This window comes from Microbacterium sp. RG1 (assembly GCF_005347485.1).
Taxonomy (GTDB): domain Bacteria; phylum Actinomycetota; class Actinomycetes; order Actinomycetales; family Microbacteriaceae; genus Microbacterium; species Microbacterium binotii_A.
The window spans coordinates 456,251-570,389 of record NZ_CP034121.1; the positions used below are offsets into that span (position 1 = coordinate 456,251).

Here is a 114,139-nt window from a genome sequence, read left to right on the forward strand (position 1 = left end):
CTTCGAGCGGGGCGTCGGGGAGACCCTCAGCTGCGGCACCGGTGTGGCCGCCGCGGCTCTCGCGGTGCGCCATTGGGCAGGACCCGCGGCGCCCGATGCGTGGGTCGTGGATGTGCCCGGCGGGACGCTGGGCGTCCGCATGCACGACGGGCACGTGCTGCTGTCGGGACCCGCATCGCTGGTCTTCCACGGCGAGGTGACGCTCGCCTAACGGGATGCGGTGCGCTCCCCGCCCTTGGCGGCGGCGGCGCCCACCACGCCCATGGCGAGCAGGACGAGCGTCGCGGTGAGCACGGGGAGGAACCCCGCGGCAGCGCCCAGGTTCTGCGCGAGCAGTCCGGACAGGGCGGAGCCCGCCGCGATGCCGAGAACGATGCCGCTCGTGGTGAGGGTCAACAGGATCCCGGCCCGCCCCTCGTCCGCGGCGTCGCCCACGACCCGGAAGATCGTCAGCAGCAGCGGTCCTTGGAACGCGCCGGCGACCAGCCCGGCACCGATGATCCACACGACGTCGTCGGCGACGAGCATGAGCGATGCCCCCAAAGCCATCCCGCAGGCGGCAACGCTCCATCGTGTCCAGGTGCCGATCCGCTCCGGGACCAGCACCATCGACAGCGTCGTGATCGCCGAGCCCACCGCCATGACGGCGTAGAGGAGCGCGCCCGCATCCGGGATCCCGATGCGCCCCGCGAAGGCGGTGAGACCCGTCTGACTCGCGCCGAAGAACGTGCCCATCGCCAGCATTCCGACCAGCGCGGTGACCAGCAGAGTCCGGCGCCCGGCGGGGGCTGCTGTCCGCGGCGGCGCCTGTCGGCGCCGCGGCACGCTGCGATGCGTGCGGTGCACGGCGAACTGTGTCGCGAATGCGACCACGAGCGCACCGGCGAGCAGCGTGGCTGCCTGCGGTGACACGAACGCGGCGGTGAGGCCCACGATGGCGGGTCCGAAGATGTAGGAGATCTCGTCGATGACGCCCTCGAAGGCGAAGGCGGTCGGCAGATCATCCGGAGCGAGCGAGAGCCACCGGGTGCGGGAGAACGCGCCGACCTGCGGAAGGCTCAGCCCGATCCCGGCGGCGAGAGCGACGGCGCCGGGGTCGGAGACGTGCCCTGCGCCCCACGTCAGGGCGAGGAGCAGTGCGACGTGCACGACGACGCCGGCGAGGAGCACCGGACGTTGCCCGATGCGGTCGGCGATCGCCCCGGAGGCGGGAGCGCCCACGGCCTCGCCGATCGCGGCTGCTGCCGCGGCGAAGCCGCCCACCGCGATCGACCCCGTGGCAGAGGTCACGAGCGTCAGGACGGCGAGCGGGACCATCGACAGGGGAAGACGTCCGAGGCTCGTCGCGACGAGGTAGTCCCACCCGGCGATGCGCGGCAGCGCACGGTACGAGCGGATGCCGACGGAGGAGGAAGAGGGCATGGAAAAGCTCCGATCGGCGCATCCCCCGCCCGAACTGCGCCCTCAGCCCATCAGTCGTTGTGAGGTGAGCGTATCACCGTCAGGGCAGCGGGATGGGAGCCGTGGCTTCCGCTCCGTGGCGACGGATCTTGAGCACCCGGAAACCGCGGGCGGTCGCGGTGCGGTGCACGCTGAAGCCCGCGGGGAAGGATGCGGCGAGCCAGCGCTGCAGCGAATCGGCGCCGAGGTTGCGGGCGACGACGAGCCAGGCGTCGGAGCGCTCGTCCAGTCGGGGGATCCATCGCTCGAGCATTCCGTGCAGTTCGTTCTTGCCGACGCGGATCGGCGGATTCGAGCGGATCGTGCGGAAGGCGATGTCCTCGGGAACATCATCCGGCGTCACGGCGTTGATATTCGTGAGGCCGAGGTTCTCCGCGTTGCGGCGGACGAGATCGAGGGCGCGCTGGTTGACATCGACGGCCCACACCGTGGCGTGTGGCGACGAGAGCGCGAGCGAGATCGAGATCGGGCCCCAGCCGCATCCGAGGTCGAGGAAGTGGCCGCCGGCCGGCGGCGGCGGTGTGTTGCTCAGCAGCACGGCGGTGCCCGCATCCAGTCGATCCGGGCTGAACACTCCGCCGGCCGTCGTCACGTCGATGTCGCGACCGGCCACGCTGACACGAATGGTGCGGAGGTTCTCGGGACTGGCGGGTGACGCGGTGAAGTAGTGGTCACTCCCCATACACGAAGCGTAGCGGTAAGTCTCCGAAGGCGGGAGGCTAGAGTGAGCGGGCGCGAGACGCCCCGAAAGGAAACGATGACAGAAACACCCCCGTCCACCGACGAGCAGCGGCTCGACGACGTCGACCGGGTGCTCTCGCGAGCGGATACTCGCGCACGGATGCGCGGCCCTCTGGCCGGAGCGCAGGCGCTGCAGGACGCCACGACCGTCGCCGACGGCTTCGGCGACGGTGAGCAGTTCGACCGCGAAGAGCGTCAGGCGCTGCGTCGCGTCGGTGGCCTGTCGACCGAGCTCGAAGACGTCACCGAGGTCGAGTACCGCCAGTTGCGGCTCGAGAACGTCGTCCTCGTGGGCGTTCACCCGCAGGGTGCCACCGAGGACGCCGAGAACTCGCTGCGCGAGCTCGCGGCCCTCGCCGAGACGGCGGGCGCCGTCGTGCTCGACGGCGTGCTGCAGCGCCGACCGCATCCCGACCCCGCGACGTACATCGGTCGTGGCAAGGCGGAGGAGCTGCGAGACATCGTCGCCGCCGTCGGCGCCGACACCGTCATCGCCGACACCGAGCTCGCCGCGAGCCAGCGCCGTGCGCTCGAGGACGTCGTCAAGGTCAAGGTGATCGATCGCACGACCGTGATCCTCGACATCTTCAGCCAGCACGCGAAGAGCCGCGAAGGCAAGGCGCAGGTGGAGCTCGCCCAGCTCGAGTACCTCCTGCCGCGCCTCCGCGGTTGGGGCGAGTCGATGAGCCGTCAGGCCGGTGGCCAGGTCGGCGCCGGCGGCGCCGGTATGGGCTCGCGCGGACCCGGTGAGACGAAGATCGAGCTCGATCGCCGCCGCATCCGCACCCGGATGGCGCAGCTGCGTCGTCAGATCCGCGACTTCGCCCCGGCCCGTGATGCCAAGCGCGCCGAACGCAAGCGCAACACGATCCCCGCCGTGGCGATCGCCGGGTATACGAACGCGGGCAAGTCGAGTCTGCTGAACCGGCTCACGCGCGCGGGCGTCCTCGTGGAGAACGCCCTGTTCGCGACGCTCGACGCCACCGTTCGACGCTCGGTGACCGAGGACGGGCGCATCTACACCCTGACCGACACGGTCGGATTCGTGCGCAACCTCCCGCACCAGCTGGTCGAAGCGTTCCGCTCGACGCTCGAAGAGGTCGGTGACGCCGACGTCATCGTGCACGTCGTCGACGGCTCGCACCCCGATCCCGCCGCTCAGCTGGCCACCGTCCACGATGTGATCGGTGACGTGGGAGCGCGTGACACGCGGGAGATCGTCGTGTTCAACAAGGCCGACCTCATCGACGACGACGCGCGGCTCCTGCTGCGAGGGCTCGTGCCCTCTGCGGTGTTCGTCTCGTCCCGCACGGGCGAAGGCATCGACGAGCTCCGCCAGGTCATCGAGGATGCGCTTCCGCTGCCGGAGGTCGAGCTGCGGGTTCTGCTGCCGTACGATCGCGGCGACCTGGTCTCGGCCGTGCACGAGCACGGGATGATCTACGAGGAGTTGCACGAGGCGGAGGGCACGGCCCTCCACGCCCGCGTCGGCGCGGCGCTCGCCGGCAGGCTCGAAGCCTTCCTCGCCTGAGGGCGCCTCATTCTCCGTCGAGGGCGGGGAGGAGCACGAACAGGTCCGGATCGTTCGTCGTCGCCGTGAATCCCGCCGCCCGCATGGTCTCGGCCCACTCCCGCGTGCGCGGGCGGGCGACGAGGGGCCGCAGGGGCTCGCGCGCGACGACGACGCGGAGGTCACGCTCCGCGTGCGTCACATCGCTCTCGGGGTCGACGAACACCTCTCGTCCGTCCGGGCCGTCGGCGATGTGCAGCGCGCCGATCGACAGCGGGAGCTCGGGCGCGTCCGTGGTGAAGCCGAGCACCTCTCCGAGGAAGGCCAGCTCCGAGGTGAGCGCGTCGATCGTGGTCTCCCGGCGCCGGAACCCGTGCCCTTCGCCTTCGAACAGGACGTACGCGTGCGGCACGCCGTGCTCACGCAGAGCGTCGCGGATGGCCTCGGCCTGCGCCGGCGGCACGACCCGGTCCTCGGAGCCCTGCAGGATCAGCAACGGCACACGGAATCGCTCGGGGTGCGTGAGCGGCGAGCGTTCGACGTACACCTCCTCCGTCTCCGGCAGCGGACCGATCAGACCGTCGAGATAGCGCGACTCGAAGTCGTGCGTGTCCGCCACGAGCGCGCGAGCGTCGCCGACGCCGTAGCGCGAGACCCCCGCGGCGAAGACATCGCCGCCCGTCAGCGCCGAGAGCACCGTCCAGCCGCCGGCTGACCCTCCTTCGATCGCCAGTCGGTCAGGGTCCGCGAGGCCGGCCGCGGCGACATGCCGCGCGGCCGCGATCACGTCGTCGACGTCGGCGACGCCCCACTGGCCGCGCAGCCGCTCACGGTAGGCGCGCCCGTAGCCGGTCGAGCCGGAGTAGTTGACGTCGAGGACCCCGATGCCGCGGCTCGTGAAGTACGCGATCTTGCGCGATGCGGCCGGGCCCACATGGGCGGTCGGTCCGCCGTGCACCCACACGAGGCACGGGGCGAGCTCGTCGTCGGGGCCGTGGAGCTCCGGATGCGTCGGCGGGTAGAAGTAGGCGTGCACGGGGCCGTGGGGTCCGTCGGCGGTCAACGCGCGAGGTGCGGGCAACCACGGCTCGAGTGCGGAGAGATCGTCGCCGGACAGACGTTCCGGTGCCGCTGTGCCGTCCGCATCCACGAGCCAGAGTCCGAGCGGGGCGGATGCGGACGCCGTCGTGATCAGCAGGCGCGTACCGCGCGCATCCTCGAGGAAGGTCTGGGAGGCGCCGTCGATGCCCGCGGAGCGGATCGTGCCGTCGGCGGGATCGATCACCACGACAGAGTCCTCGCCGTTCGTGCGCACCGCGACGATCCGTCCGTCCTCGAGCGGGGCGAACCACCGCATCCCGAGCGTCCACAGCGCGCCGCCCGTGTCGGCGTCGTCATGGGTGAGGGTGCTGCGCTCGCCGGTGTCCGGTCGCACGCGCTGCACCTGCCACCGGCCGGACGCGTCGTCGAGGTAGAGCAGCTCGTCGGAGCCGGTCCACACCGGCTGGAGCGCCGAAGCCGCGCCGTCCGTGACGCTGACGACATCCTCGACCACGCCGTCGCGCAGACGCCCCACGTGCAGGCGCGTGCGGTCCCACGGCAGGTCGGGGTGATTCCACCCGATCCATGCGAGATGCCGACCATCCGGAGACAGCGCGGGCTGGGCGACGAAGTCGTCGCCGTGTGCGATGACCCGCGCATCGGCGCCATCGAGCGAGATCTCGACGATGGCCCGCTCCCCGGTGGATGCCGCGGTGCGCTCGCGCACCGCGAGCAGGCGGCCGGACGCCCACACCAGGCCTCCGAACGCCGTGCCGTCCGCCTCGGGCGTGAGCGGAGTGGGAGCGCTGCCCGAGTCGAGGACGTAGACGCGCTGGTCGCCGGCCTCCACGAAGAACAGTCGCCCGTCCTCGGCCGCGCACCACGCGCCGCCGCCGTACTCGTGCACCCGGGATCGCGCGTTCCACGGAGCGGGAAGGACATCCGCGATCCGACCGTCGCGCTGTCGACGGCGCACCGCCATGCGGCCGCCCTCCTCGGGCGCCGACTGCGCCCACCAGATCTCCTCGCCGACGAACCGCGCACCGTCGAAGCGCGTGGAGGAACTCGCGACGTCGGCGGCGGAGATGGGCGAGGGCCAGGAACCGTAGGAGCTGGTGGCGGTCATGCCCCCACGCTACGCGGCGGCCCGGGGGTCGTCCGAAGAGAGCGGCGAGTCAGACCGCGCGCATGAGCGCGACGACCTTGCCGAGCACGACGGCATCGTCGCCGAGGATCGGCTCGAAGGCCGTGTTGCGCGGCAGCAGCCATACGTGCCCGTCGCGGCGCCGGAACGTCTTCACGGTCGCCTCACCGTCGAGCATCGCGGCGACGACGTCGCCGTTCTCGGCCGTCGGCTGGGAACGGACCACGACCCAGTCGCCGTCGCAGATCGCCGCGTCGATCATCGAGTCTCCCGACACCTTCAGCATGAACAGGTCTCCCTTGCCCACGAGCTGGCGGGGCAGCGGGAAGATCTCTTCGACGTGCTGGTCTGCGGTGATCGGCACACCCGCAGCGATCCGCCCCACGAGCGGAACCAGCGCGGCATCGCCCACGGCGGGTGCGGCGTCGGCCGGGTTCTCGGCGGCGGTGCCCGGCAGATCGATCAGGACCTCCATGGCACGCGTCTTGCCGGGGTCGCGTCGGAGATAACCGGAGAGCTCGAGCTGGTTCAGCTGGTGCGTGACGCTCGAGAGCGACTTCAGTCCGACGGCGTCCCCGATCTCGCGCATGCTCGGCGGGTAGCCGTGGCGGGCGATCGAGTGCTGGATGACCTCGAGGATCGCGAGCTGCTTGTCGCTGAGGCTCTTGCGCCGGCGGGTCTGCGGCTTCTGGTTGGCGGCCATGCGGCGCTCCCGTCGGGTCTGTTCCGTTCGAATGTCGGAGGTCGGTGATTCGGTGTCCTCAGCGAAACCGTAGCGGGAATCGGCGGCGATCCAGTCCATGCGCAGGGCGTGTCGTCTTCGAAACTCGACCGGTTTCGCGATCGCTTGACAGTACTGTAAATCGAAGATAGCTTCGGAAGAGAAGTTCGTACCCGGCTCTCCCGGCCGGAGGGTCGGGTACGAATCTCTTCCCGTCCTGAAGGAGTCGTCATGAGCACGATCGAGTTCGCCGCCCCCGTCGCCACCCGCCTGCGTCTGACCGCGCGCGGTCGTCGGGTGCTCGCCTGGCTCGTCGCTCTGCCCGTCGTCGCGGCGCTGGCCGTCGGCGTGATCAGCGGCGGGTCCGCGCTCGCCTCCCGCGAGCCCGGCGCAGCCGCCGGCTCGTTCGAGATGGTGACGGTGATGGCGGGGGAGTCGCTGTGGTCGATCGCGGAGGAGGTCGCTCCGCAAGACGACCCGCGAGACGTCGTCGACGCGATCATGCGGCTCAACACCCTGCCGGGCGCGCAGGTGAGCGCCGGGCAACGTCTGGCCATCCCGGCGGAGTACACCTCGGGCGAGTGAGGTCCTGCGCGGTTCTACGATGGAGCGCGTGACGATCAGCCTCGATGATTTGCCGATCCGCGACGATCTGCGCGGACTCAAGCCCTATGGCGCGCCCCAAGCACCGCTTCCGGTGGCGTTGAACGTCAACGAGAACACGCATCCCGTCCCGGCCGACGTCGCGTCCGACATCCTCGCGTCGATCGGCGCCGCCCTCGAACAGGTCAACCGCTACCCGGACCGCGAGTTCAGCCGTTTGCGCGCGGCTTTCGCCGGCTACCTCGGTGGCGGACTGGTCGCGGAGCAGATCTGGGCGGCCAACGGGTCCAACGAGGTCCTCCAGCACGTCCTGCAGGCGTTCGCGGGTCCTGGGCGCACCGCGTTCGGCTTCGCGCCCACGTACTCGATGTACCCGCTGCTCACCCGGGCGACGGGGGCGGACTGGGTCGCCGGCACTCGCGCCGAGGACTACAGCCTGAGCGCTGTGTCCGCCGCGGAACAGGTGCGTCGGGCGGACCCGGACGTGATCTTCCTCTGCGCCCCGAACAATCCGACCGGAACGCCGATGACCCTCGACGTCATCGAGGCGGTGTACGAGGCCAGCCGCGGCATCGTCATCGTCGACGAGGCCTATCAGGAGTTCGCCCCGCGGGACACCCCGTCGGCGATCTCGCTTCTGCCCGGGCGCGAGCGGTTGGTCGTCTCCCGCACCATGAGCAAGGCGTTCGCGTTCGCGGGTGCGCGCGTCGGGTGCCTGGCTGCTGATCCCGCCGTCGTGGACGCTCTTCGTCTGGTGCGGCTTCCGTACCACCTCAGCGCCCTGACGCAGGCAGCAGCGGAGGCCGCTCTGCGCCACGCCGACACGATGCTCGGCATGGTCGATGAGATCGTCGCGCAGCGTGATCGCATCAGCGGCGAGCTGAGCGCGATGGGTTACTGCCCGCACGAGTCATGGACCAACTTCGTCCTGTTCGGCGGCGTCGCCGACCCTGCGGCCGTTTGGCGCGCGCTGTACGAACGCGGCGTCCTGATCCGCGACGTCGGCATCCCCGGTCACCTGCGCGTGACGGCGGGGACCGAGGCTGAGACGACGGCGTTCCTGGCGGCCATGGCGTCGATAGACTCGCAGGCATGACCGCGCAGCCCGCATCGCACCGCACCGCCGAGCTCAGCCGGGCCACGAGCGAGTCGCAGATCGAGCTCTCGCTCGACCTCGACGGCACCGGCAAGAGCTCGATCTCGACGAGCGTGCCGTTCTTCGACCACCTGTTGACGGCGTTCGCCAAACACTCCCTCACCGATCTGACGGTGCGGGCCACCGGTGACACGCACATCGACGCACATCACACCGTGGAAGACGTGTCGATCGTCCTCGGCCAGGCGATCCGCGCCGCTCTGGGGGACAAGAGCGGGATCGCGCGGTACGGCGATGCGCTCGTGCCGCTCGACGAGGCGCTCGCGCAGGCCGTCGTCGACATCAGCGGCCGCCCGTACCTCGTCCACGACGGCGAGCCCGAGGGGTATGCGTTCCACCTGATCGGGGGTCACTTCACCGGGTCCCTCGTGCGTCACGCGTTCGAGGCCATCGCCTACAACGCGGCGCTCACCGTGCACGTGCGCGTTCTGGGCGGCCGCGACCCGCACCACATCGCCGAGGCCGAGTTCAAGGCGTTCGCACGTGCGTTCCGCCAGGCGAAGGCGCTCGACCCGCTCGTCGACGGGATCCCGAGCACGAAGGGCGCCCTGTGACCGGCGCGCCGCTGGTCGCGGTCCTCGACTACGGTTCGGGCAACGTCCACTCCGCCGTCAAGGCTCTGGCCGCAGCCGGTGCCGACGCGCGGCTGACCGCCGACCGCGGACTCATCCAGGATGCCGACGGCCTGCTCGTGCCGGGTGTCGGAGCGTTCCGAGCGGTGGCGGAGGCATTGCGGGCGAGCAAGGGCGACGAGCTCATCGGCAGGCGCTTGGCCGGCGGCCGCGCCGTGCTCGGGATCTGCGTCGGGATGCAGGTGCTGTTCGACCACGGCGTCGAACGCGGTGACGCGACCGACGGGCTGGGCGAGTGGCCGGGGACGGTGACCGAGCTCGACGCGCCTGTTCTGCCGCACATGGGCTGGAACACGGTCTCACCGGATGCGGGCTCACGTCTGTTCGCCGGGCTCGAGGACGAGCGCTTCTACTTCGTGCACTCCTTCGCGGCGCAGCACTGGACGATGCCGCCTCAGGCACCGTTCGCCGAGCCGGTGCTCACGTGGGCCACACACGGCTCCCCGTTCCTTGCGGCCGTGGAGAACGGGCCTCTCAGTGCCACGCAGTTCCACCCCGAGAAATCGGGGGCTGCGGGCATCCGTCTCCTCGCCAATTGGATCAGCACGCTGCGACCCCAGTAGTCTCTTACCTCGTGCCGCACGCCGGGGATCCGCCGGGTGCGCGAGCGCACGAGGAGCCATGAACGATTTCGCGTCCACCCCTGAACTCATCCTTCTGCCGGCGGTCGATGTCGCCGACGGGAAGGCCGTCCGCCTCACCCAGGGTGAGGCCGGTAGCGAGACCAGCTACGGCGACCCCGTCGACGCTGCCGTCGAGTGGGCGCGGCAGGGCGCGCAGTGGATCCATCTCGTGGATCTCGACGCCGCGTTCGGACGCGGCAACAACGCGGCCGTGATGCGCCGGGTCATCAAGCAGGTGAAGGGCGTCCAGGTCGAGTTGTCGGGCGGGATCCGTGATGACGAGAGCCTCGACGCCGCCCTCGAGTCGGGAGCGGCGCGCATCAACCTCGGCACGGCGGCGCTGGAGAACCCCGAGTGGGCGGCGGATGTCATCAGTCGTTACGGCGAGTCCGTCGCCGTCGGGCTGGACGTGCGCGGTACGACCCTCGCGGCGCGCGGCTGGACGCGCGAGGGTGGCGACCTCTGGGCCGTGCTCGACCGCCTCGAGGACGCGGGCTGCAGCCGTTACGTCGTGACCGACGTCACCAAGGACGGCACCCTGCGCGGCCCCAATGTGGAGCTGCTGCGCGAGGTCACGGCGCGTACCCCGAAGCCGGTGGTCGCCTCAGGCGGGATCTCGAGCCTCGACGACATCGCCGCGCTTCGCGAGCTGGTGCCGCTGGGTGTCGAGGGCGCCATCGTGGGCAAGGCCCTCTATGCCGGCGCGTTCACGCTGGCCGAGGCGCTGGATGTCGCAGGACGCTGACGCGAGCTGCGGACACGACTCCGCGGGGGTCCCCTGGGAAGGGCGTCGTTTCCAGACGAACACCCACGCGGGTGACGACGGCTCGGCGGATGCGGCGCTGCTGGCCGCGCTGACGGCCTTCCGCTCCGGGGAGGGCGACGCTGTCGCCGTCGTCGACGCCTATCGCCGTGCGCGCCTGCTGATCCCGCTCATCGCCGAGAAGGGGGAGGAGGGCACCGCCCCGAGCGGGCTGCGCGTGGACAAGACGCAGGAGTTGTCGATCGTCACCGTCGCAGGGCCCGACGGGCGCCGCGTGCTTCCGGTCTTCAGCTCGGTCGAGACCATGGCCCGGTGGGATCGGGGCGCACGGCCCGTCCCCGCTGACGGCATCCGCACCGCGCTCGCTGCCGCGGGCGACGACACGGATCTGATCGTCATCGATCCGGGCTCACCGACGGAGTTCGTGCTGCGCCGGCCCGCCGTCTGGGCCATCGGCCAGGGGCACCCGTGGGAGCCGAGCCCGGTGTCGCCGGAGGTCTTCGCGGGGCTGCAGGAGAGCATCGGCGCCGAACTCGCCGTGCTCGATCTCTCGGTCGCCGCAGGAGACCCCGACGCGCGCCTGCGCGGTCCGGAGCTGATCGTCGAGCTGCACCTCATCGACGGTCTCGACAAGGAGCAGTTGGATGCCGTCCTCGCCCGTCTCGCCCGCCGCTGGTCGGTCGATGACCGCATCGCGGTCCTCGTCGACTCGTTGACGGTCAAGCTCCGCCGGTCGCGCTGAGCCGGCCGCATCCGGTCAGGTGACGGGCCCCGTCCACTTCTCGCCGGGGCCCTTGCCGATCGGGTCGGGGATGATGGAGGCCTCGCGGAAAGCGAGCTGCACCGAGCGCAGGCCGTCGCGCAGCGACCGGGCGTGCATGTCGCTGATCTCGGGGGCTCCCGCGGTGATCAGACCCGCGAGGGCGTTGATGAGCTTGCGCGCCTCGTCGAGGTCGGTCTGGGTGTCGGGGTCGTCTGCGAGGCCGACCTTGACGGCAGCGGCGCTGAGCAGGTGCACGGCGGTCGTGGTGATGACCTCCACCGCGGGGACGTCGGCGATGTCGCGGGATGCGGCGGTGGCAGCAGCCTCCTGACGCTCCCAGCGCTCCTGGTTGGCGCGTGCCTGCGCGTCGATGTCGGCGGCCTGGTCGTACGGAGTCGAGTCCACGTTGCTCTTTCTGCTAAAGTGGGCGAGCACCGGAGCGTCTGCTCCGATCGAAAGAGGATCACATCCCACCCGCGCTTGCCGCTCCAGGCTACCGGGTCATTGCACTCCGCCTCCTCCTGAGGGGGCAGTCAGGGTGCGAGAAAGCCGGCGCCTCGCGTCGTGCCGGGTGGCGTGGTCTTCTTCCGCCCGGGAATGTCGTCGACATCCCGGTGGCCCCATCCGCTACGTCAGAGGAGTTCCGCATCAGCGATCCCCGCACCAACGACCGCATCCGCGTTCCCGAGGTCCGCCTCGTGGGACCTGCGGGTGAGCAGGTCGGCGTCGTCCGCATCGAGGTGGCGCTGCGCCTGGCCCAGGAGGCCGACCTCGATCTCGTCGAGGTGGCCCCGAACTCGAAGCCCCCCGTGGTCAAGATCATGGACTACGGCAAGTTCAAGTACGAGGCTGCGCAGAAGGCCAAGGAAGCGCGTCGCAATCAGGCCAACACCGTCCTCAAAGAGGTGCGTTTCCGCCTGAAGATCGAAGCTCACGACTACATCACCAAGCTCAAGCGTGCCGAGGGCTTCCTGCAGGCCGGCGACAAGGTCAAGGCCATGATCCTGTTCCGAGGCCGCGAGCAGTCGCGTCCCGAGCAGGGCGTGCGTCTGCTGCGCAAGTTCGCGGAGGACGTCGCCGAGTTCGGCACCGTGGAGTCCAACCCCACGATCGACGGACGCAACATGGTCATGGTGGTCGCCCCGCACAAGAACAAGTCCGAGGCGAAGGCGGAGCAGAACGCTCAGCGCGCGGCGAACAAGGAAGCCGCCCGTCAGGCACGCACCGGGGACACCCCGGAGCCTGCCACCGCAGACGCGGCCGAATAAGGCCACACACCTGATCCCGCGCCACGCGGGAGTCACAACGAAGGAAGAGAAGATGCCGAAGCAGAAGACCCACTCGGGTGCCAAGAAGCGCTTCAAGCTGACCGGAAGCGGCAAGCTCATGAAGCAGCAGGCGGGCATGCGTCACAACCTCGAGGGCAAGTCGAGCCGTCGCACCCGTCGCCTGAACCAGGAGCAGGTCCTGGCTCCCGGTGACGCCAAGCAGGCCAAGAAGCTCCTCGGCCTCTGATCGCCGACGCACGTAAGTAAGGGAAAGAAATGGCTAGAGTCAAGCGGGCAGTAAACGCCCACAAGAAGCGTCGCGTCATCCTCGAGCGCGCCTCCGGTTACCGCGGTCAGCGTTCGCGCCTGTACCGCAAGGCCAAGGAGCAGGTCACCCACTCGCTGGTCTACGCGTACCGCGACCGCCGCAAGCGCAAGGGCGACTTCCGCCGCCTCTGGATCCAGCGCATCAACGCCGCTGCTCGCCAGAACGGCATCACCTACAACCGCTTCATCCAGGGCCTCGGCCTCGCGGGTGTGCAGGTCGACCGCCGCATCCTGGCCGAGCTCGCCGTGAACGAGCCCGCCACGTTCGCGTCGCTCGTGGCGACGGCGAAGGCGGCTCTGCCGACCGACGTCAACGCCGCCAAGGCCTCGGCGTAATCCGAACACCCCGAAGGGGCGCCCTCCTCACGGAGGGCGCCCCTTCGGCGTACCCGCGTCACCCTAGACTGGGAACGTGCTGGAGAATCCCCGATCCCCACGCGTTCGCGCGGTTGCCAAGCTCGCCAAGCGGGCTGCCCGCGACGAGACGGGCCTGTTCCTTCTGGAGGGCCCGCAGGCCGTCCGCGAAGCCCTCGCCTTCCGACCCGAGAGCATCGTCGAACTGTTCGCGACACCGACCGCTCTCGAGCGACACCAGGACCTGCGCGATGCCGCGGCCGAGGCAGGGCTCGACATCGAGTACACCGCCGAGCCGGTGCTCGAGGCGATGGCCGACACCGTGACGCCGCAGGGGATCGTCGCCGTCGCCCGGCAGTTCCCCACGTCGCTGCGCGATGTGCTGGCCGCGGGGCCCCGGCTGCTCGCGATCTGCGAGGAGGTGCGCGACCCCGGAAATCTCGGAACCATCATCCGCGCGGCCGACGCGGCGGGCGCCGACGCGGTGATCCTGACCGGTCGCACGGTCGATCCCTACAACCCCAAGGTGGTCCGTGCGACCACCGGATCGCTTTTCCACATCGCGCTGTCTCGCGCCGGTGAGCTCGCTGCCGCCGTGACCGCCATCCGCGGCGCGGGGCTGCGCGTCGTCGCCGCCGACGTCAAGGGCGACGACCTGCTCGAGGCGCGGTCGACGGGTCTGCTCGCGCAGCCGACCGCGTGGCTGTTCGGCAACGAGGCGCGCGGTCTCGAGGACGCGGCGCTCGAGCTCGCGGACGACGCGCTGCGCCTTCCGATCTACGGCAGCGCCGAGTCCCTCAACCTCGCGACGGCAGCCAGCGTCTGCCTCTACGAGTCCGCCTTCGCGCAGCGCAGCTGACGTCTCGCCCCGGCCGGGCGAACGTTAGAAGTCGGTGAGAGATCCGTCAAGAGCCCCCGAGGGGCACTGGGGCGATTCATAGTCTGTCCTGATGACGCCCTCGGATGCCGCACCCCCGACTTCGAACATCACCGTGCGTCGCGGCGACCCGCTCGTCGTGCTCACCGACGTCCAGAAGCACTACGGCGACTTCCAGGCGCTGACCGACATCGACCTCACCGTCAACCGAGGCGAGGTCGTCGTGGTCATCGGACCGTCCGGCTCCGGCAAGTCGACGCTGTGTCGGACGATCAATCGGCTCGAGACGATCACGAGCGGCACGATCACGATCGACGGCGAGGATCTGCCGAGCGAGGGGAAGCAGCTCGCGGCTCTCCGGGCGGACGTCGGCATGGTCTTCCAATCGTTCAACCTCTTCTCGCACCTCACGATCCTCGAGAACGTCACGCTGGGCCCGATCAAGGTCAAGGGCATGAAGAAGGCGGACGCCGAGCGCGAGGCGAAGACGCTGCTCGAGCGCGTCGGAGTGGCGCATCAGGCGAACAAGCTCCCCGCTCAGCTCTCCGGTGGACAGCAGCAGCGCGTCGCCATCGCCCGTGCCCTGGCGATGACCCCGAAGGTCATGCTCTTCGACGAGCCCACCAGCGCGCTGGACCCCGAGATGATCAACGAGGTCCTCGACGTCATGACCTCACTCGCCGAGTCCGGCATGACCATGATCGTCGTGACGCACGAGATGGGCTTCGCGCGCAAGGCCGCCGACCGCGTCGTCTTCATGGCCGATGGGCGCATCGTCGAAGAGGCCGCGCCCGACACCTTCTTCACCGCCCCGAAGAGTGAGCGAGCGAAGGACTTCCTCTCGAAGCTCATCACCCACTGACCCCCGCACGTTCTTCCCGCACCAATCCCCCCACAGCAAGGAGAGAGAAATGCGCACCACACGACTGACCGCCCTTCTGGGACTCACGGCCGTCGCGGCCCTCGGCCTCACCGCGTGCAACAGCGGATCGCCGGCTCCCGGCGGCGCCGCCGGCGGCACGGAAGGCACCGATGAGAGCTCGGTCTGGTTCGAGACTGCCACCGACGTCTCGCTGGAGGGCAGCCCCACCTTCGACCGCATCACCGAGCGCGGCGGAGTGATCGTCGGCGTGAAGGAGGACCAGCCGGGTCTCGGCTTCCTCGACGTGACGACCAACGAGCGCACCGGCTTCGACATCGACATCGCCCGGTGGATCGCCGCATCCCTCGGCTACGGCGAGGAAGACATCACCTTCCAGCCGATCGCCTCAGCCAACCGCGAGCAGGCGATCGTGAACGGAGACATCGACTACTACGTCGGTACCTACTCGATCACCGACAAGCGCAAGGAGCAGATCGACTTCGCCGGACCCTACTTCATCACGGGTCAGGGCCTGCTCGTCGCGAGCGACAGCGACATCTCCAGCGAAGCGGATCTCGGCCCCGACACCAACGTGTGCTCGGCCACCGGTTCCACGCCGATCCAGAACATCAAGGCGAACTTCCCGGGTGTGCCCACCACGGAGTTCGACGTCTACTCGGCCTGCGTCGAGGCGCTGCTGAACGGCCAGGTGGATGCGGTCACCACCGACCAGGCGATCCTGATCGGCTACGCGGCCCTGTACCCCGACGAGCTCAAGGTCGTGGGCGAGCCCTTCAGTGAGGAGCGTTACGGCGTCGGCCTCGAGAAGGGCGACACCGTCCTGCTCGAGCACATCAACGAGATGTTCACCGATGGCGGCGACATCTGGCAGGCCATCTTCGACAAGAACCTCGGTGCATCCGGGATCACCGTCGAGCAGCCCGCCGTCGACGCAGCCAGCTGACAGTCCCTGAGGTGAGGGCGGTCTCCCCGGTGGGACCGTCCTCACCGGATCACGGTAAGGACCTCTGAGATGAACGTGATCGTCGACAACCTCGACATCTGGGGCATCGCGCTGCGCAACACGCTGCTGCTCTTCTTCGCGGGCGCGCTGATCGCGCTCGTGCTGGGCACGCTCGTGGGCGCGATGCGCGTCTCTCCGGTGCCGATCGCCCGCGCAGTCGGCACGGTGTACGTGAACATCGTGCGGAACACCCCCCTGACGGTCATCTTCTTCTTCTTCGCCTTCGGATACCCCGCGCTGGATCTTCCGAACCCCGGCTACACCGTGCTCGCGATGTGCGCGCTCGGGATCTACACCGCCACCTACGTCGCCGAGGTGCTGCGCTCGGGCATCAACACCGTGCCGGTCGGTCAGGCGGAGGCAGCCCGAGCGCTCGGGCTGACGTTCGGTCAGGTGATGACGCTCGTCATCATGCCGCAGGCGTTCCGCTCCGTGGTTCCGCCCATGATGAGCGTGCTCATCGCGCTGCTCAAGAACACGACCATCGCCGCGGGCTTCTCCGTCGCCGAGCTCGGCGTGATCCGCGCGAACCTCAGCGAGCGCGGTGAGAACGCGCTCGTGGTGCTGCTGTGGGTCGCGGCTATCTTCATCGTGATGGTGCTGGCGCTCTCGCTGGTCCAGCGACGACTCGAGAACCGATGGAGGGTGGCGCGATGAGCTCCGTTCTGTACGACCTGCCCGGCCGTCGCGCGATCATCCGCAACCGGATCATCGGCGTCATCACCGTCCTCGTCATCCTCGGTCTCGGCGGTTTCGTCGTCTACCGATTCATCGAGACCGGTCAGTTCTCCGCCGAGAAGTGGTACATCTTCACTTTCACGACCGTCTGGGAGCAGATCCTCGCGGCCACGGGCCGCACGCTGGCCGCGTTCGCGGCCGCTGCGGTCGCCTCGGTCGTCCTCGGATTCGTGCTCGCGCTGGGTCGCATGTCCGATCACGCCTGGGTGCGCTGGCCCGCGACGGGGATCATCGAGCTCTTCCGCGCGGTGCCCGTGCTGATCCTCATGATGCTGCTCTACTACGGCCTGCCCGTCGTGGGGGTGCGGCTGGAGGCGTACTGGGCCGTGGTCATCGCGCTCGCCGTCTACAACGGCTCCGTGCTCGCCGAAGTCATCCGCGCAGGGGTCGAGTCGTTGCCGCGCGGTCAAAGCGAGGCCGGATACGCGCTGGGGCTGCGCAAGGCCGGTGTGATGCGGCTCATCCTGCTCCCGCAGGCGGTGCGGGCGATGCTCCCGGTGATCGTCGCGCAGCTCGTCGTCACTCTCAAGGACACCGCGCTCGGCTACATCATCACCTACAACGAACTGCTCTACTACGCCCGGCTCATCGGTACGCAGGCGCAGTACGACCGACCCATCCTGCAGGCGGGTATGGTCGCAGCCGCGATCTACATCTCCCTGTGTCTCGTGCTCGCCGGCATCGCCAAGTGGGTCGAGGTCCGGATGCGCTCGTCGCAGCGCGCGGGCCGGGGTGGTCAGGCCGCGCCGTTGGGGCGGGCGACGACCGACACGGAGGTCATCGCGGCGCAGCGAGGTGTCGGCAAGTACGACTCCAGCGCCCTCTGAGATCAGCGAACGCCGCGCGCCGTCAACGCGTCGCCGAGCTCGTCGGCGTGCTTGAGGGCGAGAACGAGGTAGGGCACGGCGAACGCCCGGATGCTGCGACCCGCGCCCCGGGCGCGCTGCGCTTCGCGCACCTGCTGCGCCAAGCGGATGAGCGTGGGGACCGCGCCGAACGCCACGACCAGCAGGAGTGCCGCCCGGCTCGGATCCCGTCCGATGACGCGCAGCGGCGACAGCGCGCGTTCGAAGACCTCCCACAGCGCCGTGACGGGCGTCGTCAGGGCGAGGAGTGCCGCCAGCACGATGGCGGCGGTGATGCGCACCGTGCCGATCGTCGCCGTCTCGAGACCGAGGAAGATCGCCTGGCCGAGGAAGCTCATCAGGACGAGCAGCCTGAGCGACCAGATCTGGCGCCCCAGTTGCGCCCATCCCGCCCCCGGGCTGGCATAGCACAGCAGCACGAGAGCCGCGGCGACGGCACAGGACAGCCAGGTGGCGGGCAGAAGCGAGACCCCGAGCACGAGCGCCAGCAGCAGGAGCGTCTTGCGTCCGGCGGGCATCCGGTGCCAGGGTCCGGTGCCCGGCCGGTACAGGCTCAGCATCCGAGGCTCGTCGCGTACGACTGCACGACGTCCCGCGCCTCGCCGACGGCGACCACGCGGCCGCCCGCGACGTGGACGGCCGCGTCGCACCGCTCGGCGAGGGCGAGGTCGTGGGTCACGAGCAGCAGACGATGCCCCGTGTCCGCGAAGAGGTGGTCGGCCACGATCCGGGCGTTGCGGCCGTCGAGGTAGGCCGTGGGTTCGTCCGCGACGACGAGTTCCGGTCCGCGCACGAACGCGCCGCACAGCGCCAGCAGCTGCTTCTGTCCTCCCGACAGGTCGTGCGCCGAGCGGTCGCCGAGGTCGGCAAGCCCGAAACGGGCGAGCGCGGCTGCCACCCGGTCCGCCCGTTCGGCACGACTCATGCGCTCCCCGCGCAGCGAGAAGGCGACGTCCTCGGCGACGGTCGGCATGATGATCTGGGCGTCGGGGTTGCTGAAGACGATCGCCACGCGGCGGCGGAGCTCGGCGGCGTCGCGGAGCGGGTCGAGTCGCAGCACGCGGGCCGTTCCGCTCGACGGTGCGACCAGACCGCCGACGACGCGCGCGAGCGTCGACTTGCCGGAGCCGTTGTCGCCGACGACGGCGACCGTGCGGGCATCGAGATCGAGATCGAGCTCGTGGAGCACCTCGACGTCGCCGAGGCGTACTCCGAGCCGCTCGAGTCGGATCGCGCTCACCTGATCACCTCGACGACCATCGCGACACCGAGTCCGCCGCCCACGGATGCTGCGGCGACACCGATGCTCCCGGACGGGAGTCCGGCGCGCACCAGTCGCGAGAACAGCCGCACGAGCGCGACGGCGCCGCTCGCGCCCCACGGATGTCCGAGCGCGAGAGCCCCGCCGTCGGCGCACACGCGCGCGTCGTCGTCGGCCAGCCCGAGCCGGCCCAGCACCGCGAGCGACTGCGCCGCGAACGCCTCGACGATCTCGAACGCCGCCACGGCGGCGAGCTCGGCGCCGGATGCGGCCAGCGCCGCCTCGACGGCCGGTGCCGCCCCGATTCCGGGGTAGGCGGGGTCCACGCCGACGACGGCGTGGCCGCGGACGAGGAGCCCCGGTGCGTGTGCGCGCCGCGCCGCGCCGACGAGGGCGACCGCGGCTGCCCCGTCGCCGATGCGCGTGGCCGTGCCCGCCGTCACGGTGCCGTTCTCGCGCAAGGGTGTGAGCCGGGGGAGAAGGGCCAGCGCCCCACCGATCGCGTCGTCGTCGCCCACCCCGTCGATCGGGACGATCTCCGCCGCGAAGCGCCCCGACTCGCGGGCCGAGGCTGCGCGCCGGTGACTGCGGGCGGCGGCTGCCTCCTGACGCTCACGGTCGATGCCGTCGAGGCGGGCGAGTGCGTCGGCGGCGTCGATCATGTCGGGGTCGGGCCAACCGGTGGGCGCGAAGGGTGCCCGTTCGAAGGGGATCCCGTCGATGCGTCGTTCGGGGGCCATCGAGGCGCTCTCGACCCCGCCGGCGAGCCGGGGCCGCTCGTCACCGGCGGCGATCGCCTGCGCCGCATCGATGACCGCGGCCAGCCCGCTGCCGCACTGCCGGTCGACCGTCGCACCGGGGGTGTGCGCGCCGAAACCGGCCGCCAATGCGGCGAGCCGGGCGGTGTTGCCGCCAGGGCCACGGCAGTTGCCGAGGACGACGTCGGCGACCTCGATCGGCACGCCGGTCGCCCGTGCGGCGTCGTCGGCGGCGGCGCGCAGCACCGGTGCCGCGAGACGGTCGGCGCTCACCCCCGCGAACGCCCGGCCCCGCGTCGTGAGCGCGGAGCGGCGCGCCGACACGATCAGCACGTCAGACACGGGGCACCTCTCCCGACGCAAGTCGTCGCTCCACCTCGGCGCGAGCGATCTTGCCGGACGAGGTGCGGGCAATCGTACCGGCGAACCACAGGCGAGGTCGGTGCACCGGCGCGAACAGGCGCGACGCCGCGGCGCGGAGCATCGCCGCGTCCAGACAGCCGGGTCGGTCGGGCTCGATGAGGGCGGCCACGAGTCGGCCGACACCGGGCGCGGGCAGGCCGACCACGGCGACATCCGCAACGCCGTCCAGAGTGCGCAGGGCCTGCTCGATCTCAGACGGGATGACGGTGGCGCCCGCCGTCTGGATGGCGTCGTCCTCCCGACCCGCCACCCGCAACCGTCCGGCCTCGAGCTTGCCCCGGTCGCCGACACTGGCCCACGCGCCGTCGCGCCGGAGCGGACCGGCCTCGCCCAGGTAGCCGAGCGCGATGTACGGCGAGCGTGCCCAGATGACGCCGTCGTGGACCGCGATCTCGACGCCCGGGAACGCACGCAGCCCTTTCCCGTCGTCGTCGTCGTACGCCACGAACGACAGCTCCGCGGCGCCGTAGTACTCCACGACGCGGATGCGGCGGGCGAGGGCTTCGGCGCGGATGTCGGTGGGCAGCGCCATCCCTCCGACGAGCGCCGCGCGCAGCTGGGGGGCGCCGCTCGAGGCGAGGACCGCGGCGAAATGAGTGGGGGTGCCGTGGAAGAGCGTCGCGCGGGAGCTGGTGGCGGCGAACTCGGGTGCGGGGCCGCCGGCCAGCGCGTGGGCCAGGGAGAAGAGCGTCAGCGAGGAACTCGGTGGCGCCGGCAGTAGCACGACGTCTCCGGGCAGCGCACCGAGCAACTGCTCGACAGCGGGGAACGAGCGTGCCCAGGATGTATGCGTGCGCACCACGACGCGAGGAGCGGCCGAGCTTCCGGAGGTGAGAGCGGCCCACTCCGCTCCGGCGGGCACGGGCGTCTGCGCGAGGAGCGAGAGGATGCCCGCGCGCACCGGTGCCGGCCAGCGTTCATCGAGCACCAGCGGCACGCGGTCCGATCGCCTGAGCAGCGCGAGGCGCGCCGGCGCGTCGCGCGCCTCGATGGGAACGACGAAGGAGCTCACGCGGTGGTGGTGGGGCGGGCGCGCCATTGACGACGGAAGGCCCGCGGGTATCCGCGCACGAGGGTGCCGACGATCAGCGTCGTCGCGGTGACCTTGATCAGATCGCCCGGCAGGAACACGAGGCTCGACAGTGCTGCCTCCCCGAGGCCGATCCGCAGCACGAGGGACTGCACCGGGATGCCGACGGCGTACACGACGAGCACTCCGCCCACCAGGGCGCCGAGGAAGGTGCGCCACCAGATCGGGCGTCGTCCGGCGGCGTGCACGATCAGACCGATGACCACGACCCCGACGAGCCACCCGAGCAGATAGCCGCCCGTGGGGCCGACGAAGACCCCGATCCCGCCCCGCCCGCCCGCGAGGAGCGGGAGACCCGCGGCGACCAGGGCCAGCACGGCTGTGACCGACAGCGCCCCGACGGCGGGGCCGAGGATCGCGCCGGCGAGCATGACGCCGAGCGTCTGGGCCGTGATGGGCACCGCGCCGAAGATGGTGAACGCGCCGGGTACGCCGAGCGCGGCGATGACCGCGGCGAAGACGCCGGCTCTCGCGATGTCGGTGGCATCGAGTCGGCGGCGCACCGAGGGGACGAGCATGGTCATGGATCCTCCTGAACGGCGTTCATGTGAACACTGTTCAGGTACAGTACCCGCATGGTGGCCGACGGCTCAAACTCCTCCCGCGCGCCCCGTCGCTCGAAGACGGACGTCGTGGATGCGGCTCTCGCGCTGCTGGATCGCGTGGGGCTGCCGGACCTGTCGATGCGCCGGCTCGCGGACGAGCTCGGCGTGCAGCCCAGCGCGCTCTACTGGCACGTGGAGAACAAGCAGGAGCTCCTCGCCGCCGTCAGCGCCCGCATCCTCGCGCCCGTGTCCGCCGATGGGGCGCGCGACACGAGACCGCCGCTCGGTGAGGCGGCCCGGATGCTGGGCGAGCGCCTGCACGACCGCCTGCTCGCGCACCGAGACGGCGCCGAGGTCGTGTCCAGCTCCCTCGCGCTCGGGCTGGTGGAATCGCCCCTTCACCTCGTGCTTGCCGAGCGCTATCCGGATGCGGGGCACGCGCCGCAGGTCGTGGCCGACGCCGTCACGCACTTCGTCGTCGGGTACACCTTCCACGAGCAGCAGCGCACCGCCGCCGATGCCCTCGGGGTCGCCTCCGGCACGGCGGCGCTCGCGCCGGAGGGCGCGGCGAGCCGGCGCCCGGATCCCTTCGCCGCGGCGCTCGCGCTCATCACCGCGGCGGCGGACCTCTCGGCCGCTTCGGAGCCCGCAGCGCGCCGGTAGACTCGATCACCGTGTCCGACGCACCCCAGAACGAGATCACTCCCGATGCGGTGAGCACAGCGGTCGATGAGGCCCTGGCCGCCATCGCCGCAGCCGCCGACTCCGCAGCCCTCAAGGCCGCACGCAGTGCCCACGCCGGAGAGGGCTCGCCGCTCGCGCGGCTGAACGCCCGCCTCCGTGACGTCCCGAACGAGCGCAAGGCCGAGTTCGGCAAGCTCGTCGGTCAGGCGCGGGGCCGCGTGAACCAGGCGCTCGCCGCCCGCGAGGCGGAGATCGAGACGGCCGAGACGGCGGCGCGCCTCGAGGCCGAGCGCGTCGACATCACGGCGATCCCGGTCCGCACGCGGGTCGGCGCGCGGCATCCGCTCACGCTCCTGCAGGAGCAGATCGGCGACATCTTCGTCGGCATGGGCTGGGAGATCGCGGAGGGGCCGGAGCTCGAGCACGAGTGGTTCAACTTCGACGCGCTGAACTTCGACGTCGATCACCCCGCGCGCCAGATGCAGGACACGTTCTTCGTCGACCCGGTCGATCGCCACCTCGTCATGCGCACCCACACGAGTCCCGTGCAGGTGCGGTCGATGCTCGAGCGCGAGCTTCCGATCTGCGTCGTGTGCCCCGGCCGGGTTTACCGCACCGACGAGTTCGATGCCACACACCTTCCGGTCTTCAGCCAGTTCGAAGGACTCGTCATCGACAAGGGGATCACGATGGCGCATCTGAAGGGCACGCTCGACCACGTCGCGCGCCAGCTCTTCGGGCCCGAGGCCAAGACGCGCTTCCGCGCCAACTACTTCCCCTTCACCGAGCCCAGCGCCGAGCTCGACCTCTGGCACCCCACCTTCAAGGGCGGCGCCCGATGGATCGAGTGGGGCGGGTGCGGCATGGTCAACCCCAACGTGCTGCGCGCCGCGGGCATCGATCCGCAGGAGTACTCCGGCTTCGCCTTCGGCATGGGGATCGAGCGCACCCTGATGTTCCGCAGCGATGTCCAGGACATGAGGGATATGGCCGAGGGCGATGTGCGATTCAGCGAGCAGTTCGGGATGGTGGTGTGATGCGCGTTCCGCTGTCGTGGTTGCGTGAGTTCGTCGAGGTTCCTGTCCAGGCCTCTCCCGAGGACGTCCTGGCCGCCTTCGTGCGGGTCGGCTTCGAGGAGGAGGACGTCCACCGCTTCGAGCTGCAGGGACCGATCGTCGTGGGCGAGGTGCTCTCGTTCGAGGAGGAGCCGCAGTCCAACGGCAAGACGATCCGGTGGTGCCAGGTGCGCGTCGCGCCCGCGGGTGAGACGGCGGCCGACGGCGGGGCCGACATCCACGGCATCGTCTGCGGCGCCCGCAACTTCTTCCCCGGGGACAAGGTCGTCGTGACCCTGCCCGGCTCGGTGCTTCCCGGGCCCTTCCCGATCGCGGCGCGCAAGACCTACGGCCACGTGTCCGACGGCATGATCGCCTCGGCGAAGGAGCTGGGGCTCGGCAGCGAGCACTCCGGTATCCTCCGCCTCGTCGAGCTCGGGATCGACGCACCCGTCGGCACCGATGCGATCGCGTTGCTGGGACTCGACGACGTCGCCGTCGACATCAACGTGACCCCCGATCGCGGCTACGCGCTCTCGATCCGCGGCGCGGCCCGGGAGTACTCGCACGCGACCGGCGCCGCCTTCCACGATCCCGCCGAGCGCCCGCTCGACGAGCCGGGGGAGGGTTTCCCGCTCGCCGTGTCCGATGAGAACCCGATCCGCGGACGCGCGGGCGTCACGGAGTTCGTCGCCCGCGTCGTGCGGGGCGTCGATGCTTCCCGCCCCACACCGCCGTGGATGATCACGCGCCTCACGCTCGCCGGCATCCGCTCGCTCGGCATCCTGATCGACATCACCAACTACGTGATGCTCGAGCTCGGCAACCCGATCCACGGCTACGACCTCGACAAGCTGACCGGCGGGATCACCGTGCGCCGGGCCCGAGCGGGCGAGAAGCTCGAGACCCTCGACGGGGTCGTCCGCACGCTCGACGCCGAGGACCTGCTGATCACCGACGACTCGGGCCCCATCGGCCTCGCCGGCGTCATGGGCGGCGCCGCCACCGAGATGAGCGACGCCACCACGAACGTGCTGATCGAGGCGGCGATCTTCGATCAGATCTCGATCGCCCGCACGGCCCGTCGCCACAAGCTGCCGTCGGAGGCGTCACGCCGCTTCGAGCGGGGAGTGGACCCGGCCATCCCGTACGCGGCCGCCCAGCGCGTCGTCGAGCTGATGGTGCAGTACGCCGGCGGCACCGCCGACGCGACCGGCGCCGCACTCGGGGCGGAGCTCGAGCGCGAGGCGATCGCGCTCGAGTACGACTTCGTGCCCGGCCTCATCGGCGTCGACTACACGCGAGAGCAGATCGTCGCAGCCCTCGAGCTCATCGGGGCGACGGTGCACGACACCGGTTCGGCGTGGTTCGTCGACGCGCCGACGTGGCGTCCCGACCTCACCGACGCGTGGACGCTCGCGGAGGAGGTCGCCCGCATCGAGGGATACGACCGCATCCCCTCCGTGCTGCCGGTCGCCCCCTCGGGACGCGGCTGGACGCCGGCGCAGCAGGGCCGGCGCCGCGTCTCGAATGCGCTCGCCGCCGCGGGATACGTCGAGACGCCGTCGTTCCCGTTCGTCGCGCGTGAGCAGAACGACCTCCACGGCAGTGCAGACGGGTCCTCGGTGCCGAGCATCAAGCTCGCCAATGCGCTCGACTCGCAGGCGGCGTATCTCCGCCGCTCGCTGGTGCCGGGCCTGCTCCAGGTCGCGCACCGCAACGTCGCACGCGGCCTGGTGGATCTGAGCCTCTTCGAAGCGGGGTCGGTGTTCCTCCCCGAGCCCGGCGTCACGTACGGCACGTCGTTCGTCCCGCCCCTGGCGGTGCGCCCGGATGCGGCGACCCTCGCTCAGCTGGACGGGTCGATCCCGCCGCAGCGCCGCCACGTGGCGGTGCTCGTGGCGGGTGCCGTCGCGCCCAAGCAGCCGGGGCGCTCCGCAGAGGCCGCGGGGCTCAGTGAGGCGCTCGATGCGGTGCGAGTGATCGCGGCCGCAGCGGGTGTGGAGGTGGCCGTCGCGCAGGGACTGCGCGCCGCCCTCCATCCGGGCCGCACCGGCATCGTGTCGGTCGCGGGCACCGTCGTCGGTTATGTGGGCGAGCTTCTCCCCGCCGTCTCCGAGGCCGCCGATCTGCCCGGCCGGATCACCGTGGCCGAGCTGGATCTCGATCTCCTGGTCGAGATCGCGGGCTCGCGCGTCGTCGCCGCGTCGTTGTCGGGCTATCCCGCGGCGACGCAGGACGTCTCCCTCGTGGTTCCCGCTGACGTCGCGGCCGCGGATGTCCGCGCAGCGCTCGTCGACGGAGCCGGAGCGCTGCTCGAGTCGGCGCGGCTGGTGGACGACTACCGTGGCCAGGGGGTGGATCAGGGCTCGAAGAGCCTGACGTTCGCACTGCGCTTCCGCGCGGAGGACCGCACGCTGACCTCGGCGGAGGCGACCGACGCGAAGCTCGCGGGCGTCGCGGTGGCTGCCGAGCGGTTCGGAGCCGTCCTGCGCGACTGAGTTCGGAGGGCCTGCGCCCGCGCGCTCCGCTCAGCGGCTGCCCCAGTTCCATGCGGGGACGTCGAGGAAGCCCTGGTCCTCGACGATCGTGCCGTCGGCACTGCGCGCCAAACGTTGGCCGAGGGCGCCGGCATCCTCGAGCCGGCGAGCGAGCGGGGTCGCGTGGGTGACCACGATCACCTGGGTGCGCCGAGAGGCGGACACGATCAGTTGCGCCAGCGGCGCGAGCAGGCTCTCGTGAAGGCTCGCCTCCGGCTCGTTGAGCACGATGAGCGGCCCCGGGGTCGCGGGCAGAAGCGCGGCGCACAGCAGCAGATAGCGCAGGACACCGTCGCTGATCTCGGCGACGTCGAGCGCACGCAGGAGTCCGGGCTGACGCAGTCGCAGTCGCAGCCGGCCATCTTCCGCGTCGATCTCCACGCGCATACCGGGGAACGCGCGATCGACCTCCGCGTCGAGGGTGTCGCCTGCGCCCGCTTCGCGCACGCTCGCCCACAGCGCCGCGACGTCCTCGCCGCCGTGAGCGAGGGCGCGCGTGCGCGTGCCCACCCGCGGGGAACGTGCGGGAGCATCCGCATCCACCCGGAAATGGTCGTAGAAGCGCCAGCTCGCCAGGGTGCGTCGCAGCGCCAGCAGCTCGGGACCGGTGTCGCCGTCGGCGAGGTCGAGGAGGATGCTCTCGAACGCTGCGAGCGGTTGTCGAAGCGTGGTCCACGACTCCTCGCGCACGCGCGTCGCCGGGCCCCGTCGATCGACGAGCAGCGTCGAGGGCTTGGCGACCGCGCCGGCGAAGACCTGTTCGCGTTTGATCTCGGGATCGCGGGAGAACAGGCTCGCGCTGCCGATCTGAGGCAGCCCGAGATCCACCAGATAGCCGAGCTCGTCGGAGGCGAAGCCCAACCGCACGGCCACGGGGTCGCGCCGCAGGGTGCCTTCGCCGCCGCCGTGCTCGGGACCGGCCCACAGCAACGACGACAAGCCTCCCTCGCGCGCGACCGCTTCGACCATGCCGCCGGTGGCGGCTCCCGCGAGCAGGCGCAGGGCGCGATAGAGATTCGACTTGCCGGTGCCGTTCGCGCCGGTGACGACGGTGAGAGCGCCCAGCGGCACGACGACGTCGCGGAGCGACCGGTACCCGGAGACGGCGATGGTCTGCAGCATCGCTCCAGTCTGGTGGGAGCATCCGACGCGCGCCGAGTTGCGGACACGGTGTGCACGCCGCTATCGTCGGCGCATGTCCTCGGCCCGGTTCCACAGCGCACAGCGCGTGGTCGTGCGCCGACGTCTGGGAGACCGCCGAATCTAGGCGATGCGTGCCGCACCGGTCCGGGTGCGCGGGCGTCGCCGATGCCGCCGGTGCGCGCGAGCGCACAGCTCCCAGACTCTAAGGTGGAACCCATGCCCTATTCGGTCGCCGTATCCGGCGCGTCCGGCTATGCGGGAGGCGAGATCCTCCGCATCCTCTCCGCGCACCCCGACGTCGAGATCCGCACGGTCACCGCGCATTCGAATGCCGGAACCTCGCTGATCTCGCAGCAGCCGCACCTGCGCTCGCTCGCGCACCTCGAGCTCCAGCCGACGACGCCCGAGGTGCTCGCCGGCCACGACATCGTCGTGCTCGCACTGCCGCACGGACAGTCCGGTCAGTACACCGACGCGCTCGCCGAGGTCCCGCTCGTCATCGACGCCGGGGCCGATCACCGGCTCACGTCCGCCGATGCGTGGGCCGCCTTCTACGGCGGCGAGTTCCACGACGCGTGGACCTACGGCGTGCCGGAGCTTCTCGTCGACGGCGCCAAGCAGCGCGAGCGGCTCGTCGGAGCGTCGCGCATCGCCGCTCCCGGCTGCAACGCCTCGACGGTCTCGCTGAGCCTCGCCCCTGGTGTCGCCGCCGGCGTCATCGATGCGGGCGACATCGTCAGCGTCCTCGCCGTCGGCCCTTCCGGCGCCGGGAAGAGCCTCAAGCCGCACCTGCTGGCGAGCGAGATCCTCGGCACGGCCAACCCCTACGCGGTCGGCGGCACGCACCGCCACATCCCGGAGATCCAACAGGCTCTCGCCGGAGCCGGTGCCCGGGGCGACGTGCGCATCTCCTTCACGCCCGTCATCGTCCCGATGTCGCGCGGCATCCTCGCCACCTCCACGGCGCCGATCGCGCCCGGTGTCACCGACGCCGAGATCCGGGAGGCGTGGGAGACGGCCTACGCGGACGAGACGTTCGTGCAGCTGCTGCAGGAGGGGGTGTTGCCCCGCACGGCGGATGTGCTGGGAGCCAACACCGCGCTGCTCGGACTCGCCATCGATCGCGCGGCGAACCGCGTCGTCGTGGTCGCCGCCGTCGACAATCTCGTCAAGGGCACGGCGGGCGCCGCCGTGCAGTCCATGAACATCGCGCTCGGTCTTCCCGAACACCGGGCGCTCACCGTGAACGGAGTCGCGCCGTGACCGTCACCGCCCCCGCAGGATTCGAGGCGGCCGGTGTCGCCGCCGGCCTGAAGTCGACCGGCAAGTCCGACGTGGCCGTCGTCGTCAACCGCGGACCTCTCAAGGTCGGCGCCGCGGTCTTCACCTCCAACAGGGCCAAGGCCAACCCCATCCTGTGGTCGGAGCAGGTCATCACCGATGGCGTCGTCGAGGCCATCGTGCTGAACTCCGGCGGCGCGAACTGCTTCACGGGCTCCTTCGGTTTCCAGACCACCCACCAGACCGCCGAGAGAGCGGCCGAGCTGCTCGGCGTCGCGCCCGGCGACATCCTGGTGTGCTCGACCGGTCTGATCGGAACCGGTGACGAGGCGTTCCGCGCGAAGGTCCTCCAGGGCGTGGAGGCGGGTGTCGCCGCGTTGTCCGCCGACGGAGGTCCGGATGCGGCGCACGCCATCATGACCACCGACTCCGTCGCGAAGACGAGCGTGTACGCCGGCGACGGCTGGACGATCGGCGGCATCGCCAAGGGCGCGGGCATGCTCGCGCCGGGGCTTGCCACGATGCTCGTGGTCATCACGACGGATGCGGTGCTGACGGCATCCGACGCCGACGCGCACCTCCGCGCCGCGACCCACGTGAGTTTCGACCGCCTCGACTCCGACGGCTGCATGTCGACGAACGACCAGGTGAGCCTGCTCGTCAGCGGCGCGAGCGGTGTCGAGCCGGATCCGGCGGCCTTCCGCGCGGGGCTGGTCGCGCTGTGCGACGACCTGGCACGGCAGCTGCAGGGCGACGCCGAGGGCGCGAGCCACGACATCACCATCCGCGTCGTGCACGCCGCATCCGAGGAGGACGCCGTCGAGGTGGGGCGCTCCATCGCCCGCAACAACCTCTTCAAGGCGGCGATCTTCGGCAACGACCCGAACTGGGGCAGGGTGCTGGCCGCGATCGGCACCACGCAGGCCGCCTTCGACCCCTACGACGTCGACGTCTGGATGAACGGCGTGCGGGTCTGCTCCGCCGGCGGTCCCGACGCCCCGCGCGAAGAGGTCGATCTGGCTCCCCGCGCGACCGACCTCGTCGTGGACCTGAAGGTCGGCGACGTCGAGGCGACGATCCGCACCAACGACCTCACGCACGACTACGTCCACGAGAACAGCGCGTACTCCTCATGACAGGTATCGATCTGCAAGACACCGACCCCGCCGCCGCGAGCGCGAAGGCCGAGACGCTCATCGAGTCGCTGCCGTGGCTCAAGCGCTACCGCGAGCAGATCGTGGTCGTGAAGTACGGCGGCAACGCGATGGTCTCCGATGAGCTCCAGGACGCCTTCGCGGCCGATATCGCCTACCTCCGCTACGTCGGCGTGAAGCCCGTCGTCGTGCACGGCGGCGGACCACAGATCTCCAACATGCTGGACAGACTGGCCATCCCGAGCGAATTCAAGGGTGGCTACCGCGTCACGTCCACGGAAGCGATCACGGTCGTGCGCATGGTGCTCACCGGTCAGATCAACCCGCAGCTCGTCGCCAAGATCAACGCGCACGGTCCGGTCGCGACCGGACTCTCGGGCGAGGATGCGGGACTGTTCGGCGGGCGCCGCCGCGGCGTCGTCGTCGACGGCGCCGAGCACGATCTCGGCCGGGTGGGCGATGTGGTCTCGGTCGACCCGCAGCCGATCATCGACCAGCTCGAGGCCGGGCGCATCCCCGTCGTGTCCTCCATCGCGCCGGATCTCGATCACACCGGTCATTCGCTCAACGTGAACGCGGATGCGGCCGCGGCTGCTCTCGCCGTGGCGCTAGGCGCCGTGAAGCTCGTCGTGCTGACCGACGTGCCCGGCCTCTACGCGGACTGGCCCAACCGCGATTCGCTCGTGTCGCATCTGACCTCCGCCGAGCTGGAGGAGATGCTCCCGCGTCTGGAGTCGGGGATGATCCCGAAGATGCAGGCCTGCCTCGACGCGGTCACGGGCGGCGTGCCCACCGCGGCGATCATCGACGGACGGGTGCCGCACTCGGTGCTCGTCGAACTCTTCACTCAGAAAGGCATCGGAACAGAGGTGGTGGCGTGATGGCCGAACAGTCTGTGACCCCGTGGCAGGACGACGCCGGACGCGACCTCGTCCGCAACGTCGGCGACCGTATGGCGCTGTTCGTGCGCGGTGAGGGCGCCTACCTCTGGGACGAGGACGGTCGCCGCTACCTCGATTTCCTCGCCGGCATCGCCGTCGACGCCCTCGGCCACGCCCACCCGGTGTTCGTGGACGCCGTCGCCTCGCAGGCGGCCCGTCTCGCGCACGTGTCGAACTACTTCGCGACGCCGCCGCAGCTCGCGCTCGCGGCGCGCCTGAAGCGCCTGTCCGGCGCCGGCGAGACGGGGCGTGTCTACTTCGGCAACTCCGGCGCCGAGGCCAACGAGGCGGCGTTCAAGCTCGCTCGCCTCCATGGCGGTGCCGAGCGCCCCCGCATCCTGGCGCTCAACGGCGCATTCCACGGCCGCACGATGGGCACTCTCGCGCTCACCGGGAAGCCCGCCATGCAGGAGCCGTTCCTGCCGATGGTGCCCGGCGTCGAGTTCCTCGACTCGACCATCGAGGCGCTGGAGGCGGCGATGGACGAGCGCGTGGCCGCACTGTTCGTCGAGCCCATCAAGGGCGAGGCGGGCGTCCTGCCGTTGCCTGCGGGCTATCTCGAGGCGGCGCGGGAGATCACCGCGCGCCACGGCGCGCTGCTCATCGTCGACGAGATCCAGACCGGTGCGGGTCGCACCGGTGCGTGGTTCGGATTCCAGCACGCCGGCATCACCCCCGACGCGATCACGGTCGCCAAGGGCATCGGCGGAGGGTTCCCGATCGGCGCGCTGATCACCTTCGGCGCGGCCAGCGACCTGTTCTACCCCGGAACGCACGGTTCGACCTTCGGAGGAAACGCTCTGGGCACCGCCGTGGCCGGCGCCGTGCTCGAGGAGATCGAGCGTGCAGGTCTTGTCGAGGCCGCGGCTGTGCGCGGTGCGCAGGTGAGGGAGGCGATCGCGGGGATCGAGTCCGACCTGATCGAGGGCGTGCGCGGGCAGGGGCTGCTCCTCGGTGTGGCGCTCACGCATCCCGTCGCACCGGCCGTCGTCGCCGCGGCCCAGCAGCACGGGCTCGTCGTCAACGCGCCCAACGACCAGACCATCCGCATCGCACCGCCGCTCACCATCGGCGATGTCGAGATCGACGAGTTCACCCGGCTCTTCTCCGCCGCGCTGGCCACGGTGGCCGACGCCCTGCTCCTGAAGAGCGCACCGCCCGACACGGAGGCCCACGCATGACCCGTCACCTGCTGCGCGACGACGACCTGACCAGCGCCGAGCAGGGAGAGATCCTCGACCTGGCGCTCGAGTTGAAAGCGGACCGCTGGGCGGCGAAGCCGCTCGCAGGTCCCCAGACCGTCGCGGTGATCTTCGACAAGTCCTCCACGCGCACGCGTGTCTCGTTCGCTGTCGGCATCGCCGACCTCGGCGGCTCTCCGCTGATCATCTCGACCGCCAACAGCCAGCTCGGAGGCAAGGAGACACCCTCCGACACGGCGCGCGTGCTCGAGCGTCAGGTGGCGGCGATCGTCTGGCGCACCTACGCGCAGGCGGGACTCGAGGAGATGGCGCGGGGCACCCGTGTGCCCGTCGTCAACGCGTTGAGCGACGACTTCCACCCCTGCCAGTTGCTCGCCGATCTGCTGACGATCCGCGAACACAAGGGCGAGCTCAAGGGCTTGACCCTCGCCTTCTTCGGCGACGGCCGTTCGAACATGGCGCATTCGTACGCGCTGGCGGGTGTCACCGCCGGGATGCACGTGCGCGTCGCGTCTCCCGAGTCCTATGCGCCCCGTGAGGACGTCGTGGCCGACGCCGACCGCCGCGCCGCCGAGACCGGGGGGTCGCTCACCCTGCTCACGGATCCCCTGGAAGCCGCGGCAGGTGCCGACATCGTCGTCACCGACACGTGGGTGTCGATGGGCAAGGAGGAGGAGAAGCTCGCGCGTCTTCGGGACCTCGGTGCCTACAAGGTGACCGAGGAGACGATGGCCCTCGCCGATCCCGGTGCGATCTTCATCCACTGCCTCCCGGCCGACCGAGGCTACGAGGTCGATGCCGCCGTGATCGACGGGCCGCAGAGCGTCGTGTGGGACGAAGCCGAGAATCGTCTGCACGCCCAGAAGGCGTTGCTTGTCTGGCTGCTGCGCCAGAGCTGATCGGAACCCGCGGGAATGAGGCGGGCACTGGCGCGACTGATCGGACCTGACCGTCTGGGCGGGATCGATCTCGCCCGCGGCCTCGCGGTCATCGGGATGCTCGCCGCTCACCTGCTGACGATCGAGGAGCCCTTCGAGCTGACGCGCCCCCAGACGTGGCTCGACATCGTGAACGGACGATCGTCGATCCTGTTCGCCGTTCTCGCGGGGGTGTCCGTCGCCCTGACCACGGGGGGAACCTCGCCCGTCGCGGGGGAGCGGTTGCGCGTGGCGCGTGGTCGCCTGCTCGTGCGAGCGGGCCTCATCTGGGTGCTCGGCATCCTGCTGATCCTCACGGGCGTGCCCGTCTACGTGATCCTGCCGGCCTACGCCATCCTGTTCCTGCTGGCACTGCCGCTCCTGCGCCTCCCCGCCGGCATCCTGTTCGCGGTGGCCGCGGCCCTTCTGCTCGTCATGCCGTTGGTTCAGGCGGCGCTCGGGCTTCTGCCTTTCTGGGACACCGCGGCGGGGGAGAGCGTCGCGCTCGTCATCGGCTGGGCCTACCCGTTCCCGCTGTGGATCGGATTCCTCGTTCTCGGTCTCGCGCTCGGGCGCACCGACCTGCGCGATGCGCGCGTCGCGGCGATCCTCGTCGTGATGGGGATCGGGACCGCCGTGTTCGCCTACGGCGCGGGCGGCCTCGCGGCGCCCGTGACCGTCGCATCCGACTACTGGGGCATCGTGCTGAGCACGCACCCGCACTCGGGTGGCCTGCCCGAGGTCGTCGGCGGCGCGGCGACCGCGGTCGCGGTCCTGGGAGGATGCCTGCTCATCGCACGCACTCCCGTGACGTGGTTGCTGCTGCCGCTGCGCGCGACCGGGTCGATGCCGTTGACGGCGTACACCGCGCAGTTGCTCATCTGGGCGGTGTGGGCTCTGCTCGCACTCGGCGAGACCGGGGCGCTCTGGGAGTTCCGGGAGCTCGAGCCGTTCTGGCCGTTGACGATCGTGGTCGTGGTCGGGTGCACACTGTGGGCGCTGACGATGGGGCGGGGGCCGCTCGAACGGCTCTTCGCCTGGGTCGCGCGCCGCAGCGTGCGCACAGTCGCCGAGCGTGCTCGGTAGGCTGGACGGGTGAACGACGCGCCCCACGACGCCACCCACCGCGGTTCCCTGTGGGGAGGCCGTTTCGCTTCTGGCCCCTCGCCCGAGCTCGCCGCGCTCAGCCGATCCACGCACTTCGACTGGGTCCTCGCGCCGTACGACCTCGCCGGCTCGCACGCGCACGCCGCAGCCCTGGAGGCCGCGGGCTACCTCGACGCCGACGAAGCGCGACGCATGCACGCGGGACTGGATGCCCTGGCCGCGGCCGTTGCGGACGGACGTCTGGTACCCGCCGACGGCGACGAGGATGTGCATGGCGCCCTCGAGCAGGCGCTGATCGCCGAGGTCGGTCCCGAGCTCGGCGGAAAGCTGCGTGCCGGACGCAGCCGCAACGACCAGATCGCCACTCTGGTTCGCCTGTACCTGCTCGATCATGCCGCCGTCATCGCGCGTGATCTCGTCCGGCTGATCGATGCGATCGTCTCGCAGGCCGAGGCGCACGCGGATGCCGCCATGCCCGGACGCACCCACTTGCAGCACGCTCAGCCCGTGCTGCTCGCCCACCACCTGCAGGCGCACGCCTGGCCGCTCGTCCGTGACCTCGAGCGCCTGCGGGACTGGGGCGTCCGCGCCCGTGTCTCCCCGTACGGCGGTGGAGCGCTCGCGGGCTCGACGCTGGGACTCGACCCGCAACTCGTCGCCGAACACCTTGGTCTCGACCGACCGGCGGAGAACTCGATCGACGGCACGAGCTCGCGCGACGTGGTGGCCGAGTTCGCCTTCATCACCGCCATGATCGGGGTCGATCTCTCCCGCTTCGCCGAGGAGATCATCGTCTGGAACACGCGCGAGTTCGGCTTCGTGAGACTCGACGACGGCTTCTCCACGGGGTCGAGCATCATGCCGCAGAAGAAGAACCCCGACATCGCGGAGCTTGCGCGCGGAAAATCCGGCCGGCTCATCGGCAACCTCTCGGGTCTGCTCGCGACGCTCAAGGCGTTGCCGCTCGCGTACAACCGCGACCTGCAGGAGGACAAGGAGCCGGTGTTCGACTCGGTCGCCACCCTCGAGCTCGTGTTGCCCGCCTTCGCCGGCATGGTGGCGACCGCCCGCTTCGACACCGAGCGGATGGCGGAGCTCGCACCTCAGGGATTCTCGCTCGCGACGGACGTGGCCGAATGGCTCGTCAAGCGCGGCGTCCCGTTCCGCGAGGCGCACGAGATCTCGGGTGCGCTGGTTCAGGCGTGCGAGCAGCGCGGAATCGAACTGCACGACGCGGACGACGCGCTGCTGGCCGAGGTCTCGCCTCGTCTGGAGCCCGGCGTGCGCGAGGTGCTGACCGTGCCGGGGTCGCTGGCCAGCCGGGACGGTTTCGGCGGAACGTCGCCGCGGCGCGTGGCCGAGCAGCGCGTCGATCTCGTCTCTCGCACGCAGACGCTCGCGCGCGAACTCGGCATCTGAGCGCGGCCGGGCTCTCGCCCCGGTAACCCACGCCTCGCCCGCCCGACCTCTGCCGTTCACCTGCAGGACGGCGCGCGTCGACCTGCGCCCGCCACGCTTCGGACGCGCCCCTCTGCTCAGGTGCGCTTCGAAGGAGAGACGATGCCTGCGCACTTCCTGTACGCGCGGTTCCCGGAGCGGTCGCATCGCGCCGCGGTCGACTGGTTGCGCGCCGTCGCCGATGTGCTGGCCATGCACGGTGACAGCGTCCGCGTCACGGATGCTGCGGCCCCCGTCGGCGGGACGGTGGTCGGCTGGCGTCTTCTGACCGAGAATCACCGTGAGCTGGGACGTAGCGCCCGGTTGGCCGCATCCGAGGCGGCGGCGCGCGCCGACGTCGCCCGGCTCATCGGCGTCGCCCACCGGCTCAACGTCCGCTCCGACCCGGAGCCGGGCCTGCGTACCACCGGATGGTTCGTCGTCCTCGACGAGGAGATCATCATGATCGGCGCCCGCCGCTACGAGAACCGCTCCGTCGCGCGCAATGCCGGTGCACTCGCGGTGCGGCTGCTCGTGGCGATGCAGGAGGAGACCCGGTCCGACTCGTCCTCCGAGCTCGTGCGGTGAGCGACATGCTCCTGGCGGGGCGCTTCCGGCTGCGTTCGCTCCTGGGCAGCGGCGGAACGGCCTCGGTCTTCGCCGCCGACGACACCCGCACCGGCGAGAGGGTCGCGCTCAAGCTCCTTCATCCGCACCTGGCCGAAGACCCCGCGCGCTGGGAGGCCTTCTTTGAGGAGGTGAACGCCGCGCGGGCCGTCGACCACGAGAACATCGCCAGGGTTCTGGACGCGGGTGTCGCCGACGATGGGACCACGGTGGTGTGGATCGCCATGGAGCTCGCTCAGGGGGTCACTCTCATCGACCACGTCCGCGAGAGGGGGCCGCTGGAGCCCTCCAGAGCCCGGGACGTCGCGGACCGCGTCCTCGCCGCCTTGAGCGCCGCCCACGCGCAGTCGGTGGTGCATCGCGATGTCACACCGGCGAACATCATGATCGAGCCGGATGCGTCGGATGCCGACTTCGGCCGGAGCGTCACGCTGCTGGATTTCGGTCTCGCCGACGTGCCGGGGCGACCCACCGTCGGTGCCGACGCCCTCCTGTCGGGGGCCGAGGGCGCGGTGGAGGGCGTGGTGGCGAGCGTCGCGTATGCCTCGCCGGAGCAACTGGGGGGAGCGCCGGTGACGGAGGCGAGCGATCTCTACCAGGTCGGGGCCGTCCTGTTCTTCATGCTCACCGCCCGTCCGCCCTACGCCGGTGATGCGGCAGAGATCGCCCGTGCGCACCTGGCAGCGCCCCCGCCGCTGCCATCCGCTCGTCGACGGGGGGTCCCGCGGGCCCTCGACCGCGTCGTGGCGACGGCGATGCTGAAGGATCCCGCCGATCGCTATCCGGATGCCGAATGGATGCGGGCGGCTCTCGCATCCCCTCCGGTCGCCGAGGTCTCCGACGCGGTGACCGCACCCACCCGCCACTACCGCACGGTGGTGCCCGCATCCACGGACGGGACAGTCGCGGTCCACGCCCGCGCCGCAGCGCAGCCGGTCTCCACGCCGCTGCGGGGACGGTGGCCGTTGTGGACCGCGGCAGTCGCAGCCACATCGTGCGTGGTCGCCGTGATCGCCGTCTCGGCAGCTGCGGGCTCGGCTCCCTCCGCGGTTCCCTCGCGCCCAGCCCCGACCGCCGTCGCCCTCGCCGGCCCGGAGCCGACAGTGACCGAGACGACGTCGCCTCCGCCGACGACTGTTCTCGTGCCTCAGCTCGCCGGGCTCACTCTGACCGACGCCGCCCGCGTCCTCGAGAGTGCGGGGCTGCGGGTCGGAGATCTCGTCCGCGTCGATGCCGCCGCAGCGGCCGACGTCGTGCTCGGCGCCGAGCCGGCGGAAGGGTCTGCGGGCGAGCTCGGTTCGTCCGTCTCGCTACGGGTGGCGACGGGCAACAACGCGGTGCCGCCTGTGACGGGGATGACGCTCGCCGACGCCGAGGCGGCCGTCGTCGCGGCGGGCTTCCGGCCCGGCACGGAGTACAGCGGTCGCGGGGCCGGCGGCGTCGCGCTCGCGATCTGGCCCGCGGCGGGTGAACTGTTGCCGTTCGGCTCCGCCGTCACGCTCGTCGCAGCGCGCCCCGAGCCTTCCCCGACGCCGGTGCCGACACCCACGCCGACGCCATCGCCGTCGATGTCGACGTCGCCCACCCTCGCCCCGCCCCTCCCATGAACCGGCGGCACCCGCGGCACCAGAGCACGTCACCCGCAGGTCATGTCTGCGGCATCCGACATTCATGTCGCGGGGTGATGCTGGCGACCAAGCCCTGGGGAGGGCTCCGCCTGCCCGAAAGACGGAGGAAGAGTTGAGCGACGCCACCACGGAGGTCATCGCGCCGAGCGCGAGCACCTCGACCGCGCCGCGGCGGTCACTGCGGTCGCGACCGGTCCTGGGCGACCGGGTGTTCCGCACCGTCGCCTACGCCGCCGGCGGAACGACGGTCGCGATCATGCTCGCTGTGGGGGTGTTCCTCACGGCACGCGGCGGGCAGGCCCTCAGCACTTCGGGATTCTCCTTCCTGTGGACCCAGCGCTGGGAACCGCAGGAAGGCGTCGCGGGCTCTTTCGGCATCGCGGCCGTGTTGTTCGGCACGATCACGATCGCGGTCGTGGCGCTGGCCTTCTCGTTCCCCCTGGCGCTGGGCACGGCGCTGTTGATCAGCGAGGCGCTGCCCGGTGGTGTCAAGCGGGCCATGGTGACGATCGTCGACCTGATGGCTGCGGTCCCGAGCGTCGTCTTCGGTCTGTGGGGCGTGCAGTTCCTGCAGGAGAACGCCGTCCCCGTCGCGCAGTGGATCTCCACCTATTTCGGCTGGATCCCCGTCTTCGCGGTGACCGAGGACGGGCAACGTCTGACGGAGGCCAGTGCCTACACCTCGTCGGCGTTCATCGCGGGCATGGTCGTGGCGCTCATGGTTCTGCCGACGCAGACCTCGATCATGCGCGAAGCCTTCTCGCAGGCCCCGATCGGAGAACGCGAAGGAGCGCTCGCGCTGGGATCGACGCGCTGGGGCATGATCCGCACCGTCGTGCTGCCCTTCGGCCGCGGCGGCATCATCGGCGGGATGATGCTGGGCCTCGGTCGCGCGCTCGGCGAGACCATCGCGGTGTACATGATCATCTCTCCCATCTTCACGATCAACTGGGAGGTCCTGAAGACCGGGTCGAACTCGGTCTCGGCGCTGATCGCGCTGCGGTACGGCGAGTCGAGCGAGTTCGGGCTCTCGGCTCTCATGGCGGCCGGTCTCGCGCTGTTCCTGATCACGCTCGTGATCAACTTCACGGCGTCCTCGATCGTGGCGCGGTCCCGTTCCGGAGCGGAGAGCACCTGATGACCCTGATCGATGACGCGGCCCCCTCCCGGGACGCAGCGGATCCGTCCACGCGGTCCGCGGGCGAACCACGGACCCGTGTGCCGGTCGAACAGTCGGATCAGGCGAGACCGGAGCGACGCCGGCCGGGCCGGGCCTCGCTCTCGGACGGCTACGACCTCGTCGGCGCGATGCTGGCGGGTGTCTCGGTGGCGACGTTGCTGTTCGGATGGATCGCACCTCTGACAGGCCCCGTGGGGTGGGTGGCGGTGGCGTTCGTGGTGTTCATCGCCACCTACGCGGCTCTGGTCTCCCTCACCGCCGACCGGCTGGCCGTCATCAACCGGGTGGTCACCGTCCTCCTCTACAGCGCGGGTCTGGTCGTGCTCGCCGCGCTCGTGTTCGTGGCGGTGTACACGCTCGCTCGCGGGGTGCCGGCGCTGTCGAATCTCTCCTTCTTCGTGGAGACCATGCGCTTCGCCGGACCCCTCGATCCGCTGTCGGTCGGCGGCATCTCCCACGCGGTGGTCGGAACACTGATCCAGATCGGCATCGCGCTGGCCATCACGGTTCCGCTGGGGATCACGACGGCGGTCTTCCTCAACGAGATCGGCGGCCGTTTCGCCCGCTTCGTCCGCACCGTCTCGGACGCGATGACCGCTCTGCCCTCGATCGTGGCGGGTCTGTTCGTCTACGCGGCGATCATCACCCTGATCACCAAGGAGCGCTCCGGTTTCGCCGCATCCATCGCGATCACCGTGATGATGCTCCCGATCGTGATCCGTTCCGCCGACGTCGTGCTGCGGCTCGTGCCACATCAGCTTCGCGAAGCCTCCTACGCTCTCGGGTCGTCCCGGTGGCGAACGGTGTGGCGGGTCGTCCTGCCCACCTCGCGTTCCGGGCTCGCGACCGCCGTCATCCTCGGCACGGCGCGGGGGATCGGTGAGACCTCGCCCGTACTGCTCACGTCGGGGGTCACGGCCCAGATGAACACCGATCCGTTCTCGGGGCCGATGATCTCCCTCCCACTCCAGGTGTTCACCTTCGTGCAGTCACCCGAGCCGAACATGGTGGCGCGCGGGTTCGGTACGGCGGCGGTGCTCATCCTCCTCGTGCTCAGCCTGTTCGTCATCGCGCGGCTGATCGGCGGTCGAGGCGCGGGCGTGCTCTCCGAGGGGCAGCGCCACCGTGCGGCGCGCCGTTCGCGCGAGGACCTCATGCGTATCACCCGCCGCCCCGCTCTCTTCGAGGCCGCCGCCCCGGCGCTCTCCACCCGTTCCCAGGAGAACCCGTGAACCGCCCCCACCGCCGTGTCCTGCACGCCGCCCTCGCCGCCCTCATCGTCGGCACCGCCGCACTCGGCGGCACATCGGCCGCACGCGCCGACACGTACGTCGCCATCTCCGGTTCCGGTTCCACGTGGTCGCAGAACGCCCTGGATCAGTGGCGCCGCAACGTCGCCAACAACTACGGCATGACGATCAGCTTCAACGGCACCGGTTCCTCGGCCGGGCGCAACGACTTCATCCGCGAGACGGTCGACTTCGCGGTCAGTGAGATCCCCTTCCAGGCGAGCCCGGAGGACGGTTCTCCCGCCGAGGTGTCCACGCGGCCCTACGCGTACCTGCCCATCGTGGCCGGTGGCACGTCCCTCATGTACAACCTGAAGATCGGCGGCAAGCTCGTCACCGACCTGCAGCTTCCCGGCGACCTCGTCGCGAAGATCTTCACGGGCCAGATCACCCGCTGGAACGATCCCGCCATCCAGTCGGAGAATCCTCGCCTGGTCCTGCCCGACCGCTCGATCACGCCCGTCGTCCGCTCCGACGGATCGGGGTCGACGGCGCAGTTCACGAAGTGGATGTCGACCCAGTACCCGCAGATCTGGGGAACGGGCATGACCTCGCAGTTCCCGCCGTCGTTCAACTTCAAGGCACAGAGCGGATCGCTCGGCGTCTCCGGGTACGTGGCCAACCCCACCAACGGGGAAGGTTCCCTCACCTACGTGGAGTACTCCTATGCCATGAAGTCCGGTTTTCCGGTCGTGAAGCTCAAGAACGTCGCGGGCAACTACGTGGAGCCGACCGCGGCGAACGTCGAGATCGCTCTGCGTGAGGCGCGGATCAACGAGGACCAGTCCTCGCCGGACTACCTGACGCAGATCCTCGACGGCGTCTACAACAACGCCGACCCCTCGGCGTATCCGCTCTCGAGCTACTCCTACATGATCGTGCCGACCCAGGTCGGCGGGATCTTCACCGAGCGCAAGGGCTACACGCTGGGCGCATTCGTCAAGTACATCGTGTGCGAGGGCCAGAAGCAGGCCGGCGCCCTGGGGTACTCACCGTTGCCGAACAACCTCGTGAAGGCCGCGTTCGACCAGATCTCCCGCATCCCGGGGTCGAACGTCGGGCCCTACAACGCGGACTCCTGCAGCAATGCGGGCGCGGGAGAGGGCACAGCGCCGGCGGCGGGCACCGACGGAGGTGGCGCGTCCGGTGCTGCTGCCGCCGCCGCGGCGTCGACCGGAGGAGCCGCCGCCGCAGGCGCCGCGTCGGACGCGGTCTACGACGCGAACGGCAACCTCGTCTCGGGTTCCGGAGCCGCGGGAACGGCGGTCTCATCGCCCTTCACACTCGCCTCCGAGAGCTGGGGTCCTTCGCAGACGGGGATGCTCGTCGCGGTGGTGCTCGTGGTCGTGGCCCTCCTCGCGCCGCCGCTGCTGCTGCGCGGGCGTGGGCGCGGCCGCTGACGCCCGCGGCACCCGCCGTTCACCTGCCGGAAGGCAACCCGACGGCCGGCGGATCCGGTCATTCCCGGTGCGGACACAGCCGATTCGCACGGGATTCCTAACGTGTGGTGTGGTCGCTGGGGCGGCCGGAACTGGGGTGTTCTCGTGGTCCGAAACGGACTCGTCCGCACGTGGGTGCGATCCTTCGCGGCAGGCGTCGTGACCTGCGTGGCGGTGCTGTCGGTGTCGCTCGCCGTCACGGGCGCAGCGCGCGCGGAGGATGCCTCTTCGTCGTCGGCAGTGACCGTGACGGCCAAGGATCAGGACATCTACCTCGGCGACGCGCCGATGCCCGATCTCAAGGTCACCGTCTCGCAGACCGCCGACCTGGTCGCGCAGGCAGTCTCGGTCTCGTGGACCGGCGGTAAGGCGTCCACCCTGCCGAGCGGTCAGACCGGCGGCGAGAACTTCCTCCAGATCATGCAGTGCTGGGGAGACGTCATCAACGACGACGCCGAGTACCTCCCTTCCCGCACGACCTGCCAGTTCGGCGGGTTCGCCACTCCGGGTGCGCGCCGGGACGACGGCCGCGCTTCCGCCGACGCGATCGCGCCGGAGGATGCCCGCTACTCCTATTTCGGCAAGGGCGGGTTGGACGGCTCCTACACCGGCATCCCCTTCCGTACCGTTCCGGACGCCAACACCGGCGTCTCGGACGTGGTGCGCAGCATCGACGATGACAATCAGCGGATCCCGGGCGTCAACCTGAACGAGAACGCCTACTTCACCCGGTACACGACCAACGAGATCCCCTGGGCGGGCTCGAACAGCTCCGGAACCGGAGCCGTGACCTTCGAGCTGCAGACCGCCCTGCAATCACCGGGCCTCGGTTGCGGCGCGGCCGTGACCGGGGCCGACGGCTCGGTCACCGGACAGCCGTGCTGGCTCGTCGTGGTTCCGCGAGGTGCAGGCACGAACACGGCCTCCCCGCTGTTCTGGGAGCAGTGGAAGCACCGAATCGCTGTGCGGCTGGACTTCCAGCCCGTGGGCACGCACTGCGCCATCGGTGTCGGTGAGCAGCAGTTGGCCGGTTCCGAGCTCGCGAGCGACGCGGTCTCCTCGTGGCAGCCGAATCTCTGCGGCGCCGAGGACGGCGATGCCTACACCCTCATCACGACGACCGACATGGACGCGGCGGAGAGCGCGAACACCGTGGCCGACTCGCCGCTCGCACTGACGTCGCAGCCCGTCCGCCCCCGCGAGGGCGAGGCGGATTCGCTCACATACGCCCCCATCGCGCTCACCGGCGTCGCGGTGACCTTCGCGGTCGATCGCTATCCATCAGCCGTGGCCGCGCCGGAGGAACAGGATGCGGCGCGGCGCCCGTTCGAGGAGATGAACCTCACGCCGCGCCTGCTGGCGAAACTGCTCACGTCGAGCTACACGGACGCGCTGCCGACGAACGCCGACACGAGCCATCTCGGTCGCAATCCGCGCAACATCGTCTTCGACCCGGAGTTCCTCTCGGTGAACCCGACCTGGCGTGACCAGGCCATCGTGAGCCCGGCAGTCGCCGACCTCATGGTGCCGCTCGGGCGTTCCGGCTACGCGCGAGCGGTGTGGAACTACATCCTGGCGGACGATGAGGCGGCCGCTTTCCTCGCGGGCGAAGCGGATCCGTGGGGCATGAAGGTGAACCCCTACGCGTCCACGGACGCGAACGTCAACCCGACCGGCAATGCGCTCGAACTGCCGCGCGATGACTTCCCCAAGGTCGATCCGGAGGAGGCGTACGCGGGAGAGCCGCGTGTGCTCAACTCCGTCGCGTGGCGGCCGTACACCAACGATCTCGTCTCGGGGGCCTACTACGCGCTCCGCGGCGACGGACTGAACGTGGGGGAGTGGGATCCGATCGCGCAACCGCCGAAGTGGCAGCGCAAGGCGCGTGATCTGGTCGGTGACCGCAAGGTCATCGCGATGACCGACACCTCGTCCGCCCACCGTTATCAGACGGTCACCGCGAGGCTGCGTAACGCCGCGGGAACGTTCGTCGCCCCGGACACCTCGAACATCCTGGCCGCTGCGTCGCTGATGACCGCCTCCGAAGCGCAGCCGCAGGTCCTCGCTCTCGACCCGTTCTCCGCGGCTGTGCGTGCCGACGAGAACGCGTACCCGCTCGCCATCCCGGTCTACGCGGCGACGAACACGTCTCTCAACTCGGACACGGTGGCGGCCAGCTACGCGCGCTTCATCCGCTTCGCGGCGAAGGACGGACAGACACCGGGCAACCTCCAGGGGCAGCTGCCCGAGGGGTACGCGCCGTTGCCGGCGGCGTGGCGCACGCAGGCGCTCGCCGCCGCCGACGCCATCGACGCGAAAGCGCCGGCGCCGGCACCCACTCTCCGTCCCACTCCGGCAGCGCCTGCGCCCGTGGCCGCGCCCGCGTCCGCGGTCGCGCCCGCTGCGCCGGTCGCGGCCGCCCCGAACCCCGTCGCGTCCGGGGCGGCATCCGGGGCGCTGTCCGCGGGCGCGACACCGGACGACCCCGAGACCGGCGCGCTGACCCAGGCGCTTCCGATGAGCCTGCTCGCCGGCGTCGCCGCCGCAGGTGCTGTCCCCTTCGTCGGCCGGTTGCGCCGACGCCTCTGACCTCTCTTCCGCATCACCCTTCTCACCCGACAGAAAGAGAACACCATGAAGTTCAAGCGGCTTGCTGCCGTGACCGCGGCGCTCGGCGTCGTCGTCGCGGGCGGGTTCGTGGCGGGCTCGGCGAACGCCGAGGTCGTGTCCAACAGTTATGTGCTCGTCGGCTCCGACACCCTCCAGGATGCTGCCAACGCGCTCGCCAACGGCACCTCGGTGACCGGCTCCACCGTCCGCGTCAAGACCACCGGTGGTGACACGATCGGTTCGTTCGACGCGTTCCCGTCCACGGGGGCGGGCAGCCAGATCCAGACGAAGTCCGGCGGACCGTACTTCCAGCGCCCCTCGGGCTCGGGCAACGGCGTGACGGCGCTGCGTGCCTCGATCACCGGCACCGCCTACAACGGCAAGATCATCACCGGCCAGGTCGACATCGCCCGTTCCTCCAGCGGCCCCGGCACCAACCAGAACGCCGACGGCAAGCTCGCTTATGTGCCGTTCGGCCGCGACGCCGTGTCCTACATCTACAAGGGAGGCACGGCCGCATGGGCGAACCTCACCGCCGCACAGCTGAAGCAGATCTACGAGGGCACGCTGACCTCCATCGACGGTGTCGCCGTGAACCCCCGCCTCCCGCAGAACGGCTCGGGAACGCGCTCCTTCTTCCTCGGCGCCATCGGCAACCCGAGCCTGAAGGCGGGCATCGACTCGAACAACACCACCCCTGAGAACGACGCCACCGTGCTGGCCGCCGGGGAGATCATCCCGTTCTCGGTCGCCAGCTGGACCGCTCAGGTGACCGGGGCTGCCGGTGTGAACACGGTCGCCGCGTCGACGGGTGTCTCGCTGGGCAGCGCCGTGTCGGGGACCGCGGCCGTGACCGGTTCGGGTGCGAGCACCGTGCCGAACGCCGCCTACTACGCGAACACGACGTTCGGTCGCGACACCTACCTCGTGGTCGAGCGCGCGCGCATCACCCCCGGCGACGCGAAGTACGACGCCTCGCTCGCGGCCCTGGTCGACCCGAGCAGAACCACGAGCCTCACCAACTTCACCGGCGGTCTGGCGGGCACCCCCCGTCGCGTCAAGGAGAAGTTCGGATTCCTCGCGCCGTCGCAGACGGCACCCCTCTTCGCATTCGTGACCCTCTGAGCCCGAACCCCAAAGGACATCTCGACATGAAACTCTCGATCACCAAGGTCGCGGCCGCAGGCCTCGCCCTCTCGCTCGGACTCGGCGTCGCCGGGTTCGGTGCCAGCGCCGCATCCGCGGCCGTCGGCGACTGGACGCCGAACGGCACGCCCGAGCCCTACTTCCTCTATTCGCTGGACACCGGCGTCGTGGTGCCCTCGGGCACGCAGCTCGAGTACACGACCGGACTCGTGGGAGCGCCCAGCGCCACCGACCCCGACCAGCGATTCGCCGATGCGCCCGCCGACGCCGAGTCGACCTACATCTTCATCTCGCCCCGGGGCAAGGAGTCCTCGATCAGCGACTGGGCGACGCGCGTCGACATCGGCTTCGAGCCGGGCACGAAGCGCGTCCTGCAGGCGCCCGCCGCGCTCAACCAGTTCCCCGGCGCCTCGTTCGCACCCATCAAGGCCGCCGGTGGCGACTACAGCATGGGTATCGCGTACACGAAGAACAACGGCGTGACGTTCGTGGGTCTCGGCGCCTTCGCCTACATCCACGTCACGGCGGGTACGGCCGACTGGACGTACGAGTACCCGACGCAGGGGACCACGCCCACCGACCCGACCGATCCCACGGGGCAGATCGTGATCGAGGCTCCCGTGGCCGCTCCTGTCGATGGGGCGCTCTCGCTGAGCATCCCCACCGGCGAGAAGGCCACTCTGGGCTCGGCCACGCTCGACAACGCCGGCCAGTCGGTGTCCACCGGCACCTTGCCCACCTTCCAGGTCAGCGACGAGCGCTACGCGACCAAGCCGGGCTGGACGGTGAACACCTCGGTGGCCACCTTCACCAGCGGGTCGAACACCATCGATCCCACCGCCTTGGCGATCGTCCCGGCGGTCAAGAGCACCACGACCGCCACGGGCGTCTCCGCCGTGTCGGCACTCACCGGGGCGTCGGAAACGAAGTTCGCCGAGGCGCCCGCGGGCGCCGGAACGGGCAAGACCGACCTGTCGGCCGCGCTGACGCTGACCGCTCCGCTGGGAACCCCGGCGGGCACCTACACCTCGACGATGACGGTCACCGTCGTCTCGAAGTGAGTTCCCGGGGGTGGGGCGCCCGGCGCGTCCCACCCCCACCGCCGCGCTCGGGCCCGCGCCCGGGCGCGGCGAATCGCTTGCCCCTGTTCGCCGCCCGTTCACCGCGTGGACCCGCGGCGGTCAGCCAGATATGGAGTAAATGATCCGTGTTCGAGACCCGAACCCGAACGGGTGCCCTTGCGCTGCGCGCGATCATCGCGCTGTCGGCGACGCTTCTGACGGCAGGCCTTTGCACCATCGTCGCGCCCTCGGTTGCGCGCGCCGACGACACCGAGGCCATCGCCGGCGGTCCCTGCGACGACACCGGAGCCGCTGACGGTCGTTCGCGGTTCACCTATGATGCGGCACCCGGGCAGGAGGTCGCGGATTGCTATCGCGTACAGAACACCGGCACGACGGCGCAGCGGGTCACCGTGTACGCCACCGACGCGTTCAACACCGAGGAAGGGGACTTCGCCCTCCTGGACGCGAACGCGGCAGCCAGTGACTCCGGTTCCTGGGTCGTGCTCGAGGACGGCTCGACGCGGATGCAGTTCGAGCTCGCTCCGGGAGATGCTCGAGCGATCCGCTTCACGCTGAAGGTCCCGGCCGACGCGCCTCCCGGAGATCACGCCGGCGGACTCATCGTGTCCTCCCAGTCGCCGTCTGATCAGATCCTCGTAGATCGCCGGGTGGGCACACGCATGTACGTGCGCGTCGCCGGCGACCTGCAGTCGCTCCTGAACATCACGGGGATGACGGCGACGTACAACCCATCGCTCAATCCGTTCGACGGCTCGGCGAGCGTGACGCTGACCGTCACGAACGAAGGCAACGTCGCCCTCGCGCCGACCCTGGTGCTGATGGCGAAGAGCTTCTTCGGCACGGACCTCGTCGAGCGTCGGCTCGAGAACCTCGACGAGCTCCTGCCGGGCGCCTCCCGCACCGTCACGTACGATCTCGGCCCGATCGGGCAGTACGTGTACGTCGACGCGACCGCATCCCTGTACTCACGAGGCGATCAGACGGGCGCAACGGGCCAGGCGCCGCCTGCTCCGCAGGTGGATCGCGAGGCGGCGTTCTGGGCCGTGCCGTGGATCGTCGTCGCCCTCCTCGTGCTCGGCGGGCTCTTCGTGGTGTACCTGCGGTGGAGACGTCGCCGGGATGACAAGCGGGCCGCCGAGTGGATGGCGTTCACACGCGCGGAAGCCGAGCGGGCCGTCGCGGAGCGCGAGACCGTCGGAACGGGGAGCTGACGTGTCACCGACCCGAGTGCGCGGCTGGGCGCGCAGCATCCTCGCGGCGGGCGTGGCGCTGGTCGCCGTGTCCCTCATCGCCGTCCCCGCTCACGCGGACGACACGGATGCAGACGGCATCGGCATCAGCGTGCCCGTCGTAGGGACATCGGCCCCGGCCCAGAGCGCACCGCCGGTGGGTCGCTCGTCGTCCGGAGCATCACCGGCCTCCGGCGCGAACGCGGTCGCGACCGATTCGCCTGCGCCGGTGCCCGCCGCGGGCGACATGGAGATCGCCGGCGGTCTCTACCTCAGCGACATCGGCGGCACCTCACGGCCGACGCTCAATCCGCTGGAGGGAGCGACGGAGCTGTGGGTGACGTTGCGCAACCTCTCGTCGGAGACGATCGACGCCACGGCCGACTTCAGCATCGCCACCGTGTTCGGTGCGCGCATTGACGGCGCCGAGGTGCGCGTCCACTCGCTCAAGCCGAAGGAGACGCGCGTGGTGACGACGACGCTGAGCGGCTCGGGACAGTGGCCGTTCGTCGTCGGACGGGTGACCCTCACTCCTCCCGCCCAGATCGACGGACAGCAGACCGCGGCCGTCAGCCGCGCGGCGGTGGTCTACGTCCTGCCGTGGCTGTTGCTGACCGGGCTCGCGCTCATCGCGCTCGCGGTCGTGATTCTGCGGATCACCGCGACGACGCTCGTCGCACCTCGCCCCGTTCCCGCTGCGGGCGTCGCGTGAGTGCGGTGGCGGCTGTGACGCAGGAGCCGCCGAGGCCACCGGCGCCACCCCGGCAGTCGGCGAAGCGGCCGGGCAGACCCCCGCGGATGCCCCGTCGGCCCCCCGGTCCGCCGCGACCCCCGTTGACGCTTCGCCAGGCCGTCATCCGCGCGACCCTCGTGATGATCGCCACGGTCGTCGCGACGTTCCTGCTGACCATCGTCGTGATCGGCAACATCACCTATCACGCCGGTCAGCAGCAGCTGCGAGACCGCTTCCGTGCGGAACTCGCCGACGGGACTGCGCCGGTCTCGGAAGGCGACTTCGAGGATGTCCTGCTCGCGGACGGCGATCCGGTGGCGATCATCGACATCCCGGAGATCGGTCTCCACGACGTCGTCGTGGAGGGGACATCGGCGGGCACGCTCATGAGCGGGCCCGGACACCGGCGCGACACCGTACTGCCCGGACAGGTCGGGGTCAGCGTGCTGATGGGGCGATCCTTCGCCTACGGCGGCCCCTTCGGGTCGCTGTCCCGCCTGGCTCCCGGAGACCGCTTCACGGTGACGACCGGGCAGGGAGAGCTGGTCTTCGAGACGATGGGAACGCGGTACGCCGGCGATCCCGCGCCTGCGAACCCCCGAGCGGGCGAGAGTCGCCTCATCCTCATGACCGCTCGTGGCGGACCCCTCGCCCCGGTGGGCGTGCAGTACGTGGACGCGATGCTCGTGGGGGAGGGGAAGCCCCGCGGTGCGCGCCAGACCAGCTCCGTCACGCTCCCTCCGCAGGACAGGGCGCTGGCCACCGACGTCCGGACGGTCTGGGCGTTGATCTTCGGGCTGCAGTTCCTCCTGGCGGCGGAGCTCGGTGCCATCTGGTCGCTGCGCCGTTTCGGCTGGCGCAAGACCTGGATCGTCTTCGTCCCGCTCGTGGGTCTCGCCGGTCTCGTCACCGCCACACAGGTCGCGGTCCTTCTGCCCAACCTCATCTGACTGGAGCATGTCCACATGTCGACACCTCACGACGACCCCGCGCCCCTGACCGAGGGCTACCCGCCGCCCCACGCCGCGGAGTACGACGAGACCATCACCGAGGTGGTCTCGGTCGCACATCGTGCGGATGCGCCGTCTTCCCCGGCGACGACACCCTCCGCCTCCGACGAACCGGTGACCGAGGTGGTCCGCGACTCCGCCCTCGTCGCCGACGCGCTCCCCGCATCCCGTCGCGATCAGCGTCACCGGCCGCGTTTCCTCGGTCGCGCCCTCGGCCGCGGGGTCGCGCCTGCGCCGGCGCCTTCGGCGATCGTGCTCACCGGCGGCGCGGCCGCGACACGCGAGCGCCTCGAGTTCGCCGAGGCCCAGCTCGCTGCCGCTGCGCTCGTCGCTCCCGCTCAGCTCGACGCCCGATTGATCTCCGCCTGGTTCGGAGAACACCAGGTGCTGCAGGATGTCTCGCTCACGATGCCCGCAGGCCGGATCACCGCGTTGATCGGGCCATCCGGATGCGGCAAGTCGACCTTCCTGCGGATCCTGAACCGCATGCACGAGCTGGTGCCTTCCGCGTCGCTCGCCGGCGAAGTGCTCCTCGACGGCGACGACATCTACGAACCGACGCTCCCCGTCGTGGACGCCCGGAAGCGCATCGGGATGGTGTTCCAGAAGCCGAACCCGTTCCCCGCGATGTCGATCTACGACAACGTGCTGGCGGGGCTGGCACTCACAGGGATCCGCGCCGATCGCGACCGCAAAGACCATCTCGTGGAGACGTGCCTGACCAAGGCCGGTCTCTGGTCCGAGCTGAAGGATCGGTTGCGCTCACCCGGCGGGGGGCTCTCGGGCGGCCAGCAGCAGCGACTCTGCATCGCACGGTCGCTGGCGGTTCGTCCCCGTGTCCTGCTCATGGACGAACCGTGCTCGGCGCTCGATCCGACCTCCACGCGTGTCATCGAGGAGACGATGCTGGAGCTCGCCCACGAGGTGACGATCGTCATCGTCACCCACAACATGCAGCAGGCGCAACGTGTCTCGGACCAGTGCGCGTTCTTCCTGGCGTCGCAGGGGCAACCCGGTCATATCGTGGAGCACGGTGACACGGACGCGATGTTCGCGGAGCCGCTCGACCCGCGCACCTTCGACTACGTCAACGGTCGATTCGGGTGAAATAAGCAAAACGCTTATTTTGCCATGACATTAGTCATTAGCTTATTCTTCAGGCATGGCTACCGTGGTGACCGCAGACATCATCGGATCGCGCGCGCTCCCGGATCGTACCGAGGCGCAGCGCCGCATCGAAGCGGTGTTCGCCGCCGTGGAAGCCGACCTGCCTCTGGCGGAGCGCGTGCTGACCGCGACGGTGGGCGACGAGTTCCAGGGGGAGTACCCCGACCTCGGCGCGGCTCTCGCCAGCATCCTGCTGCTCACGCTGGCGCTCCCCGACGGTCTCGAGTGCCGGTTCGGCATCGGTCTCGGTGAGGCGTACACGGTGGACGCGACGGCGGGGCAGCTGGCCGAAGGGCCCGCGTGGTGGGCGGCCCGCGCCGCGATCGACACCCTGCACGCGAAGCAGGTGCGCGCGATGCCGGCGGCGCGCACCTGGATCGCCGCCGCGGAGGACGAGGATGCGGCGGTGCAGGAGCAGGTGCGTCTGGCGAACGCGTACGTCTGGGCCCGCGACGAACTCGTGAGCGCGATGGGGGAGCGGGCGCGCCGTCTGGTCTACGGGCGCTGCATGGGGCTCACCCAGCGGGAGCTGGCGGCACGCGAGCAGATCACGCAGTCCGCGGTGTCGCAGCTGCTCACCGCATCCGGAGCGGCCGGTCTCGTCGAGGGCTTCGCGCAGTGGCGTCGGTGAGACGCATCAGAAGATCGCGAGGCGCACGAGCGCGCCGACCATCCCCGCCCACAGGAGACTGGCGAGCGTCCCGACGATGAAGCGCTCGCGGGCGGCCGAGGTCGCGAGTTCGGAGAAGCGGCCGATGCCCTTGATGGCGACGACGACGGCGATGGCTTCCGGGAACCCCGCCAGCAGCGACAGCACGACGGCGAGTCGCTCGAGGTAGCCGATCGTGGTGCCGCCGCGCAGCACCTCTTCCAACCCGGCCTCCGTGCCCTCGGGGGTGCGCGATCGGAAGACGAGGATGCCGCCCGCATCCCCCTCTCGGACCTGGCCGTGCGTGGCGATGTCGAGGATGCGTCGGGTCACGGGGTCGCCGCCGGTCACCGCGAGGGCGGTTCCGAGCAGGGCCAGGGGGAGGCCGATGATCAGGGGGATCCCCACGGGGAGCACGACGACGCTCACGAGCCCCACGAGCACGAGCCCCGTGGCCACCGCGAGGGCGGCATCGGCGGGACGACGGCGTGCGACGAGCACCAGGATCAGCGCCGCCGCCAGGGCGAGCAGCAGCGCGAGGCTCGTGACGCCGGCGACGATCAGCTCGGGGGAGAGGGTGAACATGGTGCCAGTGTCCCAGCCCCTTCCGACGTGCACCGTCCTGCCGCGCCGTGCGGCGGGTGGAGGGCCCGCCAGTTGCTACGCTGGCACGCGTGTCTACGCCCGTTGTGAGCGCGACCGCCCCCGCCAACGACCCCTCGTTCTCGAACGTGTGGGACGAACTGGTCTGGCGCGGTTCCGTGCATGTGTCCACCGATCCCGAGGCGCTGCGTGCCGTGCTGGGCGAGGGGCCGATCACGTATTACTGCGGCTTCGACCCGACGGCGCCGAGCCTGCACCTCGGCAATCTCGTGCAGCTGATCGTCATGCGCCGGCTGCAGCTGGCGGGCCATCGCCCGCTCGGCCTGGTCGGAGGATCCACCGGACTCATCGGAGACCCGCGCCCGTCGGCCGAGCGCACGCTCAACACCCGCGAGACCGTCGAAGAGTGGGTTCTGCGGCTGCGCGCGCAGGTCGAGCGCTTCCTCAGCTTCGACGGCGAGAACGCGGCGCGCATCGTCAACAACCTCGACTGGACCGCACCGCTGTCGGCGATCGATTTCCTCCGCGAGGTCGGCAAGCACTTCCGTGTCGGCACGATGCTCAAGAAGGATGCGGTCAGCGCGCGTCTGAACTCCGAGGCGGGCATCAGCTACACGGAGTTCAGCTACCAGATCCTGCAGGGGCTCGACTACCTGGAGCTGTACCGCCAGTACCGCTGCGTCCTGCAGACGGGCGGGTCCGACCAGTGGGGCAACCTCACCAGCGGTACCGACCTCATCCACCGTGTCGAAGGTGTCTCGGTGCACGCGATCGGAACGCCGCTGATCACCAACAGCGACGGCACGAAGTTCGGCAAGAGCGAGGGCAACGCGGTCTGGCTGGACGCCGAGATGTGCAGTCCCTACCGCATGTACCAGTTCTGGCTGAACACCGACGACGCCGACGTGATCGATCGTCTCAAGGTGTTCACGTTCCTCACCCGTGAGGAGATCGACCGGTACGCCGAGCAGGTGCAGTCAGAGCCGTTCCGCCGGGCGGCGCAGAAGCGTCTCGCGCTGGAGGTCACGGCGCTCGTCCACGGACTCGAGGCCGCGGAGGCGGTCGTGGCCGCATCCGAGGCACTCTTCGGGCAGGGCGATCTCACCACTCTGGATGCGGCGACGCTGCGCGCGGCGATCGACGAACTGCCGAACGCTGCGATCGAGCCGGAGATGACCGTGGCGCAGGCGCTGGTCGCCACAGGCCTCGTCTCCTCGCTGAGCGAGGCGCGGCGCGCCGTGGCGCAGGGCGGGGTCAGCCTCGACGGCGAACGCGTCGCCGACGAGTCGACGACCGTCCGTGCCGGGCTGCCGGGTGGCGTGTCGATCATCCGCCGAGGCAAGAAGACGCTCGCGGGGCTGGTTCCGCGGGGCTGACATGCCGTTCACCCCGAGCCACGCGGTCCTCGCGTTGCCGTTCGTGCGGACGCCGCTTGTTCCCGCCGCGATCGCGGTGGGGGCGATGACGCCGGATCTCCCGTTGTTCGTGCGCGGGTTCCCCGTGACGTACGGCATCACGCACGACCTCCGGTGGCTCCCGGTGACGGCGCTGCTGGCGCTCGCTCTGCTGTTGCTGTGGCGCGTCCTGCTGCGCCCGGCCGCGCGGGAGCTCGCGCCCGGACCGCTGGCCGAACGTCTGCCTGCGGCATGGGATGCGCCGGTGCGCACGATCTGGCGGGAGACGTTCGGCGGGTCCGCGGGCGCGGTGCTGCTCCTGGTGGCGTCGCTGGCGATCGGGGTCGCGAGCCACATCGCCTGGGACGCGTTCACCCACGAGGGACGGCTGGGCTCGGAGATCTTCCCGGCGCTGGAGGAGCAGTGGGGTCCCCTCGCGGGGATCAAGTGGCTGCAGCACGGCTCCAGCGCGATCGGTCTGGCGATCATCGCGGTATGGGCGCTGCTGTGGTTGCGTCGTCGTCCCCGTGTCCCGTACGCGTCGCGGACTCCGCGATGGGTGGGTGCCGTGTGGGTGGCGACGCTTCCCGCCGTCCTGATCGCGGCGTGGGCAATCGGCCTCGCCCTCTACGGTCCGCTCACCTCCGAGTTCACCGTCGCCCACCTGGCGTACCGCATGCTGCCGCCGGCCTGCGCCGTGTGGGCCGCGGGCACGCTCGTGCTCTGCGGGATCGTCGTCCGGCGCCGCTCGCGCGGCGCGGCGGTGCGATAAGGAGCAGAATCGAGGCGTGACCGCTGCGCTGCCCGCCTTGACCGAGATGCCCGAGCCCCGCTACGTGATGGTGGGCGAAGGACATCGCATCGCCACCTACTCCTGGGGGGAGCCGGACGCGCCGACAGCCGTGGTCGTGCACGGGTTCGCCTCGAGCACACGGGACAACTGGGTCAGCACCGGATGGGTGCGCGACCTGCAGCGGGCGGGATTCCGCGTGGTCGGTCTGGATCAACGCGGGCACGGCGCGAGCGACAAGCCGCACGAGGCGCGGGACTACGACCTGCGCGAGCTCGCCCGCGACGTCGAGGCCGTGATGGACACGTACCTGATCGATGACGCCGTGTACGTGGGCTACTCCCTGGGAGCCCGGGTGGGGTGGGAGGTCCTCCGCGATCTCCCCGAGCGCGTGCTGCGGGGAGTGCTCGGGGGTGTGCCCGACGGCGTCCCGCTCGCCCGCCTCGACCTGGACCAGGTGAGCGCGCTCATCCAGGACGGGACACCGGTCACCGATCGCGTCACCCAGAACTACATCGCCCTCACCGAGCGGGTGCCGGGAAACGACCTGCGCGCACTGTGGGCGATCGCGCAGGGGCTGCGCTCGTCGGGGACCGCCGACCCGGACCCCGCGCTCGCGCCGACGCAGCCGGTGCTGTTCGCCACGGGCAGCCAGGACGCCATCATCGAGGGCTCGCGAGCCCTGGCCGCGGCCGCACCGCGTGGCACGTTCGTGGAGATCCCCGACCGGCACCACTTCAACGCCCCCGGCTCACGCGTCTTCCGCACGGCGGCGATCGAGTTCCTGACGGGGGAGTGACCCCGCCGTCGACCGCGGAAAGACGCGCGACACGCCCGGGGGTTGCGCTCGAGTTGGCAGATGGCCGGAACCCACGTAACTTATTACTTGTTCGCCCCACAGGGAAGAGCGGAGAGGCCGAGAGGCCCGGCGCCCCCTCAAGCGGAGAACCACCCCTCATCCTGAAGATCTCAACTTGAGATCTTGTCGCAGATGCGAGTAGGATGAGGATCCCGAACTCCACGAGTCAGATCTTGGGACCACTGCTCTGTCAAGAGCGAAGCGCCGATCCGACACCGAGCCGGGAGAAATGAATAGTTGCCCCATGGTGACGACCGAGAGGTCCGATGGTGGGAGCATCCGTTCCTTGAGAACTCAACAGCGTGCACTTGTCAAATGCCAAATAACCTCGTTCCAGCTTCGGCTGGGTGAGATTCCTTTGGATCAAGTCCAACCCTTTGGGGTTGGCGTTATGGATTGTCAGTAATGGCATCCTTTTGGTCAGTTCAAACTCGCTGCGCACTTCTTTTTCCGTTGTGTGTATGCATTTTTCTTTTACGGAGAGTTTGATCCTGGCTCAGGATGAACGCTGGCGGCGTGCTTAACACATGCAAGTCGAACGGTGAAGCAGAGCTTGCTCTGTGGATCAGTGGCGAACGGGTGAGTAACACGTGAGCAACCTGCCCTGGACTCTGGGATAAGCGCTGGAAACGGCGTCTAATACTGGATACGAGACGTGGCCGCATGGTCAACGTTTGGAAAGATTTTTTGGTTCAGGATGGGCTCGCGGCCTATCAGCTTGTTGGTGAGGTAATGGCTCACCAAGGCGTCGACGGGTAGCCGGCCTGAGAGGGTGACCGGCCACACTGGGACTGAGACACGGCCCAGACTCCTACGGGAGGCAGCAGTGGGGAATATTGCACAATGGGCGAAAGCCTGATGCAGCAACGCCGCGTGAGGGATGACGGCCTTCGGGTTGTAAACCTCTTTTAGCAAGGAAGAAGCGAAAGTGACGGTACTTGCAGAAAAAGCGCCGGCTAACTACGTGCCAGCAGCCGCGGTAATACGTAGGGCGCAAGCGTTATCCGGAATTATTGGGCGTAAAGAGCTCGTAGGCGGTTTGTCGCGTCTGCTGTGAAAACTGGAGGCTCAACCTCCAGCCTGCAGTGGGTACGGGCAGACTAGAGTGCGGTAGGGGAGATTGGAATTCCTGGTGTAGCGGTGGAATGCGCAGATATCAGGAGGAACACCGATGGCGAAGGCAGATCTCTGGGCCGTAACTGACGCTGAGGAGCGAAAGGGTGGGGAGCAAACAGGCTTAGATACCCTGGTAGTCCACCCCGTAAACGTTGGGAACTAGTTGTGGGGACCATTCCACGGTTTCCGTGACGCAGCTAACGCATTAAGTTCCCCGCCTGGGGAGTACGGCCGCAAGGCTAAAACTCAAAGGAATTGACGGGGACCCGCACAAGCGGCGGAGCATGCGGATTAATTCGATGCAACGCGAAGAACCTTACCAAGGCTTGACATATACGAGAACGCTGCAGAAATGTAGAACTCTTTGGACACTCGTATACAGGTGGTGCATGGTTGTCGTCAGCTCGTGTCGTGAGATGTTGGGTTAAGTCCCGCAACGAGCGCAACCCTCGTTCTATGTTGCCAGCACGTAATGGTGGGAACTCATGGGATACTGCCGGGGTCAACTCGGAGGAAGGTGGGGATGACGTCAAATCATCATGCCCCTTATGTCTTGGGCTTCACGCATGCTACAATGGCCGGTACAAAGGGCTGCAATACCGTGAGGTGGAGCGAATCCCAAAAAGCCGGTCCCAGTTCGGATTGAGGTCTGCAACTCGACCTCATGAAGTCGGAGTCGCTAGTAATCGCAGATCAGCAACGCTGCGGTGAATACGTTCCCGGGTCTTGTACACACCGCCCGTCAAGTCATGAAAGTCGGTAACACCTGAAGCCGGTGGCCTAACCCTTGTGGAGGGAGCCGTCGAAGGTGGGATCGGTAATTAGGACTAAGTCGTAACAAGGTAGCCGTACCGGAAGGTGCGGCTGGATCACCTCCTTTCTAAGGAGCATCTGAAGTCTTCGGACTTCCAGAACCCAGTTCGAAGGCACACGTTCTTCGCTGGGAGCTCATGGGTGGAACATTTGATGAGGCATCAGGGTCTGAGGGTTCTGCCGAGTACGCCGCTTGCGGTTGGAAAGGTGGGGTCGGAGGGGTTTGGTGCATGCACGCTGTTGGGTCCTGAGGGACCGGGTGTGACTCCTTTGGGGGTTTCGGCTGTACCTCTGGGCCTTCTTCTGCTGCTTGTGCAGTGGGGGTTGGTACCGCCCGTACTTTGAGAACTACACAGTGGACGCGAGCATCTTAGAGATGAATCTTCGGATTCATTTCACAGGTGATCTTTTTTAGATCATTTAGTCAATTTTCGAGTTGACGATTCAAACTCATGTGATTTCAAGTCTTTAAGAGCAAACGGTGGATGCCTTGGCATCTGGAGCCGAAGAAGGACGTAGCAATCTGCGATAAGCCTCGGGGAGTGGATAAGCACACTTTGATCCGAGGGTCTCCGAATGGGGAAACCCCGCTGGGCGGCGTGCCGACCTAGTGACTCCCGCCTGAATATATAGGGCGGGTAGAGGGAACGTGGGGAAGTGAAACATCTCAGTACCCACAGGAAGAGAAAACAACCGTGATTCCGTGAGTAGTGGCGAGCGAAATCGGAAGAGGCTAAACCTAGCGTGTGTGATAGCCGGCAGGCGTTGCACGTTGGGGGTTGTGGGACTTTCTTGATCATCCTGCCGGGTGATCGACGTGACAGAAGCGTATAGACGAATGGTCTTGAAAGGCCAGCCATAGTGGGTGCCAGCCCCGTAGTCGAAATGCGTGTTCTGGCGTGGAGAGTATCCCAAGTAGCACGGGGCCCGAGAAATCCCGTGTGAATCTGTCAGGACCACCTGATAAGCCTAAATACTCCCAGATGACCGATAGCGGACAAGTACCGTGAGGGAAAGGTGAAAAGTACCCCGGGAGGGGAGTGAAATAGTACCTGAAACCGTTTGCTTACAAACCGTTGGAGCCTCCTTAGTAGGGGTGACAGCGTGCCTTTTGAAGAATGAGCCTGCGAGTTAGCGATACGTGGCGAGGTTAACCCGTGTGGGGTAGCCGTAGCGAAAGCGAGTCTGAATAGGGCGATTCAGTCGCGTGTCCTAGACCCGAAGCGAAGTGATCTATCCATGGCCAGGTTGAAGCGACGGTAAGACGTCGTGGAGGACCGAACCCACTTAGGTTGAAAACTGAGGGGATGAGCTGTGGATAGGGGTGAAAGGCCAATCAAACTTCGTGATAGCTGGTTCTCTCCGAAATGCATTTAGGTGCAGCGTTGCGTGTTTCTTGCCGGAGGTAGAGCTACTGGATGGCCGATGGGCCCTACAAGGTTACTGACGTCAGCCAAACTCCGAATGCCGGTAAGTGAGAGCGCAGCAGTGAGACTGTGGGGGATAAGCTTCATAGTCGAGAGGGAAACAACCCAGACCACCAACTAAGGTCCCTAAGCGCGTGCTAAGTGGGAAAGGATGTGGAGTTGCTGTGACAACCAGGAGGTTGGCTTAGAAGCAGCCACCCTTGAAAGAGTGCGTAATAGCTCACTGGTCAAGTGATTCCGCGCCGACAATGTAACGGGGCTCAAGCACGCCACCGAAGTTGTGGCATTGACATTATTGGTAGGCCTTCGTGGTCCAGCCGTGTTGATGGGTAGGAGAGCGTCGTGTGGCCAGCGAAGCGGCGGTGTGAACCAGCCGTGGAGGCTACACGAGTGAGAATGCAGGCATGAGTAGCGAAAGACGTGTGAGAAACACGTCCTCCGAAAGACCAAGGGTTCCAGGGTCAAGCTAATCTTCCCTGGGTAAGTCGGGACCTAAGGCGAGGCCGACAGGCGTAGTCGATGGACAACGGGTTGATATTCCCGTACCGGCGAAGAACCGCCCAAGCTAATCCAGTGGTGCTAAGAGTCCTAGCCAGGAATGTGTGGATCCCTTCGGGGTGATGCCGTCTTGGTGAACGCTCGACCCCATGCTGGTGCGGTTAGCGTATTAACAGGTGTGACGCAGGAAGGTAGCCCAACCCGGGCGATGGTTGTCCCGGGGCAAGTGCGTAGGCTGAGTCGTAGGCAAATCCGCGACTCGTTCGGCTGAGACACGATGCGGATAAAAAGTGGGTGATCCTATGCTGCCGAGAAAAGCATCGACGCGAGGTTCTAGCTGCCCGTACCCCAAACCGACTCAGGTGGTCAGGTAGAGAATACCAAGGAGATCGAGAGAATCGTGGTTAAGGAACTCGGCAAAATGCCCCCGTAACTTCGGGAGAAGGGGGGCCATCCACTTATACGGACTTGCTCCGGAAAGGGTGTGGTGGCCGCAGAGACTAGTGGGTAGCGACTGTTTACTAAAAACACAGGTCCGTGCCAAGTCGCAAGACGATGTATACGGACTGACGCCTGCCCGGTGCTGGAAGGTTAAGAGGAGCGGTTAGCGTAAGCGAAGCTGCGAATTTAAGCCCCAGTAAACGGCGGTGGTAACTATAACCATCCTAAGGTAGCGAAATTCCTTGTCGGGTAAGTTCCGACCTGCACGAATGGCGTAACGACTTCCCAACTGTCTCAACCGCGAACTCGGCGAAATTGCATTACGAGTAAAGATGCTCGTTACGCGCAGCAGGACGGAAAGACCCCGTGACCTTTACTACAGCTTGGTATTGGTGTTCGGTGTGGCTTGTGTAGGATAGGTGGGAGACTGTGAAGCAGACACGCCAGTGTTTGTGGAGTCATTGTTGAAATACCACTCTGGTCACTCTGGATATCTAACTTCGAACCGTAATCCGGTTCAGGGACAGTGCCTGGTGGGTAGTTTAACTGGGGCGGTTGCCTCCCAAAAAGTAACGGAGGCGCCCAAAGGTTCCCTCAACCTGGTTGGCAATCAGGTGGCGAGTGTAAGTGCACAAGGGAGCTTGACTGTGAGACTGACAGGTCGAGCAGGGACGAAAGTCGGGACTAGTGATCCGGCAGTGGCTTGTGGAAGCGCTGTCGCTCAACGGATAAAAGGTACCTCGGGGATAACAGGCTGATCTTGCCCAAGAGTCCATATCGACGGCATGGTTTGGCACCTCGATGTCGGCTCGTCGCATCCTGGGGCTGGAGTAGGTCCCAAGGGTTGGGCTGTTCGCCCATTAAAGCGGTACGCGAGCTGGGTTTAGAACGTCGTGAGACAGTTCGGTCCCTATCCGCTGCGCGCGTAGGAAGTTTGAGAGGATCTGACCCTAGTACGAGAGGACCGGGTTGGACGAACCTCTGGTGTGTCAGTTGTTCCGCCAGGAGCACCGCTGATTAGCTACGTTCGGGATGGATAACCGCTGAAAGCATCTAAGCGGGAAGCCGGCCTCAAGATGAGACTTCCATACCTTCGGGTGAGAGGCTCCCAGCCAGACTACTGGGTTGATAGGCCAGATGTGGAAGCGCAGTAATGCGTGTAGCTGACTGGTACTAATAAGCCGATGACTTGATAACACTTCGTTTGAACTGAAGCTGTTCGCGTCCACTGAGTGGTTCTCGATGTACGGTCGAGAACCGCAGACAACATTCTTTTGTTGTGTGCATGACTTGAAACATCAATAGTGTTTCGGCGGCCATAGCGAGAGGGAAACGCCCGGTCCCATTCCGAACCCGGAAGCTAAGCCTCTCAGCGCCGATGGTACTGCAGGGGGGACCCTGTGGGAGAGTAGGACACCGCCGGACTCCTTTTAGAAATGGCCACCCAAAGCTGGGTGGCCATTTCTGTTTTCCAGGGGTTTACGTCGCGAGGAGAGAGCGAATGACGAACAACGACGACAACGAGCAGCGTCGGGAGTCTTCGCGCGCCCGCGGCGGGGACCGCCCGCATCAGAGCGGCGACCGTTCTTACCGTCCGCGTCAGGACGGCCAGGGGTCGGAGCGTCCCCGCCGTGACGGCGACCGCCCATATCGTCCGCGTCAGGACGGTGACCGCTCCTATCGTCCGCGGGATGGCGCCCAGGCTGACCGCCCGCGCCGTGACGGCGACCGCCCGTACCGTCCGCGTCAGGACGGCGATCGTCCGTACCGTCCCCGTGACGGCGCGCAGGCCGATCGCCCGCGACGCGACGGCGACCGTCCGTTCCGCCCTCGCGAGGGTGGCGACCGTCCGTACCGTCCGCGTCAGGACGGTCAGGGGTCGGAGCGTCCTCGTCGTGACGGTGACCGTCCGTTCCGCCCTCGCGAGGGCGGCGACCGTCCGTACCGTCCGCGTCAGGACGGCGATCGTCCGTACCGTCCCCGTGACGGTGCGCAGGCCGACCGCCCGCGCCGCGACGGCGACCGCCCGTTCCGTCCCCGCGAAGGCGGCGACCGTCCGCACCGTCCCCGCGAGGGTGGCGACCGGCCCTATCGTCCGCGTCAGGAGGGCGACCGCCCCTCCCGTCCCCGCGAGGGTGGCGACCGTCCGTACCGTTCCCGCGAGGGTGGCGACCGGCCCTATCGTCCGCGTCAGGAGGGCGACCGCCCCTCCCGTCCCCGCGAGGGTGGCGACCGTCCGTACCGTCCCCGCGACGGCGGCGATCGCCCCTCCCGCGGCGGTCACGACTCCGATCGTTCCTCGCGTCCGCCGCAGCGCGATGCGGTGCGCGCGGCCAAGATCGCAGAGCCCGAGGTCCCCGAGGAGATCACGGCGCGCGATCTGCACCCCAGCGCACGGAACGAGCTCAAGACGCTCAGCAAGGAGAACGCCGAGGAGGTCGCCCGTCACCTGGTGATGGCCGGGCGCCTGATCGACGAGGACCCGCAGCGCGCGCACGAGCACGCCCTCGCCGCATCCCGCCGTGCCGGTCGCATCGCCGTCGTGCGCGAAAGCGTCGCCATCACCGCCTACGCGACCGGCGATTACGCGCTTGCGCTGCGCGAGCTGCGCACCTACCGTCGAATCTCCGGCAACGAGGACCAGATCGCCCTCATGGTCGACAGCGAGCGCGGTGTCGGGCGTCCCGACCGTGCGATCGAGGTCGGTCGCGCCGTCGATAGGAACACGCTTCCCCTCGCGGTGCGCGTGTCCCTCGCGATCGCGCTGTCCGGTGCGCGTCTGGATCTCGGTGAGACCGAGCGCGCCCTCGCCGAACTGGACATCCCCGAGCTCGACCCCGACCGCGCCTTCGAGTGGAGCCCCGCTCTGTTCGCGGCCCGCGCAGCGGTGCTCGAAGAGCTGGGTCGCGACGAGGAAGCTGCCGAGTGGACGCGGCGGGCGGACATCGCCGCCGAAGCACTCGACGAGGCAGCGGGCAACGGATCCGACGAGGAGATCTACGTCGAGGAGATCTTCGACGAGGAGTTCGTCGAGGTCACTGACGCCGGCGAGTCGGACGCGGACGAGGATCCCCAGGCCGACGCCGAGCAGGACGGCGACGCCGACGAGGACGACTACTCGATCGCTGCGGAGGTGGAGGAACTCCTCGCCGCCGCGGATGCGGCCGCCGACGCGCACAGCTCGACGACCGCAGACGATGACGAGGACCAGGAGCGCTGATGGCTCTGTTCGGTCGCCCCACTCCCACCCCGCTCGACGGTGTGGACACCGTGTTGGCCGACCTCGACGGTGTCGTGTACGCCGGTGCGGGGGCGCTCCCGCACGCGGTCGATGCGCTGAACACCGTCGCGGCGACGCGTCGACTCGGCTTCATCACCAACAACGCGTCTCGCACCGACGCCAGTGTCGCCGCGCACCTCACCGAGCTCGGTCTGACCGTGACCGCCGACGATGTGGTCACCAGCCCCCAGGCCGCGGTGCGACTGCTGCGCACCCGCGTGCCCGCCGGGGCGACGATCCTCGTCGTCGGGGGAGAGGGCCTCGTCGTGGAGCTCGAGAAGGCCGGCTTCGTCGTCACGCGATCGGCCGAGGACGACCCGGCCGCCGTCGTGCAGGGCTTCGCGCCGCACGTGGGATGGACGGATCTCGCCGAGGCCGCCTTCGCGCTCAAGACACCGGAAGATGAGGGCGGGATCCCGTGGATCGCCACCAACACCGACTGGACCATCCCGCAGTCCCGGGGCATCGCGCCGGGAAACGGCACACTCGTCTCCGCGGTCCACACCGCCATCGGCCGGCTCGCGGTCGTCGCGGGAAAGCCCGAGACGCCCATCTTCGAAGAGGCGCTCGCTCGGTTCGACGCGCGCCGCGCGCTCTTCATCGGCGACCGGCTGGACACGGACATCGCGGGAGCTCAGGCGGCCGGCATCCCCTCGGCACTCGTGCTCACCGGCATCGATCGGCCCAAGCATGTCCTCGCAGCACCCTCGACCTCGCGTCCCGACTTCATCCTCGGCGATCTCCGCGAACTGCATGAGCCGTATCCGCAGACCAAGGTCAAGGGCGACGTGACGATCGTCGGCGATGCGCGTGTCGCCGTGGACGGCGCGGACCTGCGCATCCTGTCGGCGGGCTCGCGTCCGATCGACCTCGTGCGCGCGGGTGCTGCGGCGATCTGGTCGACGGGGCGGGCGATCTTCGGGTTCCGCGTGCCCGAGGAGCTGTACGCGGATCCGTTCCATCGGCCCTGACACACCGTCCGTGCGGAGGGTGAGCCGTATCCTGGGGTGATGCACGCAGAACCCACGGAGCCGGCCGATGATCTGCTGCCCGCACTCGAGGTGATCGAGCAGCAGAGCCTCGGCGATCGTGCCGCAGCGTATGCGGTCCTGCTCGACGACATCGCTCGCCGCCTCGACTCCGGACCGCACGCCGGATGACCGAGCGTCTCGACGCCGCCGTCGCCGCCCGCGGGCTTGCGCGCTCGCGCACCCACGCTGCGACGCTCATCACGCAGGGCCTCGTCTCGGTCGACGGCACCGCCGTCGTCAAGCCCTCACACCGCGTGCCCGCGTCCGCAGCGATCGCCGTCGCCGCATCCGATCACTACGTCAGCCGCGCCGCCCACAAGCTGATCGCCGCGCTCGACGCGTTCGCGATCGACGTCGCCGGACGCGCCGCGCTGGACATGGGCGCCAGTACCGGGGGATTCACCCAGGTGCTCCGCGAACGGGGCGCCGAGCCGGTGCTTGCCGTCGACGTCGGGCACGACCAGCTCGCCGAGAGCGTGCGCCGGGATCCCGGCGTGATCGCGGTCGAGGGGTTCAATGTCCGCTTCATGGACCCCGCCGCCCTCGCCGCCGCAGCGGCGACGCCGTACACACCCGAGGTCGTCACGGGAGATCTGTCCTTCATCTCGCTCTCCCACGTGCTCGAGCCCGTGCGCTCGGTCGTCACGGACACGAGCGACATCGTGCTGCTCATCAAGCCGCAATTCGAGGTGGGCCGCACCGCCGTGCGCGGCGGCCTCGTCACAGATCCCGCCCAGCGGGCGGAGTCGATCTCGACCGTCCTCTGGCAGGCGTGGGATGCGGGGCTGCAGACGGCGGGCCTGATCGCGTCTCCCGTTGTCGGAACCCACGGCAACCAGGAGTATCTCGCGCACCTCCGACGCACCGGCGGGCGCATTCCGTCAGAATGGGAGAGCACTGTGACCGAGCTGACGGGAGTGCGATGACCGATCCGCGCCACATCCTCGTGGTGGCCCACGCGCGCCGCGCAGACACCGTCGAGGCGGCCGATCGGGTGATCTCGGCCCTGCGCGCCGCGGGAGCCACTCCCGTGCTGGCAGAAGACGATCGCGATGAGCTCGCTGAAGTGCTGCCGCGCTGCGCCGACCTGGCCGTGCTGGGCGTCGATGTGCCCCTGCACGAGATCGAGCTGGCGATCGTGCTCGGTGGCGACGGGACGATCCTCCGCGCCGCCGAGATGGTGCGCAGCGGCACCGCCCCCGTGCTCGGCATCAACATGGGCCACGTGGGTTTCCTCGCCGAGAGCGAGAGGGACGACATGGACGAGGCCGTGGCTCGGGTCATCGCCCGCGACTACCGGGTCGAGGAGCGCCTCGCCCTCTCGGTGCGGGTGAAGGACGCTTCCGGGCAGGTCATCTACAGCACCTGGGCGTTGAACGAGGCGACCGTCGAGAAGGCGAGCCGCGAGCGGATGCTCGAGGTCGTCATGGAGATCGACGGGCGTCCCCTGTCGAGCTTCGGATGCGACGGCGTCGTCATCGCGACCCCCACCGGCTCCACCGCCTACAACTTCTCCGCCGGTGGCCCGATCATCTGGCCGACCGTCGAAGCCATCTCGGTCGTCCCGCTGTCGGCGCACGCACTGTTCGCGAAGCCGCTCGTGGTCGGCCCCGAGGCCGCGGTCGCGATCGAGGTGCTGGCCCGGACGCACGGCACCGGCATCCTCTGGTGCGACGGCCGCCGCTCGCACGAGCTCCCGCCGGGGGCGCGCGTCGTCGCCCGTCGCTCCTCGGAGCCGGTGCGTCTCGCGCGCCTGCATCCGCCGGCATTCACCGAGCGCCTCGTGCAGAAATTCCACCTGCCCGTCACCGGGTGGCGGGGACCGGCGGGCGAGGTCACCGCGTGATCGAGGAGATGCGCCTGCGTGAGCTCGGTGTCATCGCCGACGCCACGCTGCCCATGGGCCCCGGCTTCACGGCCATCACGGGCGAGACCGGTGCGGGCAAGACCATGGTCGTCACCGGGCTCGGCCTGCTCCTCGGTGCGCGCGCCGACTCCGGAGTCGTGCGATCGGGCGCCACCGCCGCGGCCGTCGAGGGCGTCTGGCTCGTGGATCCCGACGGTGCCGCCGCCGATCGCGTCCGCGAGGCGGGGGGAGATCTGGACCCCGTCGCAGACGACCGCGTCGAGCTCCTGCTCGGCCGCACTCTGAGCGCCGAGGGGCGCAGCCGCGCCACGGTGGGCGGCCGGTCGGCGCCGGTCGGCGTCTTGACCGACCTCGCCGATCTCCTCGTGGCCGTGCACGGGCAGTCCGACCAGTTGCGCCTGCGCTCCGGCGCGGCGCAGCGCGACGCCCTCGATCGTTATGCGGGACAGAGCGTCGCCGTGCCGCTGGAGGAGTATCGGCGCGCGTACGAGCGGGTGCGCGACCTCGATGCGGAACTCGCCGAGCTGGTCCAGCGCCGCGACGAGCGGGTGCGCGAAGCCGAGCAGTTGCGCGCCGATCTTGCCGCGATCGAGGCCGCGTCCCCCCAGCCTGGGGAGGACGTGCAACTGGCGGCCCGCGCCGAGCTCCTCGCCAATGTGGAGGAGCTCCGAGCCGCTGCGGCTCTCGCGCACGAAGCACTCGCCAGCGAACACGACGCCCCCGATGCATCCACCCTGGTCGCCGAGGCACGTCGCGCCATGGAACGCGTCTCCGACGCCGACCCCACCGTTGCGGCGATGGCGGAACAGGCCGCCGAGATCTCGTACCGGATCGTCGATCTCGCCGGCGCCGTCGCGGGGTATCTCGCCGATCTCGACGAGACGGGGCCGGCCGAGCTCGCCGCGGTCGAGGAGCGCCGCAGCGTGCTCGCAGCCCTCGTGCGCGCCCACGGCAGCCTGGAAGCCGCGCTGGCCCTCGCCGCGGACGGCGGCGATCGCCTGGCCGAGCTCGACGACGACGACTCGCACGTCGAGCGGTTGAGCGCCGAGCGCGCGCAGGTCGTGGAGCGCCTCGACGCCGCAGCCACCGCCCTGACCGCGGCGCGTCGTGAGGCAGCGGAGCGGCTGGCGGCCGATGTCACGGAAGAACTCCACGCCCTCGCCCTGCCCGACGCCCGCGTCGAGGTGCAGGTGAGCGAGACGCCCGCATCCGCGGCAGGACGCGACGAGGTCGCGATCCTCCTCGCCCCGCATCCCGGGGCTGCCCCGCGTCCCGTGTCCAAGGGGGCCTCGGGCGGCGAGCTCAGCCGCGTGATGCTCGCGATCGAGGTCGTGATCGCCGCGACCGATCCTGTGCCCACGTTCGTCTTCGACGAGGTGGATGCGGGAATCGGCGGCGCCGCCGCGATCGAGGTGGGGCGGCGCCTAGCCCGCCTCGCCGAGACGTCGCAGGTGATCGTCGTGACCCACCTCGCCCAGGTGGCGGCGTTCGCGACGAACCACCTCAGCGTCGTGAAGCAGAACGACGGCTCCGTCACCCAGTCCAGCGTCCGGCGTCTGACGGGAGCCGAACGGGAAGCGGAGATGGCGCGACTGCTGTCCGGTTTGGCAGACTCCGACGCAGCACTCACACACGCGCGGGAGCTGCTCGCCCTCGCCGGTCCCGCCCACTGATAGGATAGAAGCCCGTGACGAACTCTTCCGGCTCAGGCCTCTCCCACGGTACGAACAACGACGACACCACCAAGCACATCTTCGTGACGGGCGGTGTCGTCTCCTCGTTGGGCAAGGGCCTGACCGCGGCCAGCCTGGGCAATCTGCTCACCGCTCGGGGCCTGCGCGTCGTCATGCAGAAGCTCGACCCGTACCTGAACGTCGACCCGGGAACGATGAATCCGTTCCAGCACGGCGAGGTCTTCGTCACCGACGACGGCGCCGAGACCGACCTCGACATCGGGCACTACGAGCGCTTCCTCGACATCGAGCTGAGCCAGGCGGCCAACGTCACGACCGGTCAGATCTACTCCCAGGTGATCGCCCGCGAGCGCCGTGGCGAGTACCTGGGCGACACCGTGCAGGTGATCCCGCACATCACCGACGAGATCAAGCGACGGATGCGGCTGCAGGCCAGCGAGTCGCCCAAGCCCGACGTGATCATCACCGAGGTGGGCGGCACGGTCGGCGACATCGAGTCCCAGCCGTTCCTCGAGGCGGCGCGTCAGCTGCGTCACGAGCTCGGCCGCGACACGGTGTTCTTCGTGCATGTCTCGCTCGTGCCCTTCATGGGCGCGTCGGGGGAGCAGAAGACCAAGCCCACGCAGCACTCCGTCGCCGCTCTCCGCTCGATCGGCATCCAGCCCGACGCCCTGGTGCTGCGCAGTGACCGTCCCGTCACCGACGCCAACAAGCGCAAGATCGCGCTCATGTGCGACGTCGACGTCGAGGGCGTCATCAACACCGTCGATCTGCCGAGCATCTACGACATCCCCTCCACCCTCAACGAGCAGGGCCTGGACGCGTACATCGCACGCCGGCTCGGGCTGAGCGAGAAGGCGGCGGAGGTCGACTGGTCGCGCTGGCAGCAGGTTCTCAACGCCGTGCACAACCCCAAGCACGACGTCACCATCGGGCTGGTCGGCAAGTACATCGACCTCCCCGACGCCTACCTGTCGGTGACGGAGGCGTTGAAGGCCGGCGGCTTCGCGCACGAGACCCACGTCAACATCCGGTGGATCCCCTCCGACACCTGCGAGACGCCCGAGGGCGCCGCGGCCGCGCTCGCCGAGGTCGACGGCATCGTTGTACCCGGCGGATTCGGCATCCGCGGCATCGAAGGCAAGCTCGGTGCTCTGCGCTTCGCGCGTGAGCAGGGCATCCCCACGCTCGGCATCTGCCTCGGCCTGCAGTGCATGGTCATCGAGTACGCCCGCACGATGGCGGGCCTGGAGGGTGCGTCCTCGAGCGAGTTCGACCCCGACACGGTGCACCCCGTCGTCGCCACGATGGCCGAGCAGGTCGACATCCTCGACCACGGCGACCTGGGCGGCACGATGCGGCTGGGGCTGTACCCGGCCGATCTCGCCGAGGGCTCGATCGCGGCGGAGGTCTACGGTTCGACCCGCGCCTCCGAGCGGCACCGCCACCGCTACGAGGTCAACAACGCCTACCGTGAGCAGCTCGCCGAGGCGGGGCTCGTCTTCTCGGGTCTGAACCCCGACCTCGGTCTGGTCGAGTACGTCGAGCTGCCGCGTGACGTGCACCCGTACTACATCGCGACCCAGGCCCACCCCGAGCTGCGCTCGCGGCCGACCGAGCCGCATCCGCTGTTCCGCGGACTCGTCGGCGCGGCGCTGGACCGTCACCGCGCGAGCGAGCTGTTCGACGTCGAGAACGCGTGAGCGGGGCGCGGCCGTGATCGAGGACGAGCGGTTCGACGGCGAGGTCGTCGACACGAGCGTGGTCTTCCACGGCCGCGTCTGGGACGTGCGCTCGGATGTGGTGCGCTACGGCGACGGCGAGATCGTCCGCGACTACGTCGACCACACCGGGGCGGCCGCCGTCGTGGCCATCGACGACGAGGAACGAGTGCTGCTCATCCAGCAGTACCGGCATCCGATTCGTCATCGCGATTGGGAGATCCCGGCGGGGCTGCTCGATGTGGCGGGGGAGACGCCCGCCGAGACCGCTCGTCGGGAGCTCGCGGAGGAGGTCGATCTCGCCGCGGGCAGCCTCGAGCCCCTCGTGAGTCTGTTCACGAGCCCGGGCGGCAGCGACGAGATCGTCCACGTCTTCCTCGCGCGCGATCTGGTCCAGCTCAGCGCTCACGAGCGCACCGACGAGGAGGCGGACATCGTCGCGCAGTGGGTGCCACTGGCCGACGTCGTCGGAGCGATCCTCGCGGGCGCCGTGCGCAACGGCATCCTCATCTCGGGCGTCCTCGCCGCGGCCGAGCGGCTCCGCCGGGACGACCTGGCCGGCTGAGATGCGCATCGGCCGCGCGGTCGAGGTGTACCTGCGCCACGTGACGATCGAGCGCGGGCTGGCCTCGCATACCGTCGACGCGTACCGCCGGGACCTGGGGACGTACGCGGCGTGGCTCGCGGAGCGCGGCATCGAGGACGTCGACGCGGTGGATGCGGCGCAGATCGCCGCATTCGCGGCGGAGAAGGCGTCGGCCGAGCCGCGACCGGCCGCATCCAGCCTCGCCCGGTTGCAGTCCTCGGTCCGTGGGCTGCACCGGTTCCTCGTGCGCGAGGGGATCCGCCAGGACGATCCGGCGCAGGATCTTCGACCGCCCAAACTCGCGCAACGGCTTCCCCAGGCACTGACCGTCGATCAGGTCGAGCGGCTTCTCGACGCGTCGGGCCCCCCACCCGGGCAGGCAGAGGCGGCCACCTCCGTCCAGCTCCGCGACCGTGCGCTCGTCGAGCTGCTGTACGCGACCGGTGCGCGCGTTTCGGAGATCGTGCAGCTCGACGTCGACGACCTCGCGCACGGCGAGGTCCTGCGGGTGCGGGGAAAAGGGTCGAAGGAGCGGATCGTTCCGGTCGGCTCCTACGCCCGCGCCGCGGTCGACGCCTACCTCACACGCGCCCGCCCCGAGCTCGCACGCCGCGGCCGGGGCACACCGCGCCTCTTCGTGGGCGCGCGAGGCGCGGCGCTGTCGCGGCAGAGCGCGTGGGCTGTGCTGCAGCAGGCGGCGGAAGGGGCGGGGCTGGAGGCGCACGTCTCGCCGCACACGCTGCGCCACTCCTTCGCGACGCACCTGCTGCAGGGCGGAGCGGATGTGCGCGTGGTGCAGGAGCTGCTCGGCCACTCCTCGGTGGCCACGACCCAGATCTACACGCACGTGAGCGTCGACGCCCTCCGCGACGTCTACGCGGCGGCTCACCCGCGGGCGCGCTGAGCCGCACGCGCTTCCCGTTCCCGACACCGGGGATAGTCACGGCTCCGCCCGGGGCGGCAGCCCGTGCGCCCGCGGATCATCGGAGGGGTGAGGAGACTGCGCCGCACCACGACGGGGGAGGGTGCCTCGGAGCGTCCGGGCTTCGCCTACCTGCCCGCCGACACCGTGTACCTGGATGCGGCCTGCCAGTCGATGCGCCCCGCGCCCGTCATCGAGGCGTTCGACGAGTACTTCCGAACCCGAAACGCGTGCGGCGGCCGCGCCTCCTACGAGAGCGCGCGCCAGGTGGATGCGGGCGTCGCCGACACGCGCGCCGCGGTGCTGCGCGCACTCGGACTCACCTCCCGCACGCATGCGGTCTCCTTCACGCTGAACACCACGTACGGGCTGAATCTCCTCCTGACGCAGATACCGGCCGGCCGATTCCGGCGCGTCGTGACGACGGTCACCGAGCACAACGCGGTCTTCCTCAGCACCATCGCCTTCGCCCGCGCTCGCGGGATCGATCGTGTCGTGCTGGAGCGCGATGCCCTCGGTGCTCTGATGTACCGCGACGCCGACCTTGCCGACGCCCTCGTGGTCGTCTCGGCCCAGAACAACGTCGACGGCGCCGTCACCGCCGATCTGCGGGGGCTCGTCGCCGACGCCCACCGCCTGGGCGGCACGGTCATCGTCGACGCCGCGCAGGCGATGGCCCACGCACCCGAGGCCCTGCGGTCTCTCGCGGCCGATGCGATCTGCTTCTCGGCCCACAAGGCCTACGGGCCGTCCCTGGGCGTCGTCGTCGCGACGCATGAGCTTCTGATGTCGCTCGAGGTCGCATTCGTCGGTGGCGGTCAGGTGGCGGAGGTCACCGCCGACGACTTCGTACTGCTCGACGAGCCGCATACCCGCCTCGAGCCGGGACTGCAGGCGTGGGGCGAGATCCTCGCCTTCGGCGCGGCGCTGCGGTGGCGCGAGGCGTACCCGCGCACCACCGGGGAGTCCGTGGAGCAGCGTGAGCGACGCCTCACGCGTGCGCTGCGCGAGGGGCTGGGCGAGATCCCGAACCTGTCGGTCTTCGGTGACGCCGACGGTGCGCTCGTGCCGTTTCGCGCCCACCGCGTCGACAGCAACCGCCTCGCGGTCTTCCTCTCGAAGGCGGGGATCTCCGCGCGCAGCGGGTACTTCTGTGCGCACTACTGGCTGCGCGAACGCGAACGGGTCGAACCGCTGCTGCGGTTGAGCCTCGGCGCGCACAACACCGAGCAGGACGTCGCGCGGTGTCTCGACGTGCTCGGCCGGATGCTGAGGGGGCTCTGAATGCTGTGCATCGCCGCATTCCTCGTGCTGCTCGTCCTGGCGGCCGTCTCCGCGAAGTACCGGCGCCTGCTCGGCACAGCGTGGCGATGCGTCACCCGGCGCGTGACGTTCCGCCCCTGCGACACATCGTTCCGCGAGGACGTGAGGAACAGCATGCTCGCGCCCCTCGCGGTGCGGGCTCCGAGGCTCGTGAAGCCGGCGAGCATCGCGATCGAGGTGACCGCCTGGATCATGGTGCTCTCGCTCGTCGTGAGCCTCTACATCGTCGGCAAGAGCGGGCTCAACCTCTTCGTCTACGGCACCTGCAACCCGCAGGACACCCAGGCCTGCAGCCTGTCCGCGGGGGCGTGCAGCATCGATGCCGGTGCGGACGACTTCGGTTCCGCCCTGGGCAAGGGGGATGTCATCGGCGCGTTCGCCGCGGAGTTCCGCTCGCTCGGCAAGACCTTCGACGCGCTGCCGAGCCGGCTGAAGGACTGGGATGCGCGCGAGTACCTCCCCGAGGCGGCGAGCTACGCCGGCGGGTACCGCGACGAGCTGCCGGTGGCGGTCGAAGTGATCGACCCGGGCTGCCGATTCTGCGCCGAGCTCTTCCGCAACATCGAGAGCTCTGGCTTCGCCGACCGACAGAACCTCGCCTACATCCCGTACCCGATCGGACCGGATGCCGCCCCGAAGTTCACGAACTCGCCCCTGATCACCGACTACCTCACCGCCATCCGCCTCACGGAGCAGGCCGATGTCCCCGCGCAGGGAGCGACGGACTGGCGGATCCTCGAGCACATCTTCACGGGGGAGCGCGCCGACGGCGTCGCCTGGCAGACGTGGTTCAACGAGCAGGCCTCACCGGAGCAGGCCGAGACCCAGCTGCAGGAGTGGCTCGCGGAGGCCGGCTACGACGCCGCCGGTATCCTGGACATCGCGCGGCTCGCCGCATCCGATCGGGTGCACGAGATCGTCGCGGACGGCAAGCGGATCGTCGAGGAGGAGATCCGCACGGCCACCGTCCCCACCCTCATCGCCGACGGGGCCCTGCACCCCGGGGTCGTGTCGGTCGACCAGCTCCAGGGGATGCGGTGAGCCGGACGCATTAGTCACGGCCGCAGCGCCCCGCGAGTCGGACTCCTCGCGCGCACACTGAGCGCATGAGCGTTCCCACCGCGCCCCCGTCACGCGCGCTCGCCGTCTTCTGGATCGTCGCCGGCGTGCTCGGCTGGGCGGTCTCGTTCCTGCTGTACCTGGAGTACATCGGCCAGCTGCGGGGCATCGACCCTCTCGTGTCGTGCCAGCTGAGCGTGATCGTGACGTGCGGGCCCAACCTGCTCTCACCCGGCGGCAACCTTCTCGGCTTCAGCAACTCGCTCATCGGCGTGGTGCTCTTCCTCGGCCCGATCTACGCCGGTGTGACGGCGCTCGCCGGGGCGACGGGCCTCAGAAGCTGGTACTGGCGCACCTACCTGTCCTTCATCGCCGCCGCCTTCGTGTTCGTGCACTTCCTGGCCTATCGGAGCATCTTCGAGTACGGCTCGCTCTGCCCGTGGTGCATGGTCGTGTGGCTCGTCACCATCCCGCTGTTCTGGGTCACGCTCGGCTGGAGTGCGCGTGCGGGGCTGTGGGGGAGCCGGATGCGGCCGATCGGTCGGTGGCTCGCGAGCTGGGCGCCGCTGGTCGCCATCCTCGACGTCGCGCTGATCGCCGTCATCGCCCAGCTCAGACTGGACGTCCTGGGCTCGCTGTTCTGAGCCGGCTCCGCGGGTGCTGTGTGCGCTTCCCGCGTCACGTTACGAACCTGTGAATTGTCTAAGCGATCGCCGCTGAATCCGACTAGCGTCGGGCGCACCGGGGAAACGCGAGAGGACACCAGGTGACGACATCACGGCCACGAGCCACCCGTATGGGAATCGGAATCGGCGCGGCTCTGGCGGTGACCGCCGGCATCGCGCCGGCCGCTGCCGTCGACCCCGCCGATCTGGAGGAGCGGGTGACGGTGGACGCCGTCGTCGGGCACCTGCAGCAGCTGCAGGACATCGCCGACGCGAACGGCGGCAACCGGGCGGCGGGCACCAGCGGCTACGAAGCCAGCGCGGCGTACATCGAGCAGGCGCTCACGGCCGCCGGGTACACGCCCGAGCGCCAATACTTCGACGCGGACCTGCAGACGATCGACGCCTACACGTTGACGGTCGACGGCTACACTCCCGCCGACCCCTTCGGCATCCCGATGGAGTTCACGCCGGGCACGCCCGCGGGCGGGCTCACCGACCTGCCGCTCATCGCCCCGACCGCGCCGCTGGGATGCACCGGGGACGACTGGGCGGGCACCGATGCCGCCGGCGCGATCGCTCTCGTCTCGCGCGGCAGCTGTTCCTTCGCGGAGAAGTCGGCGGCGGCCGCCGCCGCCGGCGCGGAGGCCGTGATCATCTACAACAACGAGGCGGGGCCGCTCCAGGGCACCCTCGGAGCGCAGACGCCCGACCTCGCACCGACCGTCGGCATCCTGCAGAGCGAGGGTCAGGACCTCCTCGCCGCGCTCGCCGACGGACCGGTCCTCGCGGATCTCGATCTGCAGCAGCACATCGACTCGGTCGAGACGTTCAACATCATCGCCGACACGCCCACCGGCCGCGACGACAACGTCGTCATGCTCGGCGCGCACCTGGACTCCGTCGAGGACGGCCCCGGCATCAACGACAACGGCTCGGGCTCGGCGGCGATCCTGGAGGTCGCCCTCCAGCTGGCCGCATCCGGTGAGCTGGAGAACAAGGTTCGCTTCGCCTGGTGGGGCGCCGAGGAGATCGGGCTGCTGGGATCGGCCCACTACGTGGACGAGCTGTCGGACGCCGACGCCGACGCCATCGCGACGTATCTCAACTTCGACATGGTCGCCTCTCCGAACTACGTGATCGCCGTGTACGACGCCGACCAGTCCACGTACGAAGCTCCGGTGGAGGTCCCCGAGGGGTCGATCGCGACGGAGGCGGCGTTCACGAGCTACTTCGATGCGATCGGACAGCCCTGGATCGACACCGCCTTCGACGCCCGCAGCGATTACAACGCGTTCATCCTGGCGGGCATCCCGGCATCCGGGCTGTTCACGGGGGCCGACGACGTCAAGACCGCGGAGCAGGTCGCACTGTTCGGCGGCACCGAAGGCATCATCATGGACCCGAACTACCACACGCCGGCCGATGACATGTCGAACATCAACACCGAGGCGCTCGGCATCATGCTCGGCGCGATGGCCAGCGTCACCGCGGCGCTGGCGAACGACACGTCCGCCGTCAACGGTGTCGCGCCCATCGTCGACCCGGTCGCCCCGGCGCCTGAGGTGACCGAGGAGGGCGACCACCTGCTGGCCGCCTCCGGCTCGGAGATCTCCGGCGTGTGGCTCGGCGGCGGCGTCCTGGCACTCCTCGCGGGTGCCGCCGTGCTGGCCGCGGCCGCACGTCGCCGGCGCACCGTGTGAGCGCGGTTCGGGGAGGGGGCTCGGTGCGCCCTCCCCGAACCCGCCGCCTGCCGTCGCTAGAATCGATCGAACGACCAAGCAGAGCGGGAGTACGGTGGCGGAGCGCGCAGTGAAGCAGGCGGGTAAAGGCACGAAGGGCGATGTGCCCCTCGGCCCGACCGGTCGCCCCTATCAGGGGTTCGCGACACCGCCGGCTCTCGCCGCCCACGGCCCCGCGCGCATCATCGCCCTCTGCAATCAGAAGGGCGGGGTCGGCAAGACGACCACGACCATCAACCTCGCCGCATCCCTCGCGCACTACGGCCGCAAGGTGCTGGCGGTCGACTTCGATCCGCAGGGCGCGCTGTCCGCGGGCCTGGGCATCACCACGCACGATGTGCCCACGATCTACGACCTGCTGCTGGACACGAAGCGCGACCCACGCGAGGTCATCGTCAAGACCTCCGTCGACGGCCTCGACGTGCTCCCGGCGAACATCGACCTCTCCGCCGCCGAGGTGCACCTGGTCAACGAGGTGGCGCGTGAGACGATCCTCGCCCGCGTGCTCCGCCACGTGGCGGCGGAGTACGACGTCATCCTCATCGACTGCCAGCCCTCGTTGGGGCTGCTCACGGTCAACGCCCTGACGGCGAGCCACGGCGTGCTGATCCCGCTCGAGTGCGAGTTCTTCGCCCTGCGCGGCGTCGCCCTGCTGATCGAGACCATCGACAAGGTGCGCGACCGGCTGAACCCCTCGATCACCCTCGACGGGGTGCTCGCCACGATGTACGACCCGCGCACGCTGCACTCGCGCGAGGTGCTCGAACGCGTGGTCGAGGCGTTCGGCGACGATGTGCTGGAGACCGTGATCGGGCGCACCGTGAAGTTCCCCGACGCCTCGGTGTCGGGAATGCCCATCACCGAGTTCGCTCCCGAACACGCAGCGGCGCAGGCCTACCTGCGTCTCGCGCGGGAGCTGGTCGCCCGTGGCGCCGTCGCCTGAGCCGCAGGACGCGGCCACCGACGGATTCCGGGTATCGCTGGGCGTCTTCGACGGCCCGTTCGACCTGCTGCTGACGCTCATCTCGCAGCACGAGCTCGACATCACGGATGTGGCGCTCAGCGTCGTCACCGACGAGTTCATCGCGTACCTGCGCCAGCTCGGGCCGGATGCGGAGCTCGATGAGGCGTCGGAGTTCCTCGTCGTCGCCGCCACCCTGCTCGACATGAAGGTGGCGGGGCTGCTCCCGCAGGGCGAGCTCGTGGACGCGGAGGCGGTGGCTCTGCTCGAAGCGCGCGATCTGCTGTTCGCGCGGCTGCTGCAGTACCGCGCCTTCAAAGAGGTCTCCGCCTGGTTCGCGCGCTCACTGGAGCGCGAGGAGAGGCGGCACGCGCGCAGCGTCCGCATCGACGAGCGGTACCGCCAGGCCGCGCCCGAGCTCGTCTGGACGCTCAGCACCGAGGATTTCGCCGCGCTCGCCATGCTGGCGATGGCGCCGAAGGAGATCCCGACCGTCGGGCTCGATCACCTGCACGCGCCGCTGGTCAGCATCCGCGAGCAGGCCGCGATCGTCGTGACCCTGCTGCGCCAGCGGGGCACGCTGACCTTCCGTGAACTGATCGCCGGAGTGGACGCCTCCGGCATCGTGGTCGCACGATTCCTCTCCATCCTCGAGCTGTACCGCCACGCGGCGCTGTCGTTCGAGCAGCTGGAGCCCCTCGGCGAGCTGACCCTGCGCTGGAGCGCGGAACGCTGGTCCGAGGAGAACCTCGCCACCCTGGGAGCCGACTATGACCGATGACATCCGTACCGAGGAATCGGAGACCACCGCCTGGCCGCAGGATGTGGGTTCTGTCGCGCGCCGTCTCGAGGCCGTGCTGCTGATCCTGGACGAGCCGCACAGCGTCGTGGCGCTCGCGGCCGCCGTCAGTGCGCCCGTCCCGGCGGTGCGCAAGGCGATCGCGTCCCTCGTCGCGGACTACGACGGCGAGGACGGCGGCCCGCGCCGCGGCTTCGAGCTGCGCGAGGTGGGAGGTGGATGGCGGCTCTACGTGCGCGAGGAGTACGACCGCGTCATCACCGAGTTCCTGGGCACCCAGCAGCCCGCCCGCCTGTCGCAGGCGGCCCTCGAGACCCTCGCGGTCATCGCGTACAAGCAGCCCGTCACCCGCGGCCAGGTCGCGTCGATCCGCGCCGTCAACGTCGACTCGGTCGTGCGCACGCTCGTGGGCCGGGGCCTCATCACCGAGGTCGGACACGACGGGGAGACCGGCGCCATCCTGTACGGCACGACCGACGCGCTGCTCGAGAAGCTCGGCATCAACACGATCGACGAGCTTCCCCACATCTCACCGCTGCTCGATGACGGCAGCACCGGCTTCGAGGAGATCGCACGATGACCGACACCGAGGGCGTCCGCCTGCAGAAGGCGCTCGCGAACGCGGGCGTCGCCTCCCGCCGCGTGGCGGAGCAGTACATCGTCGAGGGCAGGGTGCGCGTGAACGGCACCGTCGTGACCGAGCTCGGCAGCCGGATCGATCCCGAGGCCGATCTCGTCGACGTCGACGGCGTCGCGGTCGAGTTCGACCAGTCCAAGCGGTACGTGATGCTCAACAAGCCCACCGGTGTCGTGAGCTCGATGGGGGACGACCGCGGGCGTCGCGACCTGCGTGAGTTCACCCGCGACTTCGAGGAGCGTCTCTACAACGTCGGTCGCCTGGACGCCGACACGTCGGGCCTGCTCCTGCTGACGAACGACGGAGAGCTGGCCCACGTGCTCGCACACCCCTCGTTCGGCGTCACCAAGGTCTACATCGCGAAGGTCGACGGCCGGGTCTCGGCGCAGACGATCTCGGCCCTCACGCGTGGTTTCGAGCTGGAGGACGGCTTCATCCGGGCGGACAAGGCGCGCCTGCTGGATGCCTCCGCCACGAGCAGCCTCGTGGAGCTCACGCTTCACTCCGGCCGCAACCGCATCGTGCGTCGCATGATGGCCTCGGTCGGCCATCCCGTGCTGGAACTCGTGCGCCGGCAGTTCGGACCCCTTCACCTGGGAACACTCCCGGCGGGACGGATGCGGGAGTTGACTAAGATCGAGCGGGGTGCGCTTCTCACGCTCGCGCGCCGTGACCAGGTGTCCGACCCGCCCGGAGAGCAGGAGAACCAGTGAGCGAGTCGAACGGCACCAGCGCGCCCGCGCGGGTCGCCGCGCGCACCTCGGGCACCGTCCGTGTCGTCGGTGCAGGCCTGCTCGGCGCCAGCATCGGTCATGCCCTGCGTGCCCTGGACGTCGACGTCGTGCTCGACGACACCTCACCCGCCCAGCTCCGGCTCGCGATCGATTACGGCGCCGGCCGCGCCGCGACCCCCGGCGACGCCCCCCGCCTCATCGTCGTCGCGGTGCCGCCGGACGTGATCGCCGACGTCGTCGAGCGCGAGCTCGCCGCCTACCCGGACGCCGTCGTGACAGATGTCGCCAGCGTCAAGGGGCAGCCGCTGCGCGCGCTCCGCGCGCGCGGTGTGGACCTCACGCGCTACATCGGCTCGCATCCGATGGCGGGCCGCGAACGCGGCGGCGCCATCGCGGCGCGCGCCGACCTGTTCATCGGGCGGCCGTGGGTGGTCTGCCGCGACGAGGAGACCACGGCCGCCGATCTGGCGCTGGTGGAGGGACTCGCACTCGATCTGGGCGCCACTCCGATCGAGATGGCGCCCGAGGAGCACGACCGTTCGGTGGCGCTCGTCTCGCACGTGCCGCAGCTCGTGTCGAGTCTGCTCGCCGCGCGACTCACGGCAGCGCCTGAGGACGCTCTGCGCCTGGCCGGGCAGGGCGTTCGCGACACGACCCGGCTCGCCGCATCCGCACCCGAGCTCTGGGTGCAGATCCTCGGCGCCAACGCCGCTCCGGTCGTCGATGTGCTCGACGCGTTCGCCGAGGACCTCGCCGCCGTCGCCGACTCGCTGCGGGAGCCGGATGCGCCGGGCGCGCGTCGCGGCGTCGCCGACACGATCCTGCGCGGCAACCAGGGCGTCGAGCGACTGCCCGGCAAGCACGGCCAGAACCGTCGCTTCGAGACCATCGTCGTCATGGTGGACGACACTCCGGGCCAGCTCGGTCGCCTGTTCGGCGAGCTCGGCGAGCTCGGGGTGAACGTGGAGGACCTGCGCCTGGAGCATTCGCCCGGCGCCCAGTTCGGTCTGGCAGAGATCAGTGTCGTTCCCGCGATCGCCGCACCCGCCGTGGCGGGGCTCGAGGCGCGCGGGTGGAGGATTGCGAGCAGTGCCAATGAGTGATTCCGACGTCACGATCGTCGCCGTCGACGGCCCCGCCGGCAGCGGTAAGTCCTCGGTGTCGAAAGAGGTCGCCCGGCGCCTCGGCTACGGCTACCTCGACACGGGAGCGGTGTACCGCTCGCTCGCGTGGCACGCGCTCGACCGCTCGGTCGACACCTCCGACGCCACCGCGGTGCTCGAGGCGATGGGCGACTTCGACGGCAGTATCTCGCTGGACCCGGATGACTACTGGGTGCGGGTGGGGGACACGGACGTCACCGAGGCGATCCGCGAGAGCCGCGTGACCGAGGCGGTGAGCGGCGTCGCCCGTGTCCCTGTCGTTCGCCACACCGTGAACGCGCGTTTCCGTTCGCTCGTCGCCGAGTCGGGGCGCCCCGGCGTCGTCGTCGAGGGTCGCGACATCACCACGGTCGTGGCTCCCGATGCGCCCGTGCGCATCCTGCTCACGGCGGCCCCCGAGGTGCGCGCCGCCCGGCGCAGCGCCGAGGTGAGCGGACAGGATGCGGCGGCCGTCGCCGATTCGCTGCGGCGCCGAGACGCATCAGATTCCACCGTCGTCGACTTCATGTCGGCGGCCGAAGGGGCCGAGGTCGTGGATTCCACGCACCTCGACTTCGATGAGACAGTGGCGGCCGTTCTCGCGGTCGCAGAGAAAATGCAGGAGGTGCGCGATGCGCGCTGAGGACGAGTACGAAGCCGGACCAGATCAGCTCGAGGAGACCCTCGCCGGGATCGATGACACGCTCGCCGAGCAGCGCGCGATCGCGCTGCGGGCGTCGCTCGAGGACTACGACCTCGACGACGACGACGCCGAGGTGCTCGCGGGGCTCGTCGGCTCCGGGGACGGGATCGAGTACCTGCCGGCGCTGCCGGTGGTCGCGATCGTCGGTCGCCCGAACGTCGGCAAGTCCGCGCTCGTGAACCGCATCCTCGGACGCCGCGAGGCCGTCGTCGAAGACACCCCCGGCGTCACACGCGACCGTGTGACCTACAAGGCGGAGTGGCTCGAGCGCCGCTTCTCGCTCGTCGACACCGGCGGCTGGGAGCCCGACGCCAAGGGCATCGACCGCTCGGTCGCCGCCCAGGCCGAGGTCGCGATCGACCTCGCCGACGTCGTGCTCTTCGTGGTCGACGCGATGGTGGGCGCCACCTCGACCGACGAGCACGTCGTGAAGCTCCTGCGTCGCAGCGGCAAGCCCGTCATGCTCGTCGCCAACAAGATCGACGACGCGCGCCAGGAGCCCGAGGCGGCGGCGCTGTGGAACCTGGGCCTCGGCGAACCGCATCCGGTCTCCGCAATCCACGGCCGCGGTGTCGCGGATCTGCTCGACGAGCTCGTGAAGGTGCTGCCGGACGTCTCCGCCGTCGCCAAGCACGAGATCGGCGGACCTCGCCGCGTCGCGATCCTCGGGCGCCCGAACGTGGGCAAGTCGTCGCTGCTGAACAAGGCGGCCGGCGAGGAGCGCGTCGTCGTCAACGAGCTCGCCGGAACCACCCGCGACCCGGTCGACGAGATCGTCGAGCTCGGCGGCAAGCTCTGGCGTCTGGTCGACACCGCCGGCATCCGCCGCCGCGTGCACCTGCAGCAGGGTGCGGACTTCTACGCATCGCTGCGCACCTCCGCGGCGCTCGAAAAGGCCGAGGTCGCCGTCGTCGTGCTGGACGTGTCGGAGCCGCTGAGCGAGCAGGACGTGCGCATCATCGACATGGTGCTCGAGTCGGGCCGTGCGCTCGTGCTCGCCTTCAACAAGTGGGACCGCCTGAACGACGACGACATGGCGAACATCGACCGTCGCCGGTACCTCGAGCGCGAGATCGAGCAGGACCTCGCGCACGTCGCGTGGGCGCCGCGCGTCAACATCTCCGCGCGCACCGGTCGCCACCTCGAGAAGCTCGTCCCGGCGCTCGAGACGGCCCTCGAGTCGTGGGATCAGCGCATCTCGACGGGCAAGTTCAACGCCTTCCTCTCCGAGCTCGTCGCCGAGCACCCGCACCCCGTGCGCGGCGGCAAGCAGCCCCGCATCCTGTTCGGCACGCAGGCGGGCACGCGTCCGCCGACCTTCGTCCTGTTCACGACCGGCTTCCTGGACCCCGGCTACCGCCGGTTCATCCAGCGCCGCCTGCGTGAGCTGTACGGCTTCGAGGGCACGCCCATCGTCATCAACATGCGGGTGCGCGAGCGCCGCCAGCGCTGAGCTCAGCGCACCGTCTCAGCGCACGGCGAACCGCGCGAACCGCTCACCCGGCACCGTGTCGAGCGAGACCTCGTAGGAGGCCTCGCCGACGCGGGGCAGGGGGATGCGGGTGCCTTCGCTGCGGAAGCGCTGCAGCGCCCAGCAGGTGACGCCGGCGTCGGCGAGCCGGTGCCCGAGCACGGCGAGCTCGGCCGCATCCGCCGCCTCGGGGTGCACCGTCGTGCGCACCTCGTAGTCGAGCGGGCGGTTCGTGCTCGCGCGCGCCGCCGACTCGGCCAGCACGACCGACAGCGAGCCCCAGGAGCGCTCGGCGCTGTTCGAGTAGCCGGTGACCCTCTCGTAGAGCCGCTTGCTCGTCTTGATGTCCAGGCCCACCCAGTCGATGTAGGGCAGGATGCGGGCGAGCGCCGCCGGGTAGATCCCCGCCGTGTGCAGTCCGACCGCGAAGCCGAGCTGACGCACCGCCGCGATCGCCGCCGGCAGCGCGGGCTGCATCGTGGGCTCGCCGCCCGAGAACACGACGCCGTCGAGCAGGCCCCGCCGCTTCTTCAGGAACGCCCGCAGCGTCTGCCAGCTCATCGCCGCGGGCGCGCGGGGAGCACGCAGCGCGGGATTGTGGCAGTAGAAGCAGTCCCACGGGCACCCCTGCAGGAAGACGGTCGCGACGAGCTTGTCTGGCCAGTCGACCGTGGACAGACGCGTGAGACCGGCGATGCGCAGGGTGGCGGGATCGATCGCGGCGGGGATCACCTCACACCGCCGCGGCGGTGAGGGAGCGCGACTCGGCGAACGCGACGCGCTCGGCGGCCTCGCCCTTCTTGCCCACGTTGAACGACGACAACGGGCGGAAGTAGCCCATGACCCGCGTCCACACCTCGCAGTCGGCGCCGCATTCGGGGCACACGGTGTGCTCGCCCGATCGGTAGCCGTGGCGCGGGCAGATCGAGAAGGTGGGCGTGATGGTGATGTAGGGCAGACGGAACTTCTCGAGCGCGCGACGCACGAGCGTGCGGCAGGCCGCCGCGGAGGAGACGGCTTCGCCCATGTAGAGGTGCAGCACCGTGCCGCCCGTGTACTTCTGCTGCAGGTCCTCCTGCAGCAGAAGGGCCTCGAACGCATCGTCGGTGTAGCCGACCGGCAGCTGCGACGAGTTCGTGTAGTACGGGTTGTCGTCGGTGCCCGCGTGGCGGATGCCCTCGTAGCGGGCGATGTCGCTTTTCGCGAAGCGGTACGTCGCGCCCTCGGCGGGTGTCGCCTCGAGGTTGTACATCGTGCCGGTCGCCTCCTGGAACTCCACCATCCGGTCGCGGATGTGATCCAGGATGCGGGCGACGAGGGCGTGTCCCGCCTCCGAGGTGATGTCGTCCGTGTCGCCGGTGAAGTTGCGCACGAGCTCGTTGAGCCCGTTGACGCCGATCGTGGAGAAGTGGTTGTCGAGCGTTCCGAGGTAGCGCTTCGTGTAGGGGAAGAGGCCCCCGTCGATGTGGCGCTGGATCACGACGCGCTTGGCTTCGAGGCTGTCGCGGGCGATCTCGAGCAGCTCGTCGAGGCGGGCGATGAGACCCGCCTCGTTGCCCGGGTGCAGGTAACCGAGGCGTGCGCAGTTCACGGTGACGACGCCGAGGGATCCGGTCTGCTCCGCCGAGCCGAACAGGCCGTTCCCGCGGGCGAGCAGCTGCGTGAGGTCGAGCTGGAGGCGGCAGCACATCGACCGGATCATGTGCGGGTCGAGGTCGGAGTTCACGAAGTTCTGGAAGTAGGGCAGCCCGTACTTGGCGGTCATCGCGAACAGGGCATCGACGGAGGGGTCGTCCCAGTCGAAGTCCTTCGTGATGTTGTAGGTCGGGATGGGGAAGGTGAAGGCCCGTCCATCGGCGTCGCCGGCGGTCATAACATCGATGAAGGCCCGATTGATCATCGCCATCTCGGGGGCGAGGTCTCCGTACGTGAAGTCGCACACCCGGCCGCCGATCATCGGGCGCTGGTCGGCGAGGTCGTCCGGGCACGTCCAGTCGAGGGTGAGGTTGGTGAAGGGGGTCTGCGTGCCCCACCGGGAGGGGACGTTGAGGTTGAAGACGAACTCCTCGATCGCCTGCCGGACGGCGTCGGCGTCGAGGGCGTCGAGGCGGACGAAGGGGGCGAGGTACGTGTCGAACGAGCTGAACGCCTGGGCGCCGGCCCACTCGTTCTGCAGGGTGCCGAGGAAGTTCACCATCTGCCCGAGAGCGCTCGAGAGGTGGCGGGGTGCGGCGGAGGAGACCTTGCCGGGGACGCCGTTGAAACCCTGCTCGAGCAGGGTGCGCAGCGACCAGCCGGCGCAGTACCCGGCGAACATGTCGAGGTCGTGGATGTGGAGGTCCCCGTCGCGGTGCGCGGCACCCGCCGCCGGGGCGTAGACCTGGTCGAGCCAGTAGTTCGCGATGACCTTGCCCGACGTGTTGAGCATCATGCCGCCGAGGGAGTATCCCTGGTTGGCGTTGGCGTTGACGCGCCAGTCTCCGCGGGAGAGGTACTCGTCGATCGTGGGGGCGACGGGGATCGAGCGGGCGGTGGTGGACGTGGACATGCAGGCTCCTTCTAGCCGTGGGGTGAAGGTGATCTGCGGTGGTGTGACCACTGTATGTAGGGCTGCGGCGCGGTGTCGAACCCATATGTTGTGGAATAACAGCTCTCGCCGGATTTCCGCGCCACGGCTGTTGTGGGTGCTCACAGTCGCGCGCGTCGGTCCCTGCCTCGACCCGCGGGTGGGTGTATCGCGCAGGTCGGCTCTCCCGAATGTGTCGCCGTGCGCGTCGGCATCCTCGCGGTGTGCGAGGCTGTCAGCGTGACGATCGAACCCCCCGCCCCCGGAGAGCCGCGCCGGCCGCTGGGGCCGCGGGATCCGGGGGACGCCTGGGTCGTCGCGCCGACGGGGGAGCGCTACTGGGGGCGCTTCGGGGCCGCGGGGCTGCTCGCGGTCGACCCGGTGCGCGGCGTGCTGCTGCAGCACCGGGTGTCCTGGAGCCACCACGGCGGCACGTGGGCGCTGCCCGGGGGTGCGCGCCACGAGGGCGAGTCGGCTCTCGACGGTGCCCTGCGCGAGGCGACCGAGGAAGCGGGCGTTCCCGAGGGTGCGGTACGACCGCGGCTCATGAGCGTGTTCGACCTCGGCTACTGGTCGTACGCGACGGTCGTCGCGGATGTCGTGGACGCCTTCGATCCGGTCATCAGCGACCCCGAGAGCGTGGAGCTGTCGTGGGTGCCGGTCGCGGACGTCGACGACTATCCGCTGCATCCCGGCTTCGCCGCATCCTGGCCGCGGCTGCGCGAGCTGCTGGCCGTGCGGCCGAAGATCGTGGTGGATGCGGCGAACGTCGTCGGCTCGGTGCCGGACGGCTGGTGGAAGGACCGCGCGGGCGCGGCGGAGCGGCTCGTCGAGCGGCTTCGCGGCCTGGCCGTGCGCGGCATCGCCGGCGATGCCCTGGGATTGGCGGAGGACCGCTGGTACCCGGAGATCAAGATCGTGCTGGAGGGGAAGGCCCGCGAAGCCGCGCCGGGCGCCGAGGTTCTCTACGCCGCGTCCTACCGGACTCCGGACGTGCTGGTGATCCGCGCCGAGGCCGCGGGCGACGACGCGATCGTCTGGACGGCGCGCGAGGAGGCGGAGTGGGGCGCTCGGGTCATCGTCGTCACGAGCGATCGCGAGCTCGCGGCGCGCTGCGAGGAGGTCGGCGCCTCCGTCCGCGGTACGCGCTGGCTGCTGGATCTTCTTCAGGACTGAGTTTCGGTGCGAGCTTCGCGGGATTCCGTCTCCGTCGCGCACGTCGTCGCGGTCACACCGGACGTCGTCTGGCGCGCACTCACCGTGGATCGGGTGGCGTGGTGGCCGGACCTGCGCTTCGACGCCGCGGTCGGCGCGACGGTCGCCGAGACCTGGATCGAGGCGGGGCGGCAGCGGCAGGCGCATGGGATCGTCACGCGCTGCGAGGAGCCCGGGGTTCTTGCATTCCGCTGGCGAGAGGACGGATGGGCGGCACCGCTCGAGGTGACGTTCCGGCTGGAGCCTCACGGCGCGGCGACCTCCGTGACGATCACCGAGACGGGCTTTCGTCACGCCGGTGTGCCGCCGACGCTCGCGGATGAGCACGAGGAGGGGTGGAGCTACCACCTCACGCGGCTGGCGCGGGCGTGCGGGATGATCGAGGCGTATCGACCCCGGATCGAACGGACCCCATGAACGATCAGCCCTCTGCTCTGTTGCGCGCGGTTCGTGCCGCGGGCCTGCTTGCCGATCCCGTCGAGGAGGAGCGCGTCGTCCGCGGACCCGCGCGCCTCGTCGCCGCCGGGTACGACGTGTCGATCAATCTCGACCCCGAGCCCGAGTTCGATCCTCTCGACGACGAGGTGGGTGCCGAGTCGGTCGACCCTGCCTCGCTCATCGCCGCGGCGGAAGCTTTCCTCACCATGAGCGCCGCGCAGTGGGAGCGTCTGCTCGACGAGATCCTCGAGGAGATCGAGGAGGGATTCGGGCAGGTCGCCGGGCGTCGGGTGGGGCGCGAGGACCTCGTGATCGAGTGGGTGGCGGTCGTTCCGGACGCGTACCTCGTGTCGTTCCCCGTGCCTCGTGAATCGCCCGAGGTCTTCATCCGCGCGCAGCTCGATGCCGACTTCCGGCTCGACGAGCTGTACGTCGACGACGGCGCGGATGATGACGATGACGCGGACGACGGCGACGCGATCGAGTTCGCCTCGCTCGAAGCGCTGCTCGATGAGCTCAGCGGGAAGGACGGTCTTGACGGGAAGAAGGGCTGATTGCACGTCGCGACACGTTCTCCGTACCCGTACTCGTGCCCGTATCCATGCACGGCCGACAGCGGGTGTCGTCGTAAGGGTCCCGGCCGCGTGGCGGGCTGAACGTTGTTTCGTCGTCAGGGTGACCTTCGCTAGAACGGCGGGTCGGCCGTATCCGTGAAGACGGCGCGGGATGCGGGGGAATCGCGGTGATGTCGGCCCTGCGGGCTGGTCCACTCGAGAACGCCGTCGGGTCCGAGCCTGACGCGCCAGGGTGTGGCGTGTTTGAGTGAGTGATGTCGGCGGCAGAGGTGCGCGAGGTTGTCGACGTGCGTGGTTCCGCCGTGGGCCCAGTCGATCGTGTGATCGATGTCGCAGCGGTGGGTGGGCATGCGGCATCCGGGGAAGCGGCATCGCTCGTCGCGCACCCGCAGCAGGCGTCGCTGGTCTTCGCTGGGACGGTAGCGGTCGACGCCCAGGACGTTGCCGGTGAGCGGATGGGTCAGCACGCGCGTCCACGCGACGGAGCCCCCGGCGAGGCGGCGGGCGGTCTCGGCGTCGACGGGGCTGACGCCGATCAGTTCGGCGCCTGCATCCGTCGTGCCGAGCAGCGTGGTGGCGGGGATCGTGATGCGCACGTGCGCGTGCACGGCGTCGATACCCGCGTGCGGGGCGTCGGCGGTGTCGGCGGCGGTCGAGGTGAGCAGGAGATCGCTGAGGATGTCGGCGCGCAGCTGGTCGATCGTGCGCGGATCAGTCTCGGGATCGTGGGCGTCACGCACAAGGTGCGCCATCCGCGTGAGCCGGTCGTGTGCGCCGTGAGCTTCGATGACGGGAAGGACGGCCGTGAGCTCGGCCATACCGTCGGGGAGGTCGCGCACGAAGACGCCGCGCTGCGTACGTGCCTCGCGGTGGCGCTCGGTGAGCGGACGCTGCTGCGCCTGCTCGGCCAGCCCGCGGAGGATCGGGCGCAGACGGTTGACGGACATCTCGGAGGCGGCCGCCGCGGCATCCTCGTCGTAGGCCGTGAGTTCGGGGCCGTCGAGTCCGGCGGACGCCTCGTGGATCGCGCGCAGGTGGCGGCGCGAGATGCGGCCCTCGGCCAGGCCGGCGAGGGAGCGCGGCAGACGGCGGGCGATGTCGGCGGCGTCGTGCAGCTCGTTCTGCATGCCGCGGTCGTTCGCGTGCAGAGCCGTGGCGAACTCCGCAGCTATGTCGCGCAGCGGCATCTCGTGCGCCCGGGCCGACGGATCGGACAGACGAGAGGTGCGGTCGGCGGCGATCTGGCGGGCGGTCGCGAGCAGGTTGAGCTCGAGAGCTTCGAGCGCGGCGATGGATGCGCGGGTCTTCTCGACACCGGCGAGCAGGCCCTCGAGCATCGCCGCTTCGGCGTCCTCGGGGCTCATCGCGGCCGCATCCTTCATGCCTGAAGTCTGGCACCGACCTCCGACATCGCCGGGGTCCGATCAGTCGTCGGAGGAACGCCCTCGGAGGCGGTCGATATCGCGCCGTTCGCGCTTGGTCGGACGCCCCGCGCCGCGGTCTCGGACCGGGACGAACGCGGTCAGCTCGCGCGGCGGAGGCGGGGGAGTCTTGTCCTCCGCGGCGAGGGCGGCGAGCGGTGCGCTGACGCGCTTCACGATGGTCTGACGCACGACGAGGATGCGGTCGAAGCCGGCGATCCGCACGCGCACCTCGTCGCCGGGGCGCACAAGCTGCGCTGCCTTGGCGCGGTCGCCGCCGATGCGGACATGTCCGGCACGGCAGGCCGTCGTGGCGGCGGATCGCGTCTTGTAGACGCGGACGGCCCAGAGCCACGAGTCGACCCGAACGGGGGAAGCCGCATCCGTCATCTCTTTATCCTGGCGGATGCGGGCTCAGCCGAGGTCGAGTGCGACGATCGGCCGGTCGGCGCGGGGGCGCGCGGTCTCGACGAATCCCGCGTCGAGGAAGGCCGTGAGGGCACCGTGGAAGAGCTCGTTCGACGATGTCTTCGTTTGCGCGGTATCGACGGGGTAGGCCTCGACGAGGCGCGCGCCGTTCTCGCGGGCGAAGGCGACGGCCGCGTCGAGCAGGCGGCGCGTGAGTTGCTGGCCGCGGAACTCCTTGCGCACGGAGAAGCAGCTGATGGCCCAGGTGCTGGCGTCGGTCCAGGGTTCGCGGGAGGTCTTGCCGTAGAGCTTCGTTCGCGCGAGTCGCTCGTGATCGGGGCGGGGCCCGACGCGCACCCAGCCCGCGCCGACGCCGTCGACGGTGGCGACGAGTCCCGGCGGGATGGATGCGGCCGTCTCCTCACGCAGGAGATCGGTCTTCTCCTCGACGCTCAGCGCGCTGAAGCGGCTGCCCGGCATCATCCACCACTGGCATTGACACGCCCGGCCGTCGCCGCCGCCGGTGAGGGCGTTCTCGACCTCGTCGAAGCGCTCGCTCGTCGCGGGAAGCACCTGGATCTCGCTCATGCCGCGACCGTACTCCCGGCCGTGGACACAAATCCACCGCTTGCGCCACCCGCCGCGTTCGCGGCACGCTCTCGGACCGGCTAAGATGGTTGAGTTGCCCGCGCGCGGGCAGCTCCGGGATGTGGCGCAGCTTGGTAGCGCACTTGACTGGGGGTCAAGGGGTCGCAGGTTCAAATCCTGTCATCCCGACCGGAGACGAGAAAAGGGTCCGCCTATGGCGGGCCCTTTTCTCGTCCCCGCGAGAGATCGCAGGCGGGCCTCGCGGGCGGAGGCTCCGCGTTCGACAGCGGCGCTCGCCCTATGCGCTCGGCGGAGGAGGGAGCGACGGGTGCCTATCTCCCCGCCGCATGTGGTGGCCCTTCTGAGCGGCGCCAGCCTGGTGCGGATACTCATCGCGATGCTCGGTTGATCGACTGATGAGGATCGGCGGATGAATCTTTGTAGAATCTTGGCTAACGCGGACGCGTCAGCGATGGGCGCGGGCGAGTGCGATCACCAGTTCGTCCCATCCCGCCGGAGGCCCTGAGCGCTGAACGGTGCTGTTGGCGAGCACGAGCGCTGCGAGCGAGTTCTCATCGAGGAAGACCGACGGGATGCTCCGCCGAGCCTCGGCCACGAGCCGCTGGCCGAGTTCCATGACCTCGGAGCAAGCGTGGGCGGCGTCGTCCGGAAGCGAGGGCAGTCTGGCGAGCGCATCTGAGAGCAGCCGGTCGGTGGCCTGGATGGTGGCGACCTCCTCGATGTAGCGCACGAGACGGGCGTGCGGGTCCTTCTCGGCGGCGACGGAAGTCTGGATGCGGGCAAGTTGGGCGAGGGCTGCCTGGGGGAGGACCTCGTCGAGGAGGCGCTGCCTGTTACCGAAGTGGTTGTAGAGAGTACCGATGCTCACCCCTGCTGCGCGCGCGACGTCTTCCAGCGGCGCGTCGATTCCCTGCGCCATGAAGATCCTGAGAGCGGCCTCGCGAAGTCGTGTCATGTTCTGCTGAGCATCGCGACGAGGGGGACGCGGCATGGGATCTCCTAAAATGAGGAATAACCTCAACTTAAACCCGATTGACACGAATGGAACCACCCGGACCATACCCAGGAGCCCTTATGTCACAGACCGACGGAAGCCCCATATTGAGGATCGACCTCTGGGCGGACGTTGTCTGTCCCGCATGTTACGTCGGTGACAACCGACTCCAGCGTGCGATCGCCGAGAGTGAGCATTCCGACCGTATCGACCTTGTCCTCCACGCGTTCGAGCTCCACCCGGACACGCCGGACGAGATCGTCGACAACTCCGAGGTCCTCGCCGCGATGATGGGGGCGACGGTGGCAGAGGTTGAAGTGGGGGAGGAAAGCTTCGCTCGCGTGGCCCGTGCCGACGGGCTGCCGTTCTCCATTCGACGTGGTCACCGCAACACAAAGCGTATCCACCGGGTGATCAAGCTCGCACAGTCTTACGGAGTGGCCGTGCCGCTCATGGACGCTGTGCAGCGCGCCGCGTTCGCAGGCGAGTATGAGGCATTCAGTGAGGCGTTCCTGATCGACACGGCGGCAGGTCTCGGAGTGCCTGAGGATGAAGTGCGGGAGACGGTCGACGGCGAACGCTTCTCCGACGAGGTCGAACAGGACCGCGCTGCCGCCCTCCGTCTGGGCGCCCGAGGCGTGCCGTTTGCCGTCTTCGACGGTCGATTCGCCGTGCCCGGGGCTGCCACCGTCGAGGGCTATCGCCAGGCCATCGATCAGGCGTGGGGAGCGGAGGCGTCGCGATGAGTGCTCCAGGCTTTGCTGCCTCACCCCTCACCGTCGTCGTCGGCGGCGTGATGTGCGCCGATGATGCCGCCTGCGGGTGGCAGTCGCCGGCTAACTTGCCCCAGATTCTCGGGAGCACCGCGTCGATCGCGGCGAACCAGTCCCGAAAACCAGAGAAGAAAGAGGAAGCATGACCACGATCACCGTCTTCGGCGGCACCGGATACGCCGGCGGGCACATCGTCGCGGAGGCCGCGCGTCGCGGCCACCGCGTCATCGTTGCGAGTAGAAGCGCTCAGCCGCCGGCAGAAGGTGCTCTCGAGAACGTCGAGTATCGCGCGATCGATGTGCGAAACGACGCGCAGGTGGCCGCAGCCATGGCGGAGGCCGACGTGGTCGTCTCCGCTCTCTCGCCGCGCGGAGCCCTCGATGGTGTGCTCGGCGAGGTCGATCGCACCATCGCGGACCTTGCCCGCGACAAGGGTGCGCGCCTATTCGTTGTCGGAGGCTTCAGCTCTCTTCGGCGCTCGCCCGACAGCCCGCGCGTCATCGACGAGGGCTTCGGACGCGCCGAGGGTGTGCCAGAGGAGATGATGGCGGCGCTGGTGAGCGAGGCGACGCAGATGAACGATATCCTTCTCGCGCTCCTCGATCGCGATGATGATCTCGACTGGGTATTCCTGTCGCCGGGGATGGAATTCGGGGCACACGTCCCGGGCGATGCCACCGGGAGGTATCGGGTGGGTACTGACGGGCTTGTCCTCGCCGACGAGAACGGACGCACCGTGATTGGCGGCGCGGACTTCGCCACCGCGGTGCTCGACGAGATCGAGTCCGACGCGCCCCGCCGTGGCCACCTCGCGATCGCCTACTGACAGAATGAAGACACTGCCCCGTCCCAAGGACGGGGCAGTGTCATTCATTCTGCGCAGGATCTCTACTCGTAGCGGAGCGAGTTGACCGGATCGGCACGGGCTGCGCGTGCCGCCGGCAGCGTTCCCGCGAGGAACGCGATTCCCATCACGATAAGAATGATCGTGGCGATCGAGGCCGGGTCGAACGCGATCACCGTCAGCCCGGGCAGGTCCGAGAACAGCCCCGCAGCCAGCGTCGAGCTGATCGCGGTGCCGACCAGGATGCCGATCCCAGCACCAATCGCACTGCCGAGGAATCCGATGAAGACAGCCTCCACGCTGAACAGTGAGAAGACCCGACCGGAGCCCATCCCCATCGCCTTCATCAGGCCGATCTCGCGGGTGCGTTCTTGGACCGACATGAGCAGCGTGTTGACGATTCCGAAGCTCGCGGCCAGCAGCGCGATGACCGCGAATGCGTTGAGCACCAGAACGATGGCATCGATGACGGCCTTGAACGTGCCGAGCTGATCGGCCACCGTCGTGCCCGTGAACCCGGCCTCGGCGAGGGCGTCCTTCAAGCCGTCGACTTGCGCGTCGGTGGCATCCGGTTCGAACCACACGCTCGCGCTGGCGTACCGATCCTGCTCGTTGTCGGGAAGCCCGGTGTTCTGCAGCGAGAAGAGCTCATCGGTCAGCGATTTGTTGGGGATCACGCTCGTCCCGCCGCCAGTGAAGGTCTGCTCGGCGACGCCGGTCACGGTCGCCTCCACGGTATGGATAGTGCGCACGGCATCGCTCACGGCGATCGTGACACTCCTGCCCAATGCGGAATTCGCATCGGTGAACCCAAGCGGCTCCACCAGGTCGGTAGGCAGCGCCACCTCGAAGTCCGACGAGTCGGCGTCGGGCGCCTCTCCTGCGGCAAGCTGGACGCTCTGGCCGGGTATCAGGGTGCCGACACTCGTGACGAAGCGCGTTCCGTCGCCGTACTGCACGTAGTCCGCCGAGACGGTCTTGGTAGCGGCAACGCGCAGCACGCCGTCGATGCCTTCGAGCGCGACGATGTCGTCGGAGGTCATCGCTACGACACTCGATGTGGTACCCGGGCCGTTTGGCATACCAGTGCTGATCGCATCCGGGTCGTATTCGACGGGGCCGGAGGACACCCCGGGGATGGCGTCGTCCGACGCCTTGGTGACCGTCATCACATCGGATGCGCCGATCGAAGACACGGTGTCGTCGATGTAGCGATTGATCCCCGTGCCGAGGCCGTTGGTGACGGTCAGCGTGAAAGCGCCAACGAAGATGGCCAGAATCGTCAGAGTCGTGCGCGTCTTTGATCGGAAGGTGTTGGCGACAGCGGAGCCGACCAGATCGACGGTTCTCATGCCGCCACCTCCTCATCCAAGATCACGCCGTCACGGATGTGCACGCGCCGATCGCAGCGGGCCGCGAGATCCTCGTCGTGGGTGACCACGATCAGGGTGATGCCATGCTCGCGATTGAGCTCGAACAGGATGTCTTCCACCACCGCGCCCGTCGCCGAATCGAGGTTGCCGGTGGGTTCGTCGGCGAAGATGACGCGCGGGTTATTCACGAGAGCGCGAGCGATGACCGTGCGCTGCTTCTGGCCGCCCGACAGATCGGTGGCTCGATTGCGCGCCTTATCGTGGAGATCCAGCTGGGCCAGAGCATCCAGACTGCGCCGCTTGCGCTCCCGTCGACTCACTCCGGCGATCTTCAACGGCAGCATCACGTTGTCGAGTACCGTGGTGTTGGGTGTCAGGAAGAACTGTTGGAAGACGAAGCCAAACGTCTTGTTGCGCGTGCGGTTGAGGGCGGATCCGCGAAGCTGATGCGTGTCGGTGCCCTCTAGGACGATACGGCCGGTCGATGGCTCGTCCAACAGTGCGAGCAAGTGCATCAGAGTGGACTTGCCGGACCCGCTCTTTCCGACAATCGCGATGCTCTCGCCGGATTGGATGTCGAGGCTCACCCCGCGCAGGGCGTCGAATCTGTTCGTCCCGCGCCCGTAGGTTTTTGTCACGTCTGTCACGGAAATGATCGGGGTTGTCATGATGGTGTTCCTCTCAGGGGCATCCCCAGCCTCGCGCGACTCATCGCCGGATGCGTCCCCCTCGCGTGGTCTGTCTGCTACCGCATCCGAGGTACGGCCGATGCCCTCGCAGGGTGACGTAAACCCGATTCCTCCACGGCAAACTGGCCTCATGCGGATCGATCCCGATGGTGAGCTACCGCGCGTGCACCCTCCGGCATGGCCGGGCGACCTGGTTGCGGCGCTCCTGGTGCTCGTGGGCGCGTTCGTCGCGTTCCCGGGTTCGGGGTCGTTGGTCGCTGAGTCGCCCCTGCTTCTGATCCCTGCGCTCGCGCCGATCGTGATCCTTCCGTTGCGGCGTCGGTGGCCGCTGCTCATCCTCGGCGCGATCGTGGCGCTGTCGTGCACGCTTTCCCTCCTCGGGGCTCCCGCTCCCGGTGTGGTGCTCGCGCTCGTGATAGCGGTCTTCGGCGTCGCCTACCGTAACGAGCGGCGTGTATCCCTCATCGCCGTGGCCGGGACGATCGTGGTCGTCGTGTCGGTCACCCTGGTGGCTGCGGCCGAGGGTCTCCTCGAACCGCGAGCCCTGCAGATCGGGCTGATGGTCGCCGTCGCGGGGGCGGCCGGAGATGCCACCCGGTCGCGAAGCGCGTACATCGCCGCTGTGACTGAGCGCGCCCGACGAGCGGAGGAGACCCGGGAGGCCGAGGCGCGCCGCCGGGTGAGCGAAGAACGTCTGCGGATCGCCAGAGACCTCCACGATGCGGTCGCCCACCAGATTTCGGTCATCAGCCTCAATGCGGGCGTCGCGTCGGCCTCGCTCGAGTCGCGCCCTGAGAAGACGAAAGAAGCGCTCGTGACCATCCGAACGGCCTCCCGTGCAGTCCTCGGCGAGATCGGCGACCTGATGGCGGTGCTCCGAGCCGCTGATCCCGCCGAGGAGCAGTCCGTCATGCCCTCCCCGCAGCTGGGGCTCGCCAGACTCGACGCGCTCGTCGCCTCCTTCGCCGCCTCGGGGCTGGATGCCGCGGTGCGGATCGAGGGCGATCCCGCCCGTCTCCACACCGCCGCCGATCTGGTGGCCTACCGTGTCGTGCAGGAAGGACTGACCAACGCTCTCAAGCACGGCGCAGAGAACCGTGCCCACGTCTTGGTCAGGGTCGGTGACGACGCGGCCAGGATCGTCGTGACGAATCCCGCCAGCGGAGAGGGGAGCCGGGCGGCATCCGACGGCGGCGGGTACGGCCTGATGGGCCTCCGGGAGCGGGTGGCCTCGGTGCGCGGCACGACCGAGTCCGGGCTCGTGCCCGGTGGGTATCGCCTGACCGCAACTATCCCGCTCCCGAAGGAGACCGCATGACCACCGTGCTCGTCGTCGACGATCAGGCGCTCATCCGGGGCGCCTTGCGCGACATCCTGGATGGGGTAGAGGGGATCCGCGTGGTCGGCGAAGCCACGACCGGACAGGAAGCGCTACAAGTGGCCCGACGCGAGCGGCCCGATGTGATCGTGATGGACATCCGTATGCCCGACCTCGACGGCATCGGGGCCACGGCGCAGATCTGCGCGGATCCTTCGCTCGCTGAGACGCGGGTGCTCATGCTCACGACGTTCGAAGAGGACGAGTATCTCGTCTCGGCGCTCCGGGCTGGAGCGAGCGGCTTCATCGGCAAAGCGGCGGAGCCGGGCGATATCGTCCGGGCGGTGCTGGCGGTGCACGCCGGCGACGCCCTGCTCTCGCCCACGGCGACCCGTGCGCTCATTACTCGTTATCTGCAGCCCTCCGCTCCGGTCTCGGCGATGACCTCCGATGCCCTGGCGCATTTGACCGAGCGGGAGCGCGAGGTGTTGCTTCTGGTCGCTCGAGGGCGGTCGAACGACGAGATCGCATCCGATCTGTTCATCTCGCCTCACACGGCCAAGACCCACGTCAAGCGCATCATGACGAAGCTCTTCGCCCACGACCGCGCTCAGCTCGTGATCACTGCCTACGAGAGCGGACTGCTCGTTCCCGGCGCCTGATCGGACCGCCTCCGGCTCTCGATCGGCGATTCGACGCGACATCAGACCAACGGATACCCCGTCAGAGGTATGGGGGTGACCTCGCCGGGGGACGTGGCGAGGTCACGGAGGCGGGAACCTTGGAGGTATGACGTCGAAGGAATCCGCCGTCGCCGTGAGCGGCGACGCATCACCGTCCGCTGAGGCGGCCACGAACAAGCGAACAGTCCTGCTGATCTTCGCGGGACTTCTGGTTGCGATGCTGCTCTCTTCGCTCGACCAGACCATCTTCTCCACCGCACTGCCCACGGTCGTGGGCGAACTGGGCGGGGTGAATCACATGCTGTGGGTCACAACCGCTTACCTCGTCGCCGCCACCGTCATGATGCCCGTGTACGGCAAGCTCGGCGACCTCATCGGACGCAAGGGGATCTTCCTGGGGGCGCTGGGCTTGTTCGTCGTCGGGTCGGTGATCGGGGGCTTGGCGCAGGACATGACCTGGCTCATCATCGGGCGCGCCGTCCAAGGCCTCGGCGGCGGCGGATTGATGATCCTCTCGCAGGCGATCATCGCTGATGTCGTGCCGGTTCGCGAGCGCTCCAAGTACATGGGTGTCATGGGGGCAGTCTTCGGCATCTCCAGCGTGATCGGCCCCCTTCTCGGCGGATGGTTCACAGAGGGCATCGGCTGGCGCTGGGCTTTCTGGATCAACATCCCGCTCGGCATCCTCGCCATGGCGTTCGCGGCGGTCTTCCTGAAGCTGCCGAAGCACCGCACGATGGTGCGATTCGATGTATGGGGCACTCTGTCTATGGCGGTTGCTGTTACCTCGATCATCCTCGTCTCGTCGTGGGGTGGCACGGAGTACGAGTGGAACTCGCCCGTCATCCTCATCCTGGTGGCGATCGCCGTGTTGTCATCGGCGGCCTTCGTGCTGGCCGAGTACCGCGCCGACGAGCCCATCATTCCGCTCTCGCTCTTCAAGAGCCGCAATTTCGTGTTGGCCACGGTGGCCGGTCTGGTGATCGGTGTGTCGATGTTCGGCGCGCTGGCCTACCTGCCCACCTACCTTCAGATGGTGACGGGTGTGAGCGCCACGGCGTCGGGCTACCTGATGCTGCCGATGGTTCTCGGGCTCATGATCTCTGCGATCACGACGGGACAGATCGCGGCACGCACGGGCCGATACAAATGGATGCCTATCGCCAGCATGGTCGTGACCGCGGCCGGGCTCTTCCTTCTCTCGACCATGCGCGTGGACACGCCGATCTGGCTCCTCATGGGTTATCTCTTCGTGATGGGAGCGGGAATCGGGCTGGGGATGCAGATACTCGTGCTGATCGTGCAGAACTCGTTCTCGGACCGACAAGTAGGGACAGCGACGGCTGCCAACAACTTCTTCCGTGAGATCGGAGCGTCCCTGGGCGGTGCTGTCGTGGGAGCATTGTTCAGTAGCCGCCTGACTGCTCTCCTGGCCGAGCGGATACCGCAGCAGGGGGGAGCAACCGGTGATTTGAACAGTCTCACGCCCGCCGTCGTGAACGCACTGCCGGATGCGGTGCGGGACGTCATCGTCGGTGCATACAGCGAAGCGCTCACTCCCGTGTTCCTGATGCTGCTGCCGATGATCGCGATCGGCTTCGTGGTGCTTCTGTTCATCAAGGAGGTCCCGCTGCGCGCGACTCTTGAAACGGGAGATGCGGGCGAGTCCGCTGGTGTGGAGAGTGCGCGAACCTCGGTGTGATGTGCGTATGCAGACGATGGCGACCAAAGCGCGCGCCCACCATCGAATATGACGAAGCTCCGGCACGCGGCGTGCGAGTCGGAGCTTCGGCACGGGCGGCTTCGCCTTGGCCTGCGTGGCTCGTGATGAGGGCGGCCGGCGAGATCGTCGAGGCTGCGTGGTGGCTGTCTACGAGGAGGATGTGAGCACCACGGCGTGTCGGAATGTGCTTTCCGGCGGCCGGTAGCCGGTCATTCCTCTCTTCGGTCTCCGTGCGCCCATCGAGTCTTCTCAGCCGTGGTCGTGGGGCATGCGCCCGCTGTACTTCGACCACCCCGCCGATCCGCAGGTGTGGGAGCATCCGCTGCAATGGATGCTGGGACCCGACCTGCTCGTCGCTCCGGTGCTCGAGCCCGGCGCGACCGCGTGGGAGGTCTACCTTCCCGCGGGCGAATGGATCGAGGCTCGCACGGGCGCGTCGTCAGCGGGCGGCCGAGTGGTCAGGGCGGACGTGTCGTCGCGCTCCTGCGTGCCGCTCTTCGTCCGTGCCGCCGCGTGGCCGGCGCTGTCCGAGGTTCTCACGGGCCGGCACTGACCTGTGAGAGAGGGACGCCGGTGACCTCGGCCGCTCCGGTCACCTACCGGCCGCCGTCACGGCCGCAGCGACGCGACGAAGTCGAGCTTGTCCAGCACAGGATCCGGCAGGAGGAACGGGTAGAGGTCGCTCTTGCCCATCGAGCGGTTGATCATGTTGAGCGCGGTGGCCAGCGGCGTCCAGACCTCCGTCACGACATCACGGAACGTGGCGAACGCGTCGACTCCCGGGAACGTGGCGACGCCGTACTGGTCGGCGGTTTCGAGCGTGTCCGTGATGTGGAGAAAGTGGGCCCACGTCTCGGCGAAGTCCTCGTAGGGGTGCATGGTCGCGTACGTCGAGATGTAGCGCGCCTGCCAGTCTGCCGGCGGCCCCTCGGAGTAGTGGCGATCGATCTCGGCCTGGTAGTCGGCGCGCTCGTCACCGAACAGCCCGCGAGCCTCGTCGGAGCGGCCGGTGTTCTCCACGATCACCCACTCGATGTAGTGCCCGATCTCATGACGGAAGTGGCCGAGCATCGTGCGGTAGGGCTCACCCAGTTGCTTCTGCACCTTCACCCGGTACGCGTCGTCGCTCTCGGCCAGATCGATCGTGATGACGCCTGCATCATGGCCGATGACGACGTTCTCCTGCACGCTCGAGAGCAGATCGAAGCACAGCCCGTGCTCGGGGTCTTCGGCCTTCCCGACCACCGCGAAGCCGAGCCGGTCGAGCTCGAAGAGCAGCCACCTCTTGGCGCGTTCGGCGACGGGGTACTGGGAGAGCCCCACGAGGTCGGCGTCGTTGGGGCGCACGCGCGTCAGGTCGCACGCAGAGCATTGACCACCCTCCAATGCCGCCAGCCACGTGCAGCCGGACAGGCCCAGGTTTCGGCACACGTGCCACACGGCCCCTGACGGATCCACGTACCGGCCCGTCCCGTCGACCGGGACGATCTCGCCCTCGGCGCGGGAGAAACCGAGCGGGGTGCCGCACGATGTACACACGGAGTTCTCGAAGTACACGGCGTTCCCGCACACGCGGCATCGGAAGGTCTTCACCCGGCAAGGGTGGCAGAGCGGCTCGCTCGCCGGCGCGGGCTTGCGCTTCGCACGTGCGCGGTCGCGAAGCTCCGCGCCCCCGTGGAATCACACTCGTGGCGGCGCCCGACGCTTTTATCGCAGGATGCCGGTGTCACGTCCGACGGCGACGGCGGCCGTGCGCGAGGAGACGCCGAGCTTCGCGTAGATGTGCACGAGGTGCGATTTCACGGTCGCGTCGCTGATGTGCAGCCGCTCGGCGATCTCGTTGTTCGTCGCGCCGGCCGCGACGAACCGCAGCACTTCCGTCTCGCGGACGCTCAGGCTGCTCTGCGGGGCCCTCATGCGCGCGAGCAGCCGCCCCGCGATCGCCGGGGCGAGTGCCGTCTCGCCCGCCGCGGCGGCGCGGATGGCGGCGATGAGCTCCTCCGGCGTGGTGTCCTTCAGTAGATAGCCGCTGGCTCCTGCCTCCACCGCGCCCAGGATGTCACCGTCGGTGTCGTAGTTCGTGAGCACCAGCACCGCGGGCGCCTCTTCGAACTCTCGGATGGTGCGGGTCGCGTCGGCCCCGCTCTGCGACGTGCCGAACTGCAGGTCCATCAGCACGACATGCGGCGCCCGCTCGATCACGAGGTCGATGGCCTCTGACGGGGTCGCCGCTTCGCCGACGACATCGAGATCCGGCTCGCCCGCGAGCATCGCTCGCAAGCCCGTACGCACGACCGGGTGGTCATCGGCGAGCAGGATCCGGATCATCAGTTGCTCTCCCGTTCCGTCAGCGGCAGCCGCGCGGTGACCCTCGTGCCCTGCTGCGCAGCAGAGTCGACGTCGAGGGTGCCGCCGAATTGCTCGACGCGTTCACGCATGGCGTGCAGTCCGAAGGAGTCCGCGCCATGCGAGTCGCCGACCGTCGACGCCGCATCGAAGCCCTGCCCATCATCGCGCACTGTCAGCGACACCGTGGAGTCGTCGCCGCGAAGCTCGACGGCGACTTGCGTGGCGTGAGCCTGTCGGACCGTGTTGGAGAGCGCACCCTGCGCGATGCGCAGCAGTGCCGTCTGGATTCCCATGGGAAGAGCGAGCTCCTCCGCATCCACTTCCACAGTGATCGACGAGCGCTCGGACAGCTCCCGACCGAGTCGCTCCAGGGCTGCGACCAGACCATCTCCCAACCGGTCCGGCGTGAGCTCGCGAATGATCTGCCTCGTGTCGGCGAGGCTGTCCGCCGCCGTCTCACGGGCGAGCCGCACATACCCGGCGCCAGGATCGGGGATGTCGCGTTCGGCGGCACGCAGCAGCATCTGGATCGACGACAGGCCCTGGGCGACGGTGTCATGGATCTCACGAGCGAGGCGGGCGCGTTCGCTCAGCGCACCCTGCGCACGCTCGCTCTCCGCGAGTTGCTGTCGCGTGCGGATCAACTCTGCCAGCAGGCGCTCACGCTCCTCCGCCTCCCGGCGAAATGCCCGGTAGGCGAGTCCGATCAGCACGGCCACACCGGCGCCGATCAGCGGGCCGATCACTCCTCCCACGCTGAAACCGAGGTGCAGGCCCAATGCGAGGATCGCGAAAGCGGCGGTGACCACGATGGCCGCGACCCCGCCGCGTCCGGGCAGCACGTGGAGATAGAGGAAGAAGAGAGGGAATGCGAGATACGCGCCCTCCGGGCTCAACCACGTCAGCACCGCCCACAACAGGGTGAGGGCGGCGACCCAGCCGACGGCGTAGCCGCGACGGGAGACGTGCGGATCACGCCGCATCCGTCCTGCCCATGCGCCCGAGAGATACACAGTCACGAAGGCCACAGCGGCGACCGATGTCCACGTCCCCGTCTCCGCGGAGATGAGGAACGCGCGGACGACCGCGAAGCCCGCGAGCCCGATCATGAGGGCATGCAAGCCCACACGAAGGCCCGTGAACACGGGTGTGAGCGTCGAAGGCGACATGACGGTCTCAGCCTAGGTGCGGGGCACGGCACGGCCATCAACCGAAAGTTCGATCCTGAATCCCACGATTCGGGCGATGCCGGCCAGCCCTTCCGACAACGAGTGTGGAGTCGAGCTCGGGCAGAGTGCACGAGCGGGAAAGGTACCAGCGTGTTCGTCGCCTGGAGAGAGCTGCGGTTCGCCCGTGGTCGATTTCTGCTGATCGGGGCGGTCGTCGCCCTGATCACGTTGCTCGTCGGCTTCCTCGCCGGGCTCACCGGAGGCCTGGCCGCTCAGAACGTCTCCGCCGTACTCGAGTTGCCGGGCGACAGGCTCGTGCTGCAAAAGCCCCACAACAGCGATCCCAGCTACGCGACCTCCTCTCTCGACGAGGAGACCGTCACGGCATGGCGCGAGGCCGGCGGCATCGAGTCGGTGACTCCGATCGGGATCGTTCAGTCACGGGCCTCAGTCGTCGGTGCCGCCGACCCGACGGGCGTCGCGCTCTTCGGGCTGCCCCAGAAGACGTCGGATGACGCCTCCAACCCCCTGTTCGAGATCGTTCCCGTTCGCGACGACGAGGTGGGGCTCTCTTCGGGAGCCGCCTCAGCACTCGGCGTCGCGGCGGGCGATGCCATCTCGATCACCGGCCAAGAGTTCACCGTCGCCGTCATCGGCGGCGACCTCTGGTACAGCCACACACCGGTCATCGCTCTGACCTCGGATGCGTGGAGCACAGCGAGCAGGCGCGTCGGCGGCGACGGCACCGCGACGGTGCTCGCCGTCACCGGAAACGCCGACTGGCAGGCGATCGGCGCCGAGACGGGTACCGTCGCCGAGACGCCCCTGGCGAGCCTCACGGCACTTGAGGCCTTCCGCTCGGAGATCGGTTCGCTCGGGTTGATGATCGCGATGCTGTTCGGGATCTCCGCACTCGTCGTGGGCGCGTTCTTCACGGTCTGGACAATGCAACGTGCTGGCGATATCGCCGTGCTCAAAGCCCTCGGCGCGACGACCGGCTCGCTCGTGAGGGATGCCCTCGGCCAAGCCTCGATCGTCCTCCTCTCCGGGATCGGTGTCGGTCTTGCCGCGGTCGTGGCCCTGGGCACGCTCGCGGGGCGCGCACTGCCCTTCGTGATCAGTCCGCTCACCACTCTCGCCCCAGCCGCCGTGATGGCGGTGCTGGGACTCGCAGGGGCCGCGTTCGCGCTGCGGTCCGTTACCAAAGCCGACCCTCTCACCGCCCTCGGGAGCAACCGATGATCGAACTGCAGAACATCACCCTCACTTTCCCCGACGGGGACAACCGCATCACCGCCGTGGACGACGTCACCCTTCACGGCGAGAACGGCTCTGTCACCGGCATCACCGGCCCCTCGGGGTCGGGCAAGTCGAGCATCCTCGCAGTCGCGGCGACTCTGATCCGCCCCGATCGCGGCGGCGTGCTCATCGGAGCCGGCGAGGCGGCCATCGACGCCGCTCAGCTCTCCAGGAAGGACGCCACGCAGCTGCGACGAGAGCGCATCGGCATCGTTTTCCAACAGTCCAACCTGCTTCCGGCGCTCACGGCTCGCGAGCAGTTGCAGGTCATGGCACGGCTCGGCGGCGCCGGTCGGAGCAGGCGAGCGAAGGTGGATGCCCGCGTCGACGAGCTCCTCGCAGCCGTCGGTCTCCTCGAGCACGCCGACAAACGCGCGCACCAGCTCTCGGGGGACAGCGGCAGCGCGTGGCGATCGCCCGCGGGCTCGTGCACGAGCCGGAAGTCCTGCTCGTCGATGAGCCGACCAGTGCGCTGGATCAGGAGCGCGGGGCGGAAATCATGCAGCTGATCGCGGACCTCACGCACGAACGCGACATCGCCACCCTCCTCGTCACCCATGACCTCGTACACCGCGAGGCGCTGGATGAGCTCGTGACCGTCGTCGACGGCCGGATCGAGGGTCGGAGGACGAGCCTCGCCGATGCGGTGTGATCGACGCGCTCGCCGCCCGAGTCGTCCGCTAACCTGAACCCACACATACGACACGGGGTGCCCTGCGGGGCTGAGATCACACCCGTCGAACCTGATCTCGTCAGTACGAGCGGAGGGATGTCGCACATGACGCGCGCGCCAGAGAACCTGATCGAATCCACCATCCGGACCTGGGATGCGGTGCGGGAGCACGGCCCGCTCGTGCAGTGCCTGACCAACGCGGTGGTCACGGGCTTCACCGCCAACGTCCTCCTCGCCCTCGGGGCGGCTCCGGCGATGGTCGACATCCCGCAGGAGGCGGGGCCGTTCGCCCGCATCGCCTCGGGCGTCCTGGTGAATCTCGGCACACCCGGCGCCGAGCAGCGGGAGGCGATGCGCGAGGCAGTGGCGGCCGCCCAGGATGCGGGTACTCCCTGGGTGCTCGACCCCGTGGCGATCGGTGTGCTGCCGGTGCGCACCGCGCTGGCCGCTGAGCTCGTCGCGACGGCGCCGAGCGTCGTACGCGGCAACGCGTCCGAGATCATCGCCCTCGACGGCTCGGGCATCGGAGGCCGCGGAGTCGACGCGACGGACGGCGTCGAGGATGCGGTCGCCGCAGCCCGGCGCATCGCCCAGACGACCGGCGCGATCATCGCCGTCTCCGGCGCGGTGGACGTGGTCACGGACGGCGCCCGCGAGGTGCGGCTCGGCAACGGCGACGCGTTGCTGACACGCGTGACCGGTGGCGGATGCGCTCTCGGCGCCGTCATGGCGGCGTTCGCGGGCGTCGAGGAGGATCGCTTCGCGGCGGTGATCGCCGCGGTCACCGTCTACAACGTGGCCGCCGAGCTCGCCGCGGAGCGTGCCACCGGCCCGGGTGGCTTCGCCGTCGCGTTCCTCGACGCGCTCGCCGGCCTCGACGCCGACACGCTTCGCATCCGCGCGGTGATCTCGTGAACGCGGACCTCTCGCTGTACCTCGTGACGGATGCGGGCATCGCCGCGGCGGCGGGCCACGACATCGTCGACGTGGTGCGCCAGGCGGCGGCGAACGGCGTCACGGCGGTGCAACTGCGCGAGAAGGACGCCTCCGCACGTCGCTTCCTCGACACGGTGACGAGGGTGTCGGTCGTGCTGCCCGACGGCGTCGCGCTGCTCGTCAACGACCGCGTGGACGTCTTCCTCGCCGCTCGCCACGCGGGCGCGCGCGTGTCGGGAGTGCATGTGGGACAGAGCGATCTTCCGCCGGACGCCGTGCGCGCACTGGTGGGCGATGACGCGATCGTCGGCCTCAGCGCCGCCACGCCGGAGCAGCTGGCTTCCGCATCCGACAGCGGTGTCGTGGACTACGTCGGCATCGGTGCGCTTCACGCGACCGCTACGAAGCGCGATGCGCCGCCACCGTTGGGCCACGAGTCGTTTGCGCGACTGGTCGCGGCGAGCGCGCTGCCCGCCGTGGCGATCGGCGGTGTCACCGCCACCGACCTGGGCCCGCTGCGGCGAGCGGGTGCGGCGGGCGCGGCCGTGGTGTCGGCGATCTGCGGTGCGAGCGACCCCGCAGAAGCGGTCCGTATGCTGCGCGCGGCATGGGATGCGGCATGAGTGCCGTGCGCGCCGTTGTGCGGGTGCTGAGCATCGCGGGAACCGACCCGACGGGAGGCGCGGGTATCCAGGCGGACCTCAAGAGCATCGCCGCGAACGGCGGTTACGGCATGGCCGTCGTCACCGCCCTCGTCGCGCAGAACACGCACGGCGTGCGTTCGGTGCACGTGCCGCCCATCGCGTTCCTCGCCGAGCAGCTCGACGCCGTCTCCGACGATGTGCGGATCGATGCGGTGAAGATCGGCATGCTCGCCACCGTCGAGGTGATCGAGACGGTCGCGGCCTGGCTCGGCCGCATCCGCCCGCCGGTCGTCGTACTGGACCCGGTGATGGTCGCGACGAGCGGCGATCGTCTGCTGGACGCGGATGCCGAGGACGCCCTCCGGCGGCTGCTGCCGCACGTCGACCTCGTGACCCCGAACATCCCCGAACTCGCGATCCTCGCGGGCGCACCCGAGGCCTCGGCGTGGACCGACGTGCTCGCGCAGGCGAGCGTCGTGGCTCGTGCGCACGGCGTGCGCGTGCTCGCCAAGGGCGGTCACCTGTCGGGGGAGCGGCTGCCGGATGCGCTCGTGGAGATCATCGACGGTCGCGTCTCCGTCACCGAGTTCGCCGGTACCCGCATCCGCACCCGGAACACGCACGGCACGGGCTGCTCGCTCTCATCGGCGGTGGCGACCCGCGCGGCGGCCACCGGCGAGTGGGCGCAGGCGACGGCGGAGTCGAAGAGGTGGCTCGCCGAGAGCATCCGTCACGGCGCTGAGCTCGAGGTCGGCTCGGGCAACGGTCCGATCAGCCACTTCGCCGGGCTCTGGGAACGCGGCGGTCTCGACACCCGGCCGACCGCGCGCGAGGTCGAGACCGGGTGGTGGGAGGACATCGCCGGCATCCGTGCCGAGATCGACGACCTGCCGTTCGTGCGGGGGTTGGGCGACGGCACGCTGGAGAGGGACGCGTTCCTCGGCTATCTCGCCCAGGATGCGCTGTACCTGCGCGACTATGCTCGCGTCCTCGCCGATGCCGCGCGCCGTGCGCCGGACTCCGCCGAGCGCGCGTTCTGGGCAGGAAGCGCGCAGAATGCGATCGTCGGCGAGCTGCAGTTGCACGATCACTGGCTCGCGGGCGAATCCGGTGTCGGGGCGCGTCCGGATGCGGTCACGACGGCCTACCTCGACCACCTGCTGGCGACCTCCGCCCGCGGCGACTACCGCGTGCTGATCGCGGCGCTGCTGCCCTGCTACTGGATCTACCAGGACGTGGGGGAGCGACTGCAGGCGCATTCGCATCACGGGCACGCGTATCGCTCCTGGCTGGAGACCTATGCCGACCCGGTCTTCGCTCAGTCCACCCGCCGCGCGATCGACATCGTCGCCCGGTCGGCGGCGACGGCGGATGCGGCGACCCGAGCCGCGATGCACGACGCGTTCCTGGTGTCGTCACGTCACGAACTCGCCTTCTTCGCCGCGTCGCGGTGACGCGCCGCAGCTACTCGTACCTCAGGGATGTCACCGGGTCTGCTCGTGCGGCTCGCGCCGCCGGCAGGGTGCCCGCCAGGAAGGCGATGACCATCACGACGAGGATGATCGTGACGATTGAGAGCGGATCGAACGCGATGAGCTGGAGCCCGGCCAGATCGGCGAAGAGTCCCCTGGACAGAGCGCCGCTGATCGCCGTGCCCGCGACCATGCCGATGCCTGCGCCGATGGCGCTGCCGAGGAACCCGATGAATGCCGCCTCGATGCTGAACAGGGTGAAGACGCGTCCGGAGCCCATGCCCATCGCCTTCATCAGTCCGATCTCTCGCGTACGTTCCTGAACGGACATCAGCAGGGTGTTGACGATCCCGAAGCTCGCGGCGAGCAGGGCGATGACCGCGAAGGCGTTCAGCACGAGCACAATGGCGTCGATCACGGTCTTGAAGGTTCCGAGCTGGTCCGCGACGGTCGTGCCTGTGTACCCCGCATCGGAGAGCGCCTGCTTCAGATCGTCGATCTGCTCCGATGAGGCGTTCGCGGCGAATCGCACGCTGGCGCTGGCATAGCGGTCCTGCTGATCGATGGGCACGCCGGTGTTCTGCAGCGTGAACAGCTCGTCCGACAGGGCTGCGTTCGGCGTGATGCTCGATCCGGTACCGACGAGCGTCTCCTCGGTCACGCCCGTGATCGTCGCCTCCACCGTGTACTGCGTGCGTGCGGAGTCGGCGACGGCGACGGTGACCGACTCGCCGATCGCATCGGCCGCATCCGAGAACCCGAGGGCATCCACCAGCGAGTCCGGCACCGTCACCTGGTAGTCGGTTGCGGCATCGTCGGGAGCACTGCCGTCAGCGAGCTGCAGGGCCTGCCCGGGGACGAGAGACCCCACGCTGACGACCCATTTCTTGCCGTCGGCGTGCTGGAGGTACTCCGCGTCGATCGACTTGTTCGCCGACACGTCCTCGACCCCGCTGATCGCGCGAAGCACGGTGATGTCTTCATCCGTCAGCGCGGTGACCGTCGCGCCGGGCCCTGCGGTGCTCGCGGAGATCGCGTCAGGATCGTACTCGGTCGGGCCCGACGACAACCCGCTCCCGCTCGCGGAGCTCTTCGTGACGCTCATCACATCGCTCGCGCCGATGGATGCAACGGTGTCGTCGATGTAGCGGTTGATGCCGGTGCCGAGTCCGCTCGTGACGGTGAGAGTGAAGGCGCCGACGAAGATCGCGAGGATCGTCAACACGGTGCGCGTCTTGGAGCGGAACGTGTTCGAGATGGCCGAGGTGATCAGGTCCGGGGTTCTCATGCGGGAACCTCCTCGGCCACGATGAGCCCGTCCTTGATGTGGATGCGGCGGTCGCACCGGGCGGCGAGCTCCTCGTCATGGGTGACCACGATCACGGTGATGCCGTGCTCCCGGTTGAGAGCGAACAGGATGTCTTCGACGACGGAGCCGGTCGTCGAGTCGAGGTTGCCGGTCGGCTCGTCGGCGAAGATCACTCGGGGGTTGTTCACCAGCGCGCGCGCGATGACGACGCGCTGCTTCTGACCGCCGGACAGGTTCGTCGCCTTGTTCTTCGCCTTGTCGGCCAGATCCAGCTGAGCAAGCGCCGCCATGCCGCGGCGCTTGCGCTCCGCGCGACCGATTCCGGCGATCTTCATCGGGAGGATGACGTTCTCGAGGACGGAGGCATTCGGGGTGAGGAAGAACTGCTGGAAGACGAACCCGAACGTGCGATTGCGTGTTCTGTTCAACGCGCGTCCGTGCAGACGACGGGTGTCCGCTCCCTCGAGCGTGATCCGGCCCGCCGTGGGCTCGTCCAGCAGTGCGAGCAGATGCATGAGGGTGGACTTGCCCGATCCGCTCTTGCCGACGATCGCGACGGACTCGCCGGCTCGGATCTCGAGGGTCACCCCTCGCAGCGCATCGAAACGGCCCTGATTGCGACCGTAGGTCTTCGTGACGTTATCCACCGACAGCAGGGGCGCGCTCATCGTGCGCCCTCCGCTGCCTCGTCCATCAGGGCGGCGGTCGCCGTCGCGACGGCGTCGTCCTCCCCGTCGCGCGATTCGTCGCGCGTAGCTCGGAAGGGCACCTCCTTGATGAACAGCAGCGCGATGAAGCCTGCCCCGATCATCGGCAGGAGAAGAAGGAAGACGGGCGTCAGGGCGTCGTTGTAGGCGCCCACGACGATGTCGTGCAGCGCATCGGGCAGCGCATTGACCGCGGCGGGGGTGAGCGAGTTCGTGGAACCGCCGATCGTGCCGGCATCCGCTCCCGCCAACCGCTCGGTGAGCAGTTGGGTCAGCCTGCTCGCGAACGCCGAGCCGACGATCGCACTGCCCAGTGAGGCGCCGATCTCGCGGAAGAAGTTGTTGGAGGCGGTTGCAGTGCCCACCTCGGAATCGTGGAACGCGTTCTGCACGATCAGCACGAGGATCTGCATGCCCAGGCCGATTCCCGCGCCCAGGGCGAACAGGTAGGTCATCAGGAGCCAGAGCGGGGTCTCGACGGTGAGGGTCGACATCAGCAGCAGTGCGCCCGCGACGACGACCATGCTCGCGAGCGGCATCCACTTGTAGCGTCCGGTACGCGACGCGATTTGGCCCGTGCTGATGGTCGTCAGCATCAGGCCGACCACCATCGGGATCATCATGAACCCGGAGATGGTCGCGTTGACACCGGTGACCATCTGAAGGTAGGTCGGAAGGTACGCGAGCGTACCGAACATCGCGACGCCGATGAACAGACCGGCGACGGTGGCCAGGACGAAGTTGCGGTTGCGGAAGAGCTTCAACGGGATCAGCGGGTCGGATGCCTTGTGCTCGGCGAGCACGAACAGTGCCGCGGAGACGGCGGCGATCACGATCAACCAGAGGACCTGGGGCGAGTCCCACGCATAGGTGTTGCCGCCCCACGACGTGGTCAGGATGATCGAGGTCACGGCGATCGCCATCGTCACGGTGCCCCAGAGGTCGAATCGGAAGGTGCTGCGGCTGTGAGGGGTGCGCAGGAAGACCCAGGCGCAGGCGATGGCGACGAGACCGAGCGGGATGTTGATCCAGAACGCCCACCGCCAGCCGACGCTCTCTGTGAACCAGCCGCCCAGGAGAGGGCCGATGACGCTGGACAGGCCGAAGACGGCACCCATGACGCCCATGTACTTCGCGCGCTCACGCACGGGGACGACATCCGCGATGATCGCCTGCGACAGGATCATGAGCCCTCCTCCGCCCAAGCCCTGCACAGCCCGGCCGACGATCAGCCCCGTCATGTCGGTGGCGAGGCCGCCGATCGTCGAACCGACCAGGAAGAGGACGAGGCCGCCGATGAACAGCCACTTGCGGCCGATGAGATCGCCGAGCTTGCCGTAGATCGGCATCATGATCGTCGCCGCGACCATGTAGGCGGTGGTCACCCACAGCATGTGGTCGACACCGTCGAGCTCGCCGACGATGGTGGGAAGAGCGGTCGAGAAGATCGTCTGATCCAGCGACGCGAGCAGCATCGCGACGAGAAGTCCGGCGAACACGAGCAGGACGGATCGCCGCGCGGTCGGCGCCGTCGCCGCGGCGGGCGCGGCGGATGCGGGAGAAGTCATGCTCTCAGCCTCGTCGGCCAGGCCCGGCGGCGCGTCCCCCGCACGAGGACACCTGCCCTACCCCTCAGGGGGTACGCGACTCAGTTACCGGGAACGAGCAGTCCGCTCTCGTACGCCCAGATGACCAACTGCGCGCGATCGTGCGCATGCAGCTTGGTCATGATGCGTTTCGCATGGGTCTTGGCGGTGTGCGGGGAGATGAACAGATCCGCCGCGATCTCGTCGTTGGATCGTCCGCGCGCGATGAGCACGAGAACCTCGAGCTCGCGGCCGGTCAGGTTCGCGAGATCGCCGGAGACGACCGTGTTCGGTTCGCGCGGCAGGACGTAGCGCGTGATGAGGCTGCGTGTCGCCGTCGGCGAGAGGAGGGCCTCTCCGGCATGGACGGCTTTGACCGCACGGACGATCTCCTCCGGCTCGGCTCCCTTGCCGATGAATCCGCTCGCTCCCGCGCGCAGTGCATTGACGAGGTACTCGTCCTCTTCGAACGTGGTAAGAATCAGCACGCGCGTGAGCGTCATCGACGAATCCGCGCAGATCGCCGCTGTGGCTGCGATCCCATCCATCCCGGGCATCCGGATGTCCATGAGCACCACATCCGGGCGTCGCTCGCCCGCCAGTGCGACTGCTTCGTATCCGTCGGCCGCCTCTCCGACCACCTCGATTCCGGGATCCGCATCCAGGAGATCCCGAACCGCGGCGCGGATCAGGGCCTGATCGTCCACGATGAGGACCCTCGTCACGACGCAGATCCGTCGGGCAGGGGGAGTTCGGCGGCGAGACGGAAACCACCCGGTGTCCACCCGGAGGTGAGGGTGCCGCGCGCGGAGGCGACGCGCTCGTGGAGGCCGATCAGACCGAATCCTGCGCGCTGATTCGTGTCATCGGGAGAGATCGCGGGATTCGTCACGACCACGCGGAGTTCTTCGGCGCCGCCCTCGATGAGCACGTGCGCGCGACGCTGTGACCCGTGTTTCAATGCGTTCGTGAGACCTTCCTGCACCACACGATAGGCGACGCGGGAGACGGCTGAGGGAACAGCGACAGGGACACTGTCGCGACGCACCCCGGCCTCGAGGCCGTTCTCGACGAACGATGCGACCAGGCGATCAAGGTCCGAGAGATCGGGCTGCGGGGCGAGTGCCGGCTGATCCTCATCGTCCGCGCGGAGCATCGCGAGCAGCCCGCCGATCTCGCTGAGCACCGTCCGAGACGCCGTCCGGATCGTCGCCAGCGCCTCACGTGTCTTGTCCGGGCGCGTTTCGAGGCTCGCCGAGGCAACACCGGCGTTGAGGCTGATCACCGAGATCTGGTGGGCGACGGCGTCGTGGAGGTCGCGCGCGATCCGCAGGCGTTCCTCGCTCACCCGTCGGCGCGCCTCCACCTCCCTCGTCTCCTCCGCCCGAATCGCCCGTTCCGTCATCGCCTGCAGGTACTCGCGGCGGAACTTCGTCGCATCGCCCACCGCTCCGGCGAAGGCGATCACCAGGGCGACCTGGACGGTGCGAGGGTCGAATGTCGAGCCGAGAGAGGCGATGATGCTCGTGCCGATGACGACGAGTTCGGCCGCGAGCACGGCGATGAACGTGGTACGACGTGACGTGCGGTTCGCGGCGCCGAACATCGCGATTCCGACGCCCAGCGCCGCGCCTGCGGAGACCACCCCCAGAAACAGCAGCGTGCAGTAGATCAGCGTGCTGGCCGCGAGCGTGGGCAGTGGCCACCGGCGTCGTGCGGGAAGGAGTACCGCGGGGAGCAGGACGAGCACCCAGGTCAGCGGCGTCGACGCGCGGAACTCGCCGCCGGGGAATGGAGCGAGTGCGATCGCCGTGATGAGTGCCGCCGCGACGAGGTCTCTGACCCACGGGGGCGGGGGTGGGATCAGACGCGGGAGGGGCGGTTCAACGACGTGCACCATGTGGCCAGTCTGACGCTCGGCCCTTCTCGGGGCATCCCCCGTTCGTGGTAGAAGACGTCGGGGCTGATCGAGGCACGATCACACCCGCGGCGTGCCGAGCAGTGCTCGGCGTGTTGTCCCGGAGCGGCCACCGACGAGCCGACACCCGGTCCGCGGCGCGGGCCACCGCCTGCAGGGTGGCCGCGAGCGTGGAGCGGTCGCGGCCCGCGACCCACGCCGGACCGTCCGCGTCTCGGTACTCGATGAGCGTGACCGCTTCGGCATCCGCGCCCGTGGTGAGCGAGCTCTGGTGGAGAGAGAGGATCGCGAGGTCGATCCCGCAGCCGGCCAGCGCGCGCACGGCCGCCTCGACCGGTCCGAGGCCTGCGTGCGTGGAACGCTGCACCTGGTCGTCGACGCGCACGATGACCTCGGTGGTGGCGTTCCCCTCGTCGATGTGTACCGCCTCGAGCCCGATGCTCGAGTGCTGCGGGTCGTGCAGATAGACATCGCTGAACAGCGCCCAGAGGGCCTCCGCCGTCACCTCCTCGCCCGTGGCGTCGGTGTGCTGCTGCACGTGACGCGAGAAGTCGATCTGAAGGCGACGGGGGAGCACGACGCCGTACTCGGTCTCCAGCAGGTAGGCGATGCCGCCCTTGCCGGACTGCGAGTTGACGCGGATGACCGCGTCGTAGGTGCGTCCGATGTCCGCGGGATCGATGGGCAGGTACGGCACCCGCCATGCGATGTCGCGCTCGTCGCGCCCCTCGGCCGCCGCGCGGGCCCGGTGCTCCGCGAAGCCCTTCTTGATCGCGTCCTGGTGCGTGCCGCTGAACGCGGTGTGCACGAAGTCGCCGACATACGGATGGCGCGGATGCACGTCGATGCGGTTGCAGTACTCGACCGTGCGGCGGATCTCGTCGATGTCGGAGAAGTCGATCATGGGATCGACGCCTTGCGCGTGCAGGTTCAGGGCGAGGGTCGCGATGTCCACGTTGCCCGTGCGCTCGCCGTTGCCGAAGATGCACCCTTCGACGCGCTGCGCGCCGGCCAGGACCGCCAGCTCGGCGCAGGCGACGCCGGTCCCGCGGTCGTTGTGCGGGTGCACCGAGAGGATCACCCCGTCGCGGCGGGCGAGGTGCGTGTGCATGTACTCGATCTGGTCGGCGTAGACATTGGGGGTGGCGATCTCGACGGTGGCGGGCAGGTTCAGGATGACGGGGCGCTCCGGGCTCGCCTGCCACAGCTCGGTGATCGCGTCGCACACCTCGATGACGTAGTCGGGCTCCGTCAGGTTGAACACCTCGGGGGAGAACTCGAAGCGGACGTTCGGCAGGTGGCCCGCGAGCTCCCACAGGTCCCTGCCGCCGGCAAGGATCAGCTCGCGCAGCTCGGCACGGCCCTTGTCGAGCACGGTCGTGCGCCAGACCGGCGCCGTCGCGGTGTACATGTGGATGACGACCTCGTTGCGGATGCCGCGGATCGACTCCACGGTCCGCTCGATCAGCTCGCGTCGCGCAGGCGTGAACACGACGATCGTGACGTCGTCCGGCGCGAGGTCGGAGTCGGCGATGAGGCGCACGAAGTCGTAGTCCGTCTGGGATGCGGACGGGTAGCCGACTTCGATCTCCGTGTACCCCATGCGCACCATGAGCTCGAAGAACCGGCGCTTTCGGGCGGGGTCCATCGGCTCGGCGAGGGCCTGATTCCCGTCGCGCAGGTCGACGGGGACCCACAGCGGGGCAGCGGTGATGCGGCGGTTCGGCCAGCGGCGCTCCGCGTCGGTGAGAGGCACCTCGACGCGCGCGTAGGCGTCGCCGTAGCGGTGCGACGGCATGCCGGAGGGGCGCTGCCGATTCCAGGCGGGTGTGGGGATGGTCATGATCGGATGTCCTCGGGTCTGGGTGATGCAGACCGGCGCACGTTCGGCTCCACGACGGGGAGCCGGTCTGGCTACGCCCCGCCGTGGCGGCGAAGAAGAAGGAATCCGAGGATGGACATGTCGAGCACGCTACCATAGTCCTCAGACAAGTTGAGGAGTTGGGATGACTCAGGTCGTGCGGACGCCGCTGGCCGACCAGGCTGCGGATCTGCTTCTGGCGCGCGTGCGTGCGGGGGAGTGGGCCCTCGGAGCCAAGCTGCCCGGCGAGACCACGCTCGCGGCGCAACTGGGTGTGGGGCGTTCCACTGTGCGCGAGGCAATCCGACGACTCGCGGGCGGCGGCGTCCTTGACTCTCGGCACGGGTCGGGCGTCTATGTGACGGCGCTCGATGTCCCCGACGAGTGGGGTGACGTCTTGCGCCGCGCCGACATCGTGACGGTGATCGAGGCGCGCACGGCGATCGAGGTCGAGGGGGCCATGCTGGCGGCGCAGCGGCGCACGCCCGCCGATCTGCGCATCATCCGGCGCGCGCTCGACGCCCGCACCGTGCCCGGGCAGAGTGTCGAGGAGCATGTGGATGCCGACATGGCCCTCCATCGGGCGATCGTCGTGGCATCGCACAACGACGTCCTGGTCGAGTTGTTCGACGGCTTCGTGCCTCGTGTCCGCCGCTCAATGATCGAGATGCTCCGCATCCGGCCGACGGCCTCGGAGCGGGATGATCACGACGCGCACGCTGCCGTCGTCGAGGCGATCGCCGAGCGCAAGCCGGATGCGGCAGTGGGCGCGAGCCGCTCGCATCTCGACGCACTCAAGGCGGCCCTGTCCTGAGGCAGCTCGTCAGGGCGACGGCGGCATAACGCGGTCAGTCGTCCAAGATGTTCGGACGCTCGGTGGCAGAGGGGGAGGCGGCCCGATTGCGCCCGATCCGTTCGGCCACGGCGAGTACTCAGCCATCCCCGGAGAGCACCAGAGCGACCGCTGCCGCGCGGTCGCGGACGCCGAGTTTGGCGAAGATCGTGTTGATGTGGGACTTCACGGTGGCGACCGAGACGAACAGCTCCGAGGCGATCTCGTGATTGTTCCTGCCTCGGGCCACGAGCGCGAGGACGTCACTCTCCCGGGCCGTCAGTGCCGGGAAACGGTCGGTCAGACGCACCGCGGGCGGTGGTGCCCCGGTGGCGGCTCGCACGAGGCGGGCCCCCACGTCGGAGGCGAAGACCGACTGACCGCGAGCGACGGAGTGGATCGCCGCCTCGAGCTCCGCGCGCCCTGCATCCTTCGTGAGATACCCGCGGGCGCCTGCGCGCAGCGCGTCGGCGATCGAGTCGTCGTCGGCGTATGTCGTCAGCACGAGCACGGCGATCTCCGGTGCATCCCGCGTCAACCGCGCCGTAGCGTCCGCGCCGCTGAGCCCCGGCATCCGCAGGTCCATGAGCACGACATCGGGGCGCTCGGACAGGGCGAGGGTGATCGCCTCGACGCCGTCGCTCGCCTCGCCGACGACCGACACATCGTCGAG

Annotated in this window: 106 protein-coding genes, 1 tRNA gene, 3 rRNA genes, 1 pseudogene and 1 riboswitch (2 of these 112 cut by a window edge); of the genes and pseudogenes, 81 read left to right on the forward strand and 30 right to left on the reverse strand. The window is 69.2% G+C overall.

The features are described 5' to 3' along the window. Nucleotides 1-211, forward strand: the 3' portion of a protein-coding gene (dapF, locus tag EHF32_RS02090) for a diaminopimelate epimerase (RefSeq protein WP_137416586.1). It extends 647 nt beyond the left edge of the window; 211 of the gene's 858 nt are visible here — the last part of the coding sequence; its start codon lies beyond the left edge, outside the window; it ends in the stop codon at nt 209-211. Here dapF and EHF32_RS02095 read toward each other — a convergent pair. Next, a complete protein-coding gene (locus EHF32_RS02095) occupies nt 208-1,422 on the reverse strand; it encodes an MFS transporter (RefSeq protein ID WP_137416587.1) in 1,215 nt (404 codons plus the stop codon). The genes dapF and EHF32_RS02095 overlap by 4 nt on opposite strands. Before the next feature lie 79 nt (nt 1,423-1,501). Then, nucleotides 1,502-2,143 carry a class I SAM-dependent methyltransferase gene (locus tag EHF32_RS02100; RefSeq protein WP_137416588.1) on the reverse strand — a complete coding sequence of 214 codons (642 nt, stop codon included), beginning with the start codon at nt 2,141-2,143 and terminating at the stop codon, nt 1,502-1,504. 75 nt (nt 2,144-2,218) lie between these two features. On the opposite strand from EHF32_RS02100, the gene hflX reads away from it, so the two are divergent. Further along, nucleotides 2,219-3,733 (forward strand): GTPase HflX, encoded by a 1,515-nt coding sequence (gene hflX, locus EHF32_RS02105; RefSeq protein WP_137416589.1) that lies wholly within the window; start codon nt 2,219-2,221, stop codon nt 3,731-3,733. Nucleotides 3,734-3,740: 7 nt separating this feature from the next. Here hflX and EHF32_RS02110 read toward each other — a convergent pair whose 3' ends face one another. Both EHF32_RS02110 and lexA read right to left on the reverse strand, forming a co-directional pair. Further along, entirely contained in the window at nt 3,741-5,879 is a 2,139-nt protein-coding gene (locus tag EHF32_RS02110) for a dipeptidyl-peptidase 5 (RefSeq protein ID WP_137416590.1), read from the reverse strand. 49 nt (nt 5,880-5,928) lie between these two features. Beyond that, the gene (gene lexA, locus EHF32_RS02115; RefSeq protein ID WP_137416591.1) at nt 5,929-6,600 is read right to left on the reverse strand and encodes a transcriptional repressor LexA; all 672 of its coding nucleotides are present in this window, start codon (nt 6,598-6,600) and stop codon (nt 5,929-5,931) included. Between the two features lie 249 nt (nt 6,601-6,849). On the opposite strand from lexA, the gene EHF32_RS02120 reads away from it, so the two are divergent. From EHF32_RS02120 to EHF32_RS02145, 6 genes are read left to right on the forward strand one after another with little or no spacing between them, the layout of a single operon-like run. Then, a complete protein-coding gene (locus tag EHF32_RS02120; protein ID WP_137416592.1) occupies nt 6,850-7,203 on the forward strand; it encodes a LysM peptidoglycan-binding domain-containing protein in 354 nt (117 codons plus the stop codon). A gap of 19 nt (nt 7,204-7,222) precedes the next feature. Then, nucleotides 7,223-8,317, forward strand: a complete 1,095-nt coding sequence (locus EHF32_RS02125; protein WP_192900678.1) for a histidinol-phosphate transaminase — start codon at nt 7,223-7,225, stop codon at nt 8,315-8,317. Then, nucleotides 8,314-8,931, forward strand: a complete 618-nt coding sequence (gene hisB, locus EHF32_RS02130; protein ID WP_137416594.1) for an imidazoleglycerol-phosphate dehydratase HisB — start codon at nt 8,314-8,316, stop codon at nt 8,929-8,931. The genes EHF32_RS02125 and hisB overlap by 4 nt, the downstream gene beginning before the upstream one ends. Further along, nucleotides 8,928-9,572 (forward strand): imidazole glycerol phosphate synthase subunit HisH, encoded by a 645-nt coding sequence (hisH, locus tag EHF32_RS02135; protein WP_137416595.1) that lies wholly within the window; start codon nt 8,928-8,930, stop codon nt 9,570-9,572. The genes hisB and hisH overlap by 4 nt, the downstream gene beginning before the upstream one ends. A gap of 58 nt (nt 9,573-9,630) precedes the next feature. Next, nucleotides 9,631-10,377 (forward strand): bifunctional 1-(5-phosphoribosyl)-5-((5-phosphoribosylamino)methylideneamino)imidazole-4-carboxamide isomerase/phosphoribosylanthranilate isomerase PriA, encoded by a 747-nt coding sequence (priA, locus tag EHF32_RS02140; RefSeq protein WP_137416596.1) that lies wholly within the window; start codon nt 9,631-9,633, stop codon nt 10,375-10,377. Next, the gene (locus EHF32_RS02145) at nt 10,361-11,137 is read left to right on the forward strand and encodes an SseB family protein (protein WP_137416597.1); all 777 of its coding nucleotides are present in this window, start codon (nt 10,361-10,363) and stop codon (nt 11,135-11,137) included. Before priA ends, EHF32_RS02145 begins: the two co-directional genes overlap by 17 nt. A 15-nt stretch (nt 11,138-11,152) precedes the next feature. Here EHF32_RS02145 and EHF32_RS02150 read toward each other — a convergent pair whose 3' ends face one another. After that, nucleotides 11,153-11,530, reverse strand: coding sequence for a DUF1844 domain-containing protein (locus EHF32_RS02150; protein ID WP_137419080.1), 378 nt, complete (start codon nt 11,528-11,530; stop codon nt 11,153-11,155). A 242-nt stretch (nt 11,531-11,772) separates the two neighbouring features. Between EHF32_RS02150 and infC the strand changes: the two genes are divergently transcribed. The 8 genes from infC to EHF32_RS02190 all read left to right on the forward strand — a co-directional run bounded on the left by infC (nt 11,773) and on the right by EHF32_RS02190 (nt 17,435). Further along, nucleotides 11,773-12,426, forward strand: coding sequence for a translation initiation factor IF-3 (gene infC, locus EHF32_RS02155; protein ID WP_137416598.1), 654 nt, complete (start codon nt 11,773-11,775; stop codon nt 12,424-12,426). 52 nt (nt 12,427-12,478) lie between these two features. After that, entirely contained in the window at nt 12,479-12,673 is a 195-nt protein-coding gene (gene rpmI / locus EHF32_RS02160) for a 50S ribosomal protein L35 (protein ID WP_055968051.1), read from the forward strand. Between the two features lie 29 nt (nt 12,674-12,702). Then, the gene (gene rplT / locus EHF32_RS02165; protein ID WP_137416599.1) at nt 12,703-13,089 is read left to right on the forward strand and encodes a 50S ribosomal protein L20; all 387 of its coding nucleotides are present in this window, start codon (nt 12,703-12,705) and stop codon (nt 13,087-13,089) included. Between the two features lie 76 nt (nt 13,090-13,165). Continuing rightward, entirely contained in the window at nt 13,166-13,966 is an 801-nt protein-coding gene (locus tag EHF32_RS02170) for a TrmH family RNA methyltransferase (protein ID WP_137416600.1), read from the forward strand. Nucleotides 13,967-14,057: 91 nt separating this feature from the next. Then, the gene (locus EHF32_RS02175) at nt 14,058-14,846 is read left to right on the forward strand and encodes an amino acid ABC transporter ATP-binding protein (protein WP_137416601.1); all 789 of its coding nucleotides are present in this window, start codon (nt 14,058-14,060) and stop codon (nt 14,844-14,846) included. A 49-nt stretch (nt 14,847-14,895) separates the two neighbouring features. Then, nucleotides 14,896-15,810 carry a glutamate ABC transporter substrate-binding protein gene (locus EHF32_RS02180; RefSeq protein ID WP_137416602.1) on the forward strand — a complete coding sequence of 305 codons (915 nt, stop codon included), beginning with the start codon at nt 14,896-14,898 and terminating at the stop codon, nt 15,808-15,810. Nucleotides 15,811-15,879: 69 nt separating this feature from the next. Then, on the forward strand, nt 15,880-16,527 hold the full coding sequence (locus tag EHF32_RS02185) for an amino acid ABC transporter permease (RefSeq protein WP_137416603.1): 648 nt from the start codon (nt 15,880-15,882) through the stop codon (nt 16,525-16,527). After that, nucleotides 16,524-17,435 carry an amino acid ABC transporter permease gene (locus EHF32_RS02190; RefSeq protein WP_137416604.1) on the forward strand — a complete coding sequence of 304 codons (912 nt, stop codon included), beginning with the start codon at nt 16,524-16,526 and terminating at the stop codon, nt 17,433-17,435. The genes EHF32_RS02185 and EHF32_RS02190 overlap by 4 nt, the downstream gene beginning before the upstream one ends. Nucleotides 17,436-17,437: 2 nt before the next feature. Here EHF32_RS02190 and EHF32_RS02195 read toward each other — a convergent pair whose 3' ends face one another. The 5 genes from EHF32_RS02195 to EHF32_RS02215 are packed head-to-tail and all read right to left on the reverse strand — an operon-like array spanning nt 17,438 to nt 21,530. After that, the gene (locus tag EHF32_RS02195) at nt 17,438-18,034 is read right to left on the reverse strand and encodes an energy-coupling factor transporter transmembrane component T family protein (protein ID WP_137416605.1); all 597 of its coding nucleotides are present in this window, start codon (nt 18,032-18,034) and stop codon (nt 17,438-17,440) included. After that, on the reverse strand, nt 18,028-18,714 hold the full coding sequence (locus tag EHF32_RS02200; RefSeq protein WP_137416606.1) for an energy-coupling factor ABC transporter ATP-binding protein: 687 nt from the start codon (nt 18,712-18,714) through the stop codon (nt 18,028-18,030). Before EHF32_RS02200 ends, EHF32_RS02195 begins: the two co-directional genes overlap by 7 nt. Beyond that, complete coding sequence (locus EHF32_RS02205) at nt 18,711-19,835, reverse strand: acetyl-CoA C-acyltransferase (RefSeq protein WP_238343769.1); 1,125 nt, start codon at nt 19,833-19,835, stop codon at nt 18,711-18,713. The genes EHF32_RS02200 and EHF32_RS02205 overlap by 4 nt, the downstream gene beginning before the upstream one ends. Next, a complete protein-coding gene (locus EHF32_RS15990; protein ID WP_161594049.1) occupies nt 19,828-20,928 on the reverse strand; it encodes a class I adenylate-forming enzyme family protein in 1,101 nt (366 codons plus the stop codon). Before EHF32_RS15990 ends, EHF32_RS02205 begins: the two co-directional genes overlap by 8 nt. Continuing rightward, on the reverse strand, nt 20,925-21,530 hold the full coding sequence (locus tag EHF32_RS02215; protein ID WP_137416609.1) for a biotin transporter BioY: 606 nt from the start codon (nt 21,528-21,530) through the stop codon (nt 20,925-20,927). Before EHF32_RS02215 ends, EHF32_RS15990 begins: the two co-directional genes overlap by 4 nt. A 51-nt stretch (nt 21,531-21,581) precedes the next feature. Here EHF32_RS02215 and EHF32_RS02220 point away from each other — a divergent pair, with 51 nt between their 5' ends. Genes EHF32_RS02220 through pheT form a run of 3 tightly spaced genes read left to right on the forward strand, consistent with a single transcriptional unit; the run spans nt 21,582 to nt 25,791 of the window. After that, on the forward strand, nt 21,582-22,214 hold the full coding sequence (locus EHF32_RS02220; protein ID WP_137416610.1) for a TetR family transcriptional regulator: 633 nt from the start codon (nt 21,582-21,584) through the stop codon (nt 22,212-22,214). A gap of 11 nt (nt 22,215-22,225) precedes the next feature. Beyond that, nucleotides 22,226-23,272 (forward strand): phenylalanine--tRNA ligase subunit alpha, encoded by a 1,047-nt coding sequence (pheS, locus tag EHF32_RS02225; RefSeq protein ID WP_137416611.1) that lies wholly within the window; start codon nt 22,226-22,228, stop codon nt 23,270-23,272. Then, nucleotides 23,272-25,791 carry a phenylalanine--tRNA ligase subunit beta gene (gene pheT / locus EHF32_RS02230; RefSeq protein ID WP_137416612.1) on the forward strand — a complete coding sequence of 840 codons (2,520 nt, stop codon included), beginning with the start codon at nt 23,272-23,274 and terminating at the stop codon, nt 25,789-25,791. The genes pheS and pheT overlap by 1 nt, the downstream gene beginning before the upstream one ends. Nucleotides 25,792-25,821: 30 nt before the next feature. On the opposite strand, the gene EHF32_RS02235 is transcribed toward pheT, so the two are convergent. After that, nucleotides 25,822-26,952, reverse strand: coding sequence for an AAA family ATPase (locus EHF32_RS02235; RefSeq protein WP_137416613.1), 1,131 nt, complete (start codon nt 26,950-26,952; stop codon nt 25,822-25,824). A gap of 237 nt (nt 26,953-27,189) precedes the next feature. Here EHF32_RS02235 and argC point away from each other — a divergent pair, with 237 nt between their 5' ends. The 20 genes from argC (at nt 27,190) to EHF32_RS02330 (ending at nt 50,786) form a co-directional block, all read left to right on the forward strand. After that, a complete protein-coding gene (gene argC, locus EHF32_RS02240; protein ID WP_137416614.1) occupies nt 27,190-28,236 on the forward strand; it encodes an N-acetyl-gamma-glutamyl-phosphate reductase in 1,047 nt (348 codons plus the stop codon). Further along, nucleotides 28,233-29,390, forward strand: a complete 1,158-nt coding sequence (gene argJ, locus EHF32_RS02245; protein ID WP_137416615.1) for a bifunctional glutamate N-acetyltransferase/amino-acid acetyltransferase ArgJ — start codon at nt 28,233-28,235, stop codon at nt 29,388-29,390. Before argC ends, argJ begins: the two co-directional genes overlap by 4 nt. Further along, nucleotides 29,387-30,289, forward strand: coding sequence for an acetylglutamate kinase (argB, locus tag EHF32_RS02250; RefSeq protein ID WP_137416616.1), 903 nt, complete (start codon nt 29,387-29,389; stop codon nt 30,287-30,289). Before argJ ends, argB begins: the two co-directional genes overlap by 4 nt. Further along, nucleotides 30,289-31,530 carry an acetylornithine transaminase gene (locus EHF32_RS02255; protein ID WP_137416617.1) on the forward strand — a complete coding sequence of 414 codons (1,242 nt, stop codon included), beginning with the start codon at nt 30,289-30,291 and terminating at the stop codon, nt 31,528-31,530. Before argB ends, EHF32_RS02255 begins: the two co-directional genes overlap by 1 nt. Continuing rightward, nucleotides 31,527-32,450 carry an ornithine carbamoyltransferase gene (argF, locus tag EHF32_RS02260; RefSeq protein WP_137416618.1) on the forward strand — a complete coding sequence of 308 codons (924 nt, stop codon included), beginning with the start codon at nt 31,527-31,529 and terminating at the stop codon, nt 32,448-32,450. Before EHF32_RS02255 ends, argF begins: the two co-directional genes overlap by 4 nt. Nucleotides 32,451-32,465: 15 nt before the next feature. Continuing rightward, the gene (locus tag EHF32_RS02265) at nt 32,466-33,554 is read left to right on the forward strand and encodes a heparan-alpha-glucosaminide N-acetyltransferase domain-containing protein (protein WP_137416619.1); all 1,089 of its coding nucleotides are present in this window, start codon (nt 32,466-32,468) and stop codon (nt 33,552-33,554) included. A gap of 9 nt (nt 33,555-33,563) precedes the next feature. Further along, nucleotides 33,564-34,994 (forward strand): argininosuccinate lyase, encoded by a 1,431-nt coding sequence (gene argH / locus EHF32_RS02270; RefSeq protein ID WP_137416620.1) that lies wholly within the window; start codon nt 33,564-33,566, stop codon nt 34,992-34,994. Nucleotides 34,995-35,135: 141 nt separating this feature from the next. Further along, on the forward strand, nt 35,136-35,600 hold the full coding sequence (locus EHF32_RS15705; protein WP_161594050.1) for a hypothetical protein: 465 nt from the start codon (nt 35,136-35,138) through the stop codon (nt 35,598-35,600). A gap of 5 nt (nt 35,601-35,605) precedes the next feature. Beyond that, on the forward strand, nt 35,606-37,246 hold the full coding sequence (locus EHF32_RS02275) for a protein kinase domain-containing protein (RefSeq protein WP_238343865.1): 1,641 nt from the start codon (nt 35,606-35,608) through the stop codon (nt 37,244-37,246). A 133-nt stretch (nt 37,247-37,379) separates the two neighbouring features. Continuing rightward, nucleotides 37,380-38,405, forward strand: coding sequence for a phosphate ABC transporter permease subunit PstC (gene pstC, locus EHF32_RS02280; RefSeq protein ID WP_238343770.1), 1,026 nt, complete (start codon nt 37,380-37,382; stop codon nt 38,403-38,405). Continuing rightward, entirely contained in the window at nt 38,405-39,679 is a 1,275-nt protein-coding gene (pstA, locus tag EHF32_RS02285) for a phosphate ABC transporter permease PstA (RefSeq protein ID WP_137416623.1), read from the forward strand. Before pstC ends, pstA begins: the two co-directional genes overlap by 1 nt. Then, a complete protein-coding gene (gene pstS / locus EHF32_RS02290) occupies nt 39,676-41,136 on the forward strand; it encodes a phosphate ABC transporter substrate-binding protein PstS (protein ID WP_238343771.1) in 1,461 nt (486 codons plus the stop codon). The genes pstA and pstS overlap by 4 nt, the downstream gene beginning before the upstream one ends. A gap of 144 nt (nt 41,137-41,280) precedes the next feature. Then, complete coding sequence (locus tag EHF32_RS02295; protein WP_137416624.1) at nt 41,281-43,764, forward strand: hypothetical protein; 2,484 nt, start codon at nt 41,281-41,283, stop codon at nt 43,762-43,764. A 45-nt stretch (nt 43,765-43,809) separates the two neighbouring features. Then, nucleotides 43,810-44,910: a hypothetical protein gene (locus tag EHF32_RS02300; RefSeq protein ID WP_137416625.1), complete on the forward strand. Its 1,101-nt coding sequence runs from the start codon at nt 43,810-43,812 to the stop codon at nt 44,908-44,910. Between the two features lie 26 nt (nt 44,911-44,936). After that, nucleotides 44,937-45,992 carry a hypothetical protein gene (locus tag EHF32_RS02305; protein ID WP_137416626.1) on the forward strand — a complete coding sequence of 352 codons (1,056 nt, stop codon included), beginning with the start codon at nt 44,937-44,939 and terminating at the stop codon, nt 45,990-45,992. 146 nt (nt 45,993-46,138) lie between these two features. Continuing rightward, complete coding sequence (locus EHF32_RS02310; protein ID WP_137416627.1) at nt 46,139-47,227, forward strand: WxL protein peptidoglycan domain-containing protein; 1,089 nt, start codon at nt 46,139-46,141, stop codon at nt 47,225-47,227. A gap of 1 nt (nt 47,228) precedes the next feature. Further along, complete coding sequence (locus EHF32_RS02315) at nt 47,229-47,957, forward strand: hypothetical protein (RefSeq protein WP_137416628.1); 729 nt, start codon at nt 47,229-47,231, stop codon at nt 47,955-47,957. Nucleotides 47,958-48,043: 86 nt separating this feature from the next. After that, nucleotides 48,044-48,928 (forward strand): sortase, encoded by an 885-nt coding sequence (locus EHF32_RS02320; protein ID WP_137416629.1) that lies wholly within the window; start codon nt 48,044-48,046, stop codon nt 48,926-48,928. Between the two features lie 414 nt (nt 48,929-49,342). Continuing rightward, nucleotides 49,343-50,095 (forward strand): phosphate ABC transporter ATP-binding protein, encoded by a 753-nt coding sequence (locus tag EHF32_RS02325; protein ID WP_234075460.1) that lies wholly within the window; start codon nt 49,343-49,345, stop codon nt 50,093-50,095. A 55-nt stretch (nt 50,096-50,150) separates the two neighbouring features. Further along, nucleotides 50,151-50,786 (forward strand): SatD family protein, encoded by a 636-nt coding sequence (locus EHF32_RS02330; RefSeq protein ID WP_137416630.1) that lies wholly within the window; start codon nt 50,151-50,153, stop codon nt 50,784-50,786. 6 nt (nt 50,787-50,792) lie between these two features. Here the strand turns inward: EHF32_RS02330 and EHF32_RS02335 are convergent, their stop codons facing one another. After that, nucleotides 50,793-51,389 (reverse strand): hypothetical protein, encoded by a 597-nt coding sequence (locus EHF32_RS02335; protein ID WP_137416631.1) that lies wholly within the window; start codon nt 51,387-51,389, stop codon nt 50,793-50,795. A gap of 89 nt (nt 51,390-51,478) precedes the next feature. Between EHF32_RS02335 and tyrS the strand changes: the two genes are divergently transcribed. The 26 genes from tyrS to der all read left to right on the forward strand — a co-directional run bounded on the left by tyrS (nt 51,479) and on the right by der (nt 81,064). Continuing rightward, the gene (tyrS, locus tag EHF32_RS02340; RefSeq protein ID WP_137416632.1) at nt 51,479-52,783 is read left to right on the forward strand and encodes a tyrosine--tRNA ligase; all 1,305 of its coding nucleotides are present in this window, start codon (nt 51,479-51,481) and stop codon (nt 52,781-52,783) included. 1 nt (nt 52,784) lies between these two features. After that, nucleotides 52,785-53,573 carry a DUF4184 family protein gene (locus EHF32_RS02345; RefSeq protein WP_137416633.1) on the forward strand — a complete coding sequence of 263 codons (789 nt, stop codon included), beginning with the start codon at nt 52,785-52,787 and terminating at the stop codon, nt 53,571-53,573. 16 nt (nt 53,574-53,589) lie between these two features. After that, the gene (locus EHF32_RS02350) at nt 53,590-54,390 is read left to right on the forward strand and encodes an alpha/beta fold hydrolase (RefSeq protein ID WP_137416634.1); all 801 of its coding nucleotides are present in this window, start codon (nt 53,590-53,592) and stop codon (nt 54,388-54,390) included. A gap of 533 nt (nt 54,391-54,923) precedes the next feature. Beyond that, nucleotides 54,924-56,446 (forward strand): 16S ribosomal RNA (locus tag EHF32_RS02355). Between the two features lie 391 nt (nt 56,447-56,837). After that, nucleotides 56,838-59,942: ribosomal RNA gene (locus EHF32_RS02360) — 23S ribosomal RNA — on the forward strand. A 111-nt stretch (nt 59,943-60,053) separates the two neighbouring features. Then, nucleotides 60,054-60,170, forward strand: a 5S ribosomal RNA gene (gene rrf, locus EHF32_RS02365). Together the 16S, 23S and 5S rRNA genes form the textbook arrangement of a ribosomal RNA operon. Before the next feature lie 76 nt (nt 60,171-60,246). Next, nucleotides 60,247-61,965, forward strand: coding sequence for a primosomal protein (locus tag EHF32_RS15995; protein WP_192900679.1), 1,719 nt, complete (start codon nt 60,247-60,249; stop codon nt 61,963-61,965). Beyond that, nucleotides 61,965-62,996, forward strand: coding sequence for an HAD-IIA family hydrolase (locus tag EHF32_RS02375; RefSeq protein ID WP_137416635.1), 1,032 nt, complete (start codon nt 61,965-61,967; stop codon nt 62,994-62,996). The genes EHF32_RS15995 and EHF32_RS02375 overlap by 1 nt, the downstream gene beginning before the upstream one ends. A 39-nt stretch (nt 62,997-63,035) precedes the next feature. Continuing rightward, complete coding sequence (locus tag EHF32_RS15875; RefSeq protein ID WP_192900680.1) at nt 63,036-63,185, forward strand: hypothetical protein; 150 nt, start codon at nt 63,036-63,038, stop codon at nt 63,183-63,185. Beyond that, on the forward strand, nt 63,182-63,982 hold the full coding sequence (locus tag EHF32_RS02380) for a TlyA family RNA methyltransferase (protein WP_137416636.1): 801 nt from the start codon (nt 63,182-63,184) through the stop codon (nt 63,980-63,982). The genes EHF32_RS15875 and EHF32_RS02380 overlap by 4 nt, the downstream gene beginning before the upstream one ends. Beyond that, nucleotides 63,979-64,902, forward strand: coding sequence for an NAD kinase (locus tag EHF32_RS02385; RefSeq protein WP_137416637.1), 924 nt, complete (start codon nt 63,979-63,981; stop codon nt 64,900-64,902). Before EHF32_RS02380 ends, EHF32_RS02385 begins: the two co-directional genes overlap by 4 nt. Then, nucleotides 64,899-66,596 (forward strand): DNA repair protein RecN, encoded by a 1,698-nt coding sequence (gene recN, locus EHF32_RS02390; RefSeq protein ID WP_137416638.1) that lies wholly within the window; start codon nt 64,899-64,901, stop codon nt 66,594-66,596. The genes EHF32_RS02385 and recN overlap by 4 nt, the downstream gene beginning before the upstream one ends. A 14-nt stretch (nt 66,597-66,610) precedes the next feature. Continuing rightward, a complete protein-coding gene (locus EHF32_RS02395) occupies nt 66,611-68,320 on the forward strand; it encodes a CTP synthase (protein WP_137416639.1) in 1,710 nt (569 codons plus the stop codon). Nucleotides 68,321-68,333: 13 nt separating this feature from the next. Next, the gene (locus EHF32_RS02400; protein WP_137416640.1) at nt 68,334-68,903 is read left to right on the forward strand and encodes an NUDIX domain-containing protein; all 570 of its coding nucleotides are present in this window, start codon (nt 68,334-68,336) and stop codon (nt 68,901-68,903) included. Between the two features lies 1 nt (nt 68,904). Continuing rightward, nucleotides 68,905-69,828, forward strand: a complete 924-nt coding sequence (xerD, locus tag EHF32_RS02405) for a site-specific tyrosine recombinase XerD (protein ID WP_137416641.1) — start codon at nt 68,905-68,907, stop codon at nt 69,826-69,828. Nucleotides 69,829-69,915: 87 nt separating this feature from the next. Beyond that, on the forward strand, nt 69,916-71,130 hold the full coding sequence (locus EHF32_RS02410; RefSeq protein WP_238343772.1) for an aminotransferase class V-fold PLP-dependent enzyme: 1,215 nt from the start codon (nt 69,916-69,918) through the stop codon (nt 71,128-71,130). Next, a complete protein-coding gene (locus EHF32_RS02415; protein WP_137416642.1) occupies nt 71,131-72,210 on the forward strand; it encodes a hypothetical protein in 1,080 nt (359 codons plus the stop codon). It begins immediately after the preceding gene. A 65-nt stretch (nt 72,211-72,275) separates the two neighbouring features. Beyond that, complete coding sequence (locus EHF32_RS02420; protein WP_137416643.1) at nt 72,276-72,872, forward strand: vitamin K epoxide reductase family protein; 597 nt, start codon at nt 72,276-72,278, stop codon at nt 72,870-72,872. Nucleotides 72,873-73,024: 152 nt separating this feature from the next. Beyond that, nucleotides 73,025-74,596 (forward strand): M20/M25/M40 family metallo-hydrolase, encoded by a 1,572-nt coding sequence (locus tag EHF32_RS02425; protein WP_137416644.1) that lies wholly within the window; start codon nt 73,025-73,027, stop codon nt 74,594-74,596. Between the two features lie 94 nt (nt 74,597-74,690). Further along, entirely contained in the window at nt 74,691-75,578 is an 888-nt protein-coding gene (locus tag EHF32_RS02430) for a ParA family protein (RefSeq protein ID WP_192900681.1), read from the forward strand. Then, nucleotides 75,562-76,377, forward strand: coding sequence for a segregation and condensation protein A (locus tag EHF32_RS02435; protein WP_137416645.1), 816 nt, complete (start codon nt 75,562-75,564; stop codon nt 76,375-76,377). The genes EHF32_RS02430 and EHF32_RS02435 overlap by 17 nt, the downstream gene beginning before the upstream one ends. Then, entirely contained in the window at nt 76,367-76,975 is a 609-nt protein-coding gene (scpB, locus tag EHF32_RS02440) for an SMC-Scp complex subunit ScpB (RefSeq protein WP_137416646.1), read from the forward strand. Before EHF32_RS02435 ends, scpB begins: the two co-directional genes overlap by 11 nt. Beyond that, complete coding sequence (locus EHF32_RS02445) at nt 76,972-77,745, forward strand: pseudouridine synthase (RefSeq protein WP_137416647.1); 774 nt, start codon at nt 76,972-76,974, stop codon at nt 77,743-77,745. The genes scpB and EHF32_RS02445 overlap by 4 nt, the downstream gene beginning before the upstream one ends. Then, nucleotides 77,742-78,869, forward strand: a complete 1,128-nt coding sequence (locus EHF32_RS02450) for a prephenate dehydrogenase (protein ID WP_137416648.1) — start codon at nt 77,742-77,744, stop codon at nt 78,867-78,869. Before EHF32_RS02445 ends, EHF32_RS02450 begins: the two co-directional genes overlap by 4 nt. Then, entirely contained in the window at nt 78,862-79,551 is a 690-nt protein-coding gene (gene cmk, locus EHF32_RS02455) for a (d)CMP kinase (RefSeq protein WP_137416649.1), read from the forward strand. Before EHF32_RS02450 ends, cmk begins: the two co-directional genes overlap by 8 nt. Further along, nucleotides 79,541-81,064 (forward strand): ribosome biogenesis GTPase Der, encoded by a 1,524-nt coding sequence (gene der, locus EHF32_RS02460; protein WP_137416650.1) that lies wholly within the window; start codon nt 79,541-79,543, stop codon nt 81,062-81,064. The genes cmk and der overlap by 11 nt, the downstream gene beginning before the upstream one ends. A 15-nt stretch (nt 81,065-81,079) precedes the next feature. On the opposite strand, the gene EHF32_RS02465 is transcribed toward der, so the two are convergent. Both EHF32_RS02465 and EHF32_RS02470 read right to left on the reverse strand, forming a co-directional pair. Beyond that, nucleotides 81,080-81,814 (reverse strand): anaerobic ribonucleoside-triphosphate reductase activating protein, encoded by a 735-nt coding sequence (locus tag EHF32_RS02465; protein ID WP_238343773.1) that lies wholly within the window; start codon nt 81,812-81,814, stop codon nt 81,080-81,082. Nucleotide 81,815: 1 nt separating this feature from the next. Continuing rightward, nucleotides 81,816-83,630 carry a ribonucleoside triphosphate reductase gene (locus EHF32_RS02470; RefSeq protein WP_137416651.1) on the reverse strand — a complete coding sequence of 605 codons (1,815 nt, stop codon included), beginning with the start codon at nt 83,628-83,630 and terminating at the stop codon, nt 81,816-81,818. Between the two features lie 258 nt (nt 83,631-83,888). On the opposite strand from EHF32_RS02470, the gene EHF32_RS02475 reads away from it, so the two are divergent. Genes EHF32_RS02475 through EHF32_RS02485 form a run of 3 tightly spaced genes read left to right on the forward strand, consistent with a single transcriptional unit; the run spans nt 83,889 to nt 85,855 of the window. Then, entirely contained in the window at nt 83,889-84,824 is a 936-nt protein-coding gene (locus EHF32_RS02475; RefSeq protein ID WP_137416652.1) for an NUDIX hydrolase, read from the forward strand. A 6-nt stretch (nt 84,825-84,830) separates the two neighbouring features. After that, entirely contained in the window at nt 84,831-85,280 is a 450-nt protein-coding gene (locus tag EHF32_RS02480) for an SRPBCC family protein (protein WP_137416653.1), read from the forward strand. After that, nucleotides 85,277-85,855 carry a hypothetical protein gene (locus EHF32_RS02485; protein WP_137416654.1) on the forward strand — a complete coding sequence of 193 codons (579 nt, stop codon included), beginning with the start codon at nt 85,277-85,279 and terminating at the stop codon, nt 85,853-85,855. The genes EHF32_RS02480 and EHF32_RS02485 overlap by 4 nt, the downstream gene beginning before the upstream one ends. Before the next feature lie 131 nt (nt 85,856-85,986). Here the strand turns inward: EHF32_RS02485 and EHF32_RS02490 are convergent, their stop codons facing one another. The 3 genes from EHF32_RS02490 to EHF32_RS02500 are packed head-to-tail and all read right to left on the reverse strand — an operon-like array spanning nt 85,987 to nt 88,293. Then, complete coding sequence (locus EHF32_RS02490; protein ID WP_137416655.1) at nt 85,987-87,258, reverse strand: HNH endonuclease signature motif containing protein; 1,272 nt, start codon at nt 87,256-87,258, stop codon at nt 85,987-85,989. Between the two features lie 42 nt (nt 87,259-87,300). Next, the gene (locus EHF32_RS02495) at nt 87,301-87,687 is read right to left on the reverse strand and encodes an RNA-binding S4 domain-containing protein (protein ID WP_137416656.1); all 387 of its coding nucleotides are present in this window, start codon (nt 87,685-87,687) and stop codon (nt 87,301-87,303) included. A 24-nt stretch (nt 87,688-87,711) separates the two neighbouring features. Next, a complete protein-coding gene (locus EHF32_RS02500; protein ID WP_137416657.1) occupies nt 87,712-88,293 on the reverse strand; it encodes a GNAT family N-acetyltransferase in 582 nt (193 codons plus the stop codon). Nucleotides 88,294-88,408: 115 nt separating this feature from the next. On the opposite strand from EHF32_RS02500, the gene EHF32_RS02505 reads away from it, so the two are divergent. After that, nucleotides 88,409-88,482, forward strand: a tRNA-Pro gene (locus tag EHF32_RS02505). A gap of 277 nt (nt 88,483-88,759) precedes the next feature. Here EHF32_RS02505 and EHF32_RS02510 read toward each other — a convergent pair. Then, on the reverse strand, nt 88,760-89,305 hold the full coding sequence (locus EHF32_RS02510; protein WP_161594052.1) for a TetR/AcrR family transcriptional regulator: 546 nt from the start codon (nt 89,303-89,305) through the stop codon (nt 88,760-88,762). 50 nt (nt 89,306-89,355) lie between these two features. On the opposite strand from EHF32_RS02510, the gene EHF32_RS02515 reads away from it, so the two are divergent. Then, entirely contained in the window at nt 89,356-90,054 is a 699-nt protein-coding gene (locus EHF32_RS02515; protein WP_137416659.1) for a DsbA family oxidoreductase, read from the forward strand. Between the two features lie 169 nt (nt 90,055-90,223). After that, nucleotides 90,224-90,907, forward strand: coding sequence for an NAD(P)-dependent oxidoreductase (locus EHF32_RS02520; protein ID WP_137416660.1), 684 nt, complete (start codon nt 90,224-90,226; stop codon nt 90,905-90,907). 62 nt (nt 90,908-90,969) lie between these two features. Here the strand turns inward: EHF32_RS02520 and EHF32_RS02525 are convergent, their stop codons facing one another. Further along, complete coding sequence (locus EHF32_RS02525; protein ID WP_137416661.1) at nt 90,970-92,277, reverse strand: ABC transporter permease; 1,308 nt, start codon at nt 92,275-92,277, stop codon at nt 90,970-90,972. Then, nucleotides 92,274-92,966: an ABC transporter ATP-binding protein gene (locus EHF32_RS02530; protein WP_137416662.1), complete on the reverse strand. Its 693-nt coding sequence runs from the start codon at nt 92,964-92,966 to the stop codon at nt 92,274-92,276. Before EHF32_RS02530 ends, EHF32_RS02525 begins: the two co-directional genes overlap by 4 nt. A gap of 151 nt (nt 92,967-93,117) precedes the next feature. Between EHF32_RS02530 and EHF32_RS02535 the strand changes: the two genes are divergently transcribed. The 4 genes from EHF32_RS02535 to EHF32_RS02550 all read left to right on the forward strand — a co-directional run bounded on the left by EHF32_RS02535 (nt 93,118) and on the right by EHF32_RS02550 (nt 97,264). Continuing rightward, a complete protein-coding gene (locus tag EHF32_RS02535) occupies nt 93,118-94,305 on the forward strand; it encodes a sensor histidine kinase (RefSeq protein WP_161594053.1) in 1,188 nt (395 codons plus the stop codon). Continuing rightward, complete coding sequence (locus EHF32_RS02540; protein WP_137416664.1) at nt 94,302-94,967, forward strand: response regulator; 666 nt, start codon at nt 94,302-94,304, stop codon at nt 94,965-94,967. The genes EHF32_RS02535 and EHF32_RS02540 overlap by 4 nt, the downstream gene beginning before the upstream one ends. 127 nt (nt 94,968-95,094) lie before the next feature. Then, on the forward strand, nt 95,095-96,690 hold the full coding sequence (locus EHF32_RS02545; protein ID WP_137416665.1) for an MDR family MFS transporter: 1,596 nt from the start codon (nt 95,095-95,097) through the stop codon (nt 96,688-96,690). 289 nt (nt 96,691-96,979) lie between these two features. After that, nucleotides 96,980-97,264 (forward strand): TIM-barrel domain-containing protein, encoded by a 285-nt coding sequence (locus EHF32_RS02550; RefSeq protein WP_137416666.1) that lies wholly within the window; start codon nt 96,980-96,982, stop codon nt 97,262-97,264. Nucleotides 97,265-97,320: 56 nt separating this feature from the next. Here EHF32_RS02550 and EHF32_RS02555 read toward each other — a convergent pair whose 3' ends face one another. From EHF32_RS02555 to EHF32_RS02565, 3 genes are all read right to left on the reverse strand, one after another. Next, complete coding sequence (locus EHF32_RS02555; protein WP_137416667.1) at nt 97,321-98,304, reverse strand: zinc-binding metallopeptidase family protein; 984 nt, start codon at nt 98,302-98,304, stop codon at nt 97,321-97,323. A 114-nt stretch (nt 98,305-98,418) separates the two neighbouring features. Continuing rightward, entirely contained in the window at nt 98,419-99,039 is a 621-nt protein-coding gene (locus EHF32_RS02560) for a response regulator (protein ID WP_137416668.1), read from the reverse strand. Then, on the reverse strand, nt 99,039-100,229 hold the full coding sequence (locus EHF32_RS02565) for a sensor histidine kinase (protein ID WP_137416669.1): 1,191 nt from the start codon (nt 100,227-100,229) through the stop codon (nt 99,039-99,041). The genes EHF32_RS02560 and EHF32_RS02565 overlap by 1 nt, the downstream gene beginning before the upstream one ends. A gap of 150 nt (nt 100,230-100,379) precedes the next feature. Here EHF32_RS02565 and EHF32_RS02570 point away from each other — a divergent pair, with 150 nt between their 5' ends. The 5 genes and pseudogenes from EHF32_RS02570 to EHF32_RS02590 all read left to right on the forward strand — a co-directional run bounded on the left by EHF32_RS02570 (nt 100,380) and on the right by EHF32_RS02590 (nt 105,235). After that, a complete protein-coding gene (locus tag EHF32_RS02570; protein WP_137416670.1) occupies nt 100,380-101,471 on the forward strand; it encodes an ABC transporter permease in 1,092 nt (363 codons plus the stop codon). Next, nucleotides 101,468-102,180 (forward strand): annotated as a pseudogene (locus EHF32_RS02575) (ABC transporter ATP-binding protein). The gene EHF32_RS02570 and the pseudogene EHF32_RS02575 overlap by 4 nt, the downstream one beginning before the upstream one ends. A gap of 43 nt (nt 102,181-102,223) precedes the next feature. After that, nucleotides 102,224-102,315, forward strand: a riboswitch (TPP riboswitch). Then, nucleotides 102,307-103,116, forward strand: coding sequence for a hydroxyethylthiazole kinase (thiM, locus tag EHF32_RS02580; protein ID WP_137416671.1), 810 nt, complete (start codon nt 102,307-102,309; stop codon nt 103,114-103,116). (Overlaps the previous riboswitch by 9 nt.) Next, nucleotides 103,113-103,760, forward strand: coding sequence for a thiamine phosphate synthase (gene thiE / locus EHF32_RS02585; RefSeq protein ID WP_202876832.1), 648 nt, complete (start codon nt 103,113-103,115; stop codon nt 103,758-103,760). The genes thiM and thiE overlap by 4 nt, the downstream gene beginning before the upstream one ends. After that, nucleotides 103,757-105,235, forward strand: a complete 1,479-nt coding sequence (locus EHF32_RS02590; RefSeq protein ID WP_137416672.1) for a bifunctional hydroxymethylpyrimidine kinase/phosphomethylpyrimidine kinase — start codon at nt 103,757-103,759, stop codon at nt 105,233-105,235. The genes thiE and EHF32_RS02590 overlap by 4 nt, the downstream gene beginning before the upstream one ends. 10 nt (nt 105,236-105,245) lie before the next feature. On the opposite strand, the gene EHF32_RS02595 is transcribed toward EHF32_RS02590, so the two are convergent. The 6 genes from EHF32_RS02595 to EHF32_RS02620 form a co-directional block, all read right to left on the reverse strand. Further along, a complete protein-coding gene (locus EHF32_RS02595) occupies nt 105,246-106,541 on the reverse strand; it encodes an ABC transporter permease (RefSeq protein WP_137416673.1) in 1,296 nt (431 codons plus the stop codon). Continuing rightward, on the reverse strand, nt 106,538-107,230 hold the full coding sequence (locus EHF32_RS02600; RefSeq protein WP_137416674.1) for an ABC transporter ATP-binding protein: 693 nt from the start codon (nt 107,228-107,230) through the stop codon (nt 106,538-106,540). Before EHF32_RS02600 ends, EHF32_RS02595 begins: the two co-directional genes overlap by 4 nt. Then, nucleotides 107,227-108,837: an MDR family MFS transporter gene (locus EHF32_RS02605; RefSeq protein WP_137416675.1), complete on the reverse strand. Its 1,611-nt coding sequence runs from the start codon at nt 108,835-108,837 to the stop codon at nt 107,227-107,229. Before EHF32_RS02605 ends, EHF32_RS02600 begins: the two co-directional genes overlap by 4 nt. An 80-nt stretch (nt 108,838-108,917) precedes the next feature. Continuing rightward, nucleotides 108,918-109,580 (reverse strand): response regulator, encoded by a 663-nt coding sequence (locus tag EHF32_RS02610; RefSeq protein WP_137416676.1) that lies wholly within the window; start codon nt 109,578-109,580, stop codon nt 108,918-108,920. Next, a complete protein-coding gene (locus EHF32_RS02615; protein WP_137416677.1) occupies nt 109,577-110,755 on the reverse strand; it encodes a sensor histidine kinase in 1,179 nt (392 codons plus the stop codon). The genes EHF32_RS02610 and EHF32_RS02615 overlap by 4 nt, the downstream gene beginning before the upstream one ends. Further along, entirely contained in the window at nt 110,739-112,616 is a 1,878-nt protein-coding gene (locus EHF32_RS02620) for a 2-isopropylmalate synthase (RefSeq protein WP_202876833.1), read from the reverse strand. The genes EHF32_RS02615 and EHF32_RS02620 overlap by 17 nt, the downstream gene beginning before the upstream one ends. A gap of 163 nt (nt 112,617-112,779) precedes the next feature. On the opposite strand from EHF32_RS02620, the gene EHF32_RS02625 reads away from it, so the two are divergent. Beyond that, nucleotides 112,780-113,448, forward strand: a complete 669-nt coding sequence (locus tag EHF32_RS02625) for a FadR/GntR family transcriptional regulator (RefSeq protein WP_137416678.1) — start codon at nt 112,780-112,782, stop codon at nt 113,446-113,448. A 118-nt stretch (nt 113,449-113,566) separates the two neighbouring features. Here the strand turns inward: EHF32_RS02625 and EHF32_RS02630 are convergent, their stop codons facing one another. Beyond that, nucleotides 113,567-114,139, reverse strand: partial view of a response regulator transcription factor gene (locus tag EHF32_RS02630; RefSeq protein ID WP_137416679.1) — the 3' portion only. 81 nt of this gene lie beyond the right edge of the window; 573 of the gene's 654 nt are visible here — the last part of the coding sequence; the start codon falls outside the window, past its right edge — the gene reads right to left on this strand; it ends in the stop codon at nt 113,567-113,569.

Excerpts from the sequence above, each read along its gene's own strand:
- EHF32_RS02095 (WP_137416587.1), bottom strand. The coding sequence starts at position 1,422 with ATGCCCTCTTCCTCCTCCGTCGGCATCCGCTCGTACCGTGCGCTGCCG.
- EHF32_RS02100 (WP_137416588.1), bottom strand. The coding sequence starts at position 2,143 with ATGGGGAGTGACCACTACTTCACCGCGTCACCCGCCAGTCCCGAGAAC.
- hflX (WP_137416589.1), top strand. The coding sequence starts at position 2,219 with ATGACAGAAACACCCCCGTCCACCGACGAGCAGCGGCTCGACGACGTC.
- EHF32_RS02110 (WP_137416590.1), bottom strand. The coding sequence starts at position 5,879 with ATGACCGCCACCAGCTCCTACGGTTCCTGGCCCTCGCCCATCTCCGCC.
- lexA (WP_137416591.1), bottom strand. The coding sequence starts at position 6,600 with ATGGCCGCCAACCAGAAGCCGCAGACCCGCCGGCGCAAGAGCCTCAGC.
- EHF32_RS02120 (WP_137416592.1), top strand. The coding sequence starts at position 6,850 with ATGAGCACGATCGAGTTCGCCGCCCCCGTCGCCACCCGCCTGCGTCTG.
- EHF32_RS02125 (WP_192900678.1), top strand. The coding sequence starts at position 7,223 with ATGGAGCGCGTGACGATCAGCCTCGATGATTTGCCGATCCGCGACGAT.
- hisB (WP_137416594.1), top strand. The coding sequence starts at position 8,314 with ATGACCGCGCAGCCCGCATCGCACCGCACCGCCGAGCTCAGCCGGGCC.
- priA (WP_137416596.1), top strand. The coding sequence starts at position 9,631 with ATGAACGATTTCGCGTCCACCCCTGAACTCATCCTTCTGCCGGCGGTC.
- EHF32_RS02145 (WP_137416597.1), top strand. The coding sequence starts at position 10,361 with ATGTCGCAGGACGCTGACGCGAGCTGCGGACACGACTCCGCGGGGGTC.
- rpmI (WP_055968051.1), top strand. The coding sequence starts at position 12,479 with ATGCCGAAGCAGAAGACCCACTCGGGTGCCAAGAAGCGCTTCAAGCTG.
- rplT (WP_137416599.1), top strand. The coding sequence starts at position 12,703 with ATGGCTAGAGTCAAGCGGGCAGTAAACGCCCACAAGAAGCGTCGCGTC.
- EHF32_RS02175 (WP_137416601.1), top strand. The coding sequence starts at position 14,058 with ATGACGCCCTCGGATGCCGCACCCCCGACTTCGAACATCACCGTGCGT.
- EHF32_RS02180 (WP_137416602.1), top strand. The coding sequence starts at position 14,896 with ATGCGCACCACACGACTGACCGCCCTTCTGGGACTCACGGCCGTCGCG.
- EHF32_RS02185 (WP_137416603.1), top strand. The coding sequence starts at position 15,880 with ATGAACGTGATCGTCGACAACCTCGACATCTGGGGCATCGCGCTGCGC.
- EHF32_RS02190 (WP_137416604.1), top strand. The coding sequence starts at position 16,524 with ATGAGCTCCGTTCTGTACGACCTGCCCGGCCGTCGCGCGATCATCCGC.
- EHF32_RS02195 (WP_137416605.1), bottom strand. The coding sequence starts at position 18,034 with ATGCTGAGCCTGTACCGGCCGGGCACCGGACCCTGGCACCGGATGCCC.
- EHF32_RS02215 (WP_137416609.1), bottom strand. The coding sequence starts at position 21,530 with ATGACCATGCTCGTCCCCTCGGTGCGCCGCCGACTCGATGCCACCGAC.
- EHF32_RS02220 (WP_137416610.1), top strand. The coding sequence starts at position 21,582 with ATGGTGGCCGACGGCTCAAACTCCTCCCGCGCGCCCCGTCGCTCGAAG.
- pheT (WP_137416612.1), top strand. The coding sequence starts at position 23,272 with ATGCGCGTTCCGCTGTCGTGGTTGCGTGAGTTCGTCGAGGTTCCTGTC.
- EHF32_RS02235 (WP_137416613.1), bottom strand. The coding sequence starts at position 26,952 with ATGCTGCAGACCATCGCCGTCTCCGGGTACCGGTCGCTCCGCGACGTC.
- argC (WP_137416614.1), top strand. The coding sequence starts at position 27,190 with ATGCCCTATTCGGTCGCCGTATCCGGCGCGTCCGGCTATGCGGGAGGC.
- argB (WP_137416616.1), top strand. The coding sequence starts at position 29,387 with ATGACAGGTATCGATCTGCAAGACACCGACCCCGCCGCCGCGAGCGCG.
- EHF32_RS02255 (WP_137416617.1), top strand. The coding sequence starts at position 30,289 with ATGGCCGAACAGTCTGTGACCCCGTGGCAGGACGACGCCGGACGCGAC.
- argF (WP_137416618.1), top strand. The coding sequence starts at position 31,527 with ATGACCCGTCACCTGCTGCGCGACGACGACCTGACCAGCGCCGAGCAG.
- EHF32_RS02265 (WP_137416619.1), top strand. The coding sequence starts at position 32,466 with ATGAGGCGGGCACTGGCGCGACTGATCGGACCTGACCGTCTGGGCGGG.
- EHF32_RS15705 (WP_161594050.1), top strand. The coding sequence starts at position 35,136 with ATGCCTGCGCACTTCCTGTACGCGCGGTTCCCGGAGCGGTCGCATCGC.
- EHF32_RS02275 (WP_238343865.1), top strand. The coding sequence starts at position 35,606 with ATGCTCCTGGCGGGGCGCTTCCGGCTGCGTTCGCTCCTGGGCAGCGGC.
- pstA (WP_137416623.1), top strand. The coding sequence starts at position 38,405 with ATGACCCTGATCGATGACGCGGCCCCCTCCCGGGACGCAGCGGATCCG.
- EHF32_RS02300 (WP_137416625.1), top strand. The coding sequence starts at position 43,810 with ATGAAGTTCAAGCGGCTTGCTGCCGTGACCGCGGCGCTCGGCGTCGTC.
- EHF32_RS02305 (WP_137416626.1), top strand. The coding sequence starts at position 44,937 with ATGAAACTCTCGATCACCAAGGTCGCGGCCGCAGGCCTCGCCCTCTCG.
- EHF32_RS02320 (WP_137416629.1), top strand. The coding sequence starts at position 48,044 with ATGCCCCGTCGGCCCCCCGGTCCGCCGCGACCCCCGTTGACGCTTCGC.
- EHF32_RS02330 (WP_137416630.1), top strand. The coding sequence starts at position 50,151 with ATGGCTACCGTGGTGACCGCAGACATCATCGGATCGCGCGCGCTCCCG.
- EHF32_RS02335 (WP_137416631.1), bottom strand. The coding sequence starts at position 51,389 with ATGTTCACCCTCTCCCCCGAGCTGATCGTCGCCGGCGTCACGAGCCTC.
- EHF32_RS02345 (WP_137416633.1), top strand. The coding sequence starts at position 52,785 with ATGCCGTTCACCCCGAGCCACGCGGTCCTCGCGTTGCCGTTCGTGCGG.
- EHF32_RS15995 (WP_192900679.1), top strand. The coding sequence starts at position 60,247 with ATGACGAACAACGACGACAACGAGCAGCGTCGGGAGTCTTCGCGCGCC.
- EHF32_RS02375 (WP_137416635.1), top strand. The coding sequence starts at position 61,965 with ATGGCTCTGTTCGGTCGCCCCACTCCCACCCCGCTCGACGGTGTGGAC.
- EHF32_RS15875 (WP_192900680.1), top strand. The coding sequence starts at position 63,036 with ATGCACGCAGAACCCACGGAGCCGGCCGATGATCTGCTGCCCGCACTC.
- EHF32_RS02380 (WP_137416636.1), top strand. The coding sequence starts at position 63,182 with ATGACCGAGCGTCTCGACGCCGCCGTCGCCGCCCGCGGGCTTGCGCGC.
- EHF32_RS02385 (WP_137416637.1), top strand. The coding sequence starts at position 63,979 with ATGACCGATCCGCGCCACATCCTCGTGGTGGCCCACGCGCGCCGCGCA.
- xerD (WP_137416641.1), top strand. The coding sequence starts at position 68,905 with ATGCGCATCGGCCGCGCGGTCGAGGTGTACCTGCGCCACGTGACGATC.
- EHF32_RS02415 (WP_137416642.1), top strand. The coding sequence starts at position 71,131 with ATGCTGTGCATCGCCGCATTCCTCGTGCTGCTCGTCCTGGCGGCCGTC.
- EHF32_RS02420 (WP_137416643.1), top strand. The coding sequence starts at position 72,276 with ATGAGCGTTCCCACCGCGCCCCCGTCACGCGCGCTCGCCGTCTTCTGG.
- EHF32_RS02425 (WP_137416644.1), top strand. The coding sequence starts at position 73,025 with ATGGGAATCGGAATCGGCGCGGCTCTGGCGGTGACCGCCGGCATCGCG.
- scpB (WP_137416646.1), top strand. The coding sequence starts at position 76,367 with ATGACCGATGACATCCGTACCGAGGAATCGGAGACCACCGCCTGGCCG.
- EHF32_RS02445 (WP_137416647.1), top strand. The coding sequence starts at position 76,972 with ATGACCGACACCGAGGGCGTCCGCCTGCAGAAGGCGCTCGCGAACGCG.
- cmk (WP_137416649.1), top strand. The coding sequence starts at position 78,862 with ATGAGTGATTCCGACGTCACGATCGTCGCCGTCGACGGCCCCGCCGGC.
- der (WP_137416650.1), top strand. The coding sequence starts at position 79,541 with ATGCGCGCTGAGGACGAGTACGAAGCCGGACCAGATCAGCTCGAGGAG.
- EHF32_RS02470 (WP_137416651.1), bottom strand. The coding sequence starts at position 83,630 with ATGTCCACGTCCACCACCGCCCGCTCGATCCCCGTCGCCCCCACGATC.
- EHF32_RS02485 (WP_137416654.1), top strand. The coding sequence starts at position 85,277 with ATGAACGATCAGCCCTCTGCTCTGTTGCGCGCGGTTCGTGCCGCGGGC.
- EHF32_RS02490 (WP_137416655.1), bottom strand. The coding sequence starts at position 87,258 with ATGAAGGATGCGGCCGCGATGAGCCCCGAGGACGCCGAAGCGGCGATG.
- EHF32_RS02495 (WP_137416656.1), bottom strand. The coding sequence starts at position 87,687 with ATGACGGATGCGGCTTCCCCCGTTCGGGTCGACTCGTGGCTCTGGGCC.
- EHF32_RS02500 (WP_137416657.1), bottom strand. The coding sequence starts at position 88,293 with ATGAGCGAGATCCAGGTGCTTCCCGCGACGAGCGAGCGCTTCGACGAG.
- EHF32_RS02510 (WP_161594052.1), bottom strand. The coding sequence starts at position 89,305 with ATGCCGCGTCCCCCTCGTCGCGATGCTCAGCAGAACATGACACGACTT.
- EHF32_RS02515 (WP_137416659.1), top strand. The coding sequence starts at position 89,356 with ATGGAACCACCCGGACCATACCCAGGAGCCCTTATGTCACAGACCGAC.
- EHF32_RS02520 (WP_137416660.1), top strand. The coding sequence starts at position 90,224 with ATGACCACGATCACCGTCTTCGGCGGCACCGGATACGCCGGCGGGCAC.
- EHF32_RS02525 (WP_137416661.1), bottom strand. The coding sequence starts at position 92,277 with ATGAGAACCGTCGATCTGGTCGGCTCCGCTGTCGCCAACACCTTCCGA.
- EHF32_RS02530 (WP_137416662.1), bottom strand. The coding sequence starts at position 92,966 with ATGACAACCCCGATCATTTCCGTGACAGACGTGACAAAAACCTACGGG.
- EHF32_RS02535 (WP_161594053.1), top strand. The coding sequence starts at position 93,118 with ATGCGGATCGATCCCGATGGTGAGCTACCGCGCGTGCACCCTCCGGCA.
- EHF32_RS02540 (WP_137416664.1), top strand. The coding sequence starts at position 94,302 with ATGACCACCGTGCTCGTCGTCGACGATCAGGCGCTCATCCGGGGCGCC.
- EHF32_RS02545 (WP_137416665.1), top strand. The coding sequence starts at position 95,095 with ATGACGTCGAAGGAATCCGCCGTCGCCGTGAGCGGCGACGCATCACCG.
- EHF32_RS02550 (WP_137416666.1), top strand. The coding sequence starts at position 96,980 with ATGCGCCCGCTGTACTTCGACCACCCCGCCGATCCGCAGGTGTGGGAG.
- EHF32_RS02560 (WP_137416668.1), bottom strand. The coding sequence starts at position 99,039 with ATGATCCGGATCCTGCTCGCCGATGACCACCCGGTCGTGCGTACGGGC.
- EHF32_RS02565 (WP_137416669.1), bottom strand. The coding sequence starts at position 100,229 with ATGTCGCCTTCGACGCTCACACCCGTGTTCACGGGCCTTCGTGTGGGC.
- thiM (WP_137416671.1), top strand. The coding sequence starts at position 102,307 with ATGACGCGCGCGCCAGAGAACCTGATCGAATCCACCATCCGGACCTGG.
- EHF32_RS02590 (WP_137416672.1), top strand. The coding sequence starts at position 103,757 with ATGAGTGCCGTGCGCGCCGTTGTGCGGGTGCTGAGCATCGCGGGAACC.
- EHF32_RS02595 (WP_137416673.1), bottom strand. The coding sequence starts at position 106,541 with ATGAGAACCCCGGACCTGATCACCTCGGCCATCTCGAACACGTTCCGC.
- EHF32_RS02600 (WP_137416674.1), bottom strand. The coding sequence starts at position 107,230 with ATGAGCGCGCCCCTGCTGTCGGTGGATAACGTCACGAAGACCTACGGT.
- EHF32_RS02605 (WP_137416675.1), bottom strand. The coding sequence starts at position 108,837 with ATGACTTCTCCCGCATCCGCCGCGCCCGCCGCGGCGACGGCGCCGACC.
- EHF32_RS02615 (WP_137416677.1), bottom strand. The coding sequence starts at position 110,755 with ATGGTGCACGTCGTTGAACCGCCCCTCCCGCGTCTGATCCCACCCCCG.
- EHF32_RS02620 (WP_202876833.1), bottom strand. The coding sequence starts at position 112,616 with ATGACCATCCCCACACCCGCCTGGAATCGGCAGCGCCCCTCCGGCATG.
- EHF32_RS02625 (WP_137416678.1), top strand. The coding sequence starts at position 112,780 with ATGACTCAGGTCGTGCGGACGCCGCTGGCCGACCAGGCTGCGGATCTG.